We start from the raw sequence: 115,343 nt of genomic DNA, 5'->3' as shown, positions 1-115,343 counted from the left end.
CGACCACTGAGGGCAAGGCCAAGCGCATGATCGTCCGCTGGACATCCGGACCGGCGAGATCAAGCGGTGCGACGAATCCGCGCCTGGGCGTATCCGTTTCCGTAGAGACTGCGGTCGTCATGCCCTGCCGGACCCCTCGGACGGCGAAGCAGCCTCCGGAGCCCACAACCGATCCGCAAAGAATCGCTCGCGCAACAGCATGACGAGCAATGCCCGCTTGTGCGGAAAGTCGATGTGTTTGATCTTGGCAAATCCGGCGCGATCGAGATTACGGATCTGCTGGGCATGGCTTGCCTTCGGTTCACCGACGATCCGTTGCGTGCGGATGTCGTCGAGAAAGATGAAGTGCATGAGCGATGGCAGCCAGGCGGTTATCCAGGCTTTGCCACGAAACGCCTCCTCGCCAATCGCAACATGCCATCCACGGTCGAAGTCAGCGGCGGCATAGTGGGGCCCAAGTCGATTTTCCTTCGCCCAATAGACCTCGAAATAGCCGAAGGGCACGTCGTCGGCATACCCGATCAACGGCAGGACATGCGGATCCGCGGTCCGCTCTTCGAGATCGCGGCGATGGCGTTCGAGGTCGCCGCCGTCGCCCCAGATCGCCTCGACGCGCGGATCATTCATCCAGCGGTGATAGAGCGGAAGATCGCGCTCCACGTCCACCGCGACAAAGGAAAGAACCTGGCCAAGCCAGGGAATAAACCTGGCATAGCAGGTGCCGGTCGGTTTCGGTGGGCGAAGCGGATGCCTGCGATCGCCGGACATCACGTGCAGCTGGGGATGACCGCCAAAGGACGTCGCCTGCGGCAGCCAGAGTCGCGGCTGCTGCCAGACGAGCGCGGGTTCGACGATCAAGCTCCCGCCTTGATGAATCGCTATTCCCTCCCGAACCAGCACACCGGCGAGATCGCCATCGCCGCAGTCGAGAGCCAGCTGGACGTTCCGGTCGCCCGCCGTCAGCGATTCGATTGCGCCACAAAGTGCAGGAAGAACATGCTCCCGCAAACCGGACGGCACGCGTAGACGCAGGCTTTCGGCCTCTGCTTCCAACCCCAACGAGATTCGGCGGCCGGCATCATCGCGAACCTCGATGGCGTCCCCTCTCGGGACGACCGACAGTCGACCGCCAAGACCTGCCCGCAGACCGCCTGCCGGTAGCGCGGCCCCCCGCAAGGGCATCAGTTGCGTCACATTCATATCGCTGGCCCTGGTTGATGGACGCGGAGCTCCGCAATCCAGCATTCACATCAAAGACGACTGACCCGCTCGCCGATTTAGTCGATCCAGAAAAAAGCGGTCCTGAACTAAATCGAGGCCATCCGCCTTCGTCTTGCAAAGGTCAACGGTGAGAGACACTCCATGGACATCGACGACGTTTGGCAGGTGGTGAGAGATCGTGAAGGTCGGTATTCCGTCTGGCGGCAGGGCCGTCCGGTGCCGATCACGTGGTTTGCCACCCCGTTCACCGGTTCGCGAGACGAGTGCCTCGCACACATCGAGACTGTTTGGCGCGATCCGCGGCCGTCCGGCTGGGCTCGTGTGATGGACAACCGGGATCAGACACCGGGACCCCGGTAACGGAAGCGCCAATCAGGCGCGACAGCTTCATCAATAGAAGAGCCCCCATGCCCACCAATGTTGTTGTGCGGCTCCCTGACGCGACCAGCGCCGGAGCAGGCAGCTTTCCCTTGACACTGGCCCAGAAGCGCATCTGGGCACTCGGCCAGATCGGCAATCACAGCGTATTCCCAACTCAGGTGCTTGCCCTGCGATTGCGGGGCAATCTCGGGCTCGAGACGCTCTTCTCGGCCCTGCGTCGGCTGGCTCATCGTCACCCGGCATTGCGGACCCGCTTCCTGCGATCTGCTGGCGGACGTGTCGAATGCACGATCGACGCGACTGACGCATTTCGAATTTCGACGAATGACCTCTCCAAAATCGTCACCGATGCGCGGGATGCTGCACTTTCGGGGGCACTTTCCGCCTTTCTTGCGTCGCCAATTGATCTGGACAACGACGTGTCCGCGCGTGCGCTCGTGGTGCGGCTCGGCGCGGCCGACCACGCTGTCGCCATCTCTCTGCATCCGATCGTCTGCGATCCTGCATCGCTGAGAACCCTGGCGCGAGATCTGTCAACGGCTCTGGCCGGACCGTGGAGCGATGCTCCGCTCGAGTCCGGCCTGGGACGTGCGATCGTCGAACAGCGGTGGGTGCGCTCGCCAGCTCATGATGACGCTCTGTCCTACTGGCAGGCCACGTTCACCGAGGAGCGTAGCTGTGCCTCTCTTCCAATCCGGGGGACACTCGGCGGCAACGCTACGGGGCTACGACAGCAATATCGCTTTGCCATCGGTTCCGATCTGCGGCAGAGACTGGCGAAATTGGCCAAGGCGTCCGGCCTTTCGGAGTCGTTGATCCTGCTGACGGCTTTCAACGTCCTTCTGGCTCGCTATGGCGGCCAGTTCACGTTGCGATCGGGCGTTGTTTGCGACGGACGAACGGGCCCGCACGATATGAACGTGATCGGCAGGTTCGAAGATGTCGTCCCGCTTCGGCTCGACCTTTCACCAGCCATGACATTTGTTGCGGCTGCGCAGCATGTCCGCGACCGCTTCGGCGAAGGCCTCAGCCACCACCTGCCGTTGGAGCTCCTCACGCAGGAGCTGTGGCGCGACGATCGCGACATGCGCGACACCTACATCGCGTCCCTGTTCGAGCATCGCGACGTTCTCATCGATACCCGTTCGGCGACGCCGGGATTCACGATCACGCCGGCTCTTCCTCTCGCTGCGCGCGGCGACGCCGATCTGGCTTTCATCACCGAGATAAGTGCCGCTGGTCATGTCGATGCAACGATCGATGCATCCGACGCACTGTTTGATGGCGCACTCCTGGCGCAAGCTGGGAAGCATTTTGTACGCATTCTGGAGTCTGTGGCGGCCGACGGCGACATCCGCCTGCGCGACATCGCGTTACTCTCCGCAGAAGAGCTCGACCGCCTCTCCGCTCCCTATGAAGACGATGGCGCCGACGACGATCGTCCGGTCCATGAATGGATCGCGGAGCACGCCGTCCTTACGCCGAACAAGACGGCGATCATTTATGCAAACGAACGTTGGACGCACGCCGAGCTCGACCAGCGCGCCAACCAGCTCGCGCATCGCCTGATAGGCGTGGGAACCGGCCCGGAGGTTTGCGTTGCGGTGCTGGTGAAGCGCTCACCTGAGGCCATTGCCGCCATCCTCGCCGTCCTCAAGGCAGGCGGCGCCTACATCCCCGTTGAGCCGGATCAGCCGCCGGCCCGCAACCATCACATCTTCCGTGATGCCGGCGTGAAAGTCATCGTCACCCATAGCTGGCTGCGCGAACGTATCCCGGCCGATATCGATGCGACGATCCTGGAGCTCGACCAACTCGACCTCTCCAGCGAACCCGTTACGCCTCCAACTGTGCCCACTCATCACAATCAGCTCGCTTACGTGATGTACACCTCGGGCTCGACCGGACTGCCGAAGGGGGTCGCGGTCGAGCATGGGCCCCTCACCCACCATTGCCAGAGCACGGCGAGGATCTACGAGATGTCGGAGGCCTCGCGGGAACTTCCGTTCCTGCCATTCAGCTCCGACGGTGGACATGAGCGTTGGATGGTGCCCCTCATGGTCGGGGGAAGCATTGTCCTGCCCGACCAGGCGCTCTGGACACCGGCAGAGACGCTGGCGGCGATGCGGACGCATGGTGCCAACAATGCCAGCATTCCGACCACCTACATGCAGCAGCTCGCAGAATGGGCCGACATCACCGGCGAAGCGCCACCGCTGAGACTCTACTCGTTCGGCGGCGAAGGGCTGGCGCAGACGACATTCGATCTCTTGACGCGCGCGTTGCCGGCTGAACGGCTCATCAATGGCTACGGTCCGACGGAAACGATCATGACGCCGATGGTCTGGAAAGTCCGGCCCGGCACGCGCTTCCAGGGGACCTACGCGCCGATCGGCCGCGCTGTCGGACGGCGCCGCGTCTACGTCCTCGATCCAGACCTGAATCCCTGTCCGATTGGCGTCACCGGCGAACTCTATTTGGGCGGAGAGGGAGTCGCACGCGGCTATGTCGGTCGCCCCGGCATCACCGCAGACCGCTTCGTCCCGGATCCCTTCTCTGCCGAAGGCGGGCTCCTCTATCGCTCCGGCGATCTCACGCGCTGGCGCGACGACGGCACGGTTGAATTCGTCGGTCGTGTCGATCATCAAGTCAAGCTTCGCGGCTACCGTATCGAACTCGGCGAAATCGAGGCCGCCCTTGTCGAACAGCCCGGCGTCGGCGAGTGCGTCGCCCTGTTGCGCAACGATGATGGACAACCAAGCCTCGTCGCCTATGTCGTTCCGGAGGTCGGTTCAACGATTGATCCGGACGAACTTCGCCGCGCCGTCGGCAGCAAATTGCCGGACTATATGGTTCCAAGCGCGATCGTTCCGCTCGAGCGGCTGCCGATCAATCCCAACAGCAAGCTTGATCGCGCGGCATTGCCGGCCCCAGTCAAGCGGATGACCAGCGCCCTCGCCCCGGCGACGTCGCTGGAAACCGAGATCCTCGCGATCTGGCGCGACGTGCTGGGCCTCACCACGATCGGAGTGACCCACGACTTTTTCGACATCGGCGGACATTCGCTCGCCGCCATCAAGATCCTGACGAAGCTGAGGCGACAGAGGCCGGATTTGTCCGCCACCATTGCCGACCTCTTCAACAATCCAACGGTCCGTTCCCTGGCTGCCTGCATTGAAAAGGGGAACGAAGCGATCGGCAGTCAGGTGATCACGCTGCGCGCATCCGGCAACAAGCCGATGCTGTACTGCTTTCCCGGACTGCTCGTCAGCACACGCGAATATGTCAAGCTCGTCGATTCTCTCGGGCCTGAGCAGCCCGCAACCGGCTTCATCTGCTACTCCCTGTCCGAAGAGCTGAAGCTGAACGCCACGGTCGAGGAAATCACCGGCCGCTATGTCGAGTACATCCGGAAGCAGAGCCGCGACCGACCGTGCTTCTTCCTCGGCTGGTCGTGGGGCGGCCTCCTCGCCTATGAAGCCGCACGAATGCTGGGCAGCGACGTCGACTTGCGTTTCATCGGAATGATTGACGTGTGCGAGATTGGCAGCGAATTCGCTCTCGGCGCCGTGCCGCAATTCGCACCGGGCGAACGCAATCTCTTGCAGTCCCAGGTGACGGACTGGCTGGCACGGACGCAGATGCGAAGCGACTGGGATCGCCTGCTCCAATCGATGGATGCTCTCACCTACGAACAGTTCCTTCGTTTTATCGGCAACGAGAAGGAGGCGCTTCCGACCGATGGGCCGGATGTCTCCAGCCGCGAACACACCTTCTGGATCCTGATCGACAACGCCCTCATTTTCCGACGCTATCGGATGCAACCACATGACTGCCCGATCCATTCGTGGACGGCGGAAGACAGCCTTCACCGGGGCCTCAACCTCATCGATTGGCGACAGTACTCGCGCCGCGCCAATCCGGCCGAGATCATTGCGGGAACGACCCACCTGCACGTGATCGGCTCCAGCGCCTTTCACGGCCGCTTTGCGCGCCGCATCGAGGATTCGATTTCCGGCCTCAAGCACAACTGAGCGGCTTTCAACGACACGCGCAGACAGAGCGCGACCATCGACTTGCCAAAGGACCCCCGACGATGAACCTCAGGAATCATGCGCCTGCGTCAGGCACGACCGGATCACTCGACCTCGCCGGGATCGGCATCGGCCCGTTCAATCTCAGCCTGGCGGCACAACTCGACAGCGTGCCCACACTCCAGGCGAAGTTTTTCGAACGGCGCCCCCGCTTCGATTGGCACCCCGGGATGATGCTGCCGGATGTCGAGCTGCAATCCTCCTTCCTGAAAGATCTCGTGACCTCGACCAATCCGACGAGCCCATGGTCTTTTGTCGCATATCTTGTTGCGCACAAGCGTCTCTTTACGTTCCTCAACGCTCAATATGATGCTGTCCCACGCCGAGAATTCGCCCGCTATTTCGAATGGGTCGCGGAAAATCTCGACAATCTCCACTTCGGGGCTGATGTCCGGGAGATCTCGCACGATGGGCATGAATTCGTGGTATCGACGACCGGAGGCCGCTATCGCACGGGCAATATCGCTCTCGGCGTCGGAACAAGCCCCTCTCTACCTGCTTGGGCCGCAACCCTGCCGAACGATGTCTGTTTTCACTGCTCCGACGCCATGGAACGGTTGTCAGACGTCTCCACCAGCCGGATCGCCGTCATTGGGGGAGGCCAAAGCGGCGGCGAGATCGTTCAATATCTGCTGTCGCGCGAGCGGCTACCAAGCAGCCTGAGATGGATCAGCCGCCGGCACAATTTCGAGCCTATCAACGATACGCCGTTTTCCAACCAGGTCTTCTCGCCGGAATACGTCGATGCATTCCGCCGGCTGAGCGACGAGCGCAAGCTCGCAGCTTTTGGTAGCCACATTCTGACCAGCGACGGCCTGTCGCTTTCGACCATCAATGCGATCTATCGCCGTCTCTATGCTCTACGTCATCTCGAGGCTCGCAGTCCGGATATCGAGCTGCTGCCGAACCGTGACGTCATCCAGGTTGAACGGCAGCACGACCGCTTCCGCTTGATCATCCGCAACGGCTTCGACGGCGGCATCGAAATTGTTCCCGCCGACATTCTCGTTCTGGCCACGGGCTACAAGTTCAAGCTGCCGGATGCCATTGCGCCGCTGCAGGATCGCATTGTTGTCGATCGAAACGAACGTTTGGTTCTTGCCGACGATTATTCGGCGGCTTGGGACGGCCCGCGCCAGAATCGGATATTCGCGCTCAATGCGGGTCGGTACAGCCATGGCATTGCCGACTCGCAGCTCAGTCTGATGGCATGGCGCAGCGCGACCATCATCAACGCCCTGCTCGGCAGGGATCACTTCGACCTGGAGTTGCCGCAGCCCGTCGTGCGCTGGAGCTCCGAGCTGCAGCACTCGAATCAAGCCGTGTCTCTGTGAGACCGCGTGCGCACGGCGCCACCCATGTTCATCGCTCACTCTCTGATGTTGGGCCGTGGTATTGACGGTTGGCGATTGAGCACCGGGGCGGAGCTCGACCTGCTTTTGAGCTGGCGCGTTCCGCGCATCGGAGCAGCAACCACGGCCGGCTTGATACCGCAGTCGCAGCAACAACCGTAGGAACGTAGTCCAACCCTTTCAAATCAGCCGTAGGTACAATTCTTGGCGGCAAGCACTTTGTCCATTCCCGACAGTTCGAGGATATTCCCCTTCGCTTCCAGCGCCGCCATCATCCGCGCCTCCTTGGCCTCGCGCTCCGCAGAGGCCTTCGAGACCGCCGCAATGTTGTTCCTGGGCACGACGACCACGCCATCGTCGTCTGCGCTGACGAGGTCGCCCGGATTGACGGCAATGCCGCCGATCACGATCGGCTGGTTGATCGTACCGAGCGTCTCCTTCACTGTGCCCTTCATGGACAAGCCATAGCAGAAGACGTTGAAGCCACGCTTGCGGATCGCCAGGCCGTCGCGCACACCGGCATCGGTTACGAGACCCACGATGCCTTTCGCCATGCAGGCCGTCGTCAACACCTCGCCGAATCCTCCCTGCTCCGGATGATCTCCTGCACTGACCACCAGCACATCACCGGGTTGGGCAAGGCTGATCGCCGTAATGAGCATGAGATTGTCGCTCGGATGGCAGCTGACGGTCAGTGCCGGCCCGCAGGCGCGCATCCCCGAATAGATCGGCTTGATGCGCGAGGTCAGCGCACCCGTACGCCCCTGCGCTTCATGCAGCGTCGACGGCGCATATTGCGAGATGTCCTTGACCGCGGCCGGATCGGGCCGTTCGAACGAGCGAATGACGTGAACCATTGTGTCGTTTCCGTTGTTTCGTTGTTGGATATTGGTTCAGCCCGGATAGCGGGGACCGCCATCCGGACCGTACAGCTTGGCTTCGCAGCGCATTCGGCGCATCACGGTATCGGCGTGAACTTCAACTGGCTGAGCGGAGCGACCTTATCCGTCCGGGTCTGGCGATATTCGGTGTCCGGACCTAGCCACTTGTTCCAGAGCTGATTGATCTCGCCGGCGCCGTCCATCGCGACGAGCGTCTCATTGATCTTGGCAAGCAGCGCCGGCTCGTCTTTCTTCATCCCGACACCTATCGGTTGGAGCAGCATCGGGTCATCGATCATCTTCAGCTCGACGCCGCCCTTCTTCGATTCCGCGACCAGCTTCACGATGGTCATGGTGTTGGCGACCATTCCCGCCGCCTTGTTCTGCTGGACCGACATGAAGACGGACCCGGTGTCCTGGAACACGAGCGGCTCGGAGCCATTCAGCTTGATCGACAGCTCCGAGGTAGACCCCTTGGTCGCCGCGATCCGCTTGCCCTTGAAGTCGTCCTTGGTCTTGCCGGGATCGCTTGCCCGCACCGCCAGCATTTCCTTGGCCACGTAATAGGGATCGCTGAACTGGATCTGCTCGGCGCGGCTTAACGTGTAGGCCAGGTTAGCGACCGCAATGTCGACGTGTCCGAGCTTGACCTCGGGAACCCGCGCCTCGACTGACAGCGGCGTGATCTTGGCGGTCACGCCGAGCCGCTTGGCAATGGCACCACACATATCCACGTCAAACCCGACCATCTCACGCGTCTTGGGATCCGGTGCCGCAAACGGCGGCACGTCGGCGAACGTCCCGCAGCGCAGCTCCTTGCGCTGCATGATGTCCTGAAGCTGATCGGCTCGCGCCGCAACGCTGGCTCCTGCAAAGCTCGCGACGATGAGAGCGGCTTTCAGTAACGCAGTAGTCGAATGCATGTGGTCCTCCTCCAACAAATCGACGAACGAAACTAGTGGCGCGTGCGCAGATCCGACAGGAAGCGCTTGGCGCGGGGATGCTCCGGATTGCCGAAGAACTTGTCCGGCGTCGCTATCTCGACGATGCGCCCGGCGTCCATGAACCAAACGCGGTCGGCCACCTCGCGCGCGAAACCCATCTCGTGGGTCACGCACATCATGGTCATTCCTTCGTTGGCGAGGCTGCGCATGACCGCGAGAACCTCGCCGACCATTTCCGGATCGAGCGCGCTGGTCGGCTCGTCAAAGAGCATCGCCGGGGGCTCCATCGCAAGCGCCCGCGCGATCGCGACGCGCTGCTGCTGACCGCCGGACAGTTGCGCCGGATGCGCTGACGCCTTCGACGCCAGACCGACGCGATCCAGGAGCTGCATCGCCTTGTCATGGGCCTTGGCGCGATCGACACCTTTGATCTTCATCGGCGACAGCATGATATTGTCGAGCGCGGACAGATGCGGAAACAGGTTGAAGCTCTGGAACACGAAGCCGATGTGGCTGCGCAGGCGATTGAGCTGCGTTCCGCTCATCCTGGCGTGGACATTCTGGCCGTCGAACATGAGCTCGCCGGACTGGATTTCCTCCAGCCGATTGACGGTCCGGATCAAGGTCGACTTGCCCGAGCCCGACGGGCCGCACACGACCACGACTTCGCCGCGCTTTACCTCGGCGTTGATATCGGCAAGCGCCTGATAGCCGCCATACCATTTGTTGACGTCGCAGAACTTGATCATTGACGGACCTCCTGAACGGTCTCGGGCTTGATCACTGCGACGCCATCAACCACTAGCAGTTCGGAGGCGCCACGCCCCGCGCGCTTCGCCGCGATGCGGCGCTCCAGCCAGTTGGTGAGCTGTGTCAGCGTCCAGCAGACGGCGAAATAGATGGAGGCGAGTACGAAGAAGACCTCGAACGGCTGGGTCAGAAGCTGGTTGTTGATCTGACTGGCCGCGAAGGTCAGCTCGGGAACATTGATGACGTAACCGAGCGTCGTTTCCTTGATCGTGGACACGAACTGGCTGAGAATGCTCGGGATCATGTTGTAGAGCGCTTGCGGCAAGATGATATAGCGCATGGCGGAGAGGTGGCTGTGGCCGAGCGCGCGCGCCGCGTCCATCTGGCCCTTCGGCAGGGCTTGAATGCCGGCCCGTACGATCTCGCTCAGGAACGCCGCCTCGTACACGACCAGCGTGCAGACCATCGCCAGGAAGCCGGGCACGATCCGCCCGATCAGCAGCGGCAGCAGAAAATAGACCCAGAAGATGATCATCAGGAGCGGCACGCCGCGCATGACATAGACGAGCGCGGTGGCGGGCCAGCTCAACACCGGCCAGGGAGAGAGGCGTGCCAGCGCGACGAGAATGCTGAGCGGGAACGCGAGGCCGATACCGAGGATCGACAGCAGCAGCGTCGCGGCGATGCCGCCGAGCGGACCGTTCGGAAACTGGCCGATCAGCAGGAGCAGCCAGTTGTCCGCGATGATATGGTAGATATTGATCAGCATGGGTCAGGTGGCTCCCACCGGACTCGACCGACGGCTCAGCCAGGCACCAACCGCCATCAGCAGCAGTGAACAGACGAGATAGACGAGCGTTGCGATCAGATAGGTTTCAAAGGTGCGGAAGCTCTGATTTTCGACTTCCTTCACGGCATGCATCAGTTCGGTGACACCGATCGCGACTGCAAGGCTGCTGTTCTTGAACAGGGAAACCGTATGGTTGATGAGCGGCGGCAACGCGTTGCGAACCGCCTGCGGCATCATCACGTAGCGCATCGCGCTGACGTAGCTATGCCCGAGCGCCTTGGCCGCCTCCATTTGTCCGGCTGCAACCGACCGCAGGCCGGAGCGCAAATCCTCGCTGAAATAGGCTGCCTGACACAGGCCGAGCCCGATCACGGCGAAGATCGCTTCACCGTTGTGCACGCTGATCCAGTCCTGCAGCCCGAGTGGAAGCAGGCTCGAGATGCCGAAGTACCACAGTATCAGCTGCACGAGGGTCGGCACGTTCTGATGATAGGAGATGTAGGCAGCCACCGCGCGGTCCGCGATCCGGCTCGGCGCCAGCCGGATGACGAGCAGCAGGATGCCGAGACTCATCGCGAGCAGCCAGGAGCCGATCGCCACCACCAGCGTCATCTCGAAGCCGTCGAGCAGCATCCGGCTGTATTCGGGCTTGAGCAGGATCGCTGAGAGGTCGAGGCTGCTCATGGCGAGAACTCAGCGGCTCGGCTCGGCGGAGGGCGCGGCACCCTTCGCGGTCGACAGTCCGCCGGGCACCTGGAGCGTCGGGGTAATCTCCATGTATCCGACATTGACCGCAATGGGCGCTGCAATCGCAAACGCGATGGCGTCCGCGATGTCCTTCGCTTCGGGCAGCTCGTAACCTTCAATGAAGCGCTCGTAGGTTTCCTTCGAGGCGCCGTGGACATGGGCAAAGATGTCGGTGGCGACGCGGCCGGGACAGATCTCGGTGACGCGAACCCGGCGGCCGAACACGTCGATGCGGAGCTGGCTCGACAGCATGCTGATGCCGGCCTTGGTCGCGTGGTAGGAGGAATTGCCGCCAAAATTGTAGGCGCCGGCAATCGAGCTGATGTTGATGACGTGGCCACGGTCCCGCGCAGCCATGCCAGGCACTATCAGGCGGCAGAGATGCAAGGCCGCGCGCAGGTTCACGTCGATGATGAGGTCGATGTCCTCAGCCTCGGCCTTCAGAAACGACCTCGGCCGGTCGACGCCGGCATTGTTGACGAGAATGTCGAACTCGACCTCTTTGGCAAGCTTCGTTACGCCAGCAAGATCCGTCACATCGAGCGCGTGCGCGATGCAGCCGGTCCGTCGCGCCAGCTCTTCGAGCGCGTTCGCGCTGCGCGCCAGCGCATGTACTTCCAAGCCCTCGCGGCGCAATCGTTCGACGACAGCGGCGCCGATACCGGAAGAGGCGCCGGTGACGAGTGCCTTTCGATAGTCGGAAAACGGCATGGGCTGTCCTCGATCTCGATGAACTACGTTATCCCCTCGCCGCCACCCCGGCTAAGACGGATTATCTGTGGCGCGATAAGGCTGCCTTATGTCCGGGCACGCCCATTTCAACGGCATCCTTGTCGCGAAATGGGCACGATGCTGGCGCCGCTGGCCACGACTTCCTCGCGGATGGCTCTCGCCAGGTCGACGGCACCGTCGGTATCGCCGTGCAACAGGATGCTCGAAGGTCGCATCGCCAGCGTGTTGCCGCTATGGGTCACAACTTCGCCCTGGCGGAGGATGCGCTTGACCCGCTCAAGCACGCGGGCACGATCGTGGATCACCGCTCCAGCAAGCTTGCGCGAGACCAGCAGGCCGTCGTCGTCATAGGCGCGATCCGCCAGGAAGGTTATTGCAGCGCGCAAGCCGCAATCGCTGGCGGCTGCTTCCATCGCGCGGCTTGCGGAGGTGAGCAGGATCAGTTTCGGATCGAAGGTCGCAACTGCGCGCACCAGGGCGGCCGCCAGAGCATGATCAGCCGCAACCATGTTGCCGAGCGCGCCGTGGAAGCTCATATGCGTCATGCGCGCGCCGCGCGCGCGGCAGATGCCGTCGAGCGCTCCAAGCTGGTAGGTCACGATCGCGGCGAGCTCGGTGATATCGATCTGCATGACGCGGCGGCCAAAGCCCTGGCGATCGGGGAAGCCGACATGGGCGCCGATGTCGACGCCACGCGCCATGGCGAGATCGACCGTGCGCTGCATGATCAGCGGATCGCCCGCGTGAAATCCGCAAGCCAGGTTGGCCGACGACAGGACGTCCAGGAGCGCCGTGTCATCGCCCATCTGCCAGGGTCCATAACCCTCGGCAAGATCGGCATTGAGGTCGATATCCATGGTCAGGCCTCAGTTGCTATGTCGGAAAGTCGGGTGATCGCAGCGCCAAACCCGACCAGTACACCCTCTTCTGCCAACAGCTCGACGACAATCCCGTCACAGGGGGCGTCGATCGGAACCAGCATCGCGCCAACTTGCAGCAGTGCAACCGTCTGGCCGGCGCGAACCAGGCTTCCGCACGCCGCGAGCGGGACCCGCCGCATCGGATGGCTGTGCAGCAGGGTCCCCACCATCGGCGCCTTCACGGTGACGGCGTTCGCGCCGTCTGTCGTCTTCACCAGAAGCTCTGGCTCGACGGCGCGCCCGAGCCGTAGCTGGCGGTCCGGCCCGCTCAGTTCGAGGTAGTCAATGCCCGCTTCGGCAAGCCACGACGAGAGCTCGTCAACATGCTGGAACGGCATCACTGCCCTCCCCGTCGTGCACGGAAAAGACCGACGAGGCGCCGCGCTTCGGCAAGCCAGCGGTCGTTCGCATCCTGGGCCGCGACAGCCTCATCCCAGGTCACCTCGACAAAGCGGATGCGGCTGCCAATCGGCGTCTGCCCGAGGCGCCACAAGTCGGCCTCGATAACGGTTCCGATCTTGGGATAGCCGCCGGACGGTTGGGCATCGCGCATCTGCACGATCGGCTGACCGCCATGCGGCACCTGGATTACCCCCGGCACGATCCCGTGCGAGCGCAATTCGAGCGGCACCTTCGGCATCAATGGGGTGCCCTCGAGCCGAAACCCGTAGCGATCGCTTTGGGGGGAAATCCGCCATGGCTCGTTCCACAGACTTGCCTGAGCCTGCGGCGTATAGGCCTCGTATTCGGCGGCGCGAAGCACCCGTACGGCCGGCAGGCCATCTACCATCAGCGGCATCGCGAGCGCGGGCGGATTGAAGCCCACGCGTGCACCCGCCTCGTGAAATGGTCCGGTCGCAACCTTGTCGCCTGCGCGGAGGGCTCGTCCCTCGAGACCACCAAATTCGCCACGCAACTGCGTGCTGCGCGACCCCAGCACCGATGGCACATCGACGCCGCCGGCAACGCAAAGATAGGCGCGGCCCGCAGCCCAGCCGTCGCGCCGGGGAAGTCCGAGATGAAGCACCTGTCCGGCGCTGGCACGATGCACGCACCATGGCAGGACTGGCAGATCATCAAGCATCCCGTCGCAATCAGCTCCTGTGACGGCGAACGTGGTGTCGTCCTGGAAGCGGATCCGAAACGGAAAAATCTGGACCTCGATCGCCGCTGCATCGTCGGGATTGCCGAGCAGGATGTTGCCGGCCGCGACTGCAAGGTCGTCCATGGCGCCCGAGGTACCGACGCCCCATTTGAGCGCGCCCCTGCGGCCAAGATCCTGAATCGTCGCAAGTCCGCCGGTGGAGATGACCTCGATCATCGGATCACCGCCGCGATGCGAAAGCGGATGCTGTCACCGGGACGCAACAGCGCCGGCGGGTCGCTGGCCGGGTCAAAGAAACGCATCTCGGTGCTGCCGATCGTATTCCAGCCGCTCGGCCCGGGCGATGCGGACACGCCGGTCTGACCGCCACCGATCGAGACGGCGCCTCCCGGAATCCTCAGCGTGGGGGTCTTGCGGCGCGGCGTAGCGATCCGCTGGTCCATGCCGCCGAGATAGCAATAGCCGGGATGACTTCCGAGCGCGTAGACTTGATAGATCGGCGCGCTATGGATTTCGGCGATGTCGTCGAGGCTCAATCCCGTATGTGCGACAACGTCAGCGACATGCGGCCCGCCCTCGCCGCCATAGATTACCGGTAACTCGATCAGCCGGCCTTCCAGCTTGAGCGTAGATGCGCTGGCCCAGGCCGATAATAGCCTCGCTTCGATCGACCCAAGCGAGCTGGGCGGCCGCTTGAAGCTGAGCATGACGTTGTTCATGCCCGGCACGGCCTCGCGAATTTCAGGCCATTGCCCGACCTCCTCGGCCAGCGCCCAGATCCGTCGCTGCGTGTCGAGCTCCGTCGGACCGGGTGTGTCGAACAGCAAGGCGCTCGTTCCAAGCAGACTGATCCGGGGCTCATCGGTGCTCATGCGCGAGGTGCTCCCTCGCGCAGGCGCCGTTCGAGATAGTGAATGTCGAGCGCCCCGGAGCTGAATGCCGGGTCCGAGGCGATGCGGCGATGGAGCGGCAAATTGGTGGAGATCCCCGACACGCTTATTTCATCGAGCGCGAGCCGCAGGCGCGCCAGCGCATCGGCACGATCATCGCCATGGACGATCAGCTTTGCGATCATGGAATCGTAGTGCGGTGAGACCGTGTAGCCGGCACCGGCGTGGCTGTCGACGCGCACGCCGTAGCCGCCCGGCAGCTCCCAGCCGGTGATGCGGCCCGGTGACGGCGCGAAGTTATCCGGGTTCTCGGCATTGATCCGGCACTCGAATGCATGTCCGCGGCACCGAATATCCGCTTGCGTCAACGCCAGTCGTTCTCCACGCGCGACGCGGAGCTGCTGCTGGACGATGTCGATCCCGGCCGTCATCTCGGTGACGGGATGCTCGACCTGCAGCCGCGTGTTCATTTCGATGAAGTAGAAGGCGCCGTCCTCGAACAGGAATTCGAAGGTACCGAGCCCCTGGTACTCGATCTGCTGGCAGGCCCGCGCGCAGCGTTCGCCGATCTCGGCAATGAGCTCATCTGCAATTCCCAGCGCGGGCGCCTCTTCGATGACCTTCTGGTGGCGGCGCTGGAGCGAGCAGTCACGGCTGCCGAGCCAAAGCGCCTGACCGTGCCCATCGGCGAGCACCTGGATTTCGACATGCCGGGGATGGGTCAGGAATTTTTCAATGTAGACTTCGCCGTTGTCGAACGCGCGTTTCGCTTCCTCGCGGGTGACGGCGAGCGCATCGAGCAGCGCGGCTTCCTCTGTAACGATCCGCATCCCGCGCCCGCCACCTCCGCCAGCGGCCTTGACGATGACGGGATAGCCGATCTCCCGAGCCAGGCGGCGAACGGCCTCTGGATCATCCGGCAAGGCCGCGTCGGGGCCGGGAACGCAGGGTACGCCCGCCGCGCGCATCGCCTTCTTGGCGGCGACCTTGTCGCCCATGGTCCGAATGCAGGCGGCGGAAGGACCGATGAAGGTCAGGCCGGCCTCGCTGACGCGCTCGGCAAACAAGGCGTTCTCGGACAGAAATCCATACCCGGGGTGAATGGCTTCAGCACCCGTCGCCTTGGCCGCAAGCAAGATGGCGGCCTGATCAAGATAGCTATGTGTCGCGGCGGCCGGACCGATGCAGACTGCGACATCTGCGCGTCCGACATAGGGCGCATCGCGATCGGCCTCGGAATAGACGACGATGGTGCGCAGGCCGAGGCTCCGACAGGCCCGCTGGATGCGAAGCGCAATCTCACCGCGGTTTGCAATCAGAACGGACTCGAACATGGGTGCCTTCAGACGGTGCGCATCAGCGGCTGACCTGCCTCGACGAGGGTTCCAGGACTGACGAGGATCGCTTCGACGACCCCGTCCCGTTCGGCGCGGACCTCGATGAACGTTTTCATCGCTTCAATGACGCAGACCGCCATGCCGGCCGTGATCGCCTGACCGACCTCGACATAGGGTGGTAGATCCGGTCCGGCGCGCAGATAGACGATGCCGGAAAGCGGCGCGCATATTTCGGGCGCCGCCGGGAGCGTTTCAGTCGGCGTGTTCGGACGAGACGGCGATCGGTCCGCAACCCGGGACGCGGGTTGGCTTCGCCCCTCATGACGTACCAATCGAAGCGTCCAACCGTCCTTGCTCGCCTCGAGTTCGGCAAGATCGGACGACGCCATCGCGTCAATGAACGCCTTGATCTGCGCCAGGTCCATCAGCGCCCACCGATCGAGAAACGAGCATCAAACATGAGCAAAGGTTAGCGTGGGATGCCGACGCACACCAAGACGGAATATATTTGACCCGATAAGGGGTGCTTATGTCCCGGCGCTTCGCATCCGTGCCACGCGAGCGGTTTGCATCACGACAGACTCGCGACGAGCTCCAGCAAGATTTCCTTGATTGCCGATGCGGGCTCCGACAGCGGCAAATGATCCGACTGGCAGAGCGCCAAAGGCGCCTCGATGGTTGGCTCGATGATGCGAGACAGCCAGGCGTTGGAGGAACGGGCGACCTCACGCGCCATGGATTCCGGCAGGATCGTCGCGCCGAGACCACTGGCGATCACGTCCGACAACGTTCCGGCCGACTCGATTTCCGCCGCCACGCGAGGCGTCATCCCGAGTCCGGAGAATGCCTCGTTCACCATTCTTCGCACGACGTTGTAGGGCCGCGGGAGGTAGAGATCCAGATCGGCGATGGTGTGTAACGGCACCTCGCTGGGAGAGGCGACCATGCTGTCCGGGCCCACCAAATACAGTTGCTCCTTGAACAGGGGAAGGAACGTCAATCCGTGCACGGTGGTCTGGCCGCCATAGAGCACTGCAATATCCATCCGCCCATTCATCACGAGCTCTGACAGGGTGCTGCCATAAGTCTCGTTGAGATAGAGCAGGATGCCGGGGTGACGCGCCCGCGCAGTGCGTAGAAGCGGCAGCGACAGACGCGCCGCAGCCGTTCCCGGCGCGAGCCCGACTGACACAGCGCCGGATAGGCCCTGCCCCGCCGCCTTCATATCGGCGTTAGCCTGGTCCCATTGTCGCAAGATGAGCTGCGCATGCCGGTAGAGAATCTTTCCGGCTTCGGTTGGCACCACACCACGTTTGGTACGCAACAACAGCTGCTGGCGTACCTCGCCTTCCAACGTCGCCAGTTGCTGGCTGAGCGCGGGCTGCGCCACGTGAAGGATGTCCGCGGCCTGCGTCAGACTGCCGATATCGACAATCTTCACGAAATATTGCAGGCGCCTCAAGTTCACGTCGTCCCTCCTGTCCCGTCGACCATCGCACACCGGAGTCTAGTCGATTTCTGCGCCGGCTATAAGAGGTTCTTATCGTGGGAGATCGAAGTTATCTTGGCCATGGCGTCCGCAGAGGACTAGACCTTTCGACTTCAGCCTCGACATCAAGGGATGCCTGCCGTGAACTCCTACAACCTCGCAGGGCGCATCAGGCGCATCAAGCCGTCACCCAGCACGGTCGCTGCCGATCGGGCCAATGAGCTGCGGCGACAGGGCAAGCAGATCGTGAGCCTGGTGGTCGGCGAGCCAGATTTCGACACGCCGGCCCATATCCGCAAGGCGGCCGCACACGCGATGGACCATGGGGCAACCCGCTACACCTCGATGCGGGGAACGCAGGAATTGCGGGAGGCGATCGCAGCCAAGCTCAAGCGCGAAAACGGGCTGAGCTACGGCGTCGACGAGATCATCGTGACCAATGGCGCCAAGAGCGCGATCTACAGCGCGCTCGCAGCGACCGTCGATGACGGTGACGAGGTCATCATTCCGGCGCCTTACTGGGTGTCCTACCCGGATATGGTGTTGGCTTGTGACGGCACGCCGGTAACGGTCCCTTGCGGCGAGAATCATGGTTTCAAGCTGTCGCCTGAACAGCTGGAAGCTGCCATCACGCCAAAAACGCGCTGGCTGCTGGTCAACTCGCCGAGCAATCCGACCGGCGCCAGCTATACCGCCGCCGAATACCGAGCGCTCGCGGACGTGCTCGTCAAGCATCCGCATGTGATGGTCATGACTGATGACATCTATGAGCACATTCGTTTCGACAACAAGCTCACTCCACATCTCCTTAATGCCGCCCCGGAGCTGCGCGATCGTACCCTCGCCATCAATGGCGTCTCCAAGACCTATGCCATGACCGGCTGGCGCATCGGCTGGGTTGCCGGCCCGCGGGCCCTGATCGGCGCGCTTGATACCTTGCTGTCGCAATCCGCAGGAACCTGCTGCGCGGTAAGTCAGGCGGCGGCAACCGCTGCGCTCAACGGCGATCAGTCCTTCATCGCTGAAAGCGTCGCCATCTACAAGCAACGGCGCGACGCTATCGTGCCACTCCTGAACGCAATCCCCGGTCTGAGCTGCCAGGCACCCGATGGCGCTTTCTACCTGTTCGTGAATTGCGCCGGCCTGATCGGCAGGACCACGGAGGACGGCAAGCGGCTCGAGAACGACAACGACGTAGTCCTCTACTTTCTCGAAACCGCCGGTGTTGCCATGGTGGCTGGCGCGGCTTACGGCCTCTCCCCTTACTTCAGGCTGTCAATCGCAACCTCTCTGGAAACCCTGAGAGAGGGGCTTGAACGCATGGCACGCGCCACCGCGAAACTCAAAGGCGGCTTAGCGAAATTGATCTGACAGGCGGCAGCGCGTCTCATGCGAGACGCAGGGCCAAGTGGGTCGCTAATCGAATTGGACTGGCTCAGATCCGGGATAGGAATGAGCGACGAACTCGCAGAACGCGCGAGCCGCCTCAGAAAGCTTTGCCTTGCTCTTCCAGGCAAGTCCGACATCCATGGTGTGGACATCGTCATCGAGCGTCTTGAGATCGATACGATGTCCCTCGAGCGACCACGGACGATAGACCATGTCCGAAAGGATGGTGATTCCCATGCCGGTCGCGACCATGCTGCGAACGGCTTCGACTGACAGGGTACGGAAGATAACGTTCGGAACGTGCGTCGTATGCTGCCAGTAGCGCATTGCCGAACGTTCGGCTTCGTCGACGGTCAACATCAGATAGGGTTCGCTCGCCAGATCTGCCAGCTTGATGCTATCTTTCCGAAGGAGCGGGTGATTGGCACAAGTCCACAAGCGACGCGGCGAACGCAGCAACAGCCGCGAACGAATGGAGTGCCGGTCATGCAGATTCGAGACGAGCATGACCGCCGCATCGACGCTGCCGCTGATCAGACTTTGCTCGATCGCATCGCGCTGAAATTCGTGCAGGCGTACCGTTATACCTGGAAAGGAACGCCAGAAGCGGGACAACAGCGGCGGCAAGAAATATCCGGCGACAGTATAGCTGACGGCCACGTCGACTGTGCCGTCGACCTGCGTTCCCCAGCGATGGGGGCCGCGCATCGCATCTGACACGCTCGCCTCGATCGCGCGGGCGCGTTGCAAAAACTCCTGTCCGTCGAAGGTCAGCGTCACGCCGTTCGAGTGGCGGTCGAACAGCTTCCGGCCCAGCTCGGCTTCCAGCGCCTTGATCGAGGCCGTAACCGCCGACTGCGTCACGTTGAGAGCGGCTGCGGCCGCCGAAACGCGTCCGGTTTCGGCCGTGGCGATGAAATGCCGAACCTGACGGAACGTCAGAGACATCAAAATTTCCGATATCAGCGAACGATATTTCGAATTTTACAATCACCCGGTGGGACGGAAAAATCAATCCATTGGTTCCCGGGTAAGAAGGCGCTGAGATGATGTCCGGTGGCTTGGAGTTGGTCGCTCGCGATATCAGCGTCCAATTCGAAGGCTTGAAAGCGTTGTCCGGCGTCACGCTGGCCGTACCGCGGGGACGCATCACCGGACTGATTGGCCCCAATGGCGCCGGCAAGACCACCCTAATTAATGTGCTGACAGGCTTCCAGCCGGTCGGCACCGGTGCCGTCGAGCTGGAAGGCGAGCCGCTCAGCGGCATTGCGGCGCACAAGCTGCGACGCAAAGGTTTGGCGCGGACCTTCCAGTCGGGCCGACTTTTCCGCGACCTCCCGGTGATGGACAACCTGGAGGTGACCGGCGTCGGTCTCGGCCAGACCCGACGTGACGCGATCACGGAGGCCGAGCGCGTGATGGCCTGGCTCGGCATTTCACACCTGGCCAACACCATCGCGGGTGCCCTGCCCTATACCGACGAGCGTCGTGTCGCGATCGGCCGCGCCATCATGTGCACGCCGCGCTATCTGCTGCTCGACGAGCCGGCGGCGGGCATGTCCGAACATGAAAGCCACGATCTCGCCGCGATCATCCGGCGCATCGCGGGTGAGCTCAATGTCGGCGTGCTTCTCATCGAGCACAATATCGGCCTCGTTCTCAGGCTCTGCGAGCGCATCTTCGTCCTCGACTCCGGCGAGATCATCGAAGTCGGCACACCCGCAGAGATCCGCGACAGCGACGCGGTGAGGCACGCCTATATGGGCACGCAACGCGACGAGTTGATCCCGCCGATTGCGGTCGAAGAGGCGGTCGCATCATGACACTGCTCTCCGTCGACGATATCACGGTCAGCTATGGACGCTTGACGGCCCTTCGCGGCGTCACACTGACGATCGACGAGGGCGAGGTTTTGTTTGTCACCGGCCCAAACGGTGCCGGCAAGTCAACCCTGCTCAATGCCATTGCGGGCGTCGTGCTGGTGGGCTCGGGCTCCATCATGATCGACGGCGCCAAGGTTACGGGCAACTCGCCCGAAGACATCGCGCGGCGCGGATTTTCGTTGGTGCCCGAGGGACGCAACGTCTTCGGCGGGCTGACGATCGAGGAGAATCTGAAGGTCGGTACCGGCATGCGGATCGACCGCAAGAAGATCGCGGATGATCTCGAGTCCATCTACGAGGAATTTCCGATGCTGGCCGAGCGCCGCCACACTCCGGCTGGCATGCTCTCCGGCGGCCAGCAGCAGATGCTGGTGATCGGCCGCGCCCTGATGGCCGCGCCGCGCATCATGGCGATCGACGAGCCGTCGCTCGGCCTCGCGCCCAAGATCATCGACCAGGTTTACGAGATCCTGGTGCGACTGCGGACACAGCGCAAGCTCACGCTCCTGATCGTCGAGCAAAGCTCGACGCGCGCCATGATGACCGGTGGACGGATGGTCCTGATCCGCGGCGGTCGCATCGTTCTGGAAGGGGCAGCCACTGAGATGGTCAAAGACGATCGCCTGAAGCACGCCTATTTCGGCTTCGGAGATCACTGAGATGAGGGAGATCCTGCAAATCGTCTTCGACGCGCTGAGTCTCGGCAGCCTTTATGCCCTCGGCGCGCTCGGCATCGCCCTGATCTTCGGCGTCATGCGGCTCGTCAATTTCGCCCACGGCGATTTCATCGCCTTTTGCGTGTTCGCGATGCTGTGGCCCTCGGTCGACGCGGCGGCGATCGTGTTTGCCGGCCAACTGCCGTTCTATCTACTGATCCCGCTCCTGCTCCTGATCGGCGCAGTGCTCTCGATCCTGTCCGAGATCGTGGTCTTCCGCCGCTTCCGCAACACCAATCCGGCGACGATGATGATCGCGTCCTTCGCGCTCGGCTTCGTCATCCGGCATCTCCTCTTGATGCTGTATTCGAGCCGACCGAAATCGATCACGCTGTGGCCGAGCCTCGGCCTGCCGGTCGAACTCCTCGGCGCCCACATCCCGATGCTCCAAGTCGTGACCATCATCATCACGCTGGTCGTGCTGACCGTGCTGGTGCTGTTCCTCAAGCGCACGCGCTATGGCCTCGAAATGCGCGCGGCGGCTGAGAATTTCACTATGGCCCGCATGCTCGGGGTCCGCGCCAATGGCGTGATTCTGCTCGCCTTCGCGATCAGCGGCATGCTGGCCGCGTCGATCGGCCTGATCCTGGCGACCAACTCCGGCACCGCCGACATCAGCATGGGCGCCAACGTGATGCTGATCGCCTTCATCGCAACCGTGATCGGCGGCCTCGGCAGCATCCCCGGCGCCGTTGCGGCCGGATTCCTGATCGGCGCTGCGAGTGTCGTGTTCCAGGCGACGTTGCCGCACGACGCCCGCGTGTTCCGCGACGCCTTCGTCTACGGCGCCGTCATCGTCGTGCTCCTGGTGCGGCCGCAGGGTCTGTTCGCACCGAAATCCGCCAAGCAGAGAGTCTGATCGAATGTCGACGCGGCCATCCGTCATCCGGCAGACGATCGTGACCCCGATCATCCTGATCGTGGCGTTGCTGATCATGGCCGCCCTCGCCTATCAATTCGGCAGCCGGGCCTTCAATCGCACCGCGGTCGAGATGTTCATCAACATCATGGTCGTGGTCGGCCTCTATGTCTTCGTCGGCAATTCCGGCCTGCTGTCGTTCGGCCATATCAGCTTCATGTGCCTTGGCGCCTACATGACCGCCTGGCTTGCCATCCCGCCGGTGATGAAGTCGATCACGCTCAAGGGACTGCCGGCTTGGCTGCTGCATACCCAACTGCCCATGTGGGTGGCGACCCCGATCTCGGGCGTGTTCGCGGCGCTGTTCGCGCTGATCATCGGACGCGTCATCATGCGCCTGTCGGGCATAGCCGCCTCGATCGCGACTTTCGGCCTGCTCGGCGTCGTCAACAACGTCTATTCGAACTGGGACTCCGTGACGGGTGGACAAGGTTCGATCGTCGGCATTCCGCCGACCATGAATGTCTGGATCGGGTGGCTGGGCGCGGCGATCTCTATCGCGATCGCCTATCTCTATTCGATCTCGCGCTCAGGGCTTGCACTTCGCGCCACGCGCGACGAGGCGGTCGCGGCGAGCGCGTCCGGCATCGACATCGTCCGCGAGCGGCTGATCGCCTTCGTCGTCAGCGCCTTCATCATCGGGCTCGCCGGCGCGCTTTACGCCCACTTCCTGAGCATCGTCAATCCCGGCGCGTTCTATCTGCGGACGACCTTCGTCACGCTGTCGATGCTGGTGGTCGGCGGCATGTCCAGTCTCAGCGGAGCTGTCTCGGGCGTGGTCGTGATGTCGCTGCTGATCGAGCTGTTCCGCAATCTCGAGAAGGGCGTCAGCCTCGGCGGCCACACCGTCGCATTGCCGAACGGCGTCCAGGAGATCGCGATCGGCATCATCACCATCATCATCCTGATGTACTTGCCCACGGGACTGACCCGCAACCAGGAATTCTCCTGGCGCGGATGGCCGTTGCAGCGACGTCTGGCGCGAACCGTCCAGACGGCGCTGAAGGAACTGAACTGACGTCGTTTGCTCAATTGGAGGAGTGGCTCATGCGTTTGAAGACAGTACTTGGCATTCTGGCCGGAGCGTCCGCGCTCTGGTTCACGCCCGCCCAGGCGGCCGACGAGATCGTCGTCGGCTTCGCGACCGCGGCATCCGGATTCATGCAGGCCTATGACAAGCCGGCGCAGGATGCGGCCCTGATCCGGATCGACGAGATCAACAAGGCCGGCGGCCTGCTCGGCAAGAAGATCAAGCCCGTCTTCGCCGACACCAAGACCGACCAGGCCGAAGGCGCCAAAGCCGGTCTTGCGGTGCTCGACCAGGGCGCCGACCTCGTCATCGTCTCCTGCGACTACGACTTCGGCGCACCCGCGGCGCTCCAGGCGCAAGCGGCCGGCAAAGTCTCCTTCTTCCTGTGCGCGGAGTCGATCAAGGCCGGCATTCCCGGCGTCGGCCCCTTCTCGTTCTCGGCCTCGGTGCTGGCGGCCGTGCAAGGCGCGACCATGGCGGAATGGGCCTACAACAAGAAGAATGCGCGCAACTTCTACCGGCTGCTCGATAGCTGGACCGTCTACAACAAGGGCATCTGCGACGGCTTCGACTGGCAGATGCCGCACCTGAAGGAGGCCAAGCTCGTCGGCAGCGACACTTTCAAGAACGATGACGCCTCGATCGCCTCGCAGATCACGCGCATCAAGAGCCTGCCGAAGGAACCCGACGCCATCATGCTCTGCACGATGATGCCGGGCGCCGTTTCCGCCATCAAGCAGATCCGCGCCGCCGGCATCAAGTCGATGATCCTGAACGGCTCGGGCGTCGACGGCAGCTACTGGCTGAACGCCGTGCCCGACCTCTCGAACTTCTACGTCCCCGTGCAGGGCTCGGTCTATGGCGACGATCCCAATCCGAAGGTCAATGAGTTCAACAAGAAGTACAAGGACGTCACCGGCGGCGATCCGTCGAGCCAGTATGTTTATCCGGGCTACGTCCTGATCGACGTCTGGGCCAAGGCGGTCGAACGCGCCAAGTCGACCGATGCGGCGGCGGTCGTAGCCGAGCTCGAGAAGATGAACAACGAATCCACGCTGTTCGGGCCGCGCACCTTCACCAAGGACATCCACCACCAGAACCAGGGCCGCTACCTGATCGTCGACACCGAGGCCGGCAAGCCGAAGGTGGTCGATCAGTGGACGATCTCGGAGAAGATTCCGGTCGACTATCTGGTGTCCAAGTAAGCCGGTAATGCACCGTCCGGGGTACGCCAGGAGCACCCCGGGCGGCCTTGCTTCTTCGTCTGCAAAGTCGTTGGGAGGAAATGGAGAGATGGTCGTGATCAACTGCGACATGGGCGAGGCGTACGGCCTCTACAAGATGGGCGACGACAAGGCACTGATGCCCCATATCGACGTCGCCAACGTCGCTTGCGGCTTTCATGCCTCCGACTTCAATCACATGCGCAAGACGGTGCAGCTCGCCAAGGAGTTCGGCGTCAAGGTCGGCGCGCACCCCTCGCTCCCCGACTTGCAGGGTTTCGGGCGCAGGGAGATGAAGATCAGCCGCGAGGAGCTGGCCAACTGCCTCCTCTACCAGATCGGCGCGCTCAAGGCGTTCCTCGACGCCGAGGGCATGGTGCTCAACCACATCAAGCCGCACGGCGCGCTCTATGGCATGGCCTCGCGCAACGAAGACATCGCCGAAGCGGTGGCCGATGCGGCCGACGTCTACAAGGTGCCCCTGCTCGGCATGAAGGGAACGCTGCATCAAGAGGTCTATGAGCGGCGCGGCCACACCTTCGTCGCCGAATATTATGCCGACCTCGATTACAACGCGGACGGCAGCCTCATCATCACCCGCGAGCACGAAGCCAAGGACCCCGTCGATGCCGCCTCACGGTGCACGCGCGCCGTGAGCGAAGGCAAGACGCGGACGGTAGCCGGAAACGACATCACCGTCGGCGCCGATTCGATCTGCATCCATTCGGACACGCCCAACGCCGTCGCGATCGCAGAGGCCGTTCGCGAGGCAGTCCGCCCCTATCTCACCGCGCGCTGAATGGGCGCGCCAGCAATCAAAGCAGTCACGTCACGAGGAACCCATGGCAACCCAGCAGATCTTCTCGCCGCTCCCGGGCATCTTCTATCGCAAGCCGGCGCCCGACAAGCCCGTCTACAAGAACGACGGTGACGTGGTCGCCGACAGCGACACGATCGGGCTGATCGAGGTGATGAAGTCGTTCAACGAGGTGAAGGCCGGCGCCGCGGGCAAGATCCTGCGTTTCCTCGCCGAGAACGAGGAGCCCGTGATGGCCGGCCAACCGATCGCCGAAATCGACATTTGAGGCTGACCGCATCTCCATGGCGATCAAGAAGCTCCTCATAGCCAATCGCGGCGAGATCGCGGTGCGCATCATCCGCGCAGCGCGCGAACTCGGCATTGCGACCGTCCAGGTCTACAGCAAGGCCGACAAGGACTCGCTCGCCGTCAGGCTCGCCGACGAGTCGATCGAGATCGGACCGCCCCAGGCGTCCAAATCCTATCTCAACCAGGCCGTCATCCTCGATGCAGCCAGGAGCACCGGCGCGGACGCCATTCATCCCGGCTACGGCTTCCTGGCCGAGAATGCCGAGTTCGCGGCGGCCGTCGAGGCGGCGGGGTTGATCTTCGTCGGCCCGACCGCGCAATCGATCCGGCTGATGGGCGACAAGGTCGCCGCGCGCGGGGCAGCTGCTTCCGCTGGCGTTCCGACCGTCCCCGGCAGTCAAGGTCGCCTGGAGTCGGCAGAGGCCGCCTTCGCGCTGGTCGACAAGACCGGCTTCCCCGTGATGATCAAGGCGGCGGCCGGCGGAGGCGGACGCGGCATCCGGATCGCGCATTCGGCGGACGAGTTTCATCATTTGATGCCGCAGGCACAGGCTGAGGCGCTCGCCGCCTTCGGGGATGGCGGGCTCTATGTCGAGAAGCTGATCGAAGGCGCAAGGCACATCGAGGTACAGGTGCTCGGCGACGGACACGACGTCATCCATTGCTTCGAGCGCGAATGCTCGTTGCAGCGTCGCCGCCAGAAGGTCTGGGAAGAAGCCCCCTCGCCTTCGCTGGCTCCAGCCATCCGCGAAAAACTTTGTGTCTCTGCTGTCGCGCTGGCCAAGGCGGTCAACTATCGCGGCGCCGGAACGCTCGAATATCTCTACGACGACAAGACGCACGAATTCTATTTCCTTGAGATGAATACCCGCATCCAGGTCGAGCATCCCGTAACCGAGATGATTACCGGCATCGACCTCGTGCGCGAGATGATCCGGATCGCCGGTGGCGAGCGCCTGCGCGTTCGCCAGGACGAGGTGCGCGTGAGCGGCCATTCGATCGAAGTGCGCATCAATGCCGAGGATCCAGCCAGGAATTTCCAGCCGAATCCGGGGATCGTCAGCGCGCTCAGCGTGCCCGGCGGCGACGGCGTGCGCTTCGACAGCATGCTCTATCAAGGCTACGCGGTGCCGCCCTTCTACGACAGTCTGCTCGGCAAGCTGATCGTGCACGACAAGGACCGGCCGGGCGCGATCCGAAAGCTCGACCGCGCGCTTGCCGACCTCAACGTCGAGGGCCTCGCGACGACGAAGCCGCTGCATCAGGCACTCGTGCGCGACGCCGACGTGCAGGCCGGACGCTTTCATACCGCCTGGCTCGAGCCATGGCTGGAATCCCACGCCGCGACGCTTGCGGCGCCGTTACCTACCGCAAAGGTTGCTCCATGATCGCGAGAGAACCCGCCCCGTCAACAACAGGAGGCCGCTAGTCATGCAAACCCGATTTTCCTTCGGCGGCGATGAGCACATCTTCGCCGAAGTCGGCGAAGCGATGTCGCTGGAGGCATTCTTCAAAAGCCTCTTCGTCACCAACGCAGTGCGCGACGCCAAGATCAAGGGCGTGACCGAGATCTGCCCGGCGAATGCGTCCTACCAGATCAAGTTCGATCCTGATCAGATCAAGCCCGACGATCTCCTCACCGAGCTCAAGCGGCTGGATACGGGGTCCGAGAAGTCCGAGCCGGTGATCAAGACGCGGATCATCGAAATCCCCGTGCTTTACAACGATCCCTGGACGCACGAGACCCTGATGCGCTTCCGCGAGCGCCATCAGGATCCGAACGGGACCGATCTCGAATACGCTGCGCGCATCAACGGACTCGAGAGCGTCGATGCCTTCATCAAGGCGCATTCGAGCGCCCCATGGTTCGTCTCGATGGTCGGCTTCGTCGCAGGCCTGCCCTTCCTCTACCAGATGGTGGAGCGCAAGCGGCAGCTTCAGGCGCCGAAATATCTGCGGCCGCGCACGGACACGCCAAAGCTCACCGTCGGGCACGGTGGATGCTTCAGTTGCATCTATTCGGTGCGCGGTGCCGGCGGCTACCAGATGTTCGGCATCACGCCGATGCCTATCTACGATCCCAATCAGAAGATCAGCTACCTGCGCGACTTCATGTGCCTGTTCAGACCGGGCGACATCGTGAAGTGGAAGCCCATCGACCGGGCAGCCTATGACGCGGCGGTCGCCGACGTCGATGCCGGTCGTTTTGCTCCTGTCATTCGCGATGTCTCGTTCTCGCTGACCGATTTCAACCGCGACATTGACGCCTATAACCGCAAGCTCGATGGAGTCCTCCATGGCCATTAAGGTTTTGAAGCCGGGTCTTGCGACCACCGTCCAGGACCTCGGGCGTCCCGGCTACTATCACATCGGTATCCCGCTTTCCGGCGGCATGGACCGTCACGCGCTCGCGGCCGCCAATCTGCTGGTCGGTAACCCGGAAGGTGCGGCCGTGCTCGAAGCCGTGTTCATGGGGCCAGAACTCGAATTCACCGAGGACGCCACGGTCGCGATCACCGGCGCCGAGTTACCACCGAAGCTCGATGGCGAACCGCGCGAGACCTGGACCAGCTTCAAGGTGAGGCGTGGCCAGATCCTCTCGTTCGATTTCCTCAAGCAGGGCGCGCGCGGCTACATCGCGGTCGCCGGCGGCATCGACGTTCCCGTCGTTCTCGGCTCGCGCTCGACCTATGCGCTCGGCGCGCTCGGCGGCTTCAAGGGCCGAAAGCTCGAAGCCGGCGACGAGTTGCCGGTCGGCAAGGCCGCAGCGGCCGTGAAAGATGGCCGCACGGCCGCGAAGGACCTGCGCGGCCAGCCGGCCGGCATGCCGACAGAGCTGCGTGCCATGCCGGGGCTTTACTGGCACCGCATCACCGAGGCTGCCGGCAACGCCTTCTTCTCCGACACCTGGAAGGTTGCCCCTGAAGCGGATCGCATCGGCTACCGTTTCAAGGGCGGCAAATCGCTCGAATTCGTTCCACGCGAGCCGCCGTTCGGCGCCGGCTCCGATCCGTCCAACATCACCGATGCCTGCTATCCCTACGGCTCGATCCAGGTGCCCGGCGGCACCGAGCCGATCGTGCTGCATCGCGATGCAGTCTCGGGCGGTGGATATTTCATGGTCGGCACCGTCATCGCCGCGGACATGGATTTGATCGGCCAGCTTCAGCCCAACACGCCGGTGAAGTTCGTCAAGGTCGGCATGGATCAGGCGCTTGCAGCCCGCAAGAACCGGGCGGAGTTGCTGGGCAAACTCCGGACAGCCCTGGCGTAATCGCCGGAGGTCCGCATGATCTGTCAGCGCCCGACCGGTACCGGTCGGGGCGAACAGGTGTGTTTGTGCCCCACATTTGCCCTGACGGCCGTCCTGCCAGGCCTCCTCGTTCGGCACGAGAGTTGCACAGGACACGCTGGGGCTGAGAAACACCAGACATGAGCTATGCAAACATCGGAACAACCGCGATGTCCGTTTCTCTGAAACAGATCCGCTATTTCGTCGCCGCTGCCGAGACCGGACGCATCAGCCAGGCAGCCATGGACCTCAACGTCTCGCAATCGGCCGTGACTGCGGCGATCCAGCAGCTCGAAGCGACCGTTTGCGCGCGCCTCCTGGAGCGCACGCCGAACGGCGTGATCGTGACCATGGAAGGCAGTCGCTTCCTGTCCCAGGGCCGCCAGATTCTTGCTGCGGTCGCCGAAGCGGTGCGGAGCACGCATATGTCCGCGGGGCCGCTGTTCGGGACGGTGCGCATCGGCGTGACCTACACGGTGTCCGGCTATTTCCTGCCGCGTCACCAGATGCGTTTCCAGGCGAGCTTTCCCGGCATCACCATCGAGCTGTTCGAGGCCCCGCGCGACGTGCTCGAGCGTGCGCTCGTCGACGGCGCGCTCGATCTCGCGGTGATGCTGGTCTCCAACCTGCGCGACAATGCCATGCTCGTCAGCGAGACCTTGCTGCGCTCGCCGCGCCGTCTGTGGCTTGCACCTGAGCACCCACTGACCCGCGCGGAGCGGGTCCACCTGGCGGAGATCGCGACCTATCCTTACGTCATGCTCACCGTCGACGAGGCCAAGCACACCTCGATGCGCTATTGGACCCATGCGGCGCTCGAACCGAAAACCGTCTTCCGCACCTCCTCGGTCGAAGCGGTGCGCTCCATGGTTGCAGGCGGCATGGGCATCGCCATTCTGTCCGATCTGGTCTACCGGCCCTGGTCGCTGGAAGGGCAGCGGATCGAGACCCGCGTCATCGAGGATGAGGTTCCCAGCATGGACGTAGGCCTCGCCTGGCGGCGCGACACCAAACTGTCGGAAGCCGCCAGGGCATTCCTCGATTTCATGCGCTTTGCGGTTGCCGGCGTCGGTCCGGCCAGGCCCCCGGTCAGCCTCGACCATCGGCATCGGGCCGAGGAGGCGATCGAAATCTAAGATATCTGTTTCCGTTTTATTCGGCTTGACGCCGTCCGGCTGCCCTCGCCACACTTGCGCGGGGACACGACGACCGGAGACACAGCCGGCGGCGGGGAGTGAGACATGCAAGTCACCTACGCGACCACCGACATCCCATTGCAAGCCCGCCGTCAGTACTGGCAGGACGTCGTCTCCAGGACTTATTTCTCGCTGGACCTGCGTTTTCCGAGCCGTAGCGACTTCAACGCCAGCCTCGGGGCCTGGTCCATGGGGCCCGTCTCCGTATCCCGAAACATTGCGAACGGCCTGCTTTACAAGCGTCATGAGCGGCATCTCCAGAATGAGCGGGAAGAATCCTTCCTGATCACCGTGCCCGAGCTCGCCGAGATCCGCTTCGAGCAGGACGGCAAGGATGTGCGCTGCCGGCCTGGCGCCTTCGTGATCGAGCGTAGCCATCTGCCTTACGAATTCAGCCACCATGATCCGGCGGCGCTATGGGTGCTGAAAATCCCGAGCGGCGTTCTGCGCGCCCGCATCACGCGCCCCGAACGTCTCGCCACGCTGCAATTCGATGCCAGCCGCAGCGTCGGCGCGCTATTCGTCGACACGCTACGGCTGGCCGGCGAACGCATCGGCGAGATGGACGAGACGGCACGCGCGATGATGGGCAAGCATCTCATCGAGCTCCTGGCGATGGCCATCGAGTCCGACGACCGCGTGCTGACCGGACACTCCTCGTCCGTGCGCAACGGCCATTTGCATCGCTGCGAACATTTCATCCGCAGTCGCCTCGAGGACATGCGGCTCACGCCCCAGATGATCGCCGACGGCTGCGGCATCTCGCTTCGATATCTGCACCAGATTTTCGAGGGAGAGGGCATGACCGTCTGCGCCTATATCCGCAACCAGCGCCTTTCGATGTGCGATGCCCTGCTGCGCGATCCCAATTGCCGCAAGAGCATTTCGGAGATTGCCTATCAATGGGGCTTTGCCGACCAGGCACAGTTCAGCCGCAACTATCGCGGCCGGTTCGGTCGTACACCGAGCGAGGCGCGAGCGACATCGCGCGCCTCCACCTCCTGAAATAACGTCAACTGAGGTCCGAATGACCGTTTCTTAGGCAATCCGCCGGCGGTCCGGGCACGCACGCCCATCGCTCTCTCGCACAAATCTTCCTGCGCTCAGCGTCAAGAAGGCAAGCCGCCGATCTGCCTATGATCGGCGAAACGCTTGTTCGAAAGGAAGACGCATGGTGCAGAACCTTCGTGTGGCCGTCGATGTCGGCGGCACCTTTACCGACATCTGCATCATGGATGAGACGACCGGCCTCATCCGGATCGAGAAGACATCATCCACGCGCGATCCCATCGAAGGCATCATGGGCGGCGTGTCCAAGGCGGGAATCGATCTGTCCAAGGTCGCCTTGTTCTCGCACGGCACCACGGTCGCCACCAACGCGCTGATCACGCGCCGCCTGCCCCGCACCGCCGTGGTGACGACCAAAGGCTTTCGCGACGTCATCGAGATCCGTCGCGCCAACAAGGAAGATCTCTGGGACACCTACAAGGACGTCGTCAAGCCGTATGTTCCGCGACGCGACCGCCTGACCGTGCCCGAACGGGTCGATGCCGGTGGCAAGGTGATCGAACCGCTCGACGTCGAGGCCGCGCGCAACGTCGCGCGCATCCTCAAGCGCCGGGGTGTGGCCGCGGTCGCGGTGTGCTTCATGAACGCCTATCTCAATGGCGCCAACGAGCGCGCGATGCGCGACATCCTGCTCGCGGAGATGCCCGACATCCCGGTCTCGATCTCCTCACAGGTGCTTCCTGAAATATTCGAGCACGAGCGGTTTTCGACGACGGTTGCCAATGCCGTCGTGAGTCCGGTCGTCGTGAACTATACGAGCCGGCTCGGCGATCGCCTCGCTCACGAAGGCTACTCCCGCGATCTCCTTCTGCTTCACACCGGCGGCGGCGTGATGACGCCGGCCAGCGTGAAGGATTTTGCCGCGCGCCTCGCCGGCTCCGGCATTGCTGCCGGTGCCATCGCCAGCCGCTACGTCGCCGGCCTCTGCGGCTTTCCCAATTCGATCGGCCTCGACATGGGCGGCACCTCGACCGACGTGTCGCTGGCCTATGAGGGGCAGTCGCGCATCACCAAGGACTGGCATATCGAGTTCGGCTATCCGATCCGCTTTGCCTCGATCGAGGTGCTCACCATCGGCGCCGGCGGCGGGTCGCTGGCCTGGACCGATCCGGCGGGCTCCTTGCGCAACGGTCCGCAATCGGCGGGCGCCTATCCCGGACCGGCCTGCTACGGCAACGGCAACACCCAGCCGACCAACACGGATGCCAACGTCACGCTGGGCCGGCTCGGCACCAACCTCGCCGGCGGCAAGGTAAAGCTCGACCCCGCGCTGGCCGAACGGGCCGTCGAGGACGGCGTTGCAAAGCCGTTCGGCCTCGGCCTGCACGAGGCCGCGGACGCGATCGTCAAGGTGGCCAATGCCAACATGTCGGATGCGGTGCGGTTGATCTCGATCAGCCGCGGCTACGACCCACGCGACTTCGCGCTGGTGGCCTTTGGCGGCGCGGGTGCCCTGCATGGGGTCGACGTCGCGCGCGAGCTCGCGATCCCCGTCGTGATCGTGCCGCCCAACCCCGGCGTGACCTCGGCGCTCGGCTGCCTGCTGGTCGACATGCAGCACGATTTCTCGCAGAGCTGCATGGTTGACGCGGCCGACGCCAACGCCGCCGACATCGAGGCGCAGTTCGCGGCGTTGGAGAAGGACGCTCTCGCGCGACTGACCCATGAGGGCGTCGCCCAGAAGGACATCGTGCTCCAGCGCTCGATTGACATGATGTACCGCGGCCAGTGGCGCTCGCTCGCCGTCAACGCACCGCGCCCGATCGGTGCGATCGCCGAACTCGTGCAGAGCTTCCACGCCGAGCATCAGCGCGAGTACAATTTCCGTCGCGATAGCGCGCCGGTCAGCTTCTTCCGCCTCAATCTGAAGGCGGTCGGCATCGTCCCCAAGGCCGAATTTGCCGTTCACCAACCGACCGGCGTGATCCCTGAGCCGGTCGGCCGCCGCAGGGTCTGGTTCGACGGCAACGGGCTCGACACACCCGTCTACGAGCGCGACGACCTCCCCTGCGGCTTCTCCTTCCAGGGCCCCGCGATCATCGAGCAGGTCGATGCGACCACCGTCGTGCCGCCCGGCGCCAGCGCCGAGGTCGACAAATATCTCAACATCATCATCCGCGTGAAGGAGTGAACCATGGCCGGAGATCTCCCGCTCGACCCCGTGACCTTCGAGGTTCTCAAGAACTCCTTCATCACCAGCGTCGACCAGATGGGCGAGCAGGTGCTGCGGACGTGCTACTCCTTCGTCATCTACAACCGTGACTTCTCGAGCGCGCTGCACGATGCCAAGGGCGAATGTGCGGCCCAAGGCAATCAGGACATCGCGGTCCACGTCGGCACGCTGCACTTTACCTGCCAGGACGTGATGCGCCATTTCGATGGCGACATGCATGAGGGCGACGTCTTCGCCATCAACGATCCCTATGCCGGTGGCACGCACTTTTCCGACGTCCGCTTGATCCGCCCGATCTTCGCGGACGGCAAGATCATCGCCTTCAGCCAGTCCAATGGTCACTGGTCGGATGTCGGCGGCAGCGTGCCCGGCTCGTTCGACGTCGCCGCACGCGAAATGTTCCGCGAGGGACTGCGCATCACGCCGATCCGCCTGTTCGACAAGAAAGGCCTCAAGAAGGATGTCGCACATCTCATCGCCTCCAACACGCGCGACCCGGCCTCGATCATCGGCGACATCCAGGCCCAGGCGGAGGCAACAGCGGTCTGCGGGCGCGAGATCCTGCGCCTCGTCAACAAATACGGCCGCGACACTGTCGAGACCGGGCTTGCCGCCGTGCAGGATTATGTCGAGCGCTCGGCGCGCCAGCGTATCGCGGCGCTGCCCGACGGTGAATGGGAGACGGTCGACTTCATCGACCGCGATCCGGCCGGCGGCGAAGGAATGATCCCGATCCGCATCAAGATGACAATCAAGGGCGACCGGGCCATCTACGATTTCACCGGCAGCCATCCGACCATCGGCTCGATCTACAACTCGGCGTTCGGCTCGACATTCTCGGCCGTTGCGGCCGGCATGAAGACGTTCTTCCCCGACCTGCCGCTGAACTCCGGCTTCTATCGCTGCTTCGAGATCATCGCGCCCGAGGGCTCGATCGTCGATGCCAAATGGCCGATCGCGGTCACCGGCTTCCTGATGCCGTTCGAGAAGGTCATGAACTCGATCTACGAGATGTGGTCGAAGCTGATGCCGGAACGGGCCCTCGCCTGCGCCTTCAATCTCGAATATCTGCTCACCGGCGGACTCGATGCACGCAGCTCGGACAAGCCGATCTTCATGTTCTACGACTGGCTCCCGGGCGGCTGGGGCGGCCGCAACGGCAAGGACGGCAGCAATGTCACCACGGCCTGCTTCGGCACCGGGCTGATGTCGCAACCGGTCGAAGGCCAGGAGCGCGCCAATCCGATCCTGACCACCGAATGCGAGATCCTGAAGGACTCCCCCGGTCCCGGCAAATGGCGCGGTGGCGCCGGCGTGGTGAAGACGTCGCGCATGCTCCAGGCCGAGAAGACCGTCATCTCCTACATCTGCGACCGCGAGCGCGCCGTGGTGTGGGGCATCGAGGGCGGCCTGCCCTCCATGCCGCACGGCCTGACTTTGAAGCGCGCGGGCAGCAAGGCCGAGGAGCGGCTCGGCTCGATCTTCTCGGACGTCCCGATCGGCGAAGGCGATGTCTTCTCACGCCCGACCGCCGGCGGCGGCGGGTTCGGCGATCCGCTCGAACGCGACCCGAACCTCGTGATCGAGGATATCAAGGACGACTACGTCTCGGTCGAACGCGCGGCCAAAGATTATGGCGTCGTCGTCCACACGATCGACGCGGAGCTTTGCAGCTACGAGGTCGACAAGGTCGCGACCGACGCCCTGCGCGCCAAGATCCGGGCCGAGCGCGTCGCCAACGTCCGGCTGGACCCGGAAGTCGTGGCGGAGCGCTATCGCAGCGGCGCGATCAACGCATTCGACGTGATCCGCAAGCACGCCGTGATCCTCGACTGGGGCACCGGAGCGTTGCTTCCCGAATCCACACGCCAGTTCCGCGACGTATTCGAGCGACGCTCGGTCGCGATGTGGACCTGATCTCCATCGGCAACCGCGCCGCCCACGGGCGACGTGGCGCGTGCACAAAAGAGGATCCGAAGCCGTCGGTCCTTATCTTTCATTCGAACCCTGAGGATTGCGCTATGACGAGCACGACACGTCTTTCTCCCAACCGGTTTCGGCCGATCCGCTCCGCTCTCGGCCTGGCTGCTCTCGCACTTGCCACCACGGCGATGACACCGGCCGCGGCCGACACGTCCTGGTTCCCGATGAAGGTTTACGACGCGTCATCGGGTACGCCCAAGCCTGCCGAGTACACGCCGCTGCCGAAGGCCGAGAAGCCCTACAAACTCTGCGTCCTCTTTCCCCATATGAAGGACAGTTTTTGGGTCGCCGTCGCCTACGGCATCGTGAAGCAAGCGGAGGCGATGAACGTCAACATGAACCTTTACGAAGCCGGCGGTTACGAGAACCTGCCCAAGCAGCTCTCGCAATTCGATGACTGCATGGCGAGCGGTCCCGATGCCATCATCGTCGGAGCCATCTCGGGCGCCGGACTGAGCAAGAAGTTCGAAGAGGCCAAGGTCAAGGGCGTTCCGGTCGTCGGCGTCACCAATCCGCTGCCACCCAACGCCCTGCCCGCTGCCAACTATGTCGACTTCGTCGCCATGGGTGAGGTCACCGGCGAAGGCCTGCTGGCTCAGACCAAGCCCGGCGACAAGCTCAACATCGTGACGTTCCCCGGACCGGCCGGCTCGGGCTGGGCGGAGTCGTTCAACGAAGGCTTCAAGAAAGCCGTCGCCAAGAACGCAAACGCCAAGATACTGGCCGAGAAATTCGGCGACTCCGGTGTCGCGGTGCAGCTCCAGCTCATCCAGGACGCGTTGCAGGCCAATCCCAGCATGAACGTGATCTGGGGCACCGCGCCAACGGCTGAGGCCGCGATCGGCGCCGTCGCCGAGGCCGGCCGAAGCGACCTGAAGATCGTGTCGTCCTACGAAAACCAGGCCATGCTCGACGCGCTGAACCGGGGCGACATTCTCGCTTTCGCAACCCAATATCCGGTCGGCGAAGGTGCGATCGCAATCGACCAGGCGGTGCGTCTCATCGAGAAGAAGCCGGTGATGAGCCTAGTCCAACCGGTGGCCGCGGTGATCGACAAGACCACAGTGCCGAAACTGCAGATGGACCTCGTGCTGGCGCCGGCAAGCTGGACCCCGGTCTACTCGGTCAAGGCCAAGTAAACCTAGCGGATAACTCTTGAGGCAGGAGATACATCTCCTGCCTCTCGTCCCAACGGCCTGCGGAGCAGCAGATGGATGTCGACGTCGACCCGAGGCCGGACAAGCCTCTGCTTCAATTGCGAGGTATCTCGAAGCATTTCACGGGCGTCCGCGCGCTTAACCGGGTCGATCTCGATGTCCGTGCCGGCGAGTTGCACGTCCTGTTCGGCGAGAACGGCGCCGGCAAATCGACCCTGATCAACGTGGTCTCGGGGACGTTTCCGCCCGACGAAGGCACGTTCCATTTCGACGGTGAGGAGATCAGTCATCTCACGCCGCAACGGGCGCGCGCGATCGGCATCAGCCCGGTTTTTCAGGAATTTTCGCTCGTTCCAAGCCTCACCGTGGAAGAGAACCTGTTTCTCGGCCGGGAGATCACGAGCAGCGGCGTCCTGCGTGCCCGCCAGATGCGCAAGCGCGCGCAGGCGCTCATCGACGAGCTCGGCTTCGACCTCGATCCCTCACGGCGGGTCGATGACCTCTCCCGCGCGCATCAACAGATGGCCGAGATCGCCAAGGCGCTGCTCGGCAAGGTGCGCCTGCTGATCCTCGACGAGCCGACCGCTTCGCTCACCGAGCGCGAGACCGGACGGCTATTCGAGCTGATCGCCCGGCTCAAGAGCCAGAATGTCGGGCTGATCTACGTGTCGCACCGCATGCGCGAGATCCGCGCGCTGGCCGACCGCGTGACCGTGCTCCGCGACGGCCGCCACATCCGCACGCTCGATGCTGCGACATCGACCGACGGCGAGCTGGTGGAGTTGATGACCGGCCGCAAGATCGATCTGCTGTTTCCGACCATCGCGCACAAGCCGGACAAGGTGATGGTCGACGTCGAAAACCTGACGCTTGCCGACGGCAGCGTTCGCGATGTGAACCTCTATGCCCGGACCGGCGAGATCACCGGCATCGCCGGCCTCGTCGGCTGCGGCAAGTCGGAGCTGATCCGCGCCATCTATGGCATCGAGCCGGCGACGTCTGGCGTGATCCGGATCGACGGCGCGCCTTATGAGTTTCCGGCCCCGCGACGCAGCCTAAAGCGCGGCATTGCCTATTTCCCCGCCAACCGGATCGCCGAAGGGCTCGCGCTGTCCCGGCCGATCCGCGAGAACGCCTCGATGACGGTGCTCGACCTGCCTGCCTTCGCCCGCTTCGGCGTGCTGCGGCAGGCCGCGGAGCGCGCAAGGATTGCCGACATCATGGCGCAGTTGCAGCTCAGGCCGCCGAATATCGAACGCGCCGCCGGCGCCCTGTCCGGTGGTAACCGCCAGAAAGTGATGCTGGGGCGCGCGCTGACGCGTGAGTTGACCGTGTTCCTGTTCGACGAGCCCAGCGTCGGCATCGACGTCGGCGCCAAGCTCGAAGTCTACGAGTTCATGAAACGGCTGGTCGAGGCTGGCGCCGCCGTCATCGTGGTGTCGTCGGAATTGCCGGAGGTGCTGGCGCTGTCGAACCGGCTCTATGTCATGCATCACGGCCGTATCGCCGCCGAACTGACAGGCGCCGAGAAAACAGAGCAGAACGTGCTTTCGAGCTTCTTCCGCGACCATCTCACGGCGGAGGTTGCATGAGCACGGCGCTGATCACCGCGGGGCCGCAGAACTCGATCGGTCTCCGATCGATCGCCGGCCGCATCGGCCTTCTGCCGGCTCTTTTGGTGCTGCTCGTGGCCGGCATGTCAGCGGTCGATCCCCAGTTCTACGGCATCATCAACATCCTCAATATCCTGCGTAACGCCTCCCTGCTGGCCATCGTCGCCAGCGGCCAGGCGCTCGTGATCGTCGCAGGCGGTTTCGATCTGTCGGTCGGTGCCGTCGTCGCCCTCGCGAGTGTCGTGACCGCCAAGACAATGGCGACCACCGCTGCCGCGTTTCCCGGGAACACCGCCCTCATCATTGCAAGCGGCGTCGCAGCCGGTCTCGGCTGCGGGATCGTGGTCGGGCTCGTCAACGGATTTTGCGTGGCAAAACTCAAGGTCTCCGGCTTCGTGGTGACCCTGGGCACGATGTCGGCGACCGCAGGCGTCGGCCTCATGATCACGAACGGAATCCCCGTTTACGGCATGCCCGACATCTTCGTGAAGGGCTTTGGGCGCGCGCAGGCGTTCGGCCTGCCGACCGCCGTCCATGTCGCGCTGATCGTGATCCTCGTGATGGTGTTCGCACAGCGACGCACGCTGTTCGGCCGCTACGTCTACGCGATCGGCGGAAATGTCGACGCGGCGGTGGTGTCGGGCGTGTCGATCCAGCGCCACATCGTGGGTACTTACGTCGTCTCGAGCGTGCTAGCGGCGCTGGTCGGTATTCTGCTCACCGCGCAGGTCGGCTCCGGCCAGGCAAGCTTTGGCGGCGATCGAATGATGCTGCAATCGATTGCGGCGGCCGTCATCGGCGGGGTGAGCTTGCGTGGTGGCGTCGGCCGGGTCGAGATCGTCGCCATCAGCGCGTTGTTCCTGACCATCCTTGGCAATGCACTCAACCTTCTGCACGTCGACTCGCGGCTACAGCCGGTCTTCCTCGGCGTGATCATGGTGGCGGCCGTGGCGCTGGACGAACTCAGCCGACGGAGGAACGCCCGTGTCTGACCTCGAATTGTCCGTCATGGCCGGGGACACGGATCGCGCCAAACCGCTGTTAGGCCGCTGGCTTTGGAATGCGGTACTGCCGGCTGCGCTGGTGGCGTTGTTGCTCGGCTTCGCCGCGTTCGACCATGGCGTGCTCTCGCCAGCCAACCTGCTCAATATTGCCCAGCAGACCAGTTACCTCGCTCTGTTCGCGATGGCCCAGACCGTGGTCATCCTGACGCGCGGCTTCGACCTCGCGCTGGGGCCAACGGTATCGATGGTGAGCGTCGGCACCGCGCTCGCCATGGCCGGTGCCACGGCGACGGGTCACGACACCAGCTTGGTGCTGTTCGCCGGGCTCGGCGCCGGCTTCGGCCTCGGCATCGCCTGCGGTCTCTTCAACGGCGTGGTCATTGCGCTGCTCGGCGTCAATCCCTTCGTCGCGACCCTCGGCAGCTACAACATCGCGATCGGGATTGCGACCACGCTCTCCTCCGGCCGGCCCGTGCAAGGCGTGCCGAAGCTCTTCTCGCAAATATTCTATGGCGGCAGCATCTTCGGCGTGCCAGCGGCCATCGCAATCACCGTCGCCATCGGCATCGCGCTCCACCTGGTCCTCTCGCGCACCGTGTTCGGGCGATCGCTCTATATCATCGGCACCAATCCACGCGCGGCCGCGGTCGCCGGCCTGCCGGTGAAACGCATCCTGGTCGCGACCTATGTGCTGTGCTCGGCCCTTGCCGCGCTCGGCGCGATCATGATGACGGCCCGCACCGGATCGGGCGAGCCGAACCTTGGCGGTGCGTTATCGCTGCAAGCGATCGCCGGCGCCGTGGTCGGCGGAACGAGCCTGGCAGGCGGGCGTGGCGGTGTCGGCACCGCCGTGCTTGGTGCGTTGTTCATCACGATCCTGTCCAACGGCATGAACCTCACCCGCATCGACGGATACGTCCAGATGGTCGTGCTGGGCGCGATCGTCATCGTCGGCGTGCTGCTCGATCGCCTGCGAATGGAGCGTAGCCAATGATCCCCGGCTCTCCCATGCAACGCGTCCCGGCCGCGGCGCACAATGCGGCGTCATCGATCCATGTCGCGCATTCGCTTGCAAATGCGCTCGATGCACTCAGCGAATGGGGTTCGGCTGGCGCCGTCTTTGCTGGCGGCACCTGGATCATGAGATCACCGATCCGGCACGAACCGTTGAGAGAACACTATGTTGCGATAGGCCGGATCGCCGAACTCGGAGCGGTCCGGATCGGGACCGACGTGGTCGAGATCGGACCCGTGGTGACGCACGCGGCACTCGCGGCTGCATTGGCCGATCTGCCCGAATTCAATGTCCTTGCCGCGGCCGCCGGTCGTTCCGCGAACCCGGCGATCCGCGCGATGGCGACAATCGGCGGCAATCTTGCAACGCCAGGCTTCGCCGCAGCCGATTGCGTACCGGCGTTGCTCTGCCTCGATGCCGAGATCGAGGTCGCAGGCCGGGAGGGCCGCGAACGGATGAAGCTCGAGCACTTTCTCCAGATTCGGTCGACCTTGGCGCCCGGCCGACTTGTCACGCAAATCGTCGTGCCCCGCAGCGAACGCAAGACTGCTCATGCCCGCCTTCCCTTGCGCAAAGCCGGCGATTATCCGGTTGCCATCGTCAGCTTCTCGGTCAGCGTCGATGCGGCGGGTCGGGTGCAGGCTGCACGGATTGCGGTCGGTTCTGTCGAGCCGGTTGCGCGGCGATGGGAGCGGCTCGAGGCCGCCCTGATCGGACGTCAGCTCGACGCCGAGGGAGCGGCGCGGACCGCAACTGAACTGGCGGAAGAATTCGTCGGCCGCGACGGCGTTGACGCGCCAGCCTGGTATCGCGTCAGCGTGTTGCCGAGCCTCGTTCGCCGCGCGGCCGCTGCCGCGCTTGGCGCCTAGACCATCGGGGATGCACATGGCTCTCAGCCTGACCGTCAACGGCGATCGCGTCGCCTCCACCGCCGATCCTGCCGCCCCGCTCGTCGATATCCTCCGTGAGGAACTTCATCTGACCGGCGCAAAGCCAGTCTGTCGCGAGGGCTTTTGCGGCGCCTGCATGGTGCTCATCGACGGCAAGCCCACGCCCTCCTGCCTGACGCCGGCCGCGCTCGCCGATGGTTGCGAGATCCAGACGGTCGAGGGCCTCGCGACACCCGGCCAGTTGAACCGCATCCAGGCAGCACTCGACGCCAGCGATGCCGTTCAGTGCGGCATGTGCTTTCCCGGCATGGTGGTCAGCCTGACGCATCTCCTGACGGCCAGCCCCGACGCCACGCGCGAGGACATTCGTGCGGCGCTGACCGGTAACATCTGTCGCTGTACCGGCTACGAACGCATCATCGATGCGACGCTGCTCGCATTGGCCACGAAATAATCGGGAGACGCTGACATGTCCGACGTTTCCGCGACTATGGATCTCCGCCGGCGCGACGCTGCTGACAAGCTGCGCGGCCGCACCCGCTATACCGTCGATCGCTATCTGCCGGGCATGCTGCACGCCGCGGTGCTGCGCGCCAGCGTGCCATCGGGACGGATCGTCCGTCTCGATACCTCCAGAGCCGCCCGCATGCCCGGCGTGCGTGCAATCGTGACGGCCGCGGACGCACCCGGCATGATGGGGATCGGCATCGCCGACCATCCGCTCTTCGCTCGTGATGTCATCCGCTATGACGGCGAACCGCTCGCCGCGATCGCGGCCGGTACATTGGCGCAAGCACAGGCGGCGCTCGCGGCGATCGACGTGGAGATCGAGTCCCTGCCGGCCGTACTGACCATGGCGGACGCGCTCGTACCCGATGCCCCCCTGGTTCACCCCAACTGGCGCGACTACGAAGTCTTGTTTGAAGGCGGCGCACGCGAAGGCAACATCGCCTGGGAGGCGACCGTCGTCCGCGGCGATGTCGATGCCGCCTTTGCCCGGCCGGACGTCGAGATCGTGGAAAGCTCCTTCCGCGTCGGTCGGCAGAACCACGTCGCGTTCGAACCGCGCGCGGTGGTCGCGAGTTACGAGGACGGGAGGTTCCACATCGAAACATCGACACAGGTCCCTTGGGGAATCCGCAACGCCACCGCGCGCGTTCTGGGTGTACCGGCATCGCAGGTCCGCGTCACGGTGCCGCCGGTTGGCGGTGGCTTCGGCCTCAAGTTCGATCTCGCGATCGAACCCTTCGCCGCCCTCCTCGCCCGCGCCAGCGGCCGGCCGGTCCGGCTCGTCAATTCGCGCGAGGAGGAGATGCTCACATGCCTGTTTCGTGAAAATGCCGAGATCCGGATTCGTTCGGCGGTAACGCGCGAGGGCGAGATCGTCGGCCGCGAGGCGGTCGTGCTGATGGACTGCGGCGCCTATGGCGGCGAGCAGATTTTCCTGACCACCATGACTGCGCACACGCTCGGCGGCAATTACAAACTCGGCAGCGTGCGCCTGGTCTCGCGCGCGGTCTACACGAACACCGCGCCAAACGGTGCCTTCCGTTGCTGCAACGGAGTCTACAATACCTTCGCGCTGGAACGGCATACCGACGAGATCGCCGCCAGGATCGGCATGGATCCGCTACTTTTCCGCCGCCGCAACGTGCTCGGCGACAAGGATCTTGGCGCCACGGGCCAGGTGTTCGAAGCGGACGTGCTCCGAGCGATGCTCGACCGGATGGACACGCTGCGTGATGCCGTTGTTCCGCCACCCGCGCGCACCGACGGCCGGCTCTATGGACGCGCGACAACCGTCGGCACTTGGTTCGTCTTCGTCGGACCGTCCGCGGCGACCGTAAACATGAATGCCGATGGCACGGCCACGCTCGTAACCTCGGGCGTCGAGATCGGATCCGGCTCGATGGTGCAAAGCCTGCCGCAGATCGTCGCGAGCACGCTCGGCATTGCGCCCGAGAGCGTTACCGTGCGCGCCGCCGATACGGATGCCGCCGGTTACGATGTCGGCGTCGGCGGCGGTCGCACCACCGTCTCGCTTGGTGCGGCGAGCCTCTCGGCGGCACAGGACGTGCGCACGAAACTACTGAAAGTTGCTTCAGAAATGATCGAGGCGGCGCCCGAGGATCTCGTCATGCGCCATGGGCGGATCGAGATCGCCGGCGCGCCGGGCTCGGGCCGCACCATCGCGGAGGTCGCGACCTGTGCCCAGGCAAAGAGTGGCCCAGTGTCCGGGACCGGCGCTTTCACGGGCACAGGCGTGCCGGCGATGCCCGGATGCGTCGCCGGCCATTTCATCGATGCGATCGACATCCCCGTCTTCGCCGTCCACGACTGCGAGGTCGCCGTCGATCCGGAGACCGGGCATGTCGAGGTACTGAACTATCGTGTGGTTCAGGACGTCGGCCGCGCACTGAACCCGCGCGCGATCCACGGCCAGATCCAGGGCGGTGTCGTGCAAGGGCTGGGCTATGCCTTGCACGAAGAAGTAACCATCGGCAGCAACGGTCGAGTCTGCCAAAGCGGCTTCGAAACTTATCGCGTGCCGCTGGCGCTCGATGTCGTGCCGGTCGAGATCAGTCTTTACGAGGGCGCGCCTTCGATGGGACCGCTCGGCACCAAGGGGGCCGGCGAGGTGCCAATTCTGAATGTCGGAGCGGCCGTCGCATGCGCGGTTGCAAATGCCACGGGAAAGCGCATCCAAGAGCTGCCACTGACGCCGCCGCGCGTCCTCGAACTTCTGCTCGATCGGAAGCGCGATCTGACTCTTCCTCACATTGCCGAAACATGGTCGGACAATCTCGTGCGCCCTCACAAAACTCCGCGGGGCAACGCATAGGAATCGATGGCAAGAGGATCGTTTCCCGTACGCGCGTCTCAGTTGCCCCGGCTCCGGCAGTGGCGCGTCAGCGCATCGGAGGGGCGTATTGAAGGCCAGTGTCGTTCCATAGCCGATTCAGCCCGCGCGGGATCGCGAGCTTGGAGCCGGTGCCCAAGTTGCGTTCATAGACTTCACCATAATTGCCGACATGGTGAATGATGCGCACGACCCAATCATTGGAAAGGCCGAGCGCTTCGCCAAGCGCCGCATAGCTTCCAAGCAGGCGTTTGGTCTTGGCCCCTTCCGAATTCATCTCGTCAGACAGCGTCTTTTGGCTCACGCCCAGTTCTTCGGCATCGACCATGGCGAAATGTGCCCATTTGACCACGGTAAGCCATTGGTCGTCGCCATTGCGCACCGCAGGACCGAGCGGCTCCTTCGCGATGACATCAGGCAGAATGACGTGATCATCAGACGCCTTCAACTCCAGCCGTTCGGAATGAAGCCGCGATATGTCGCTAGTGATGGCATCGCAGCGGCCTTCATCATACGCCGCGACAACCTCTTGCTGGTTCGCCAGCGCGACCTCTTCATAATTGAGCTTGTTGGCACGGAAGTAGTCGGCGAGGTTGAGTTCGCTTGTGCTTTCGCGCTGGACACAGACCTTGGTGCCGTTCAGATCGCGTCCTGAAACTGCCCCGCGGTTCTTACGCACCATGAAGCCTTGACCATCAAAATAGTTCACGTAGGCAAACTGGATTCCAAGCCCCGCCTCACGGGCAAGCGTCCAGGAGTTGGCCCGCGCCAGCACATCGATTTCGCCGGAGATGAGCGGCCCGAAGCCGGTCTCCACGGTGAGAGGCGTGAACACGACCTTCGAGGGATCATCGAAAATCGCCGCCGCGAGGGCGCGGCAGACGTCGACGCTGAACCCCCTCCACCCACCATTGGCATCCTTCGCAGAAAAGCCCGGCAAATGACCGCTGACGCCACAGCGGACCTCGCCGCGCTCCTTGATGGCCTTGAGGGTTTTTTGAGCCGCGGACGGCGATGGCGCCGCGAGCAATGCACAGATGGCCATTGCCAAAGGTAAAAAACCCGCGCGGCGCGCGACGGCGATGACAGATACTTTCAGCGCTGCGACGGGCATGACGATCCTCCGTTGCGAGGAACTACGTTTGAGGCGCCTGCCCCCATCAATACGCCCGGCGACAGTCTGCGCGATGATCAAATTTGCGCGACGCCGGTTCGACCGTTGCGGTTGAGTGCTATGGTGTTTGCACCCTGGCTGTCGGCGCATCGGACGCTCGCACGCGACGTGTGCAATTTGTGCCAGCGGAGCTTCATTCTCTTTCCCCATTTTAGAGGAACAGCGGTTGGGAACCGCACCGATGCGTGCCGCCTTTCCGCTGAAGAGACTTTTCGTTCAAGTGTATTTGAAATACTTTACTCGCAGAGATATAGGCCTTGGGACGGTGGTTCTCTCAGGGCCACGACGTTGATGCAGCCTCGTTCGTGATGTTCGAGGAGGCTCAGGAAATGCTTAGCCAGGTGGCGGAAACCAGGCCGATGAGCGTGACCGTGCTAAGCACGGCCGCCTCAATTTGTGCCCATCTTCTGGCCCTGGCCGTCCCGCTCGCGCTGTTGCAGACATACGACCGCATTCTTCCGAACGAGGCCTATTCAACGACGTTCGTTCTGGCGCTCGGCGTGTCCGTTGCGATCGTGCTGGAGGCGCTGCTGCGCTACGGGCGATCCGTTCTCTTTGCTTATGTCGGCGAGGCCTTTGAAAGCCGCGTTACCCTGCTCGAGCTCGATCACCTTATGCGCGCCAACGGCAAGGCCGTTCAGGCCTACGGCGTGCCGGCTTTGTCGGACGCCGTGCGCGCGGTGGGCCAGGTCCGTGACTTCTGGTCCGGCAATGCCGCCGCGGCGCTGCACGAGCTGCCCTTCCTCGCAATCTATATCGGGTTGATCGCCTATATCGCGTCATGGCTTGCCCTGGTTCCGATCGTGCTCACGATCGTCGCCCTGATTGCGGCGCTGCTCGTCACGCGGGCCACCAGAAAGACGATGCATGACCTCGAAGCCGCGGAAGCCGAGCGGCGAAACCTCGCCTGGGGCATCTTTGGAGGTCTCGTCGAAGTGAAGGCGATGGCGGCCGAGCCGATGCTCACCCGCCGCTATCGCGACGTGGTTGCCCGCGTCATGGCCGCAGAAGCCCGCATCGAAGACCAGCTCGCCCTGATCCGGGAGAACGGCGCATTGCTGTCGCAAATCGCGACCGTCGCCGTTGTTACGATCGGCGCATTCATGGTTGTTGGGGGCCATCTGACGACCGGCGGATTGGCGGCGTGTACGCTCCTGGCCGGGCGCTCGATAGGCCCAGCGATGGGTGCCTTCGTGTATCTCAGCCGGCTGAGCTACCGGCGGGAAGCCGAGCGCAAGATCGAAAGCGTGCTGCGGCTTCCGCAGGCGCGGCTCTGGAGGGACAGCGGGCGGCAAATCTTCCGCGGCGGTCAAATCGAACTCTCGGGAAGCGCCCTAAGAGACGGCTCCGTCGCAATTCCCCGAGGAAACGCCGTTCATGTCGATGCCGTCGATCCTCTCGCAGCCACGGCGCTGCTCGAAGCCGTGGCGCGGCTGGACGACTCGCTCGACGTCCACGTCACCTATGACGGGATGCCGGGGAGTAGCTTCGAGAACCGGAGCTTCCGGGACGGCATCGCGATGGTGAGCTGCCACACGAACCTGATCGGCGGCACCCTGCTCGACAACATGACGCTGTTCAGCCCGCAATATAACGCCGATGCGATCGAGCTCATGCAGCGCCTGGGCCTCAACGCGTTCGTCGACGGTCTCAAGCAGGGCCTCATGACGATGGTCGGCCCCGCCGGCGCGGAAATCGTGAGCCCCGGCATCGCCGTGCGCATCGGCCTGATCCGCGCCCTGGTGCGACGGCCCGCCGTTCTTTGCCTCGACGAGGTCGGTGTAGCGCTCGATCTCGGCGGCATGCGCAGGCTCGTCGAGACCCTCAAGGAGATCAAGGGGCGGACCACGATCTTCCTGGTGTCGCAGGATCCCTCGCTTCTGGAGATCGCCGACCAGACGATCCGTCTGCGCGGCGAAGAGACGCAGACATGAACGAGATGTTGCCGCCGATCGCACGTCCCGCGCCGCCCCAGGCAAGCTGGAGCGAGGCTGCGTGGCTCGAGCGCCTCGAGGCCATCGTCGGCCCGCAGCGCCGCGCCAATTCGCCGCTCGCTGCCGCCCTGCCCTCGCTGCTGGTCGTACTGGGATGGCCGGGAGCCGTGCGAAGCCTGGCAGCGCTGTTACCCTCGCCGGACGTGCCGTTGTCGATGGAGGAGCTCGAGCAGCTCCTGTCCGATCTCGGATTCCGCGTTCGGCAGATCACAGCGCGCGGGACCGCGTCCGATACGATCCACCTGCGCACCGGCAGCATCGTTCGACGCTCCGGCACGGTCGCGATCTATCTTGGGCAGCCAAACGGAAAGGACAGCTGGCTGGTCGGCGGCCGCGTAGAGGACAACTTCGCGCCCGTGACCGGCGATAGGATCACCGCGATCGAGCCGGACCTCGACTTTCATCCAGTCGACGAGCCGCGTCCGAGGTGGTTCCGCAACCTGTTCGAGCGGGTTCGCGACGAGCTCTTCGCGCTCGGCGCCATGAGCACCTTCATCAACCTCGCGGCCCTGGCCGTGTCGCTTTACACGATGGTGGTCTACAGTGTCGTGATCCCTTCGGGCGCCGCCGGGTCGGTGTGGTGGATCGCCCTGTTCGCCGTCGTCGTCATTCTCGGCGGCTGGGCGCTGAGGATCGGACGTCAGGTGGTGACGTCGCGCATGAGCAGCTGGGTCGGAACCCGCATCGGGGAAGCGGCCATGCGCAAGATGCTCAGCCTTCCGCTCGACATGTCCGCGAAATTCGGGGTCCAGAACAATGTCATCCGCATGCGCAGCTTCGAGAGCGCGCGGCAGTTCCTGAGCGGCATGGGCGGCGCCAACCTGATCGACTATCCGTTCGTGGCGATCTTCGTGCTGACGATCGCGCTGATGGGAGGATGGCTGGTCTTCGTGCCGCTTGTCGCATTGTCGATCTACGCGCTGCTCGCGCTGCCGACCGCCGACTACGTCTCCAGCAAATCCACCGCAGCGGGCGTGGCAGCGGCGCGGCTCGACGAGATGGCCGGCGCGGCATTCATGGGCATCAGCGCCTTTCATCATGCCGGCGGCGGCAGCCAATGGCTCAACCGGTTCGCCGACGCGTCACGGGAAGCTGCCGCGCGCAACCGCGACTATGCGATCGCCGTGGCGCGTGCCCAGGTCATGGGACAGGCGCTCACCGAATTCACCGTGCTCGCGACCTTGTGCGTCGGCATCGTGCTGGTGCTCGAGGGGCTCATGCACGCGGGCGGGCTCGTGGCGGCGATGATGCTGATCTGGCGCATTACGACACCGGCGCAGCAGGCGTTCGGATCGCTGGTGCGATTGCGCCAGGTCCGCAATTCGGTCGCGCAGCTCGATCAATTGATGATGGCCCCGGCCGAGCACCCGGGTGTCGACATCGCCAGCCCCTGCGGCATCGCCAGCGCGATGCTGACGGTCGAGCGTCTCTACTACAGGCTGGATGCCGATCAGGAAGCAGCCCTCAATGGCGTCTCCTTCACCGTGCCGGCGGGCGCGCGCGCCGCCGTGGTCGGCCCGAACGCCGGCGGCAAGACTGCGCTGCTCGAATGCCTGGCCGGTTTGCGCCGGCCGCAATCCGGCCGCGTCCTCGTCAATGGGCGGGACATCCGTCAATTCGACGCAACCGAGTATCGGGCCTGGATCGGCTACGTGCCGCAGGTGGTCCCGGCATTGCCGATGTCGGTGCGTGACTATCTGCGCCTGCGCCTGCCGACACTGACGGATCAGGAAGCCATGGATGCCTTCGGACGGGTTCTCGGCCGCGACTGGGAAAACATTCCGGCCTTTGCGTGCCGCGCAGCCAGCGTGCTCGATCGCCAGCTCAATCCCTTCAATGAGGATCATTCCGAGCTGAGACTTCGCTACGTCGTCGCCTTCGTCGCGGCGACGCTCGGCGATCCTGCGGTCCTGCTGCTGGACGGCACGGGCGTGAGTGGCGACGTGCTCTGGGACAAGCGGATCGAAAACTATCTCGATTCCATCCGCGGGCGCACCACAGTGATCTGGTCGCCCTACTCCACCGCACACATTCAGAGCAGCGACCAGATCGTCATCATGGAGCGCGGCAGCGTGCTGCACGCGGGCCCGGCGGCGCAACCCGCGGCCAAGCGACCGCTGGCCAGGATTGGATAGCAAGAATCGGACGGGAGGATTGTTTGGACGCGCAAACCGGCAAGGACATCGTCCAGTCGATCGCCAAGGAGCAGCGCTCCGCGGATCAGATCGGCGGCGATGTCGAGTATTCCCGGGTCACCCGCGGCGTTCGCATGCTGCTGATCGGCGTTGTCGCCCTGGTGGCGTTTCTCATCGTGCTGTCCCTGATCATTCCCGTTCAGGAGGTCGCGCGCGCCCGCGGCGAATTCGTGCCGCTGGGGCGTGTGCAGGTGATCCAGGCGCCCGAGGGTGGCGCGCTTGCTGCCGTGTTGGTTCACAATGATGAGCAGGTGACGAAGGGGCAGCTGATCGCCAAGTTCCGAGCCGAGGACCTGCTGCGCGACCTGGCGCGCTCCGAAGTGCGCATGGCCTATCTGGCCGTCCAGATCGAACGGCTGGACGCATTCGCCCTCAACCGCCCTCCTGTCTTCGACCCGTATCGATCCAAATATCCGGGAATGGTGAAGGAAGCCGAGTCCCTCAGTGACCAGCAGCAACGCGAGCTCACGCGGAACCTCGAAGAGAAGGACAAGCAGATCGAGGCGGAGAAATCGGCCCTTGATGCTGCCAAGCGCGAGATACCCGCGGCCAAGACCAGTCTCGATGCAACGCAGGAATTACTGGATCGCATGCGTCATGGCGTCGACATCGGCGTCATTCCGGCCAACCGGCTTGCTCAGGCGCAGGAAGAGGCGGCGCAGTCCGAGCGGGTGCATACCCAGCTCGTGGCCTCGCTCGATCAGCACGACGCGCGCATCAAGGGTCTTGAAGCCCAGCGTGAGGCGGTTCTCGCAAAGTCCGCCGCTGACGCCCGCAACCAGAGATCCGAGCTCATGGTCCAACTCGACGAGTTGAAGGCGACCCAGGCTGCTTACCAGAGCCGATCCGCGGATATCGAGGTCGAAGCCCCGGTCGACGGCGTCGTGCAGAAGATCTCGGAAACGCCGATCGGCACGGTGATCCCGCCCGGCGGCACGGTGTGCGAGATCGTGCCGGCCGGGCGGGTGCTGATACAGGCCCGCGTGTCGCCGCGCGACATCGGCTTCGTGCGGCTCGATCAGACGGCAATCGTGAAATCGGATGCGTTCGACTACAGCCGTTACGGATCGATCCCCGGGAAGGTCGTTCGCATAGCGCCGTCCAGCACGGTCGGCGGACCGGGCCAGGCGCCTTATTTCCAGGTCGAGATCGAGCTGGACCGGCCACACGTTGGCGCCGATGCGGCGCACGTGGTGACGCCCGGCATGACCGGTGAGGCCACGATCCTGACCGGGCAGAAAACCATCTTTCAGTATCTGCTGAAGCCGATCTACACCACCGTGGATACGGCGATGCGCGAACGCTGAGGAGGTCTGTGATGACCAAGTCCGCGAAGGATTCAAAAACGAACACGAAGACGTCATCGGCGCAGAACGAGCTCAAGAAAGCGATCGACAGGCCGATTGATCAGCCCGACCTGGCGCACGAGGAGATGCCGATCGGCTGGCTCTATGGCCCCGACGGCGATCTGGCCCGCCCGGATGGCGGTGCCGGCCACGGCAGTGCATCTGCCGACATCGATGCGTTGAGACAACTCTCCGAAGAACCGCTGCACACGGGTCACGAGACGAGCGGCGCGACATCGGGCGCAGACGACACGAATCTTCCTGTTGGCGGCAGCGGCGGCTTCAACGCCGGTGCCGGTGCCGATCAACCATCGCACCCGCAAACGGCAGCGCCGGTTCACGTGGGCTCGGGTGGCCTGGTGACGCCGCTCACAACAGCGCCCCAATCCGCATTGGCCCACGAGTCAGCACCCGTTCCGGCTGGTCCGCACGCCGGTGGCGGTGGTGGCGGGAGCAGCAGTGATGAAGCAAGCAAGGGCGAATACCTCGCTGATGCTCGCGGAGTAGCACAAGGCTCCACTGTGACCACCACACCCATTGTGGATCAGCCGGGCACCGGCAATCACGGCACAGGGCACGGCGGGACTTCCGGCGGCGATCAGACCAACCAGCACACTGCCGGCAGCGGCGACGGCACGGAAAGCCAGAGCAACCAAGGCAACGACGGACTGACTGCTGTCGGGGGTGGTGATGGTACGGGCGATCAGACCAATCATGGTGGCGGCACCACCGGCTCGGGTGATGGCACTGGCTCCGGTGGTGACGGACAGACTGGCCAGCAGGCGGGCGGCGGTGGTGGCGATGGCTCGGGCGACCAAGGCAGTCAGGGCAATCAAGGTGGCGACACCGGCACGACCGGTACAAGCCCAGGCACCGGCGCGGGTGGCGACGGTCAGACCGGCCAGCAGGCAGGCGGCAGCGGCAGCGATGGCTCGGGCGACCAAGGCAGTGACGGCAATCAAGGTGGCGACACCGGCACGACCGGCACAAGCCCAGGCAACGGCTCGGGAGGTGACAGCCAGACAGGCCAGCAAGCCGGCACTGGAACGGACAACGGCCAAGGCAACCAAGGCGTCAACCAGGGCAATCACACCGGCCAAGGCAACGGCTCTGGAAGCGACAACCAGACCGGCCAGCAAGCCGGTACTGGAACGGACAACGGCCAGGGCAACCAAGGTGTCAACCAGGGCAATCACACCGGCCAAGGCAACGGCTCTGGAAGCGACAACCAGACCGGCCAGCAAGCCGGCACTGGAACGGACAACGGCCAAGGCAACCAAGGCGTCAATCAGGGCAATCACACCGGCCAAGGCAACGGCTCTGGAGCTGACAGCCAGACAGGCCAGCAGGCCGGCACCGACAACGGCCAAGGCAATCAGGGAGTCAGCCAGGGCAATCAGGTCGGCCATGGCAACGCCTCGGGAGCTGACAACCAGACAGGCCAGCAAGCCGGCACTGGAACGGACAACGGCCAAGGCAATCAAGGCGTCAACCAGGGCAATCACACCGGCCAAGGCAACGGCTCTGGAGCTGACAGCCAGACCGGTCAGCAGGCCGGCACCGGCACCGACAACGGCCAAGGCAATCAGGGAGTCAACCAGGGCAATCAGGTTGGCCATAGCACCCACGCCTCTGGCGACAGCCTGACAACCGGCACCACGAGCGATGCGAGTGCGCACGCAGCCGCGGATGCAGCGACGGCCACGACAACGCAAGTCGGCGCGTCAGCTGCGAGCGTTGCCGATGCCGCGACCACATCGGCGGATGCGACCACCCACGACGCAGCGCAATCCGCCAGCACGACGTCGGCGGATACAGCAGGCACCGACCAACATCCGTCAGACTCCGTGGCCGCTTCGGACACGGCACATAACGCAGATGCACCTGCTACGGGCACGAGCGGCGGCGATCACATGGCCGCGGCACTTTCAGCCGATCACCACGCCGGGCACCCATCCGGCGCACATGATGCCGATCGCGGTGATACCGGACTGCATCATGGACAGGACCACGGCGATCACGACGGCCATGACCACATGTGGCTGCACACAGGTCAGGACCATGGCGACCACGCTCACCACGGCGACATGGGTCTGCACATCGGCCAGGACCAGGGCGATCATGACCATCGCGGCGACACCGGACTGCACACTGGTCAAAACCACGGCGACCATGATCACCATGGTGACGTGGGATTGCACGTCGGCCAGGACCATGGCGATCACGATCACCACGACGACATGGGACTGCACATCGGCCAGGACCATGGTGGACATGAGACCCACGAGGATGCGGGTCTGCATGCGGGCCAGGGGCATGCAGACATGTCCGATCCCGCGCAGCCCTATCACGACCTGGTCGCGCAATCGCAGACCGACCACGACGGCTCTCACTTCGACGCCGTCGGCGGCGCGACCGCGTTCGAGCACGCGCACGACATCACCAACGTTGCCGGTGAACATCACGGCGACCTCGCCGCGCCGTCGCCGGCGAGCGAATATCTCGCGCTGGCTCAGGCCCATGAGGGCGATGCCGGACAATCGCTCCATGGCAGCGGTCATGATCAAAGTGCGCCGGAGTACACTCATCTGGCGGGCGAGATCACGCCTCAGATGGATCATCAGCAGCCCATTGCGCCTGACCAGCTTTTCGCGGAAGCCGGCGGTGCCCACGGAACGCCGGACGCCGACCACAGCCTGCAACCGATGCAACACGACGATGCCGCCGCGACCCACGTTCCAGCCATGGATACGCCGGTCGAGACGGACCACGGCCACCATGGCTAGCACTCGACCGCGCGCGTCGGCCGAACTAAGCATTTGGAGATGACGCGACCGCCACGCGGTCGTGCTCGTCTCCGATCTTCCATCCTGGCCCCCCGGAAACCGTTGCGCGTTGTCGCCGCTCGGGTTCATCTCCCTATTATCGCGATCGCATCCACGCGCGGAGAAGGTGGATGCCACCGCGTAGCGCGCTTGCCGCGACGTCGGAAACGTTGGCCGGGCGCAGTTGGTCAACGCGGGCCATCGATTTATTTTAAATATAAAATAATGAGGCCCGCTGAGGGGATTGCCCAGGCGCATGTCGGCAAGCCGCAGAGATTGCCTTTCGGTGCTCGGTCACTTCCGCCTGCGGCAAAGTCTGCACACGGGAGAGCCGACTCCGTGCGTCCTGGACGAGCCTTGAATTTACTTTTGGCACAAACTATCTTGCAACGACGTCAAAGCCGTCGCCTTCCAGCCTAGATGCCCAGGAGATTTGATTTGGCACTCGCAAAGGAGTCCCCGCCTGTTTCGAAGAACGGGAGTGATCAGGAGGCCGAGTACAGGGCTCAGACACGGCTTTGGCTCCGGCTGCTCGCCTGCACGACCTTGATCGAGGGCGAGCTGCGGCGGCGGTTTCGCGAGGAGTTCGATTTCACCATGCCCCGCTTCGACGTTCTGGCCCAGCTCGACCGCGAGCCGAGTGGATTGGTGCTGGGAGAGCTGCCCAAGCGCCTGATGGTCTCCGCCGGAAACCTCACCCCCATTGTCGACCGACTGGTCGCGGACGGTTACATCACCCGCACGCCGTCGAACCTCGATCGGCGCGTGCAGATCGTTTGCATGACCGTCGAAGGTCAGAAAGCATTCAGGCGCATGGCCAAGAGCCATGGCTCGTGGCTGGCCGAGCTGCTCGCGGGCTTCCCGGCTGATCGGCTCGATGGGTTGACCAGCGAGCTCGACGAGCTCAAGGGCGCCGTCAGGGACACGATGCAGAAGCCGTGAGCCGAGACTCGGAAAACCCCTGCATGGTTTTCCGAAAAGATCATGCTCAAACAACAACCTGAAGCGCGATGACGATTCATCCTAATCTCATCGCGCTTTAGCGCCGCACCCGAATGCCGGCCGCCTCGCGGTCCCACGTATCCGCTGTCACGCCCGCATCACGCAGCACACCCTTCTTGATCTTGCCGTTCTCCGTCAGTGGCATCTGGCTTACAATGCGCACATAGCGGGGAATGGCAAAATAGGCGATCTGCCCTTCGCAATGCCTGACGATGTCGACGGGCTCCAAGGATTGTCCGGGCTCGAGCAGGATCGCGGCGGCGACCTCGTCCTCTCCCAGTTCGGACGGCAACGGGTAGATGGCGCAAGCCGCAACAGCGGGATGCGACTGGATGGTCTGCTCGACCTCCCAGGAGGACACGTTCTCGCCACGGCGACGGATCGAGTCCTTCATGCGGTCGATGAAGCGATAGTGCCCATCGCAATCGCGAACGACGCGATCGCCGGAGTGGAACCAGAGGTTTCGCCAGGCATCGACCGTTTTCTCCGGCATGCCGAAATAGCCGGTGGCAAACGCAAAGGGCTGCCCGGCGCGAAGGACAAGCTCGCCCGCCTGCCCATCAGGCAACTCTGAATCGTGTTCATCGACGATGCGGGCTTCAACGCCGTCGGCCAGATAACCCATCGTCCCGGGACGATCGGACGGGATCGATCCCGCGAACACGAAGTTGGTCTCCGTCGATCCATAGCCGTCGACCAGCGGCACGCCGAACCGTTCGAGGAACGGCCGATGGATCTGCGGCGGCACGCCACCACCGAGCGCGACGCGAAGGTGATGGGCTGTGTCGTTCTCCGTCCTGGGTTGCGCCAAAAGCATCGAAGCCATGGCCCCGAGCAGATAGCCGACGGTCGCATTGTGCGCTCGTGCGGCCGCCCAAAAGCCCGACGCCGAGAATTTCGGCTCCAGGACGTAAGTGCATCCATTGAGGACAGCCTGATAGAGCGCGTTCAGAGCGTTGGTATGGAACAGCGGCAGCGTCGTGAACAGTACGTCGCCCTCGCGGATGCCTAGTGCCCGCGCCGAATAGATGCCCCACCAGAACAGTTGCGCCTGCGGACAGCACACGCCTTTGGCAGGCCCCGTAGTGCCTGACGTGTAGAGGATGGCAACGGTATCGCCTGGCCGTACCGCGACTGCGGGAGCGCCTGATCGAAGGGTGGGCAATGGCACCGACGATATCTTCGTCTCGGTGGCAGACCCGATCATCCATGTCTGCGACGGCAGTTCGACATCGGCGTCCACCGTCTCGATGGCAGCAACAAACGGTGCCTCGACGACGAGCAACGCAGGCCGCGAGTTGCGAAAAATATGGGAAAGCTGGAAGCCTCTTAGTGCGGTATTGATCGGCACCACGATTGCGCCGAGCCACGCGCAGCCCAGATAGACCTGAAGGAATTCCGGGCGGTTCGAGCACATCAGTGCGACCCGGTCGCCGGGCTTGATCCCGGCGTCGATGAGGGTCTGGGCGGATGCCGCCGCGATCGCGGCCGTCTGCGCATAAGTCCAGCGCGTCTCTCCGGCGACCAGCAGGACGCGATCGCCGTAGCGCTCGGCCTGCCGCGTCAGGATGGTGGAGAGAACCCTGTCCACGGGTGGAAACAGCTCCACCGCGCGCGCCCAGGCCGGCATCGCACTACGCTGCTCCACCGTCTTGCCGCCGTTTGCCTGCACGTTGCTCTCCGTCACAATCACGCCCGATCAGGGCAGCAGCTTGTATTTTCCGTCCTCGATCTGAACCAGGACACGCGAGCGATCGTCGACTCCGTGCCGATCCGCCGGCGTGTAGGAGTAGACCCCCTGCGTCCCGACCACCTCCTTGGTGCTAAACAGCGCCTGGCGAAGCGCGGTACGGAATTCCGGCGAACCCGGCTTGGCGCCGGTCGCCATCGCGCGTTTGGCCGCATCGGCCAGCACCAGCCAGCCGTCGAACGAATAGGACGAGAACGAGTCGGTCGGTGCTTCGCCATTCGCCTTCTCGAAGGCCGCGCGAAAAGCCAAGGCAACCTTCTGGATTGGATTGCTGGCCGGAAGCTGCTCGGCCGCGGTGACGGGCCCCGTCGGGCAGATGATGCCGTTGGCAGCCTTGCCGGCGAGACGCAGGAAATCGGCGCTGATCAGCCCGTGATTGCCGTAGAGCGGCCCCTTATATCCGCGCTCTGACAGAGCGATCACCGGCAGCGCACCCGGCGTTCCCGTGCCGCCGAGCATGATGGCGTCGGGCCGCGCCGCAATCGCACGCAGCACCTGGGCGGTCACCGACGAATCCGATCTGGCGTAGCGTTCGTTGGCGATGACCTTGATATCGGCCGCCTTGGCGCTTTGCGACAGCGAGTCGTACATGAGGTCGCCAAATGCATCCGAGAAGCCGATGAACGCGACGGTCTTCAATCCTCGCGCCTTCATGTGATCGACGATACCCTGGACGAGAAGCGGCGTCGGTTGCGGCGTCTGCACGACCCAGGGCCCGCCATCGCCGGGCGGCACCGGCGCGATCGGCGACACCGCGATCATCGGAATCTTCATCTCGATCGCGGCCGTCGCCATTGCCAGAGTCTGCGGCGCTCCGGACGTTCCAATCAGAATGTCGACCTTCTCCTGCTCGACCAGCTTGCGCGCGTTGCGCGCCGACGCCGTCGGGTCGGATCCGTCGTCAAGCTGAATGATGCGCAGCTTCTCCTCGCCGATCTCCCCGACATAGGCCTGCCCTGCCGCGATCCCCTTCGCGTTGGGAATCCCGATCGACGACACCGGCCCGCTGAGGCCGGTGACGAATCCGACGAGGATCTCCGCCTGCGCGACTTGCGGAACGGCGACAAGTAATACGGCTGAAGCCAGCAGGGTCTTCATCGAGATCATGGCACCTGTCTCTCTTGGTTTGCGTTTCTTCTGTCTGGCAAGCGCCGTCCGCCCGCTTCAGCTCGCCGAAACCAGGGCGATCACGCGCAGCGGGCTGCCGGAGCCGTTCTGGATCTTCAGGGGCGAAGCCACGATGACGGCGCCGGTGGCGGGAAGCTGATCGAGGTTGCAGAGGCACTGAAGGCCATACCGGCCGGCGCCGTGCAGGAAGTGATGCGCCGGATAAGGTGGCTCGAAATGACCGGCCTGTCCCGCATCGGTGCCGATGGTCTCGGTGCCGAAGCCGATGATGCGGCGCTCCTCCACCAGCCATTTCATGACCGCCGGATTCGGACCCGGCGTGTGCGCGCCGTCATCCCTGAGGTTGGAATAGTCGCGCCAGCCCTTCTTCGACCAATCGGTGCGCAGCAGAACCCAGTGCCGCTCGGGAATCCGTCCGTGCTTCGCCTCCCAGGCTTCAACAAGCGGGACCGTCAACACGAAGTCTGGATCCTTCGCCGCCTCTGCCGAGCAATCGATGACGCAAGCCGGCGCGATCATGTCCTTCGGCGGCATGGTGTCGACAGCATTGTTCGGCAGGTCCTTGCCGGTGAACCAGTGAATCGGCGCGTCGAAATGCGTGCCGGTGTGCTCGCCGAACGTCACGTTGTTCCAGTACCAGGCCGGGCCGCGACCGTCATATCGCGAAATCTCCTGGATGCGGACGGGAGCTGCCTGGCCGAACTCCGGCGGCAGCACGATGACCGGGAAATCAGGACTGAGCGTAAAGGTCAGATCGACGACGCGCACCGCGCCGGAAGAAATCGCACCCGCCAGTTCCAGGAGATTCTTGCTTTGCATTGTCACGTCCTCCGGCTTGGTTGAAATCCTGACTTCACCTGTCGAGCTCACGCTCGAGCGCTTTCGGATTGGCGGCGAGACGCTGCCTGATTTCCTCGGCGACGTCTCCGACATACATCTCTTCGAGTCCGCCTCTGAGACCGGACACGATCGCCTGCGCGACGGCGCGCGGCGCGACCTTGGGCGGCGGCACGGTCTGGAACCACTCGGTGTCGACGGGCCCCGTGAACAGGTTCATCACCTTGACGCCGCCGGGCCGCAGCTCCGCGCGAAGGCACTGCGACAGCGACAGGCAGGCCGCTTGCGACGCCGAGTAGGCTCCGAAGGCGGGCCAGTTCGCCAGCGCATAGACCGACAGGATGTTGATCCAGGCAACGCTGTTGTTGATGCCATCCGCGCCCCGCATCCGCATCGCGGGCCCGAAGGCCTGCGCCAGATTGATGAAGCCGAGATAGGCCTGGTCGATCTCGTCCCGAGCGATGCTCGTGCCCCTGCGGTCAAGGAGGCCGCCGGGCCGCACATGTTCCGTCGTGTTGACGAGGATATCGACCTTGCCACCGATATCGGCTGCGAGGTCAGCCGCAGATTTTTCATCGGCCGCGTCGAGCGTAACGACTTCAATCCCCTCTTGCCCGCGCAACAGCTTCTCGCCGGCAAACGGCCGCCACGGCTCGGCAACGCCGACGAACACCGTCTTCGCACCTGCAGCTTTCAGCGCGGCGGCCGCCTCCTGGCCGATCACGCTGCGGCCGTTGGTCACCAGCACCCGCCGGAATTTCGGATCGGCCGTCATTTCCCGCCACTGCCTGTCGTCTGCCATGTTGGGAGTCTCCCCCTCGGGTCGGGCAAAGGCCACCGCCTGACCGCTCTTGTCGAGCTGAAACGACATGAGGACGGGCGCGCCCTCGGCACAGTCGGCATGCAAATGCGCCACCATCGTCGGACCGCAGTCCATCCTGACGAGGCCGATGCGCCAGGGCGCCCGCTCGCGGAAATAGACGTCGCTCGGCACGCGCGCCGTCGTTTCGGCCAGCAGCGTACCGCGGCGCGGTGCATCGACGAACGCAAGACCAGCCGACAGGCATGCGGGGCACGCCTCACGTGCCGGATAGGCGAACGCGCCGCAGGCCTCGCAGCGCTGGAGCATGAAGCGTCCTTCGGCGGCGGCGCGCGTGAAGCCGTGCGATGTCCTGCTGCGCGGCCGCGGCGGCGAGGTGGGAAGCCGCGTCCGCAGCAGCGGATTCTTGCGCCGGGGCGGCTCAATCGGATCGATCATCGCGAAGGCCCTGCAAAGATCGCGGCACCGGAGGCCAGGCCGCGATCATAATTGATCATACCGAAGCCCGAGGCCAAACCGAGCTTTGCGTTTTTCACCTGCGTGGGACCTGCGGTTCCCAGGACCTGCCGCAGTCCTTCGACGAGACCGAGATAGGCGCCGGCGGCGCCGGCCTGCCCGACCGAGAGTTGTCCGCCCGAGGTATTGTGCGGGAAGTCGCCGTCAATCGTAAGATCATGCTGGCGCACGAATTCTGCGCCCTCGCCCTTGTTGCAGAAGCCGAGGTCCTCGAACTGCATCATCGTGATGACCGGATAGTCGTCATAGGTTTGCACGATATCGAGATCGTCAGGCTTCACGCCGGCCATCGCGTAGAGCTCACCGACGTCCATCGCCCAGCCGCCCCGCACCTGCATCGGGTCGTCGGCGAAGGCGTTGTGCCGCTCGATCGTGGACAGCAATCTTGCCGCTCGCAAACCGAGCGATGCCGCGGTCTCATCCCGCATCACGAGAAACGCCTCGGCGCCGGCGCAGGGCATGACGCAATCGAAGAGATGAATGGGATCAGAAATGGGACGGGCCGCCAGGTATTGCTCGATCGTCAGCGGCGTCTTCATCAGCGCGTGCGGGTTGCGTAGCGCATTGGCGCGCTGGGCGACCGCGATCCTGCCGACATCCTCGCGCGTGACGCCGAACGTCCGCATATAGTTGCGCGCAATCAGCGCGAAGCTGGCATTGGCGCCGCCCGCGCCGTAGGGATAAACCGCATCCTGGTTGAAGCGCGAGAAATTCTCGAGCGTCAGTCGGAAGGAATCGACGTGATTGGTGTCGCCGGCCACGCAGGCCACGATGTCGGCATCGTGCGCCTGCACCGCGCGCGCAGCCTTCCTCAACGCCGCGATGGCGCTGGCGCCGCCGAGCGGAATCGTGTCCAGCCACCTCACGCAGAGCCCGAAATGCTGCGTCAGCCCGATCCCGCTGTCAGTCCCCATGGTGAAGCTGGAGACGCATAGACCGTCGATGTCAGAGGCCTTGATGCCGGCCTGCGCGACAAGCGCGCTCAGCGCGCGGCCGATCCACCACTGCGCGCTCTCGATGGAATAGCGCACATAGGGGATCGTGACGGGGGCCGCGATCACGACGCCGTCATAGGGTGTGCGCTTTGAATTCGTCACCGCTCGCCTACCTTCGGTCAGACCACCGTCAGCTTCACCTCGATGTTGCCGCGCGTCGCGTTCGAATAGGGACAACGCTCATGCGCACCGGCAACGACCTCCTCCGCCACGGCTCGCTCCAGACCCGGAAGAGTGACCATCAGCTCGACAGCGAGTGCGTATCCGACGGGCACCGGCCCCATGGCGACTTTCGCGGTGACGGTCGGCTCCGCGCTTGGCACGATCTTCCTCGTCCGGGCCACAAGCTTGACCGCGCCAAGGAAGCACGCCGCATAGCCGGCGGCAAAGAGCTGCTCCGGATTGGTTCCGCCCACGCCCGGCCCGCCCAGCGACTTCGGCAACACGAGGGACACCGATAGCAGACCATCGGTGCTCGCGGCCTTGCCGTCGCGGCCTCCCGTTGCCGTCACCTCGGTCTCATAAAGGATCTTCTCGGGTCTCATCATGTCTTGCTCTCCAGAGCTGGTTGGTTCTCTTCCGGCACTAACGCTTGTGGCGCGCGAGCAGCGCACGGAAATCGTCCCGGGCAAGTGCGCTGGCACGTTTGAAGCTCGGCCCGCGGCTCGGCTCGGTGCCATTGAGCCGCCTGAGCTGCACCCACATCTCAGCGCTCTTCAACGCCACCGCGGCGCAGTTCACCACGGGCGCGTTCCCGACCTTCAGGCCGTGCTCGCGCCCAATCAGCAGGCCCGGCAGCACACCGGCGGGGATCACCACATCGGCGCCGCGCTCCACCAGTGGAAGGGCGCAGGCGATAAAATCCTCGATCATCCGGGCATGGGCCGCCGGATCGCCTGCGAACGCACTTGCGAAATCCTCGGGCTTGCAGCCGAGGCCGGTCACATGGACGACGCGATCACCGAGGCCGTAACGTTCGGCCTGCTCGTAGTGCCAGACCTCGAAGACGGGATCGAGCGTCACGAGGCCGAGGCGCCGACCGAGTTGCGAGGCGGCAAGCAGCGTCGCCTCGCCGGTTCCGATCACGGGAATGTCGAGCGCCGAGCGGAGTTCATAAAGGCCGGGATCCTGGAAGTGGCCCATCACGAAGGCGTCGAACCCGCCCTCCTCGGCCGCAATGCCGTAGTCGATCGCCTGAACGGCGCAGCGCAATTCGGCGAGCCGGCCGAACTCCCGATCCGGCGGCGAAATGCCCTCGACATGAACCGTCGTGCCGGGTGCGGCGATGTTGTTGAGGTACTCCGACAGCAGCGCCATGTAAGGCGCGTTCACGCTCGCATCGACGAAACTCTGCCAGAAGATGCGCATCGCCCTTGTCCTCGAACGGTGACGGGAGCATCGGCCGCCGGCTGCCGACGGAGATATTTCAACCATAAACTAATTGGCGCGTCAAATGCGCACGGCGAAGCCGGCCAAGGGGGACCCTTTATCGCGACGAGGGCCCGGTTTCGTGGGGTAAAGAGGGGAAGGAAATGGCGCACTCTGGCGGAATTGTATGCAACAACATTTTTTTCTGACAGCCCCATGACACGTGTTGACGGCGCCCCGGAGAATACTTTAGGCTTTAAGTAATCCGCCGGCAGCTGGCTGGTGGCCACGACAATGATGTTGCAGGGCACCGATTTTGAGAGACTCAATCGCGTGGACTATCGTCGGGCCTGAATGGCCGACAGCAGCATCGCCGGTCGCGCAACGCGGCTGCGGCAATCGCTTTCTCTTGCTTCGACAGATGCCCGCCGGATTCCGCCGGCCCGCCCGCGACTTGAGCGGGACGCCTCGCCATGGCCGCTGACGCCCGGCCGAGCGAACTTTCTTCTCGCCGCGCCCGGCGTTTGGCGCTGCAGCAATGCCTTCAATCGGTTCGTTCGCGGCTCGGGCTCCCTGCCCGGCTTCCAGACATTCGTATCCAGCATCAATGGAGGACAACGCAAATGCGGCAGACGACTCTGAGCCTACTCGCACTTGTCGCCGGCGTCTTCGCGGCACCGGCTGCGCAGGCCGACATCACCATCGGCTTTGTCACCTCGCTGAGCGGCAACGGCTCGTCGATCGGCATCCCCTACGGGCGCGGCATCAATGCCGCCTATGAATACAAGAAGACGATCAACGGCGAGACCATCCGCCTGATCCAGCTCGACGACGGATCCGATCCCTCGGCCGCGACGCGCAACGCGCGCAAGCTCGTCGAGGAAGAGAAGGTCGACCTCCTGATCGGCACTGCGACGGCGCCCTCGACCATCGCCATGGCGGCTGTTGCCAGCGAATTGAAGGTGCCGATGATTGCGGTCTCGCCGATCGGCAAGCTTCCGGAATCGCCGGAGCAATGGGTGGTCTCGGTGCCGCAGCCGGCTTCGCTGCTCGTCAAGATCGTCGCCGATCGCATGAAGCGCGATGGGATGAAGAACATCGGCTATATCGGCTTCTCCGATGCGTGGGGCGACCTCGTCTATAACGGGGCCAAGGCCGCCGAGCCCCTCGACGACATCAAGGTCCAGACCAACGAGCGCTATGCCCGCACCGATACCTCGGTGACCGCGCAGATCCTCAAAGTCATGGCTGCGCGTCCCGACGCGGTGCTGATCGGCGGCTCCGGCACGCAAGGCGCGCTGCCCCTCCTCACCCTCTCCGAGCGCGGCTTCAAGGGGAACACCTACGGCACGGTGGCGCTGGTCAATCCGGACTTCGTCAATGTGGGCGGCAAGGCCGCCGAGGGCATTCAGGTCTCCGCCGGCCCCGTGATCGTGGCCGAGCAGCTTCCGGACGAGCACTTTGCCAAGAAAATCGCGCTCGATTTCCGAGCGGTCTACCAGAAGACCCACAACATTCCGACCACCGACGGGTTCTCCGCCTACTCCTTCGACGCCTGGCTGATCTTTGCCAACGCCGCCGAGCGGGCGCTGAAGACCGCGAAGCCCGGCACGGTAGAATTCCGGACCGCGCTCCGGGATGCCATCCTCAGCACCAAGGAGCTGCCAGGCGTGCATGCCGTCTACAACTTCAAGCCCGGTGCGGTGACCGGCGTCGACGAGCGCGCGCTGGTCGTAGTCCGCCTGACCGGCGGCGCCTGGAAGTACGCGCCATAAACGGAAGACGGCAGGCGGTGAGAAACGGGGGAACGGCGTCTCAATGACGAGCGACATCGCAGCCATTCTTGCGATCGACGGGATCGCCACCGGCGCAGTCTACGCGCTGGTGGCAATCGGAACCGTCCTCATCTTCACGGTGACGCGGGTCATCTTCATTCCCTTTGGCGACATTGCCGCGTTCACCGCGCTGACGCTTGCCGCCCTCGATGCCAAGCGCTTTCCGGGAACCGGCGCGCTGGTCGTGGTGCTGGCCTGCCTTGCGAGCCTGATCGAGATCATTTCGCTCCTGCGCGCCGGTGAGCCTCGCCTGCTGCCGCGCGCGCTTCTCTTCTACCTCGTCCTGCCCTTGGCGGTGGTCGGCGCCGCCTGGCTCGTCATGCGCATGGACCCGCCGCTGGCGGTCCGGCTCGTGCTCGCGCTGATGCTGATCACGCCGATCTCCCCTCTCCTTGACCGGATCGTCTTCCGCCCGATCGCCGACGGCACGGTGCTTCTGCTGCTGACGGTCTCCGTGGCGCTGCACTTTGCGCTGGTGGGCCTTGGCCTCTTGTTCTTCGGCCCCGAAGGGGTCCGGACCGAACCGCTGACGTCGTTCTCGACGGAGTTCGCCGGCGTCCTGATTTCGGGCCAGACCATGCTGATCGTGATCGCCGCGCTCGTCTTCAGCGGCCTGCTCTATCTCTTCTTCGACTTCAGCCTGGTCGGCAAATCCCTGCGCGCCACGGCCGTGAACCGCACCGGCTCCCGGCTGATGGGAATACGCCCGGCACGGGCCGGCACCATCGCCTATCTCCTGGGCTCGCTGATGGCCGGCGTATCGGGCATCCTGATCGCGCCGGTGAATACCGTGTTCTACGATTCCGGCTTCCTGATCGGCCTCAAGGCGTTCGTCGGCGCCATCGTCGGCGGCATGACCAGCTATCCCGGTGCCGCGATCGGCGCCGTGGGGGTCGGCATCCTCGAAAGCTTCGCATCCTTCGAGAGCAGCGCGCTGAAGGACGTCATCGTGTTCTCGCTGCTGATCCCGATCCTGATCTGGCGATCCCTCGCCTCGCTGCATTCCGAGGAGGAGATCGAGGAATGACGCGCTTTCATGTTCAGCTCGCAGCAGTGGCCGTGGTGGTGTGCCTTGCGCTCGCGCCCTTCGTCCTCAGCCCGTTCAGCATCACGCTGATGAACTATATCGGCATCTATTCGCTGGTCGCCATTGGCCTTGCGCTCCTGACCGGCGTTGGCGGCATCGTGTCGTTCGGACAGGCGGCCTTCGTCGGCATCGCGGCCTATGCGACCGCCTGGGTCTCCGCGCTGAACGGGCAATCGCCCTGGCTCGGCCTCCTGCTCGGCGTGGTGCTGACCTGCAGCGTCGCGGCCGTCCTCGGCGTCGTCACCTTGCGGCTCCAGGGCCATTTCCTCTCGCTCTCGACCGTCGCATGGGGCCTCGCGATCGGCTTCCTGTTCGGCAACGTCGAAGGACTCGGCCGCTTCAACGGCATCTCGTCGATCCCGCCGATCAGTCTCGGCTCGTTCGCGCTGGTCTCCAGCGCACAGATCTATTTCCTGATCTGGGGCATCGTCGCCGTGGTGCTCTTCCTTGGCTACAATTTGCTGGACTCCCGCCTCGGCCGCGCCATGCGGGCGCTGCGCGGCGGCAACACGCTGGTCGAGAGTCTCGGCATCAACGCCTTCCAGATCAAGCTCGTGACCTTCGTGATCGCGGCTTTCCTGGCCTCGCTGTCCGGATGGCTCTACGCGCATATGAGCCGCTTCATCAGCCCGGGTCCGTTCGATGCCGGCATGGGCATCGAATATCTGATGATGACGATGGTCGGCGGCGCCGGCAGCCTGCTCGGCGGCGTCGTCGGCGCCGCCATCGTCACCCTGCTCAAGAACAGCGTGCAGGATTATCTGCCGCTGATCGCCAAGGGCGCATCCGGCCAGCTCGAGATCGTCGCCTTCTCCGCGCTGTTCATCCTGTTCCTGCAATGGGCGCGGCAGGGCATCGTACCCTTCGTTGCGCGCTATCTGCCGAAGACCAAACGCGAGCGGCCGCAGCCGGCCCCGCCCCTGCCCCGCCGTCCCCAGCCGACGCCGGGCGAGCTTCTTCTGAAGGTTGACGGCGCCGAGCGCCGGTTCGGCGGCCTCGTCGCGGTCAACAATGTCAGCTTCGAGGTTCGATCCGGCGAAATTCTCGCCGTCATCGGTCCGAACGGCGCCGGCAAGAGCACGATGTTCAACTGCCTGACCGGCGCGCTCCGGGTCAACAAGGGCGAGATCGTCTTTGCGGGACGCCCCATCACGCGTGATCCGCAATCCCGCATCGCGAGGGCCGGCGTCGCCAGGACCTTCCAGCATGTGAAGCTGCGGCCGCGCATGAACCTGCTCGAAAACGTCATGCTCGGCACCTACGGCCGCACCAGCACGGGTCTGTTCGCCGGCGCCTTTCGCCTCAATCTGCGTGAGGAAGCCAGCGCCCGGCATGAGGCGCTGATGCAGCTCGAGCGTGTCGGACTGGGCGACAAGCCGTTCGAGCTCGCCGGCAACCTTCCCCTCGGCAATCAGCGCATCCTGGAGATCGCGCGCGCGCTCGCCGCAGACCCCGCGCTATTGGTGCTGGACGAGCCGGCGGCGGGCCTGCGCCGCCAGGAAAAGCTGAGGCTAGCAGAACTCCTGCGCTCGTTGCGGGCGGATCACCTCACCATCCTCATCGTCGAGCACGACATGGAATTCGTGATGTCGCTGGTCGACCGCATCGTGGTGCTCGATTTCGGCTCCAAGCTTTGTGAGGGCGTACCGAGTGCGATCCGCAACGACGAGCGGGTTCAAGAGGCCTATCTCGGAGGCGTCGCGTGAGCGAAATGTTTTCCATGACCGACGTGACCGTCTGCTACGACAACGTCGAAGCCGTCCGCAACGTCTCGCTGTCGGTCGAGGAAGGACAGATCGTCACCGTCATCGGCCCGAACGGCGCCGGCAAGACCACGCTGCTGATGGCCGCCATCGGGCTGCTCGCATCGCGCGGCCGCATGGTATTTGGGGGCAGCGACATCGGCAGGATGTCCGTCGAAGATCGCGTCGAGCGCAGGCTCTGCCTCGTTCCGGAGAAGCGCGAGCTGTTCTCCGACATGTCGGTCGCCGACAACCTTCTGCTCGGCTCCTACAGCCTGCGCGACCGCTCTGGTGTCCAGAAGACCCTCGACGAGGTCTATGATCGTTTCCCCCGCCTGAAGGAGCGGCAGCGCCAGGCCGCCGGCACGCTCTCCGGCGGCGAACGCCAGATGCTCGCGCTCGGCCGCGCACTGATGGCCAAGCCAAAACTCTTGATGCTGGACGAGCCCAGCCTTGGTCTCGCACCGCTGATCGTGCGCGAAATCTTCCGCACCATCGCCTCGCTGCGCGACCTCGGCGTGTCGATCCTGCTGGTCGAGCAGAACGCCCGCGCTGCGCTCGAGACGGCCGACTACGGCTACGTGCTCGAAACCGGCGAGATCGTGCAGTCCGGTCCGGCCAAGGACCTCATCCACGATCCCAGGCTGATCACGGCCTATCTCGGCGGACACTGAAGCGGGATCAGACCGCGTTCGGCGCGCCGCCTTCGTGACCCGACAACCAAAATCTCGAAAACAACCCCATGCAAAGGAGTCGACGCTGCCGGCGCGGCGCCCTTCGTATTTTTCGAAATCATTTGACGCGTCGGGCAAATCAGGGGCATTATGCCATCATCGCCAGCCGAACCTAATCCTGTCGGCTCTGTATCCATAAATTGGAGTGCTAGGGTAAGGGCGCGCCTGATGTTCGGTTGTCCGCCCATCGCGGCGGAATAATCGACGTGCCGGAGGTCGTAGAAGGGCCATCAGCTGACATTGACCCGCCACTTTGGCTTGACGAAGTTAACTCCGAGCTTGCAAATCGACCTTGCTAGATTCATTGCGTGCATTTGCGCTGTTCCATTCTGGCTCGTCATCAGATCGCTGCCGAACCCGCGTGCCGCTTTTTGTAGTCTAGGCGAAGATTAGCACGAGACGGCTCGTTATTCGTCGCTCCAGTCTTGCGGAGGCGGAATCAACCGCCGCCACCGTCAATGCCGTGCACCAGCAACAGAAGGGTATCCGCTCCCGCCTTTCGGTCCTTTGCAATCTCCCGATATTGGGCTGACTCGAAGAACCCGCGGAAAGCCGCCGCATTTGAGAAAGACAGAAGCACGATTTTGTCTCTATCCCAACGCCCCTCGATGATTTCGGGCTGCTCATCGGCTGCCAACAGCCTTCCTCCGAATTGCTTGAGTACGCCCCTGAAACGCGCAGCGTAGCGTTCGTATGCCGCACGATCGGTGAATTTGAGCTGTCCAACGACGTAGACGGTCATGAAGGATTCTCCCCTTTAAGACTTTGGATGTCATCCGGGTGTTGCCGTTGGGCTCTCATCTACCTCACGCCTTCGGCACGCTCACGTCGATCAACAACTTCGCCGCCGTGACCGCCAGTAAGGCCGGCAAAGATCGAATCGCTCGACGAAGAATGGCATGACGGACACAAGCGCCAGATCGAGATCTATCAGTGGTTGTTGCGTCAGAACGGCTTCACGGTCTCCGACACCGGGTATTGGGTGTATGCGAACGCTAGCAAGGATAAGGCCGCTTTTGACTGGAAATTAGAATTCGACCTTACCCTTGTTCCGTACACCGGTGACGATTCATGGGTGAAAGGAACGCTCAAGAAAATAAAAGAGTGCCTCGACAGTGACGCGTTACCAGACGCCGCCGGCGATTGTAACTATTGTCGGCACCGGGAACGGTTGGCAAGGAATTACGTTCCATACAAGCACAAAGAACACTCCTAGCGGTCAACCGGAAGAAGGCTACACTTGGCATATGAAAAAGACGTTCTCCGACAAAGTGCGCGATATCGTCCGGAAAATACCGAAAAGCAAGACGATGACGTACAAAGAGGTCGCTTCAAAAGCTGGAAATCCGAAGGCCGCACGGGCTGTCGGAGCCGTTATGCGATCAAATTACGATCCATCGATACCGTGCCATCGCGTCGTTGCGAGCGACGGGACGATACGCGGGTACAACCGCGGTGCGCGCATCCGCTGATCGCTCTGCGGATGAACGCGCGTGTGTTCTCTTTGGGTCCGAGGATAAGGTCCGCTTTGGCCCAAAGAGGCGACGTCGTTTAGATCAGCTTCAGTTCTTTCAGACTGGCGTGACCTTGCTTGCCGACGATGATGTGGTCCTGGATCGCAATACCGAACTGCTTCGCGATCTCAACAATCACTCGCGTCATCTCGATGTCAGCACGCGATGGTGTTGGGTCTCCTCCCAGATGATTGTGCATCAGCACGACCGGACGGCATGATGTCCGCTTGGGGTCAATCTCGACATTCTTGCAACTGGCCAGCAACGTCCGATCCACCCCCAACCTCAGACATGCCACTACACTGCGCCAACTGAAGCGAAGGGCCACTTCCGGACTCATGCACCGCACCAGGAAACTTCTACTGGATCACCGCGTCGGCGCGGGCGAGCAGCACAGGAGTTGGTGCAATGCCAAGCGCTTTCGCAGTTTTCAGATTGATGACCAACTCGTATTTCGTCGGCGCCTGCACCGGAAGGTCGGCCGGTCTTTCACCTTTGAGGACGCGATCGACGTACCCAGCCGAGCGTCGGACTATGTCGGCAGTATTCGGTCCATAGGAGATCAGTGCCCCTTCCGCAGCGAATTGCCGGAAGCCGTATATCGCAGGAAGTCGATGTCGCTCCGTCAATGCAATGACCGCCCGGCGGTGATTGTTGATGAATGCGTCCGGTGCGGCGATCAGACCGCCGCCAGGCTCGCGTGCGAGCGCCGTGATGGCTGCCTCGACCTCCGCCTCGTCGTGCACAGGAGTTGCGGAGAGCTCGAGGGCGAGCGATGTGCGGGCCGCTTCGAGTTCGCGCAGGAATGCCGGATAAAAAGGCGTCGTGTCGGGATTGAAGATGAGCGCCACACGTCTGACCCCCGGAGCAATCTCCTTGATCATCTCCATCCATTTCCCGATCATTAGGAAGTCGATGAAGGTGAAGCCGGTGATGTTGCCGCCCGGCCGCGACAGGCTAGCCACGAAGCCCTGTCCGACCGGATCGTTGACGAGGTTGAATACGATCGGAATGGTGCTGGTCGCCTCTTTCAGTGCTGCGGCGATTGGCGTCCCGCTTCCGACGATGAGGTCCGGCGCCGAATGCACCAGCTCCGTCGCGTAGGCTCGGATTCGGCCCAGATCTCCGCCGGAATATCGATGCTCAACTCGAATATTGCGGTTCTCGATCCACCCGCGCGCCTCGAGCCCCTCCCGAAACGCAATGACGCGGGTCAGCACTTCGTTATCGTTCTCGAGGTATGGATGGAGGAAAGCAACACGACGCATGCCCGTCGCCTGCTGCGCGCACGACGCCAACGACCAGGCCGCGGCCACTGAAAGTGCAATGAATTTGCGTCGTCGCATTCGTCGCCCTTCAGGCCGAGCGATATGGCCTAGCATATGCTTCAAGTTCCAAGTGTAATGTGCATCACAGCAAAAATTCGCGCTGATGTCGCAGATGGGTCAATCGCGTCGGTTGGGTTAGCCCCCCGAGACGGCCGGTCTACTTCCAGCAGCAGGCGCCAAATCAACCATCGCGGTTCGACGCGAAGGGCCAGGTCTGAAGAGCGCGTACCGAGCATGCGTGGTCAGCTTGATCAGATCGCGCGCATCGTCGATTTGAGAGTCCAGCGTCGGCTTCGGCATACAATTATACCTGACCGAAACCTGAACTTTTTTCCATCGCATAAGACTTATGTTTGCGTCCCAGCCTGCACGTCTGGGGTACAGAGAACTTCAGCCGCAACCGGGGCGTCGCCGAGGGCTCTCTTTCGTGCCGCCGCGAGAGCCGGGGCACGATGTATGGCCCGCCGCGCACTTCTTGACTTGATTTCACCAAGCACAGGAGGAGCCTATGCGGAAGTCTCTCGCCTTATTCCTTTCTGGTGTGGCATTGGCGGTGGCGGCGTCAACCGCGGTTGCCGGTGAGAAGGTACTTGAGTTCAAGCTCGTGACAAAGCCGATCGACGTCAAGGTAATTGAGGCCGCAAACATCGAAGGACAGACGATCGCGTCCGGCAAACTTTTTGGCGTCGCCGTGTTCAACGATGGCCGTATCGGGGTGAAAGAGTTCGTCAATACGTCGGACTTGCTCAAAGGCTCAGGCACCTTCTTCGGTTATAGCACTTACACGTTCGAGGAGGGCTCGATCACGGCGCGTTACACCGGCTCGGCCAAAGACGGCAAGTCAAATGGCGAATACACGATCCTTTCGGGCACAGGTGCCTATGCAAACGCCACTGGCACGGGAACTATCGAAAGCGCGCCGAACCCGTTCAAGGGCGTAAGCCTGTTAAACATAAAGCTCGTCATTAAAACTCCTGGCTCATGACAGCGTAGCTCCACAGGTCCCGCACGAGGGAGGTTGATGCCTAGTCTGGGCGTTGGCCCGGCCGGCGGCGGATTGTCGGCCGGCCAACCTCCTGAAGAACTGTGAGGCTGATCATGCCTGTCGGCCAGCGGACTGGATCGCGTTAGAGGTCTGCTCAGGGTCATTCGCGTCGATTGAGGATACACGCGACCACGTCCGATCTAGCCGTAACAGCGGACGCCAAGGTGAGGGTCGAGGTTCGACGCTAAGGGCCAATTGCAGACCGATCTGCACCCGGCCTCTCATAGCTATCAAGTTAACGATGCCTTACTAGTAGAAGGGCCTTTTCGCATGAGGACGCTGTCGTTACTCTACCCCTCACTGCGGCCAATCCTTGTAGAGCGTCATGCCGATCATGATCAGCGAGCCGATTGCGACCGCCGCCGGGCAGATAAACGGCAACTCTTCCAGCACGCCGATAAGAACTGCCCGGGCGCGGAGAGTTCTCTTCATATGCGCAAAGCGCCAGCCTGGCGCACCCATCGGACATCTCCGTTTGGCCCCCAGCAGCAGCGGTCTCACTCTTCAGCGCGAAGGGATCTTCGGCTATTGCCCATTCGGATGTATCTCTAGATCAAGGTGAAGGAACCCTTGCATGTGGAACTGGATGATGCTGGCGATAGAAAGTAATCGCGTGATTGGACTGCGGATCGCAAGGTTGATGCGCGGCGGCAAAGCAGCCCAACGTGAGGCCCAGCGCATGATCAGTGAAAAGATATTTGCGGCGGGGAAGGCCGGTACAAGCCTGATGGCTGGGGCCTCCGGAGACAAGATTGTTGAGCAATATCGACGAAAGGTGGCGGCAAACGCCAAACGGCTCAGCCGGAAACCAACTCGGCGGAAACGAAAATCTCGCTCCTGAGGCTCAAACGGCCCATGCTGGATATCGCGCAATAATATTTCTGCAACTCGGCGTCCTCCCTACTGATTGATCGTGAAATTGTTGACCCATCTCTTTTGATCAGCGCGTGACGCAAATTTCCGCGATCTTTCGATCTTCACACCATAGCTCTACGTCGTAGCCGTCGGCCAAGCGTCTGGCGTGCTTCTTGGCTTCGATTTAATCCACGCACATTAAAACGATGCGAAGCTCGATATATCCGTCGAGGCCCTCTTGCATCTGCTCCCTACGCGACTCGGTCGGCCTGAGGCGGCCTTATTCCTCGGGGGGTTGCAGACCCGACGACGTCAGCCATTCGTCTATATTAGAAGCGGTTTCGAGCTGACGCAGTCTGCGTTCTAGAAGATCATGCTGCGGTCCTGGCTGCGTATTTTCCAGCTCCGCTATGATGCGTGCTCGTTCCGCATTCAGGTTGTCGTTAATGTGGGATTGTGGGTGTCGTCCCATGGCACTCTCCTTTCCCTGCGTGAATTGGGAGGGAGCGCAACCGGCGTTCTCGTCACTGATCAAATCACGGTGCCGTGCGGAGATAGACCCAGTGTGCACCCGGAACCGGAGCGACGCCAGAACAAAAGTCAACCCAGCGACGTCAGCTAGGGGTCAAAAGCGCCAGTCTAGGATAGTGGCGAATGTGTCCGTTTCACCCCTGACAACGGACTTCACCAAACCACCGATCAACTTCGCATTAGGGCCACAAGCCGACATATGACCGGTTCTGGTGCGAGACGCACGTTGGCGACAGAAATTCGCTAAGGTGCAAACTCGACGTTGCCACAGCCGAGTCAACATTAACCATATGGGGGATCGCGCACTAAGGACCCCTGACGGTTAGTGCCCCCTTAACATTTTTGCGCGAGAGATAGACCCTTAGCGCGGAGATCAATACGCAAAGCGAATGACGGCGGACATTCATCCCCTGAGGTGAATTGTTTGAGAACGCTTCTCATGATCGCGCTGGCGGCGACCTTGGTCGGCTGCAGCCGTCAACCATCATACCAAGCGGCTACCAGAACGGCGGCTCATCAGCCGATCGAATTCGCGTCATTGAAGAGCGATCCGCCGACAGAAACCAAGCTCAAGAACGGAAGGCCGCCCCCTCTTCGGGTCCGTGACAGGGTTGCCCGTTTCATCGCCAAGAAAACAAAACCTGCAAGCATCAGAGCAAAAACTGAGCCTACGGCAACTCGCGTCCCGCTCCCACCTCCCTCGTTGAGGACACAACTCGAGCCGAAAAGCAAAGCCGATGCGGACTTGGGTACGATAGGGCAGCCCACTGTGGGTCTCTCTCAGAATTCTAAAAGCAGAACCATGCAAGAGCAGGTGGCGGCTGCGACCGAGGTCGCGGAGCGAATAACGGACAATGGCGAACCCACGGACCTCCTGGTTACCGTTGTAATGGCTCGTCCGGAGATCAAGTCGGTAGCCGATCTTGCGGGTAAAAGTGTTGCGATAGATGAAAGGTATTCTGCATCCAGCGTTGATGTCTGGGTCGGGTTTGTGGTGGCAGGGGCCTCCGTCAAAGTGAGTGCAGGACACAGCGCGGCGATCGATCGGCTCGGCAATGGCGAGGTGACGGCGGCTGTGCTGGCCCTCGTGTCTCCTGACGCAGCGGACGGGTTTCCTGAAATCGCTGGCTTCAAGATTTTTCGCGTCCCGCTTTGGCCATATGCTTCGAAGGCTCGACCTTAACCGATGAGCAAGACGATCTTCAAACTCTAAGCCTTTGTTGCGATGAGCCCCAAATCCCGAAATCCAAGCTAAGGGTTTGTGACAGTCGCACGAGCTGGCGGCTCGCCATGAGGCATCAGGTGGTAATCGTGGATGCTGTTCTGGTGGAACGCCGATTGGGCAAGCGACCGCGCCAACCGTCGCGTTGCTCGCCGTGCCGAACTTCCGCTGTGGGTCATTCGCTTCGTTATGGTAGTGGGTCAGCCGCGTCCGGTCTACCGCGATGACCAGACAATTTCAGAGACCGCCTGGACTTCGCATTTGGGCCAACAGGTGACATTCAAAATGAAAGAGACGACCGCCAGCTGAAGCGACCTTATTTTTCGGTCCGCCAACCGCCTAACAGAAACACCCTCCGTGCTTTGCGGTTTTGTCCAGCCTGCGATTGGACGTCGGTTAGATCGGTGGCGTACCGCTTCATCATGAGCTTGGCGAGTGCCCCTAAGATCAAGAACGGCGTCACATAGATCGCGAACGTCTCAAGCGCCTTCATGGCAACTTCCTCCGCGATTAGAAGCAAGGACATTACCACCGCTAAACTAGGATACTAGGGCAAATAGGGGCAAAACCGGGCTGCGCTTGAGAGCAGATCGGCCATGATCAGAGCCTTTCCTAACGTAAGCAGTCGCCGACCGAATGTCTGTTGAGGTCATTCGCGTCGGTTTGACTTTGTGCCCGGCACTTCCGGTCTCCCCCGACAAGCGGGCGAAACGCTGCGCAGGTCTCAGACGGGCCAATCTCGGGTCACGCCGCAGCAGACAAACCATCATTCGATAACTTGGTCGGCGCGACGAAGAAAAGAGTCCGGAATCGTCAGCCCGAGAGCCTTGGCGGTCTTGAGATTGATCACCAGCGCGAATTTGGTCGGTTGCTGGACGGGAAGATCGGAAGGCTTGGCACCTTTCAAGATCTTGTCGACGTATGTGGCAGCACGCCTCTCGAGATCCGCATAGTCGATGTCATAGGCCATTAGACCACCGGCGTCAGCGACTTGGATCGTATAAGGGTACATCGCTGGCAATCGGTAGCGAGCCGCGAGTTCGCTCACTCGTGCACGTTGAGCAACGAATATGCTCTCCGCCGTTGTGAGAAGCCCTTCGGCGCGCTCTCTGGCCCCGGCATCGAACGCGGCCGTCAGGTCATCGGCGGTGCGAACATCCTGGATTTGCAGGGTGACGCCTAGCGAGTGGGCCGCTTTCTCCAATGCCTTCACCTGCAGCGGTGCAATTGGATCAGCGAGATACGAGAGCACAAGCATCCTCGAGATTTCTGGTACAGCTTCCTTGAGCAATTCAAGGCGCTTGGCCGCGACTTCGGAAGCCATCATCGACATCCCGGTCACGTTTCCCCCGGGCTGGGCGAGGCTATCGACGAGGCCGGTTTCCACGGGGTCGCCGAGTGCGATCATGACGATTGGGATCGTGCGAGTTATCTTCTTCGCCGCCTGAGTCGCCGGCGTCGTGCTTGCGGCGATGATGTCCGCCCTGAGGCGCAGACATTCGGCGGCGAGGCTGGGAAACCGCTCGCCTTTTCCGTCCGCGGAAAGGTAGTCGACGCTGATGGTTTGCCCGTCCACATATCCCAAGTCGCGCAGGCCCTCGAAGAAAGGACCAAATCGGGTCGACCGCGACGCGTCTGGATCGAATGTAAGGAAGCAGAGCCGCGGGATATGCCTGGCCAGCTGGGCGTGCGCGGCGCGCGGCCATGCAACCGCACCGCCCAGGAGCGCGATGAATTCACGCCGTCTCATGCGCTTACGACCTTGATCCCGTCCAGTCGCAAGAGACTACACCAGCGCATCCCGCCTGTCCGTGGTTGAACTATGTCAAGAGCATTGCCAATCGCCCATCATAGATCGGGGTGCTGGGGTCACGCACCGGCCATGAGTTCGATGCGGCAACTACTCGGGATAGACCTGAACGTCCTCTGGCCTCGGCTTGTTGAAGAGGATGAAAACCAAGGGGTTGCCGGGCTCGGACATTGCGTCGCTGCGCTGGCCCGTTATCTCTCCGGCCACGCCGCTTGCATATTCCGCAACCACCTCGCCGAAGCTATTGCGCTGGACGGCAACCTTCTGTCCGACTTCGACCTTGTCGTTGAGTTTGACCAGATGCTCAACGAGACCGCCCGCGGTGGCCAGGATCGGGAAGGCGCTGTTACCGACAAAAACAGTCACGTCCTTGCCTGTACGCCCCATTGGGCCGGCAACGATGCCGTGATGCTTGAGCACGTTCATTGTGCCTTCCACGAAGAGCGAGATCATCTCGGGGTCGAGGACACGCGCGGCGCCGATCTCCGGCGTGAAGGACGGGATGCCCACGTCCATAAACGCGTTGTGCAGGACACCGGGATACACGTGATTGTCGAAGATTTGGCCGACGGGATAGAGCTCCACCATCGCCTTGACGCCGGGCACGTCCATACCGCCAATATTGAATGCGGTGACTTCGAATCCCGTTGTCCCCGTGTGGAAGTCGATCGCGAAGTCGGCGTTCGGCCGCAGCAGCCGGTTGAAGAGCAGCCCGGCGTGTCGGCTAGGCGCGGTGGCGCCGTTCTCGTTTCCGGGCCACTCCCGATTCATATCGATGAGATCGATGCCCCTGCCCTGGTTGGGCCATCTGCGCTGCATGCTTTCCAGGGCCGGGCGGGACACGTCCGTGACCGCCATCACCGTGCCCGACATCTGCGCCGGGTCGAGTTGGTTCATCACGGTCTGGACCGTATGTACAGAACTCATCTCGTCGCCATGCACGCCACTTGTCAGGATGCCGCGCTTGCCCGGATTTGCTCCCCGGGCGACCGTCACAGACACGTACCAGTGCTGTCCGGTTGGCATCTGAACGCCCTGAAAATACAAAAGGTGCTTCTTGCCGGGCTCCAGCTCGTTGACGTCGAGCGCGCTGACGACCTTTTTGCCTTCGATAACATCACCGGTATAGACCGTTCTGGATGCTGGACTGGCAGGGGATGTCGCCGCGCCCTGCGCATGCGCAGCACCAGCGTTGACGGCGACAGCGGCCGCGCCGCCGACCGTGGCAATGGATGCCATTATAAGATCGCGTCGATCGATGCCTTTTGCAGATTTGTCCGGCATGATGGGGCCCTTGGTGATTGTGAAAGGTAGCGTTCGTGCGACGACACGGCATGCGCGGTCCCGAGGCAATGCCCGCTAACGGTCAAACACGTCGTTTTGATATTTCCGAGCCTCTTCCTGCGTTCACCGACACAGCAGACCCGTCTTGAGGGCCAGACCGGGCTTCGCAAGGGCGGACTCGTGCACCGCAGCAAATCGACGGTGACTTATTCTATCGCTTCATCGGCGAGGGAAAGCAGCGTCGGCGGTTGGCCAGGCCGTGTCCCAACGAAAGCTTTGCAACCCCGGCAGCAGCCCCAGCCCGCGCCTTTCAAGCAGAGCGGGATCTGCGGAACTCGTCGCCGCGACCGACGTTTGATTTGCGAATGAGCAGCGCCGTCGCCCCGGCGCAAGCCAAGCGCCGAGGCGAGGCGCTGAGCTTGTGCCGGGGAGAATGCTCATGAGACTCACTCTTTCGGTCATCAAGGCTGACATTGGCTCCATCGGCGGGCACACGAAGCCGTCTACCCGCATGATAGCCACTGTCGAGGGCGCGGTTGCCAAGGCGATCTGCAACGGCCTCCTGATCGACGGTTTCGTCTGCCACACCGGCGACGACATTGCGATCATCATGACGCACACGCGGGGCGAAGGAAGCACCGAGGTCCATCAACTCGCCTGGAATGCGTTCCTCGCGGCCACCTCGGTCGCAAAACTCTCCGGGCTCTATGGCGCCGGCCAGGATCTTCTCGCCGACGCGCCTTCCGGAAACATTCGCGGCGCCGGCCCGGGCGTCGCCGAGCTCAGCTTCGACCACAGCCTCTCCGGCGCGCGCCCTGCGGAGTCCTTCATGGTGTTCGCGGCCGACAAATGCGGCCCGGGCGCCTACAACCTGCCGCTCTATCTCGCCTTTGCCGATCCCATGTACTGCGCTGGGCTGATGTTGCCTCCGATGATCAAGGGATTCCGTTTCCATGTCATCGACATGGACAACACGGCTGGCGACAGCCTGATCGAGCTCGACGCACCCGCCGACAGCTACCACATTGCCGCTCTGCTTCGCGACAATGAGCGCTTCGGCATCGATCGCATCGTCTCTCGAACCCATGGAGAGGTCGTCGTCGCCGTTTCGGCACAGCGCCTCCACGCGATCGCCGGCAAGTACACCGGCAAGGATGATCCAGTCGCGATCGTCAGAAACCAGGGGATTTTTCCCGCTCCGGAGGAAATAATCTCACCGTTCGCCAAGGCGCATTTCGTGGGCGGCGATGCGCGCGGCTCGCATGTGATGCCGCTCATGCCGGTGCCGCTCAATACGCCCGTTACCGGCATCTATTGCCTGCCGATCGTTTCCTGCGTCGGCTTCTCGATCGACCGGGAGGGCCGCTTTGCCGAGTCCTACACCGATTTCTTCGACAACCCGGCGTGGGATGAGGTCCGCCGGCGCGCCCAGCGCAAAGCCATCGAGATGCGCAGCCAGGGCTGGTCGGGCGCCGCCATGCTACCCTACTCCGAACTGGAATATGGCGGCTTCCGCGACACCGTATCCGGACTGCTGAAGCGTTTTCGACTGCGCGACGACCGCAAGCCGGAAGCGGCCGAGTAGCGAGCGCCAGAAGCTGGAGCGACATTCAGCGTTCAATCCACAGATGCAGGCACTATTGCGACATGCCGATCCGGGAGGTGGGTATGACAAAAAAACGCATCGGCATTCTCACGGGCGGCGGCGACGTCGCCGGCCTCAATGCAGTCATCAAGAGCGTGACTTATCGCGGCAGTGAGGACGACATCGAGGTCGTCGGTCTGCGCCGTGGTTGGGAGGCCCTCACCCACCTGAACCTCGACGACCCCAACAGCAGGTCTCACTACGTCATCCCGCTGAACCGTGAAAACACTCGCACCATCGACCGGCGCGGCGGCACCGTGCTGCACTCGAGCCGCGTCAATCCCTCCAAAACAAAAAAGCTGCCCGATCATCTTGTCGGCGATGATGTTCCGGTCTCGCCGAGCACCAAGGACGGCGCCACGACCAAGACGTGGGACCTCACCGGCCAGGTGCTGGCGAACCTTTCGGGACTGGGCATCGAACACCTGATCGCCATCGGCGGCGACGACACGCTCAGTTATGCGGCCAAGCTCAACGAACTCGGCGTCAAGATCATCGCCATCCCGAAGACGATGGACAACGACGTCCGCAACACCGAGTACTGCATCGGCTTCTCGACCGCGATCACCCGCGCCAGCGATGCCATCCAGCGGCAGCGCACCACCGTCGGCTCGCATGAGCGAATTGGCATTTTCCGCGTCTTTGGCCGCGATGCCGGATTTACGGCACTCTACACCGCGTATGCCACCTCGATACGATGCCTCATACCGGAGTATAAGGTCGACCTCGACAAGCTGATCCGGTTGCTCATCGAGGACAAGCGCGCCAATCCAAGCAACTACGCGCTGATCGTGCTCAGCGAGGGAGCTCAGTGGGACGGCTACAAGCTGCAGGAATACGGCGAGCCCGACCCCTACGGTCACCGCAAGAAGGCCAACGTGGCGGAATCGCTCGCCGACGAGATCAAGCGGCGCGCCGGCGAGGAGACCATCACCTCCGATCTCACCTACGACCTGCGATCGGGCGATCCCGACTTCATCGACAAGCTTGTAGCCCTCACCTTCGGTAACATGGCCTACGATGCCATGCTGGAAGGCAAGACCGGCCTCATGTCGGCGCTGGTCGAGGGCCGGTACGACCTGGTGCCCATCCCTGACGCCAAGCTCGGCCCGCGCAAACTGGACGTCGCAAGCACCTACAACACGGAGCGCTACCGGCCCATTTACGCCAACAAGCGGGGTCTGCCGATCTTCCTCAACCGCTCGTCATAGTGCGCCAACCAGACGCCGATCTCGGAGGCGCAATATCCTGGATAAAATCTCGTAGTGCCTCGGTATCGAATGGCTTGCGTAAAATTCTCAGGTTTGGAGGCGCTGCATTTGCGGCATCGCTGTAGCCGGTCGTAAGGGCGACGGGCAAATTGGGATAGCGCGAGCGAATTTCTCTCGCAAGCCCGACGCCGTCGATGGTCCCGGGCATGACGATATCGCTGAAGACGAGATCGATCTTTGTACCGGCTTCGAGCAGTGTCAGTGCCGCCTCGGCCGAATCTCGATAAATGGTCTCATAGCCCAGATGCTCGAACAGCGAGGATGTCACATCCGCCACATCAGCGCTGTCGTCGACGACGAGAACCGTCTTGCGCTGCGAGTGCTGTGCTTTGGTTCTGGCAGCGGCGAGCTCTTTGCTGGCGATTTGCTCGTCTTCGCAAGATGGCAAATAGATTGTAATCGTTGTTCCCTGTCCCACCTTGCTGTCTGCCGTTACCGTTCCGCCGGCCTGGTGCGCAAAACCATAAACCTGGGACAAACCGAGCCCGGTCCCTTTGCCGACCTCTTTGGTCGTGAAGAAAGGATCGAACATCTTGGACAGAAGATTTGGCGGAATACCGGTGCCCGTATCGCCAAACGCTATCGCAAAGAAGGCTTTCCCAAGACGCTCGCCACCGGCTTCCTGATTTGCGGTCACCGCGTGGACGGACAACGTGAAGGTGCCGCCGTTTGGCATCGCATCGCGCGCATTAACGGCGATATTGACGATCGCAAGTTCCAGTTCGGCAAGGTCCACCTTGACCGACGAGACACCGTCGCCGATGTTCTCTTCGTACACGATGTTGCCGCGCAGCGAGCTCTCTATCATGGTCCGCATGTTTTTTATGGACGCATTCAGATCCACCACCGTCGGGCTGAGATGCTGATGACGAGAGAATGTCAACAATTGGCGCGTCAGACTTTCTCCGCGTTTGGCCGCGGTCTGTATGGCTTCGATTGCTCTCGGCAGTTTTGGATCAAGCAGGCGCGCGAAGATCTGGGCGCTGCCTCCAATGATCATCAACAGATTGTTGAAGTCGTGCGCAATCCCTCCGGTCAGTTTACCGATTGCCTCCATTTTCTGTGACATCGCGAGTTGCTCGCGTGCCTGGACCAGTTTTTCCTCCGCGTCGCGTCGCTCGGTTGCGTCCCGGATTACGCTGATGAACCCAATTAGATTTCCTGCGTCATCACGGCTCGAAGAGACCGAGCCGGTGATGAAGAACGGCGTACCATTCTTTCTGATGCGCCAACCCTCTACTTCGTGCCTGCCCCTTTGGACTGCCGACTCCAGTGCCTGGGTTGGCGAGCCCGCGCGGCGCTCATCCGGCCGATAAAATATCCCAAAATGCTTGCCTATGATTTCTTCCGGGGCGTAGCCGATGATCTTTTGAGCGGTGCTGTTCCAACTCGTAACGTGTCCTTCCTTATCAAGGGCAAAAATCGCGTAGTCGACAACACCTTCGATAAGAGTGTGGAAGTGGCGCCTCACGCTGTCGAGCGCCAAGTTGTTGCGTTCAAGCTGACGGTTCAGTTGGTCCTGAACGGAAGCCAAATGGGCTTCGGTGGCCTGGTGCGTCGCAATTGCCGCAGCCAAAGCAAGAGGTGGTGCCGATACGCTGACCGAAAGCACGAACAACGATAATAGCGCTCCATTCAAATCTGCTTTCGGAAATGGATCGTTGCCTATCGAGAAGCCCCACACGGCCATTCCGATGAAAATAAGCGCGGCCGTAGCCACGTTGCATCGATGGCCGCGCAGGCCGGCCCACATCAAGGGCAGCAAAACCAGAAAGCCCAGAAGGCTCCGATATGGCAGCACCACGTTGAGGTCGCTGAAGAGGTCACTATCGATAAGCGGGCTGTAAGCAACGATCCCAATGATGACCGCGAGAGCAGAGACTGCGATCGATTCCAATACATCCCGTTTGGAAGACGTGCGTAAGAGCATCGTCGCCCATAGCACGACGACCGGCGTGATCACCAAGGCCCCCGCAGCGTCTGCAAGCCACCAGGTTAGCCAGGTGACGACGGAATTGGAAAAGCCTGGCTCGTTGGCGAGACTGAATCCGACCATGACGATGGTTGAACTAATCATGGCAGTCGGCGCAAAGGAAATGATTGCAAACTTCACGATGCCGGATGGGGTGGCAAACGTCTTGCGACCGTTCGACCAGCGACTGATCAGCCACGCCCCGGCAAATGCGGCAAGGAGAGTGCCGATCCCGACGAAGCCCAACTCCAAGAGCGATCGGTCGGCCATGAGGTAAGGAGAAACGGCCCCCACCAGGATCGCGGGCCAGATCCGGTAGCCGCGTAGCAGGACGAGCGCGAATGCCAGCCCGGTTGGTGGCCACAATGGTGTCGCTGTCGGATTTATTGCCGGTAAGAGACGCGCTGCCTCGGCAAGGCCGCCATAAATCACGGCAAGTATTAGGATCTCGGCCAAATGGGTAGCAGCGCTCCGAGCGCTGCCAGAAGCAAAAATCTTGGCCTTACCAATCCCTGCCCCTTCCATCACAAGCCTTTGCGGTGGGCATCTCGAGAAAAGCGGTGGAGCGACGACCTGGCCCGCCGTCCAAAGTCACCAGGAATTGGCGGTCGCAATTCCACTACGTCGACGACCCTGTCAAACCTCAACGCAGTTTTGACCAAAACATGGCCACACGATGGTGAGTAAAGGTTGCTTGCCGACTTCTGCCTCGGGCCACTCACCTAACGACTGAGGTATACCAAGAAACGAAAGGGCTCGCTGCGACGTCCGGAACACAGACAGGACCGGCCGCCCTGTGTGTCGGCGAGATCATCAGCGATCAACTTCTCTGTCGATGCCTAGCCGCCGTTGGGCCGAACTGTCCTCGTCAGCATCGGAAAATGCTTATTGCCGCCTGAAAACGGCGGGAACTGGACGAAATCTGCACGCATGCGCTTGATCACGTCGGAACCGAGCGCGCGCGAGAGGGCTTCCGGGCTGTCGAACACCAGCTTGTTACGCTGCATGTGCTCGACCCGTCGCGACGGCAGCCGGTCGACCCAATCGATGCGCGTATAGATCTCGATCTGCCGGACATTCGGAAAGGTCCGCATGATCGTTGGATGGTGCTCCAGATAGTGCAGGTTCCAGGCGTTCATGTCCTCGGCCGGGCCGGGATAGTGGACGAGGTAGCTGCACGGGGTTGCCGTATCCTTGGGGTCTTTGCCTTCGGGGTGTTCGGCGACGTCAACGGGAAAGGAACGCGTCAGCATCACCTGATGCGTGACGTCCAATCCGGTGAGGCGCCCCTCGCCCGCAGCGAGGCCGGCAAGAACTCCGCCCCGACCCAGTACGGCCTCGCACGCGAACAGATCCGGAAACCGCAATTGAAGCGCAAACACGGGGCCGGAGCCATCGGCCTTGTGGGGATGGTCGACCGATTGTTCGAGCGGCGTGAACAGCAAGCCCTCGGTCATCTCCGGAATCGATCCGACCAGTGCTGCGGCGGCCGCGAGATCATCGGACTCGATCCGCCGCTCGCCTACGGGGTCGGAGAATGTCATGAAGAGCGAGATCGTCACAGCGTCGCCTCGGCCTCCTCGTCGACACGCAAATGCGCCAGGAGGGCAGCGCGAACATCATCGGGCCATGGGATAGCATGGTGATCCACGAGCGAGGTTGCGGCAAGGATCTGCCGGGCGCGCCAGCGCACGCCATCCGCGCCAGAAACGACATGGGCCAAATGCAGCGATGCCCTGCCGACCTTGCCAATGCGCGGGGCGAATGTCAGGTGGTCGCCAAACCTCGACGGTCGGGAAAAGTCGCAGGTCAAATGCACCGTGGGCGTCCCGATCTTCCGGACCGCGATCAATTCCGACCATGGAAAACCGATCGCCGCCCAGAATTCCTCGACGACCCCGTTGAGAATATTCAGGTAGGACGGGAAGTAGGCGATCCCTGAGGGATCGCAGTCGCCGAACCTCAGCTGACGATCGAAGGAAAACAACGTCATCAGATCGCAACAACGGGGTGTCTGATCACACCGACACCATCGACGCCTGCTTCCACCACGTCGCCCGGCCATAGCCATTCCTGGGGGCTCATGCCGGCGCCGACGCCTTCAGGCGTGCCGGTCGCGATGATGTCGCCGGGCTCGAGCGTCATGCCCGACGATATGTCTGATATCAGCACCGGGATGTCGAAGATCATGTATTTGGTGTTGGACTCCTGCTTCATGACGCCATTCTTGGTCAGCCAGAGCCGCAGATCATGCGGATTGGGAATCTCGTCCGCGGTGACGATGCAGGGGCCGAACGGCGCGTAGGTGTCCATGCCCTTGGAGAAGATCCATTGCCCGGCGCGGCGGTTATCGCGCGCAGAGATGTCGATCATCACGGAATAGCCGAAGACATGATCCATCGCCTTCTCGACCGCGATGCGGCTTGCGGTCTTGCCGATGATGACGGCGAGCTCGACCTCCCAGTCGAGCTGCTGCGTCATCTTGGCATTGTGCTGGATCGCGGCCCCCGGACCGATCACAGAGGTCGGCGGCTTGGAGAAGACGACCGGCTGCTTCGGCAGGTCCTTGTCGGTATCCAGGCTCTTGGCGGACTCCGCGACATGCGCGCGGTAGTTCAGCCCGATGCCAAAGATGTTTTTTCGCGGTCGCGGGATCGGGGCCTGCAGCTTCACGTCCTCGACGGCAACCGCGGAGCCGCCCGGAAAGCGGCCATTGGCGTTCTCCAGAGCGTCCCTCAGCGCCGGCAACAAGGTCACGCTGTTGTCGATGAACGACAGCATGTCGCTTGGCCAGGCCAGATCGCGCGATGCGCCGAGGCGCTCGACATCGACCACCAATCCGTTGACGAGGACGCCGAGACGGGCACCGCTGGAGCCCAAGGTGTAGGTGACGAGGCGCATGTAGATCCGACTCTTTGGTTGAACTCTGAAAGCGAGCGATGACGCGTCAGGCGGCGACCGGCTGGTGCCCGGCGTTGTCGCCATAGGCCTCTTCCCGGTAGAGACCGAGGCCCTCGATGACGGGAAGATCGTTGAAGCAGAACAGGCAGGCGTCCTCGCTCTCCGAGAGGTTGCCGTGCTCGTGCCAGGCCCAAGACGGGACGCAGAAGATGTCGCGCTCCTCCCACTCGAAACGCTTGCCGCCGATCACCGAGAAACCGCGGCCCTTGGCAACCTGGTAGAGGAAGCTGCCGGTATGCCGGTGCGATTTCGTCTTCTCGCCCGGCCGCAGCAACTGCATGCTCGCGCCGATCGTCTGCATCACGTGGCCACCGGTGACGGGGTTGACGTAGTTCATGAGGATGCCGTCGTAGGGCGAGCCGTCGGTCGCCGCGCCATATTTGCGCAAGGAGTCATAGGTCGGCTCCCACTCATATTTGAACATGGGGGAATAGCCCTTCGACCAGCGCGAGTCGGCCGGCCGCAGACCGGGATTGCCCCAGGTCTTGGTCATGTCGTCCACGGGATAACCAGACTCCTCCTGCTGGATCTTCGGATGCACCACGAAGAAATTGGCTTCCAGCGCATTGACGAGCGGGATGTCCAGGCCATCCTGCCAGATACAGACCGAGCCATTTCCTTCAACGCCATGCTCGTGCCAGGTGCCGTTCGGCGTCAGCACGAAGTCCCGTGCGCCGAGCGTCATCTTGTGGCCGTCGACGATGGTGTAGGCGCCAGCCCCTTCCATGATAAAGCGGAGGGCCGACGCCGAATGCGCGTGTGCGGTGGCGACCTCACCGGGGTGCATCACCTGCAATCCCGAATAGAGCCAGCCGACCGCGGCCGACACATCGCGGCGGCCGGGATTGTTGAGGTAGATCACCCGCCGCCCCGCCTTCTCCGGCGAGACCAGTTCCACCGAGCGCAGCACGTGCTCGCGCAAATCGTTGTAGCGCCAAAGAACGGGAACGGAGGCGGATTGCGGCTGCCATGGCTCGATCTTGTTGGCGACTGTCCAGAGCGCGCCGGCTTCATACTTTTCGAGGTCCTTGTAGTAGGCCTTGAGCTCCGGGGTGTCTTCGACGTTGGCCCGGCCGATCACGTTCTCGCGCATCCTATCCTCCAAGTCTCATCCTGAAGTCCTGTCTCGTGGCTTCGCCTAGAGCATAATGAATTTGGGTTGAGGTGATTGGGCCGCGGGCTCGCTCCGCCTCTCCCGCTTGCGGGAGCGACCGACGCGCTCGCAGAGCGCGGCGGGTGAAGGCTCTCGCCTCTTGGGGGTTCTCGATTGCGGACACACCCTCTCCCCAACCCTCCCCCGCAAGCGGGGGAGGGAGCGCACCTTCTTTGCGGTCTGCATCCCAAACCATTATTCCGATCTCATGGGTATCGGCGTGAAGCCCTGTTCCGCGGCATCGCCCTCACCGTCTGCGAGGCCCAGCGGCGCCAAAGGACGCCTGTTAACCCTCAGGTCGAAAATGTCGAACCGGTTATAGTGCCCGACGATATCGTGCATCTGCTTCGGCTGGATGCAGCGGCCGAGATCGATCTCGGCATAGACGATGCCTTCATCGTCGATCAGGGGCTCGCCGACCACGCGGCCATCCGGGCCGATGATGCCGGAGAATGCGCTGGACTTGCGCTGCAATCGTGCCCGCGCATCGGGAACGACCTTCTCCATGGCCGAGATGATCTCCTCCGAGACGGTCGAGCAGGAGACGATCGTGAAGATCTTGCCTTCGAAGGAATGGGCAATCGCGCGCAACTTGATCGCCTCCGCCATGTCGTAGTCGGGTGGCGCAACGGGCAGCGAGATGTAGCTTGCGACGTGCACGAGTTCGCCCTGCCCGAGCAGCGCGAAGCGCGCGAGCGTGTTGGTGTTCTCGCCGCACGCAAGCGCTCCGAGCGGCCCGATCCCGGTATCATAGACCTTGAGGCTCGACCCGTCACCGCCGGTCCAGGTCAGCTTTTCCGCCCAGGTCGGCACCAGCTTGCGGTGCTTGCCGAGCAGCGCGCCGTCCGGACCGATGAAGACCAGCGTGTTGTAGATGGCACCGAGCGACACCGGGCTGCGCTCGTTCACCCCGAGCACGACGTAGCATTCGGCATCGCGCGCGGCCTTCCGGACGATGTCGATCTCCGGGCCCGGCACGAGCACAGATTCCCTGGCGAGCTTCTCGAACCAGGCGCTGCCGGTGACAGGATCGGTGATCCAGTTCCAATAGGGATAGCCGGGAACGAACACTTCGGGGAACGCGACGAGCCTGGCGCCGTTGCTTGCGGCTTCACGGACCAGTGAAGCGGCCTTCTCAGCCGTCGCGGTCGCATTCAAATATTCCGGTGAGGCCTGGACGGCGGCAGCTTTAAAGCGAGGCAGCTTCAGCATCGGCCCACCTTTCGGCCGGCCTCGTGATCGCCCGTCCCGCAAGGAGATGGGCTAGAGTGCCAGCGCTCGGCGTTGACTTACTTTACATGTAAACGTATGCTAACGCATATTTCTGGAGGGTGCAATGGCTGAACGGTCTTTTGCTCGCGAAGTCGAGGATCTCCGGCTGGGAGATGGCGACACGTTCCGCGGCGAAGGCATCCTCGCCATCACCAAAGCCCTGCTGCAATCGGGCGTCGCCTATGTCGGCGGCTATCAGGGCTCGCCGATCTCGCATCTGATGGACGTACTCGCCGACGCCAAGGACGTGCTCGACGATCTCGGCGTCGTGTTCCAGAGCTCCGCCAATGAAGCCGCCGCCGCGGCCATGCTGTCAGCCTCGGTCATGTACCCGCTTCGTGGCGCGGTGGCGTGGAAGTCGACCGTCGGCACCAATGTGGCCTCCGATGCGCTCGCCAACCTGGCCTCGGGCGGCGTCACCGGCGGCACGATGATCATCGTCGGCGAGGACTATGGCGAGGGCTCCTCCATCATGCAGGAGCGGACCCACGCCTTCGCAATGAAGTCGCAGATGTGGCTGCTGGATCCACGTCCTGATCACGAATGCATCGTGAAGCTGATCGAGAAAGGCTTTGAGCTGTCCGAGGTCTCGAACACGCCCGTCATGCTCGAGGTTCGCGTTCGCGCCTGCCACATGCATGGAAGCTTCGCCTGCAAGGACAATGTCAAGCCGGCCCACACCATCAAGGACGCGCTGAACAATCCCAGGCGCGACGTCGGCCGCATCGTGCTGCCGCCGGCAGCCTATGAGCATGAGCAGGAGAAGATCAGGACGCGGATGCCCGCGGCCATCAGCTTCATCCGGGACAACAAGCTGAACGAATGGATGGGGCCGAAGCAGGCCAAGGTCGGCATCATCATGCAGGGCGGGATGTACAACAATGTCATCCGCGCGCTGCAATATCTCGGCCTGTCGGACGCCTACGGCAACACCCAGGTTCCGCTCTACGTCATGAACGTCACCTACCCCGTCATCGATACGGAGGTCGCGGAGTTTTGCGTCGGCAAGGACGCCATTCTCATGGTCGAGGAAGGCCAGCCCGAATATCTGGAGCAGGCGATCAACACCGTGCTGCGCCGCAAGGACATCAACGCGCGCGTCCACGGCAAGGACGTGCTGCCGATGGGCGGCGACTATACCGCGCAGGTCCTGCTCGACGGCGTCCGCGAATTCCTGGAGAAGACCGATCCGAGACTGCTCGGCAACCGGCCGCCGGCGCCGGACGCAAGACCTTTGCTTGGTCACCCCGCCATCGAGAAGCTGAAGCAGGTGGTGCCGGCGCGTCCACCCGGTCTTTGCACCGGCTGTCCGGAACGTCCGATCTTTGCGGCCATGAAGCTCGTCGAGGAGGAGCTCGGCCAGCACCACGTCTCCGCCGACATCGGCTGCCATCTGTTCTCGATCCTCCCGCCTTTCAATATCGGCGCGACGACCATGGGCTTTGGCCTCGGGCCGGCCTCGACCTCGGCCTTCAACGTCAAGGCGGACAAGCGCTCGATCGCCGTCATGGGCGACGGCGGCTTCTGGCACAACGGATTGACCAGCGGCATCGGCAATGCGGTCTTCAACAAGCACGACGGCGTGTTCGTCATCGTCGACAACTACTACACCTCGGCGACCGGCGGTCAGGACATCCTGTCGTCGCGCGCGATCAACAAGCGGCGTAATACCAATAATTCGATCGTTCAGGCCGTGAAAGGCATCGGCGGTCAATGGGTCCGGCAGATCGACCGCACCTACGATGTCGGCAAGATGCGCGACACACTGAAGGAAGCGCTGACGACGAAAGAGGAAGGCCCCAAGGTCATCGTCGCCTCCTCCGAGTGCATGCTGAACAAGCAGCGCCGCGTGAAGCCGCAGATGAACAAGGCGATCAAGGACGGCGTGCGTATCGTCAAGGAACGTTTCGGCGTCGATGAGGACGTCTGCACCGGGGACCATGCCTGCATCCGCCTCTCGGGCTGCCCGTCGCTCTCGGTGAAGCAACTGGACGATCCCTTGCGCGACGATCCCGTTGCGGCGATCGACAATTCCTGCGTCGGCTGCGGCAATTGCGGCGAGGTCGCCGAAGCGGCGGTGCTGTGCCCCTCCTTCTATCGCGCGGACGTGATTCACAATCCGACCGGCTGGGACAAATTCAAATCGAAGGTCGCCATGGCCGTGATCGGCTGGCTGCAGCGACGGCGCGATCGCCGCCGTCCCGCGCTTGAGGCGTTGGCATGAGAGACGAAACGGTCCGACTGGCACTGCCCGCCGCAGGTGATGCAACCGAGCGGCCGGTCTCCATCGCCATCGTTGCGATGGGCGGCCAGGGCGGCGGCGTCCTGACCGACTGGATCGTCCAGCTTGCCGAGAACCATGGCTGGGTCGCGCAGTCGACGTCGGTGCCCGGTGTCGCCCAGCGCACCGGCGCCACGATCTACTACATCGAGGCGATGCCGCCACTCGACGGCCGCAAGCCGATCCTGTCGCTGATGCCGACGCCCGGCGACGTCGACGTGGTGATGGCGGCCGAATTCATGGAAGCCGGACGCTCGATCCTGCGTGGCCTCGTGACGCCGGATCGCACCACGCTGATCGCGTCCAATCACCGCTCGTTTGCGATCGGCGAGAAGATCGCGCCGGGCAACGGCATCGCCGACAAGGGCGCGGTGACCGGCGCGATCGGGGTCGCCGCCAAGACCGAGATCATCTTCGACATGAACGCGCTGGCGATCGCGAACGGCAGCGTCATCTCGGCCGCGATGTTCGGCGCGCTTGCAGGCGCCGGCGTGCTGCCCTTCAGCCGCGAGAGCTATCTCGACGTGGTCCGCGCCGGCGAGAAAGGCGCCAAGGCCAGCCTGCGCACGTTCGAAGCCGCCCTTGACCGGGTGCAGTCGAAATCCCCGGAGCCGGCGACGCCGCCGCCACCCAAGGCGACCGACAAGGCAGCCGACAACGCGCCCGCTCCCGCTGCCGTGGATCCACGTCTTGCCGGCCTCGTCGCCCGGCTGACGCGGGAGTTGCCCGAGTCCGCGCTCGCCATGGCCCGCGCCGGGCTGAAGAAAGTCGTCGATTTCCAGGACATCGCCTATGGTGCCGAATATCTCGACATCCTCGGCAAGCTCCACGCTGCCGATCGGAGTTCTAGCGGCGCCGCCGGAAACTTTGCCTTCACGCAGGCCGCGGCAAAATATCTCGCCAACGCCATGACCTATGATGACGTCATCCGCGTGGCCGACCTCAAGACCAGATCCGCCCGCCGCACGCGGATCGAGGGCGAGCTCGAGCTGTCGCAGGACCAGGTGCTCCAGACCACCGAATTCATGCATCCGCGCATGGAGGAGGTCATGGGCATGCTGCCGGCGGGCCTCGGCCGCTGGCTCGGCGGGAAGCCGCGCCTCCTCGGTTGGCTCGACCGTCGTGTCAACAAGGGACGCCGGGTGCGGACCTACTCGCTGCCCTGGTTTCTCGCGCTCTATGTCGTCGGCGGACTTCGCGGCATGCGCCGCCGCTCTCTGCGTCACGCCATCGAGACGGCGCATCGGGACGAATGGCTCAGGGCCGCAACGCAGGCTGTCGGGACCAACTACCAGTTGGGCATCGAGATCCTGCAATGCCATCGGCTGATCAAAGGATATTCCGATACCCACAGCCGCGGCCTGTCGAAGTTCGACAGGACGCTGGCCGCGATCAAGCTAATCGAGCGGCGCGAGGACGCCGCCGACTGGGCACGGCGGTTGCGGGAAGCCGCACTGAAGGACAGTGCGGGCAAGGAGCTCGATGGCGTGATCCAGACCATCAAGACCTTCGCGTGACGTCGTCAGGGACAGAACAGGATTGGATTGCCGTTCACCCCGAGGGGCGCCAAGATCGGACATCTTGACTGCGATTCTCAGGTTGTTAATCGGAGCAAAAGACCCGCGGTAGTTTTCCCCTCAACGACACACCTTGTACTCGATGGTCATGCGATGCCGGCAGCACTCAAAGAGAGCATTGGTCCCGTGTTCGGGCAGATTGAGACCCGGCTGTGGCTGCAACTGCTGTCGCTGCAAGGCGAGCTCTTTGCGTCCCTGAACTCCATGCTGAACTCGGAGTTCGGCCTGTCGCTGGCAAAGTTCGACGTGCTGGCCCAGCTCGATCGCTACCGCGACGGAATGGCGCTCGGACAGTTGTCGCAGAACTTGAAGGTGTCCGGTGGGAACGTCTCGGGCCTCGTGCAGCGCCTGCTGGCTGACGATCTCATCAGCAAGGAAATGTCGAGCGAGGACCGCCGGTCGTTCATCGTGCGCCTGACGCCGAAGGGCGAAGCGCTGTTCAGGAAGGCGGCCGACGTGCACAAGAAGCACCTCAGCAAACGGCTCGAGAGTATCCCCGCCCACGAGCTGGAGACTGCGCTTTCGGTGTTGCGGTCCCTCTCCTCAAAACTTCGCACCGAGAGCAAGAAGCAGAGTCGCAGGAAATAATGGCCAAAGAATCCAGGAGCAGATGGAAATCCGGTCCACCGCGGACACGGGACCAGCTACAGACCTACATTCCCTATCTATTCAACCGCCTCGCCAATCGCTGGAACCTCGATCAGAACCGCGATCTCGCCGAGCACAACATCAACAACGTCGTCTTCCGGACGCTATCGGTCCTGTTCATCTACAAGACCCTGACAGTGAATGAGGTTGCCGTTCTCGCGGTCACCGAGCAGTCGACAGCGAGCCGCATGGTCGAGTCGATGGTGTCATCGGGGCTCGTCAAGCGCGAGATCGCCGAGGAGGACCAGCGCCGCCGCGTCGTCGGATTGACACCGGATGGCGAAGCTCTGCTGCGAAAGATCTGGCCGATCATGGAGAAGAACTACGACCGGCTGACCGCGGGCATCGACCCCGACGAGATCGAGGTGTGCGCGCGCGTGCTGGCGAAAATGGTCGAGAACATCCGCCAGAACCAGATCTGACCCGCACGTATCAAGGACCGAGGCCGACGAGGCTGGTGCCGCCACAGACGTAGAGCACCTGTCCCGTCACGAAGTCCGAGCGCTCGTCGAGGAAGAAACTAATGGCGTGCGCGACGTCCTCGCGGGAGCCGAGCCGCCCGACCGGAACGTTGCGCGCCATCCTCTGCTGCTGCTCCGAGCCCTTCGGGATGATGCCCCAGAAATTGTCGGTCAGGATCGGGCCTGGTGCGACGACGTTCACCGTGATCCCGCTCGATGCCAGCTCCAGCGCCCACGTTCGCGCCATGCCATGCACGCCTGCCTTGGTCGCGGAATAGGCCGAGCGCGTGGCCGCGCCCATGGCGGCGCGCGAGCTGACGAAGACGATACGGCCGAAGCGTCGCGAACGCATCCCCTCCAGCGCGGCCTGGGTGAGCAGCATCGGCGCGCCCAGGTGCAGTTGCGCCAGCGTCAAGATGTCTTCCGGTTTCGCATCGGGCAGCAGGTTCGGCAGGATCAGGCCGGCATTGTGGACGAGGCAATCGATGGCGTGATCGCGGCAGATCTCCCGCGCAATGGCGCGTGTATCCTCGATGCTGGTCAGGTCGGCGCGGTAGGCCGCGAGCAGATCATGCGTCCAGTCCGGCTTCTCCAGCCCGACCGAGACGACACGCTGGCCCTTCTCGACGAGCTTCTTCGCCAGCGCTTCGCCGATCCCGGAATTACCACCGGTGATGAGTGTGGTGCGGATCTCGCTCATGGTCAGACCTGCCGCCTCTTGAGGTCACGGAGATCGTGGAACGCGCCATCGCGCATCAGCTTTGCGATGAAGTCCTTCAGCCCGCCGCGCTGGATCTTCTCCGTTGCGGTCAGCGGGAGCTGATCGACGAAGCAGATCCAGCCCGGCGCCTTGTAGTAGGCCATCTGCTCCAGGCTCCAGCGCACGATCTCTTCGGCGAGCGCGCGGTCCGCGCCCTGCTGTTCGGCGATGATGACGGCGGCAACCTCGTCGCCGCGCACCTGATCGGGGGTAGCTGCGACCGCGGCCTGCCGGATCGCGGGATGGCGGTTGAGAACGGATTCGACCTCGACCGCGGCGATGTTCTCGCCGGAACGACGGATCACGTTCTTCTTGCGATCGACGAAATGCAGGTCTCCATCGGCATCGCGCGACACGATATCACCGGTATGGAGCCATCCGTCCTTCCAGGCCTCGGCGGTGGCTTCCGGATTCTTCAGATACTCCCTGAAGAAGCCGTAGCGGGGGTCGGCACCCGCCCGCCGCACCAACAGCTCACCCGGCGTTCCCACGGACGCATCATTGCCGCCATCGTCGACGATCCGAACGTCGACTTCGGGCGCCGGACGGCCGAAACAACTTGTGCCGACCTTGCGCGGCTCGACATTGGCGGCGATCACGCCGCCGCTTCCGGTCTCCGTCATCGCCCAGGCCTCGAGCAGCGGAAAGCCGAAGCGCTCCTCGAATGGCGCGTGCAGGAGCTTGTCGACGCCGGCGCCGAATCCGAACCGCACGGTATGCGCGCGATCCTGTGCGGACGGCGGCGCGCTCATCAGCATCGAGGGCATGACGCCGAGATAATGCAGGCAGGTCGCGCGGCTGTCCCGCACCGAGTTCCACCAGCTGCGCGGATGGAAGCGATCGAGCATGGTCAAGCAGCCGCCGACCGACAGCATCGCCATCAGCGACACCGCCATCGCGTTCATGTGAAACAGCGGCAGCGGCGTGATCATCCGCTCGCCATCGCCTTTGAGATCGATCAGCCCACCGACATCGCGATACCAGTTGCCGGAGTGCAGGAAATAGGTGTTGGTAAGCACGCAGCCTTTGGGCTGGCCGGTCGTCCCCGACGTATAGAGCAGCGCGCATTCGGTCGCGCCGTCGCCTGCACGCGCCGGCCGCGCGCCGTCGAATGGAGCTGGAATGTCGCCGCTGTCGGTCACCACCGGGATCGGCCGGCCAGCCTGTTTCGCCGCCGTATCGACCTCGTCGCGCCGTTCAGCGAGGACGAACGCCGCATTCATCTCGGAATGCGCGATGATGTATTCGAGCTCGCTGAGCCGCAAATCCGGGTTGATCGGCACCACGGAAACACCCAGCGCATTCAGCGCGAACCATAGCTCGACGAAGACCGGCCTGTTCTGGAGCAGCAGCCCGACCCGATGGCCTTCCCCATAGCCACGGCCGGCAAACGCCGTTCGCCAGCGCTCCACCCGTTCGAGCATGGCCCGATACGAGATCTCGCCGGCCGCGATGCCGTAGATGTCGGCTGTCTCAGGCAACATGTTGAGAAAGCCGGCTTCACCCCGGCGGAGGGCGATCTCGCCGAAGCGGGCATAGACTGTGGTCGCAGCGGTCAAGGCATACTCACATGAAGAGCTGGATGTTGCCGAACGGCGCGTCGAAATTGACGAGATCGACGCGCTTGAGCTTGATCTTAAGGTCGTCGCCGGACCGCACAAGCTCATGCGAGGCCCACCCCGAATAACGCTCCAGCATATCGCCGCGCGTCTCGGTATAGATGTAGGAGGTCCGCGTCTTGAACATTCCGGCCGCCTCGTCGCATGCGACGATCCGCGGCGCTTGGAGCAAATGATGGCAGCGGCTCTTCGGCTTCTGGCTGAAGGTGCGTTCGCCGGCCAGCCGCTCCACGCGCACTTTCAACAGCAACAGGTCTTCGTACATCAGTGACGGCTGTAGCACCGGATCCTGCTGCTGCCATTCCAGCGGCATCCAGTAGCGCCCCTCCTGGTGAAACAGGTCGAGCCAGGCCTGCCACTGCATCGTGTCGAGCAGCTCGGCCTCCCGATAGATGAAGTCCGCGATGGTTTTCTCGTCGATCATTCCGCGGCCTCGACGTGCTGATCCATGTCCATGGTCATGAATTTTGCCCAGGCATGAAACTGGTTCCGCATCTGGCGCTCCGATGTGCCATTGATGACCGCGGTGACATCCTGCTCTTCATTGCTCTCGTAGAGCCGGCGCAGATTGACCCATTGATTGCCGTTGGACTTCAGCCCCTCCTGGGCCCGCTCATACATTTCGAGATCGTCGTGCCCGACGATCGAGGTCGGCGCGTTGATGAAGCGGTTGTACATGAGCGCACGCTCATAGAGCTTGTCGGGCGCGCCGACCAGGCGATAGACCCAGCTCTCGACCAGCGTCTTGTCCACCGCGATCGGGATGAAATTGCGCAGGATCTGCACCGCGCCCTTGACCATGATGTTTGGGAAATAGACGGTGTTGTGCCGGACCTCTCCCAGGATCTCGTGGGCGCGCTTCTCGCCATAGGCCGCAACCATCTGACCGAGATAGCCTTGGATGTCCGAGTAGTTCGAGTGGATCGAATTGGCCACGCCGGTGTGGCCATGGCCGTTGGGCCAGATCCTGATGCCGCTTTGCTCGTAGAACTCGTACGGGCTCATGAAGGGCCCGTAGAGCTGCACAGCCATCGGCGTCTCCGTCGAGTCGCCCTGCTCGCGCTTCCAGACCTTGACGGCGGTACCGGCCGAGCTCTCATGCGCCACCATGGGATGGCAGGTGTCGGTCTGGTTCTCGACCAGCATCTTCCAATTGCAGGTGTGCATGTAACGGATCGGCGCGGCCTCGATGGCCAGCTTCCCCTCCGGCGAGCGGTCGACCATGTTGTCGATGGTCGAGAGGCTTTCGCCAAAATAGTCCTCGAAGGAGACACCGTTGTCGCTCAGGCGCGCGAAGATGAAATCGCGATAGATGACGACGTTCTTGATCTTCGACAGCCCCTCGTTCGCCTGGGTGTCACCGAAGCCGGTGTTCTCATAGCCCTTCTTCAGGGGGATCGCGAGCAGCGAGCCGTCGGTCTTGAACGACCAGGCATGATAGGGGCAGCGAAAGAATTTGCCGGTATTGCCGCAGGGCTCGGAGGCGATCTTCACGCCCTTGTGCGGACAACGATTGTAGAAAACGTGGATGGAGCCGTCGCTATGGCGGCTCGCCATGACCGGCTGCCGGCCGATATTGGCGGTGACGAAATCACCGGGCTTGGCGAGCTGACTGGCGTGCCCGACATAGATCCAGCTATTCGGGAACAGATGCTCCATCTCGAGCTCGAAGATTTCAGGATCGACATAGACGTCGCGATGCACCTCGGCTTCACGCACCAGGCCCTCGATCGCACGGGCGTTGTTTCCGTATTTCGCCATGGCGCCCCTTGCCTCCCTGTTAGAGATCCAACACCAGCCGTTCCGATTTCGCACGCGACACGCAGATCTGCATGACCTTGTTGGACGCCTTCTCATCGTCGCTGAGAATGACGTCACGATGATCGGGCACGCCTGCAATCACGCTGCACTGGCAGATGCCGCAATCGCCCCGCTGGCAGTCGTAGAGAACATCGATCCCCGCCGCTTCCAGCGCCTGGATGATGCTCTGATCTGCCGCGACCGCAATGACCTGCCCTGTCGACTTGAGCTCGACCTCGAACGGCTTGTTGGGCGAGCCGGGCTGCTCCGCCTTGAACAGTTCGAAATGGATGCGATCTGCAGGGATGCCCCTGGCGCGTGCGCCCGCCTTCACCGCATCGATCATCCCGGCAGGGCCGCAGACATAGACGCGGGCACCTGCGGGCGCATCGCCAAGCGCAGCCGCGATGTCGAGGCGAGACTCGTCGCTGTCGTAGTGAACGGACAAGTCCTTTGAACAGATCGCCTGCAACTGCGGCAAGAAGGCCAACCCTCCCGGCGCTCGTCCGGCGTAATGCAGGCGGTATGGAATGTCCCGCGCGCTCAGCTCCGCGGCCATGGACAGAATCGGCGTGACGCCGATGCCGCCGGCCAGCAGCAGCGCCGGCGAGGCTCCCTCTTGCAAACGAAAATTGTTGGCCGGCGCGGTCGCCCTCACAATATCGCCGGTCTTCAGCGCATGCATGAACTGCGAGCCGCCGGTCGACATCTCCTCGCGCAACACCCCCAGCGCAACGGTATCTCCAGGCAGGCCCGGCAATGCCATCAGAGAATACGGCCGATCTTCCCCGTTCGGCAGCAACACGCGGATGTGCGCACCTGCCTGCCATTGTGGGACAGCGCCGCCCTCCACGCCGAACACGAGGCTGCGGATGAACGACGTCTCCGCAACGACCGACTTCACCTTGAGCTTGAGCGGATGCGCGTCCATTCAGGCATCTCAAATTATATGAATTTGCATATTTTTAGACATGTAATAATTGATTGTCAATCGTCGTTGCGGCAGGGTTGGAATAGGAGGCCCGGGGCGACGGCAAGCAATTCGCGGCGATACGCGCGCATTTCATTCAGCCGGCAACACGCCCGGTCACTGCCCTGCGAAACCGCAAGACGCGCGCGACGCCTCTTCTAATTCATTGAAAAACTTGAACTCTGAGCAAGCTGCGGACAAAGAGATTTGGCGAAATCACACTTGGTGCGCTGCGCCGAAGGCCGCATTCGGCGCAGTGCATTGCTGGCTGGCCCACCTCAACCGATCTATTCGACCGATATCCTGATTTCACCGAGCCCTTCGATCCCGCCGGTCATGACTTCTCCGCGCTGCACCGGCCCGACGCCCTCCGGTGTACCCGTCATGATGATGTCGCCGGATTTGAGCGCCATCGACTGCGAACAGATCGAGATGATGTCCGGCACGGGCCAGATCAGCTTTGAGATGTCGGAATCCTGCTTGATGACATCGTCGACGGCAAGCCAGATGCGCCCGGCTTTCGGATGGCCGACTTCCGAGACCGGTCGCAGCGGGGCGATCGGCGCCGAGAGGTCAAAACCCTTGCCCCAATCCCAGGGACGGCCCTGCTCACGGGCCTGAAGCTGAAGATCGCGACGGGTCAGATCGATGCCGACGCCGTAGCCCCAGACGTGATCGAGCGCACGTTCGGGCGGGATATCGGTTCCGCCCTGCCCGATCGCGACGATCAACTCGATCTCATAGTGAAAGTTCTTTGTCTGCGGTGGATAGGGAACGGTCGCGCCGTCGTCCACGACCGTATCCGCAGGCTTCATGAAGAAGAACGGCGGCTCGCGATCGGGATCGCGCCCCATCTCGCGCGCGTGCGCCGCATAGTTGCGGCCAACACAGATGATGCGACGTACCGGAAAGCGCGCCGTCGAACCGAGGACCGCGACCGAAGCGTACGGCGGCGGTGGCAGAACAAAATCAGGGTTGGTCATGTCGTCACGCATTGCCGCGGTCCTCCCGGAACAAATGGAGCGCTTCCTGAATGGGGCGATCCGAATAAGAGAAAATCACCGCATCGCCGTCGAGCGCTTCATGACGCACGCGATGCCAGGAGGGGACCACGAAGATATCCCGCTTGCCCCACTCGATCACGACATCCTCGCCGGATCGAGGCGAGATGATGCTGCGGCCCCTGCCCTCGATCGGCACGAAAACCGTCGCGTCGGTCGAACGGTAAGTCGCGGTTGCGAAATTCTTCGGCAGGAGCTGGATGAAGGTCGCCATGGTGGCCATGGCGTGATTGCCCGTGATCGGGTTGGTGTAGCGCATCTTGAGGCCGTGGCACGGATCCCAGGCAGCAGTGCGTCGCAACCGTTCGAGCGCCTCGCGCGTTCGCGCATAGGGATAGTTGAATACCGGCGAGGTGCCACCGCCTCCTCTGTGATCGACGGGAAGGAGATTCTGGCCATAGCGGGCGTCGCTGTCGCCAACCGGCCGGATGATCGGCTGTTCGTCGACATCGAGATGTTCGGCAAACGAAGCATCCAGCATCTGAATGACGGGGATGTCGAGACCGTCCAGCCAGAACACCGGATCGGGACTGGGATTGCCGTGATCGTGCCAGGCCCATGGCGGCGTGATGATGAAATCCCCCTCGTGCATCATGGTACGCTCGCCGTTCACCGCCGTGTAGGCGCCTTCGCCTTCCAGGATGAAGCGCAGCGCCGATTGGGTATGGCGGTGGGCCGGCGCGACCTCGCCCGGCATGACCAGCTGCACACCGGCATAGAGGTCCGTCGTGATTTTGGATTGTCCACGCAAGCCCGGATTTTCCAGCACGAGAACTCTCCGTTCGGCCTCCTTCGCGGTGATGAGGCCACCGGCCTCGAGCATGTACGCGCGGATGTCCTGGAAGCGCCACGAGGCGGCTCGACAAGCGCTCCTCGGCTCGGGGGTCACGAGATCGGCCAGCGACAGCCATAGGGCCGTCAGGTTCTTCTTGTCGATCTTGTCGTAAAAGGCTCGCCGCTCCGGCGTGTCGGCGGTTGGCGCCATGATTGCTTGTTGGGACATCGTCGGTCTCGCTGTTAATGATGAAGCGTCGCAGTTGACGGCACGAGCTTGAGCGACGGCTCTCGTCTGCGCAGCGCGATCACGGCCAGTCCCGCCAGCAGTGCCGGGACCGCCGCCGTCAGCACGACGGACTGCGCAGTCCACCCGAAGCCGAGCAGAACGCCGCCCGCGACCGGGCCGATGATCGACCCGATGCGGCCCACGCCCAGCGCCCAGCCCACGCCGGTGGATCGGATCTCAGTGGGATAGAGGCCGGCCGCAAGCGCGTTCATGCCGATCTGCGCGCCCACCACGCCAAATCCGGCGAGGAAGGTGGAGGTCATCAAGGTCCAGACATTGGCCGATCCGAACGCGATCCCGGCGATGAAGAGCGCAGAGGCGGAATAGGCGCCGCCGAGCACCAGATACGGGTCGAGCCGATCGACGAAGCGGCCGAGAACGATCGCTCCGACGATGCCTCCGGCGTTCAACACCGCCGTCGAGAGGATCGCGATGTTGAGCGGCAGGCCGCTCGCCCTGAGCAGCGAGGGCATCCAGTTCACGAGGAAGTACATGACGAGCAGGTTCATGAAGAATGCGACCCACAGGAGCAGCGTCATGGATGCGCGGCCTTCGGCAACAAGCTTCGCCACCGGAAAGCCGGACGCCTGCACGGAAGGCATGACATAGCGGCTTGCCGTCGCCTGGGAGGCGGCCGGGTCGAGCCTTGCGAGCAGGTTTGCGATCCGTTCGTCGGCGACGCCGCGCGTCACGAGAAAGCGGATCGATTCCGGGAGCCAGATGAACAGAGCGATCAAGGTCACGAGGGGAAGCACGCCTCCCACGACGAATACCGAGTGCCAACCAAAGGCGCCGATGAGAGGCGCGCTGATCACGCCGCCGATCGTCGAGCCCAGCGGAAAGCCGCAGAACATGATGGCAATGAGCAGCGCACGCATCCGCTTCGGCGCATATTCGCTGGTCAGCGCGATGATATTGGGCATGGCGCCGCCGAGGCCGAGGCCCGTCAGGAAGCGATAGACCATGAGTTCGCTCAGCGTGGTGGCGCGCGCAGTGACGAGCGCGAAAATGCCGAACAGCAGCACGGAGAGCAGAATGACGTTCTTTCGGCCGAACCGGTCGGCCGCAGGGCTCAGGACGAAGGCACCGACCGTGAGACCGGCAAGGCCCGCACCGAAGATCGGACCGAAGCCGGCCATCGCGATCCCCCATTGCTCGGCGATGACGGGCGCGACATAGGCGATCGCCTGGGTGTCGAAGCCATCGAGCATGGCAATCCACCCGCAGAGAACGAGAATCAGGAATTGGAGGCGTCCGAACCGCGCCTGCTCGATGACTTCGGTCACGTCGATGGTCTTCGCAGTGGACATCACGAACTCCAGTGTGAGCTTGGATTTCTAAGGCGGTGACAATGCGGCTCGAGAGCGGGCCGCGTTCATGCGTCCAACGGGGCGCTGCGCAGTTGCTGACGATCGATCTTGCCCGTTCCGGTCTTCGGCAATTCGGACCGGTATTCAATCAGGCGCGGATATTTGTAGGGGAGCAGTTTCGACTTGACGTAATCCTGCAGCTCACGCGTGAGCGTTTCGCTGGCCACATGCCCCTCCCCAAGGATGACGAACGCCTTCGTCGTCATGCGACGGTCGGGCAACTCCAGTCCGAGAACCGCGCATTCCCTGACAGCCGAATGCTCCGACAGGCAGAGTTCGATCTCGAGCGGGTAGATCCATTGGCCGCTCACCTTGATGAGATCGTCGACGCGACCGACGAACGTGAAAAATCCGTCGGCGTCCTCGAGGAGCCTGTCGCCGGTCCAGATCCAGCCGCCGTCGCGCATGGTCTGCGCGGTCTTGTCCGGCCTGTTCCAGTAGCAAGGCGCGTTGGAGTGACCACGTATCCACATGACGCCTTCCTGGCCTTGGGCGACGGGCTCGCCTTCGGGCGTGGTTAGCCGGATCTCATATCCGGGAACGCGCTTGCCTGCGGTTCCGGTCCTCTTCTGTTTGTGCGTATTCGAAAGATAGATGTGCAGGACCTCGGTCGATCCGAGCCCTTCGACGATCTCGAGTCCGAAGCGTCGTTTCCAGTCGCTGAAAATGTCCTGCGACAACACCTCTGCCGCTGACAGGCATAGGCGCACGCTCGACAGGTCGGCAGATTCGATACGTGGGTGATGGAGCAGCGCGTTGTAGAGCGTCGGCAGGCCGAAAAAGAGCGTCGGCTTGAACCGCTCGACCGCGTCGAGAACGGCACCCGGCTCGGGCCGACCGGCGAGAAGGACCGTGCTCGCACCGACCGAGAACGGGAACGTGATGGAATTCCCGAAGCCATAGGCGAAGAAGATCTTGGGCACGGAGAAGCAGATGTCGTTCTCGTCGATCCCCAGGATGTGACGGCCGAAGCTCTTCGCCGTATAGGCCATGTCGTGCTGGAGGTGCACGATGCCCTTCGGTCGGCCGGTGCTCCCCGAACTGTACATCCAGAACGCCATGTCGTCACGGCGCGTGGGCGCAGCTTCGAGCCTGGACGGAAATTGCGCAAACCAGTGGTCGCCATCGAGAACCTTGATCGACGGCGACTCACTTGTGGCCTCACCGTCGAGCACGATCAGGGTGCGCAGCGACGTTCCCGCGATCGTCTCCTGGTCGAACAGGGGCGCATACTCGGCCTCGACGACCGCGACCGGCGCACCCGAATCCTGCAGATAGAAGCCGATCAAGTCCTTCGGCGATAGCGTGTTGATCAGCATGGGAACAAAGCCGGCGCGAATGGCTCCAAAGAAGACCGCGGGATAGGCCGCCGTGTCGTTCAGCAGGAGCAGCACGCGATCGCCTGCAGCAAGTCCGAGCGATTTGAGCGCGTTTCCGGCTTTGGTGGCCTTGACGCACAACTCGCCATAGCTGGTGTTACCGGCCGCAGCGTAGATTGCGACCTTGTCGGCACGGCCCGCCCTGAGATTGTCGAAGAGGATTTCGCTGGCGTTGTAACGCTCAGGAATTTCGAAGCCGATCTCCAGCGCGCCGGGCGCATCGTCAGGCACATGATCCACGATCGCGTGGCGGATTCCGTTCGTCATGGGAGCGCTCCTCATCATCGCGACGTACTGGAGACCAATGAATTGGCGTCGTAACGCGCCATGAAACGCGGCGACATTGCACGGAGCTGATCGTCGTCGATCCGGCCGGAGCGGGTGATGTAGCTATGGCCGAAATCCAGCGGCGCCAGCTTCATGTGCGCTGCAAAGCGCTCGTACCAGGCCGCGCTCGTTCTTGCGGCCTTGACCAGCTTCTCCACCACGGGGCGGCGCGCGGTCTCGTAAGCCTCCAGCGCACGGCGAAGATCACGCGGTTCACCGTCCAGGGCATTGACGAGGGCGATGACGTCCTCGAGCGCGAGGCGTGTACCCGATCCGATCGAAAAGTGCGCGGTGTGGAGCGCGTCGCCGACGAGCACCATGTTGCGGTGGGACCAGCGATCGTTCCACAGCCACGGGAAATTCCGCCAGATCGACTTATTGTTGACGAGTGGATGCCCCTCGAGCGTGTCGGCGAACACCTTCTCGCAAATCGCCCTGCCCTCTTCCTCCGTCTTCTCCGCAAAGCCGGCGCGCAGCCAGGTCGCGCGATCGCACTCGACGATGAATGTGCTCATCGTCGGAGAGTACCGGTAGTGATGGGCGTTGAAGCTGCCGAACTCGCTTTCGACGAAGGTCTGAGTCAGCGTCTCGAAGCGTTTCGTGGTGCCGTACCAGGCGAACTTGTTGTCGTCGTAGGAAAGCGAAGTCTTGAAGTCGCCCTCGTAGGTCCTTCGGACCAGCGAGTTCACACCATCCGCAGCCACGATCAGATCGTACCCTGCCAGCTCATCGACGGAGCGCACGACCGAGCCGAACCGGAGATTGGCGCCGGCGGATCGCGCGCGCTCGGTCAATTGCGTGATGAAGTCGAGTCGCCCGACCGCGGAGAAGCCGACCCCGTCGAGCACGACGCGCTCGCCGCGATGAACGAGCGTGATATCACGCCAAGTCTCCATGCGGGCCGAGACGGCATCCGCCGTTTCCGGATCGTCGGCGCGCAGGAAGTCGAGCGCCTTGTCGGAGAAGACGACTCCGAATCCCCAGGTGGCACCCTCGGGATTCTGCTCGAAGACGTCGACATGATCCTCGGGATGCCGGCGCTTCCATAGGTAGCCGAAGTAGAGCCCCGCAGGACCTCCCCCCAGCACAGCGATGCGACTGAGCCGCATGACCTTCCTTCCCTGTTGCTTTTGCTTACCGCTCCTATTTGCGTATTATGCAATGCATTTCCGTTTGTGCAATATATTTTTACGCATGGAGGAATTATTTCTTTTATATGCAATCAGATTGGCGTGTCTAAGCTGCAGGCCAGGCGCCGCACGACAGGAGGATTTCGGATGTTCGAAACAGCTTTTACGATCGAGTGGGGCGATTGCGACGAGGCCGGAATCGTCTTTTATCCCAACTACTTCTATTGGCTTGACTGCACCTATCAGCGCTGGCTGCGCAAGCATGGATTGAGCCAGCGCGAGCTGCGGCGGCGCTTCAACAGCGTGACGCCGCTCGTCAACGTCGCCGCCCAGTTTGTCGGGCCTGCCCGCTACGACGATGAACTGGTGGTGCGAGCAGAAGTGGCCGAGTGGCGAGAGCGGCGGTTTCGAATCGACTACAAGCTGTCGGTGGCAAACGTGCAGGTTGCCAGCGGCTTCGAAGAGCGCGCCTGGGCCTCTCTCTCAGACACGGGCGAACTTCGCGGCGCGAACGTCCCGCCCGAGTTCAGGGAACTGATGACATGAAGCGGAAGCCTGCGAAAGACACTGGCGAAGAGAGCGGCGGAACGGCTCCCGGTGGCATCCAGGCTCTCGACGCCGCGCTTTCGGTCCTCCGGGTCCTGCGCTCCTTCGATGGGCCGGCGGCGCTATCGGATATCGCGCGCGAAGCGGGGATGCCTCCAAGCAAAGTCCACCGCTATCTCGCGAGCTTCATTCATGCGGGCCTTGCCGTGCAGAAGGAGCGTTCCGGCCGGTATGACCTGGGGCGTGAAGCGGCAGAGCTGGGCGTTGCGGCGATCAGCCGGAACAACTTCGTCGTCCGAGCGTCCGACGAACTCGAGGAATTGGCCGCCGCGACCGGCCAGGCCGCGTTGCTTGCGGTCTGGAGCCACCATGGCCCGACGGTCGTCAGGCTGGAGAGAGGCCCCAATCTGACGACGACGTCGATCGGTCTTGGCAGCACGTTTCCGTTGCTGGACTCAGCGACCGGACGCATCTTCCTCTCGTACCTGGCCCAGCAGCAACTGGCGGGGCGGCTGCACCACGAACTCGAACGAGCGGCTACCGCGGGCGTGAGCTGGCCGGATCTCAATCCCGACGTGGCAAGTGTCGAAGCATTGACGGCGAAAGTCCGCCGCGAGCGCGTCGCCTACGTTGACGGACGTTTCATCCCGGGCTTGAGCGCGATTTCGTCGGCCATCACGAACTGGCAGGGAGAGATCGAGGTCGCGGTGACCCTCTTCGGCACGCACAAGGAATTGCTGGAGCCGGGCAGCGCCACGCGAACCGCTTTGGTCGATTTTGCCTCGCGTCACTCGATCGTCCCGCCGGCCCAACTCGGCAATGCGAGTGATCGAGCGCGATAGACGGCTCGCGGCCACATCGTTGTGGAAGGTCAGCGGGCTAGGCTCTCTAAAGCGCGATGAGAGTCATCGCGCTTTAGGTTGTTGTTTGAGCATGATCTTTTCGGAAAACCGCTTAACACTTTTCCGGATCATGCTCTAGCCCGCTGCCGTTCACTCACAAACTACTTGGCGATGCAGGTATCGACGGTCTTGGCCGTGCAGACGTCGAGGCCGGTATAAGTCGGATCTTTAGGCGCAGCCTTGCCTTCCTTGACGTCCTTCAGCGCGAACATGGTCTTGTAGCCCATCTCGAACGGACGCTGTCCGACCTGACCGAGCGACAGCCCCTCCTTCATCTGATCGATCTGAACCGGCAGCGTGTCGGCCACCACCAACGCCAAGTCCTTCTTGGCGATCTTGTCCTTGAAGGGCGCGACCGCAGCGCGGTTGGCGTCCGGCACGAATTGCGGGAAGCCGCCCGTCGGCGTGAACGCGTCGAGGTTGGGATTCTTCGCCATGATGTCCTGGAACTGCTGCACCGCCACCGGGAAATCGTCGTTGGTGTAGAGCGGACAGCCGTCGATCTCCTTCCAGCCATTCTGTCCGGTCAGCCGCTCACCGGGCGATTGGGCAGCCTCCTTGCCGGCCAGCGTGTCACGGATACCCTTCATGCGCTCGTTGTGGTTGGCTGCCGCCGCACCGCCGGACTGGATACAAATCGTGCCGCCTTTCGGCTTGATCGTCTGCACGATCTTGGCAATGTTGACGCCGATCTCGTAGTTGTGCGTGCCGATATAGGCAAGGCGCAGATCCTTGTTCTCCGGCAGCAGATCCGAGTCCCAGGTCAGCACAGGAATGCCGGCACTCTTGGCGGCTTGCAGTGCAACCGCCATGGCAGCCGCATTCGACGGTGATACGGCGATGCCGTCCACCTTCTTGGCGACGAGGTCTTGCACGATCTGAACCTGCTCCTCGCCGCCGCCATGCTCGCCGGGTCCGATGTACATGCATTGGAAGGCGCCCTTGGATTCCGCTTCCGCCTTCTTGCAGCCATCCCGCGCCTGATCGAAGAACGGATTGTTCATGTTCTTGGGAACGAGCGCGAAGGTAAACTTCTGCTGCGCGTAGGCCTGTCCTCCCATCAACGCTGAGAACGCCACGGCGGCCATCAATAGATGTTTATGCACGTTTCTCCTCCCTTTTTGTTGACTCCAAGTCTCCGACCTTACTGCCGTCGGATTCCTAACTACGCTTCCAGACAACCCACTCGCGGATCGTAGCAAGAAGCGACGTCCCGCTCGTCTGCATGCCGACAAGCACGGCAATGACGATGAACATGCCCACGAAGGCGCCCTGCCAATTCGAATCGATGCCAGCCATCAGAAGGGCATTACGGATCACCTCGAGGAACGCCGAGCCGATCACGGCGCCGAAGGCCGTTCCATAGCCGCCCATCAGGTTGGCACCGCCGATGACGGTGCCGGCGATCACACGGAGCTCGTAGCCGGTCCCCATCGCATTGATGGCCGAGCCGCTGTAGCCGAGGAGCAGCAGCGAAGCGATCGAGGCCGTGAAAGACGAAAACACGTAGGCCTGAAACTTGATCCAGTCGACCGGCACACCGGTCAGGCGCGCAGCGCTTTCGTTGGAGCCGATCGCATAGAGGTGGCGCGCCCAGGCCGTGAACATGAAGACGGCGCCGAGAATGAGCGCAAGGATCACCATCACCCAAAAATGCGAGGAGAGCTCCGGCATCCAGCGCGGCGCCCAGCCGACTGGCGCATGGAGCGGCCATTTCGCCTGACCGATCGCCCTGACGATCGGCGCGTCCGGACCAAACTGGTACAGCATCTGGTTGCCGGACACCACGACGGCCAGCGAGCGCGCGATCGACAGCATCCCGAGGGTGACGACGAAGGACGGCATGCCGATATAGGCGACGAAGAAGCCGTTGAACGCTCCGCACGCCAGTCCCGCCAGCAGTCCGGCTGCGAAGGCGACGTACCAGGAATAATGCCAGGTCAGCAGCAATCCGGTGACGATGGCAACGAGCCCCATCACCGAGCCGACGGACAGATCGATGCCCCCGGTGATGATGACCACGGTCATGCCAAGACTCATGATCGCCAACGGAGCGAAGTTGCGCGTGACGTTTGTTACGTTGTCAGCTGTGCCGAAGGTCGGCTCCGACCAGGTCATGAACATCACCAGAGCCAGGAGTGCGACGGCCACCCAGAATGCTTGACTGGCTATCAGGCGCTGGAAGGTGGTCTGCTCGCGAATGCTGACGACGTCACTGATTGCGGCGTGTGTTTCTTCTATCGCTTTGGCGGAACTAGGCTTCACGGATCGCCCCCGTAATCAGGCCGGTGATCTGCTCCGGCGAGGTCATCGCGGTTTCCTTGTCGGCCACTTTCGAGCCGCGCCGGAGCACGATGATACGATCGCAGACGGAGAACACGTCAGGCATGCGGTGGCTGATCAGCATCACCGATACTCCGCGAGACTTCAGCCTGCGGATGAGCTCGAGCACCTCGGCGACCTGTCGCACGGAAATGGCCGCGGTCGGCTCGTCCATCAGGACCAGCTTGGCATTAGACAGCCGGGCCCGGGCAATCGCAACAGCCTGGCGCTGCCCCCCCGACATCTTCTTCACGAGGTCCCGGGGACGGGTTTCCGATTTGAGCTCGGCAAAGAGCTCGCCGGCGCGCCCGATCATCGACTGCTTGTCGAGGATGCGGAACGGCCAGAAACCCATCTTGATTTCGCGTCCGAGGAAAACGTTCTCCGCGGCGGTGAGGTTGTCGGCGAGCGCGAGCTCCTGATAGACGACTTCGATGCCCTCGGCCCGCGCCTCGATCGGCCTGTGGAAATGGCATGCCTTGCCATCGACGACGATGGCGCCCTCGGTCGGCGGGAAGTTTCCGGCAATCAGCTTCACCATGGTCGACTTGCCGGCGCCGTTGTCGCCCATCAGCCCGACCACCTCCCCCGCACCGACCGAAAAGCTGACGTCGTGCAGTGCACGAATGGCACCAAAGCTCTTCGAGATGCTTCTCACATCAAGCAAAGCCACGCGTTCCCTCCATCGTGCGGTGGCAGCTCTATCCGGCCGCTTCAACCCCTCGATCTGCGCAATTAATATTGCACAGATAGCAATCTCGCAACATCTATTTCAAGCGGCGGACAGAGCTCTTGCTTGGGCATTCATTGCAAAGCGTGGAAATCGGGAATGTGGGAGACGACGCTTGGTGCGATGCCATGCCCACGCCCGCAACCGATAGAGAAAGCCCTTGCTTAGAGCGGTGCTTCCGGGTGCGGTGAGGCATCGTAGGCGCCCCAGATGCTTTGATCGAAGTTGATCGTGGCTCCCGTCATCATGCCGGACTCATCGCAGGACAGGAACGCAACGGCACGCGCGACCTCGATGGGATCGAGCAATCGGCCGAAAGGCTGCCGCGCAGCGGCTTCTTCGAGCCAGTTCGCAGGCCGGCCGTGGTAGCCCTGCTGTATGTTGTTCTCGCCTTCCGAGGCCATCCAGCCAATGTTGAGACCGTTCACACGGATGCGGTTGCGCAGCAGCGCATGGGCGGTATTTCGCGTCAAGGTATCGAGCGCCCCTTTCGATGCGCAATAGGCCGCAATGAAGGACTGGCCACCCATCGCCGACATCGAAGAGACGTTGACGATCGTACCCTGCACTCCGTCGCGGCGCATGAGCTTGATCGCGTCCTGCATCAGAAAGAAGGGGGCACGCGTGTTGACGGCGAAGATCCTGTCGAAGAGTTCGGGGCTCGTATCGATGATGGTGCCGCGACTGGTGTCGCCCGCGGCGTTCACCAGGGCGTCGACGCGCCCGAAGGCCCTGTCCGCCTCAGCCACGACCCTGGCGCAATCCTCGGTCTTTGTCAGGTCAGCGCGCACGAATACCACAGTTGCACCCGTGGCTGTGGCGATGGCATCGGCCTTTGCCCGTCCCTTCGACTCGTCACGACCGCACGTGACGATGCCCTTCGCACCGCGCTCGGCAAAGAGCTTGGCGATGGCGGCACCTAACCCCTGGGTACCGCCCGTGACAATCGCGATCTTTCCACGCATTGAAGTCATTTGGGTTCTCCAAGGGTCGGTCGGAGCGCTGCTTGGCTTGCCGCTACTGCTGCTCGACGGCTGTAAGCGCGTTCAACGTCACGCGATATTGCGGACCTCGACCTTCTTACCGGTCCTGGCGGACTCGACCGCCGCCTCCGCGAGCATCAGCGCGCGGTAACCGTCGTCGAAAGTCGCTTGCGTCGGCGTAGCGTCGCGAACGGCCGCAATGAACGCGGCGATCTCGGCTTCGTAGGCCTCCGCATAGCGCTCGATGAAGAAGTTGAGGTAAGGCTCGGCCGCTTCAGTGGTGGTCGAGCCGTAATGCTTCAGCTCGTACGCCTTCTTGTTGTCGGAGATCACCATCCCCTCGCTGCCAAACAGCTCGATCCGCTGGTCGTAGCCAAAGGCAGCTCGTCGAGAGTTGTTGATGTGGCACAGCTTTCCGTCAGCAGTGCGCATAACGATCATGACAGAGTCGAAGTCGCCGAACTCCGATCCAATGGTGGGATCGACCAGCGCGCTGCCGGTCGCGAAGACCTCGGTCGGCTCGTCGTTCAACATGAAACGCGCCACGTCAAAATCGTGGATCGTCATGTCACGGAAGATGCCGCCCGAGACTGCAGTGTAACCTCGCGGCGGCAGCCCCGGATCGCGCGACGTGATGATCACCTGCTCGAGTTTCCCGATCTTGCCCGCCGCACAGGCGTCACGCGCGGCGCGGTGCCCGGGGTCGAAGCGGCGATTGAAACCAATCTGGATGGGTACGTTGCAGCCTTCAATCGCCTTGCGGCATGCTCGTACCCGTTCGACACCGAGATCGATCGGCTTCTCACACAAGATCGCCTTGCCGGCCTTTGCCGCGAGCTCGATCAGATCGGCATGCGTGGCGGTCGATGTCGCAATCAGAACTGCGTCGGCCCTACCGATCGCATCTTCCGCGCTTGCGGACACCCCGCAACCATGCGCTCTGGCGACCGCTTCAGCGGCAGTTGTGTTCAGATCGAATACCGTCTCCAGGCGCGCCCCGTCCGTCTTGGCAAGATTCCGCGCGTGCAAGACGCCGATGCGCCCGCACCCGAGCAATGCGAATTTGATCGCCACCATTTCCTCCCGCCGACGGATGTTCGATTTGCTTGCAAGAGTTATTGCGAATATGCAAAAGTGTCAATAATCGTTCGCTTGCACTATCGATGTTTCTGCTCCGCCGCCAAGGATGGTGATACGAGGGCGCGTGAGAGTCCTTGGGACTTAAGCCCGATACAGATGCCTTGTACAGAAGCCTTGGCACTGCTGACTTTCAGGGAGGACAGCCTTCCGAACGGGAGTGAAGTTGTCGGCATCTGCACACGATGACACCAATGATGAGAGCACCTTAAATGCAGGACGTGACGACACCGGAAGACTATGAGGAGTTGATCCGTGTCATCCACGATCGCTACGATGACATGAGCAAGTCCTATCAGAAGATAGCCGTTTATCTGACCCAGAACCCGAATGATGTCGCGGTCCTGTCGGTAAACGCCATCGCCGATCGCTGCGGCATCCATGCTTCGAGCTTCGTGCGCTTCGCCCAGTCACTTGGCTATGAAGGCTTCAAGGAGCTCCAAGCGCTGTTTCAACGGCGCTTGTCGACTGCGGCCCCGGGCTTCGAGGCGCGCATCAAGGCCCTGGAAATCGAGTTGGGCGCCCGCGCGGATCGCAGTGAAGTCGGTTTTCTGCGCGACCTGGTCGTCCGTGACATTGCTTCGCTTCAGGACATGCTCGCGGAAATTCCGCCGAAATCCCTCTCCGAAGCGGTGAGCCTCCTTGAGAGGGCCGACTCGGTTTTTCTGATCGGACAACTGCGTTCGGCGCCCGTCGTTGAATTCCTTCGCTACATATTGACCATGCTGGGCAAACGTTGCGTGTTGCTCGACGCAGGCGGCGGACTTGCCACGCACATCGCGCGTACGATCCGCAAGAAGGACGTACTCGTTGCGGTGTCGTTCCGATTCTACGCAAACGAGGTCGTCAACGTCGTGGAGGAAGCCGGGCGCAATGGCGTTCCCATCATCGCGATGTCGGATAGCACGCTGTCGCCGCTGGCCAAGAGCGCCCGCGTTCTGTTCGCCGTTCCAGAGCATGAATACACGTTCTCGCGTTCACTCGCCGCTCCGATGTGCCTTGCACAGGCCTTGACGGTCGCGCTGGCAGCGAGACTACAGAAAAACGACGTCAATCCGCGGATCCCGACGGTTACCGGCAAGTAGCGCTTCAGAAAACCAGTCGCCGATCGGTTACGGGCACCGATCGCACCATGTCGGGCGTTGGATGGCGCGCACGTGGGTGGGATGTGATGGCCTGCGGTTGTCCCGTCAGGGCTGCCGTTTCAATTGCGATCAGTGCGCGCATGTCGGCCAATCCCTCCTCGCCATCAGCCTCGGGCGGCGTTCCGGTCTTGATGCAATCCGAAAAATATTCCACCTGCGCGCCAAAATGGTCGATTTGCGGAAACTGAGTTTCGCGGACCTCGCCGTCGCGGCGCAGACGTAGTTTCGTTGCAGTCTCGAACCTGAAACCGGGATCGAGCTCGAGATCGCCAGCCGTTCCGACCACCCGATAATAATCGGCTGCCGCCGCCCCGAAGCTGGCGACGAATTGTGCCAAGCCGCCCGAGGGGAAACGCAGCAAAGCTGCGACGGACGCTTCGACCTCGCGAAAGCGCGGGTCATCGCTCGGTCGGTGCACCATCGCCATGGCCTCGACAGGCTCCTCTGCAAAGACGTGACGAGCCGCGTTGACGCAATAGACCCCGACATCCTGGAGCGGCCCGCCCCAACTCACAGCCTTCAGCCTGTGGTTCCCCAGCGGCGCCTGAAAACTGAACACCGATTGAAAGAAGAGCGGCCGGCCGATCGCGTCGTTGCGGATATGTTCGAGCACCGCGACGGTTCCGGGTTCGTTGTGGAGCCTATACGCCGTCATCAGAAACACGCCGGCTTCGCGCGCAGCGGCGATCATGGCGAGCGCATCTTGTTCATTTGTAGCCAGCGGCTTCTCGACCAAAATGTGCTTGCCGGCGCGAGCCGCGCGAACGGCGAAGTCGGCATGCAGATGGTTGGGAAGAGCAATGTACACCGCGTCGACATCAGGGCCCCTCAAAAGGGCATCGTATCCGTCATAGCCGACGATCCGGCCAACGCCATGAAACTCCGCCAGCTGCCCGGCCTTGTCACGATCACCGGTCACGATCGCGGTAACTTTCGAGTTTGTGGACTGTCCGACTCCCGGCAGGAAGGCTTGTTGCGAAATCCAGCCTGCGCCGACGACTGCATAGTTGATCATGATTTCATCTCCAGGATTCGCTTTGGATCGCGTGAGACGCCGTCGATTTCCATCCAGCCTCGTTCGCTCCGTCAGTCATACAGCGAGGGACGTGGCCCATATCTCAGGGGGGTCTCACCATTTCCGGCGAGAGCCTCCGAGATTTGCTCTGCGATGGCCGAGGCGACATAGCCGTCCCACGCACTCGCTCCGACCGGCGCTCCGCTCTTCACAGCGCCGACCCACTCAGCCATCTGCCTGCGATACGCCTCTTCGAACCTCGGCACCCAATTGTCCGGATACGAATGACCACCGGCTCGGTCTCTGTTCACCAGCGTCAGCGATGCTGGAGCCAGCGATACCGTGCCCTGCCGGCCGACCAGTTCGACGTGGACGTGATAGCCGTAGCTCGCATTCACGAAGACCTCGGTCGAAACAATCTCGTTCTTGTCGGTCTTCATCGTGATCATCAGGGGTTCGCCGCCGGGACCCGCCTCCACGTGCGCAGAAACCATCTCCGTCCCCAGAAGCCAACGGCTGATGTCGATCTCGTGGACGAATGAATTCGTGATGGCCATCGAACCGTTGAACCACTCCGGCGCACGCACGTTTCGGTGCACGTTGTGCAGCAATACGGGGCCGCCCAATTCACCGGCGTCCTTGACGCGCTTGATCTGCTGATAGCCGGGGTCAAACCGGCGCATGTATCCGACCTGGATGAGCCTGCGACCCAACACGACTTCCGCCTGCACCACGTCCAGGGCATCCGCCGCCGAGGACGCCAAGGGCTTTTCGCAGAGAACGGGCTTGCCCGCCTCGATGCAGGCGCGTGTCAGCGCCGCATGTGTGGCATCGGGAGACGCGATCACGATCGCGTCGATCCGATCCGACGCGATCAACGATTGAGGATCCGAAAAGACGGCCGCGCCAGAGGCAACCGCCTGCGCCCGAGCCGCGTCGGCATCACAAACCCCGACAAGATGAGCGCCGGGTGTCTCGTGTCGGAGTATCCGAGCATGCTCGGCGCCCATGACACCCGTCCCGATGACTCCGATCCCGATGCTCATTTCACCTCCCCTTCCGATCCGTACGGCTCATTGCACGACTTCGTATCCGGCAGACGCCATCAAGCGCATCAGTTCCGCGTGGCCTTTCTTGGCCATTTCGAGCGGGGGACTGACCCGCGGATCCTGCTCCGCCTCGACGACGAACCACCCCTCGTAGCCGTAGGACGCGAGGCGCGCGATGATCGCGGCGAAGTCGAGCGAGCCGTCGCCCGGCACGGTGAAGGCCCCCTTCACCACCGCGTCGAGGAAGCTCTCCCGTTTCCGGTCGAGCTTGTCGATGACGCTGCCGCGGACGTCCTTGGTATGCACATGGCTGATACGGGAATGATGTTTGTCGATGACACGCAAAACGTCGCCGCCGGCAAAGGCCATGTGGCCCGCATCGAACAACAGCGGTAACGCCTCACCCGAATTCGCCATGAACAGGTCGAGCTCAGCTTCGGTCTCGATCGCCGCAGCCATGTGGTGGTGGTATGAGAGCGGCATCCCCTGCCCGGCACACCATTCGGCGAAGTCAGTCATCTTGCGCCCGTAGGCCTTCATCTCCTCATCCGAGAGCGTCGGCTTGGTAGCGAGCGGCGCGGAGCGATTGCCCTGGATCGAACGCGCAGTTTCGCCATAGACGATGCAGGGCGCCTTCGCCGCGATGAAGAAGTCCATCTGGGCGCGAATGCGATCCTTTTCCCGTTCGATGTCACCGTCGAGCAGAAGGCCGGAGAACCAGCCGCCGCACACGGAGATACCGAACCGGTCGAGTATCGGCCCGAGCTCCTTCATGTTCATGGGGAAACGCCGGCCGGTCTCCATTCCGGTAAAACCGGCGACACTCGCCTGTCGCAGGCACTCCTCCAGGCTCACGTCGTCAGACAGCTCGGCAAGATCGTCGTTCCACCAGGCAATGGGGGCAATTCCAAGTTTCGCTTTCATGACTTCTCACACTCCGATGCGCTGCTTCGCGCGGATCTCGTCTTGCTGCTTGCGCGCGCTTCGAACCGTCTCGCGCGAAGATACTTCGGGCACGCCGACGTCCCAGTCGGCATCGCCAGGAACCCACGAATACGCGTCCGAGGCGATCGACAGCACGGTGGTGCGGTCGTTGCCTTTGGCCCATTCGAGCGCAGCAACGAGGTCCGCAAGGCTCTCGCAACGTCGTGCAGCCGCCCCCATGGATTCGGCGTGCTTGGCAAAATCGACGTGAAGCGGATTGTCGCGATTCTGAACGCGACAATCGGTCAACAGATTGTTGAAGCCAGGCACGCCTTTGAACTGCTGCAACCGGTTGATGACCGCGAACCCGCCATTGTCACAGACCACGACGATCATCTTGTGGCCGCTCAGGACCGTCGAGTAGATGTCCGAGTTCATCATCAGATAGGTGCCGTCGCCGACCATCACGATCGGCGTGCCGCCGAGCCCGCCGGGCCCGGAATTGGCCATCGCGTGGCCCCAACCGGCCGCGACCTCGTAGCCCATGCAAGAGAAGCCGAACTCGAGGTCAAAGGTGTTCGGCGCCTTAACGCGCCAGCCCTTTGCCACTTCGCCAGGAAGCCCGCCGGCGGCTGAAATCAGGGTATCTCTCTCGCCGGCGGATGCATTTACCGCCTGGACGATCTGCGCGTAGGTCGGCACCGGAGCGTTGCTGGGAGCCTGCAATGACTCGAGCAGCGCGTCCCATTCCCTGAAGAGCATCTGGGCACGCGCCATGTGA

The 115,343-nt window shown here is 62.8% G+C and carries 105 protein-coding genes and 1 pseudogene (2 of these 106 only partly in view); 47 read left to right on the top strand and 59 right to left on the bottom strand.

What is annotated here, in order from left to right:
- Together QQL28_RS01270 and QQL28_RS01265 are read right to left on the bottom strand one after the other, a co-directional pair.
- A protein-coding gene (locus tag QQL28_RS01270; RefSeq protein ID WP_284260262.1) for an MATE family efflux transporter crosses the window boundary here: on the bottom strand, positions 1-121 show its 5' end (the start). 1,301 nt of this gene lie to the left of the window's left edge; 121 of the gene's 1,422 nt are visible here — the first part of the coding sequence; the start codon lies at positions 119-121; its stop codon lies beyond the left edge, outside the window.
- Positions 118-1,200, bottom strand: coding sequence for a GNAT family N-acetyltransferase (locus QQL28_RS01265; protein ID WP_431309561.1), 1,083 nt, complete (start codon positions 1,198-1,200; stop codon positions 118-120). Before QQL28_RS01265 ends, QQL28_RS01270 begins: the two co-directional genes overlap by 4 nt.
- A gap of 162 nt (positions 1,201-1,362) precedes the next feature.
- Between QQL28_RS01265 and QQL28_RS01260 the strand changes: the two genes are divergently transcribed.
- The 3 genes from QQL28_RS01260 (at position 1,363) to QQL28_RS01250 (ending at position 7,030) form a co-directional block, all read left to right on the top strand.
- On the top strand, positions 1,363-1,581 hold the full coding sequence (locus QQL28_RS01260) for an MbtH family NRPS accessory protein (protein ID WP_284260260.1): 219 nt from the start codon (positions 1,363-1,365) through the stop codon (positions 1,579-1,581).
- Between the two features lie 47 nt (positions 1,582-1,628).
- A complete protein-coding gene (locus QQL28_RS01255; protein ID WP_284260259.1) occupies positions 1,629-5,636 on the top strand; it encodes a non-ribosomal peptide synthetase in 4,008 nt (1,335 codons plus the stop codon).
- A 62-nt stretch (positions 5,637-5,698) separates the two neighbouring features.
- Complete coding sequence (locus QQL28_RS01250) at positions 5,699-7,030, top strand: lysine N(6)-hydroxylase/L-ornithine N(5)-oxygenase family protein (RefSeq protein WP_284260546.1); 1,332 nt, start codon at positions 5,699-5,701, stop codon at positions 7,028-7,030.
- A gap of 203 nt (positions 7,031-7,233) precedes the next feature.
- Here QQL28_RS01250 and QQL28_RS01245 read toward each other — a convergent pair whose 3' ends face one another.
- The 13 genes from QQL28_RS01245 to nac form a co-directional block, all read right to left on the bottom strand.
- Positions 7,234-7,905, bottom strand: a complete 672-nt coding sequence (locus QQL28_RS01245; protein ID WP_284260257.1) for a 4-carboxy-4-hydroxy-2-oxoadipate aldolase/oxaloacetate decarboxylase — start codon at positions 7,903-7,905, stop codon at positions 7,234-7,236.
- A 101-nt stretch (positions 7,906-8,006) separates the two neighbouring features.
- Positions 8,007-8,852: an ABC transporter substrate-binding protein gene (locus QQL28_RS01240; RefSeq protein WP_284260256.1), complete on the bottom strand. Its 846-nt coding sequence runs from the start codon at positions 8,850-8,852 to the stop codon at positions 8,007-8,009.
- A gap of 32 nt (positions 8,853-8,884) precedes the next feature.
- Positions 8,885-9,622 (bottom strand): amino acid ABC transporter ATP-binding protein, encoded by a 738-nt coding sequence (locus QQL28_RS01235; RefSeq protein WP_284260255.1) that lies wholly within the window; start codon positions 9,620-9,622, stop codon positions 8,885-8,887.
- Complete coding sequence (locus QQL28_RS01230; RefSeq protein WP_284260254.1) at positions 9,619-10,392, bottom strand: amino acid ABC transporter permease; 774 nt, start codon at positions 10,390-10,392, stop codon at positions 9,619-9,621. The genes QQL28_RS01235 and QQL28_RS01230 overlap by 4 nt, the downstream gene beginning before the upstream one ends.
- A gap of 3 nt (positions 10,393-10,395) precedes the next feature.
- Positions 10,396-11,097: an amino acid ABC transporter permease gene (locus QQL28_RS01225; RefSeq protein ID WP_284260253.1), complete on the bottom strand. Its 702-nt coding sequence runs from the start codon at positions 11,095-11,097 to the stop codon at positions 10,396-10,398.
- A gap of 9 nt (positions 11,098-11,106) precedes the next feature.
- Positions 11,107-11,871, bottom strand: a complete 765-nt coding sequence (locus tag QQL28_RS01220) for an SDR family oxidoreductase (RefSeq protein ID WP_284260252.1) — start codon at positions 11,869-11,871, stop codon at positions 11,107-11,109.
- 107 nt (positions 11,872-11,978) lie between these two features.
- Entirely contained in the window at positions 11,979-12,749 is a 771-nt protein-coding gene (locus QQL28_RS01215) for a LamB/YcsF family protein (protein WP_284260251.1), read from the bottom strand.
- A gap of 2 nt (positions 12,750-12,751) precedes the next feature.
- Positions 12,752-13,150, bottom strand: coding sequence for an acetyl-CoA carboxylase biotin carboxyl carrier protein (locus QQL28_RS01210; protein WP_284260250.1), 399 nt, complete (start codon positions 13,148-13,150; stop codon positions 12,752-12,754).
- Positions 13,150-14,133 (bottom strand): 5-oxoprolinase subunit C family protein, encoded by a 984-nt coding sequence (locus QQL28_RS01205; protein ID WP_284260249.1) that lies wholly within the window; start codon positions 14,131-14,133, stop codon positions 13,150-13,152. The genes QQL28_RS01210 and QQL28_RS01205 overlap by 1 nt, the downstream gene beginning before the upstream one ends.
- Positions 14,130-14,789: a 5-oxoprolinase subunit PxpB gene (pxpB, locus tag QQL28_RS01200; RefSeq protein WP_284260248.1), complete on the bottom strand. Its 660-nt coding sequence runs from the start codon at positions 14,787-14,789 to the stop codon at positions 14,130-14,132. The genes QQL28_RS01205 and pxpB overlap by 4 nt, the downstream gene beginning before the upstream one ends.
- Complete coding sequence (gene accC / locus QQL28_RS01195; protein ID WP_284260247.1) at positions 14,786-16,141, bottom strand: acetyl-CoA carboxylase biotin carboxylase subunit; 1,356 nt, start codon at positions 16,139-16,141, stop codon at positions 14,786-14,788. Before accC ends, pxpB begins: the two co-directional genes overlap by 4 nt.
- An 8-nt stretch (positions 16,142-16,149) precedes the next feature.
- Complete coding sequence (locus tag QQL28_RS01190; RefSeq protein ID WP_284260246.1) at positions 16,150-16,569, bottom strand: acetyl-CoA carboxylase biotin carboxyl carrier protein; 420 nt, start codon at positions 16,567-16,569, stop codon at positions 16,150-16,152.
- Positions 16,570-16,715: 146 nt separating this feature from the next.
- On the bottom strand, positions 16,716-17,612 hold the full coding sequence (gene nac, locus QQL28_RS01185; RefSeq protein WP_284260245.1) for a nitrogen assimilation transcriptional regulator NAC: 897 nt from the start codon (positions 17,610-17,612) through the stop codon (positions 16,716-16,718).
- Positions 17,613-17,774: 162 nt separating this feature from the next.
- On the opposite strand from nac, the gene QQL28_RS01180 reads away from it, so the two are divergent.
- Complete coding sequence (locus QQL28_RS01180; RefSeq protein ID WP_284260244.1) at positions 17,775-19,004, top strand: aspartate transaminase; 1,230 nt, start codon at positions 17,775-17,777, stop codon at positions 19,002-19,004.
- A gap of 45 nt (positions 19,005-19,049) precedes the next feature.
- Here the strand turns inward: QQL28_RS01180 and QQL28_RS01175 are convergent, their stop codons facing one another.
- Positions 19,050-19,970: a LysR substrate-binding domain-containing protein gene (locus QQL28_RS01175; protein WP_284260243.1), complete on the bottom strand. Its 921-nt coding sequence runs from the start codon at positions 19,968-19,970 to the stop codon at positions 19,050-19,052.
- 101 nt (positions 19,971-20,071) lie between these two features.
- Here QQL28_RS01175 and QQL28_RS01170 point away from each other — a divergent pair, with 101 nt between their 5' ends.
- From QQL28_RS01170 to QQL28_RS01070, 21 genes are all read left to right on the top strand, one after another.
- Entirely contained in the window at positions 20,072-20,845 is a 774-nt protein-coding gene (locus tag QQL28_RS01170) for an ABC transporter ATP-binding protein (RefSeq protein WP_284260242.1), read from the top strand.
- Positions 20,842-21,564: an ABC transporter ATP-binding protein gene (locus QQL28_RS01165; RefSeq protein ID WP_284260241.1), complete on the top strand. Its 723-nt coding sequence runs from the start codon at positions 20,842-20,844 to the stop codon at positions 21,562-21,564. The genes QQL28_RS01170 and QQL28_RS01165 overlap by 4 nt, the downstream gene beginning before the upstream one ends.
- 1 nt (position 21,565) lies before the next feature.
- On the top strand, positions 21,566-22,480 hold the full coding sequence (locus QQL28_RS01160; protein WP_284260240.1) for a branched-chain amino acid ABC transporter permease: 915 nt from the start codon (positions 21,566-21,568) through the stop codon (positions 22,478-22,480).
- Between the two features lie 4 nt (positions 22,481-22,484).
- Complete coding sequence (locus QQL28_RS01155; protein WP_284260239.1) at positions 22,485-23,558, top strand: branched-chain amino acid ABC transporter permease; 1,074 nt, start codon at positions 22,485-22,487, stop codon at positions 23,556-23,558.
- A 29-nt stretch (positions 23,559-23,587) separates the two neighbouring features.
- Entirely contained in the window at positions 23,588-24,775 is a 1,188-nt protein-coding gene (locus QQL28_RS01150; RefSeq protein ID WP_284260238.1) for an ABC transporter substrate-binding protein, read from the top strand.
- A gap of 88 nt (positions 24,776-24,863) precedes the next feature.
- The gene (locus QQL28_RS01145) at positions 24,864-25,592 is read left to right on the top strand and encodes a LamB/YcsF family protein (protein ID WP_284260237.1); all 729 of its coding nucleotides are present in this window, start codon (positions 24,864-24,866) and stop codon (positions 25,590-25,592) included.
- A gap of 43 nt (positions 25,593-25,635) precedes the next feature.
- Positions 25,636-25,878 (top strand): acetyl-CoA carboxylase, encoded by a 243-nt coding sequence (locus tag QQL28_RS01140; RefSeq protein WP_284260236.1) that lies wholly within the window; start codon positions 25,636-25,638, stop codon positions 25,876-25,878.
- A gap of 16 nt (positions 25,879-25,894) precedes the next feature.
- The gene (locus QQL28_RS01135) at positions 25,895-27,289 is read left to right on the top strand and encodes an acetyl-CoA carboxylase biotin carboxylase subunit (protein ID WP_284260235.1); all 1,395 of its coding nucleotides are present in this window, start codon (positions 25,895-25,897) and stop codon (positions 27,287-27,289) included.
- Positions 27,290-27,332: 43 nt separating this feature from the next.
- Positions 27,333-28,208, top strand: a complete 876-nt coding sequence (locus QQL28_RS01130; protein ID WP_284260234.1) for a 5-oxoprolinase subunit B family protein — start codon at positions 27,333-27,335, stop codon at positions 28,206-28,208.
- Positions 28,198-29,175 carry a 5-oxoprolinase subunit C family protein gene (locus QQL28_RS01125; RefSeq protein ID WP_284260233.1) on the top strand — a complete coding sequence of 326 codons (978 nt, stop codon included), beginning with the start codon at positions 28,198-28,200 and terminating at the stop codon, positions 29,173-29,175. The genes QQL28_RS01130 and QQL28_RS01125 overlap by 11 nt, the downstream gene beginning before the upstream one ends.
- Positions 29,176-29,363: 188 nt before the next feature.
- Positions 29,364-30,329 carry a LysR family transcriptional regulator gene (locus tag QQL28_RS01120; protein ID WP_284260232.1) on the top strand — a complete coding sequence of 322 codons (966 nt, stop codon included), beginning with the start codon at positions 29,364-29,366 and terminating at the stop codon, positions 30,327-30,329.
- 105 nt (positions 30,330-30,434) lie between these two features.
- On the top strand, positions 30,435-31,394 hold the full coding sequence (locus QQL28_RS01115) for an AraC-like ligand-binding domain-containing protein (RefSeq protein WP_284260231.1): 960 nt from the start codon (positions 30,435-30,437) through the stop codon (positions 31,392-31,394).
- A gap of 169 nt (positions 31,395-31,563) precedes the next feature.
- Complete coding sequence (locus tag QQL28_RS01110; protein ID WP_348522473.1) at positions 31,564-33,588, top strand: hydantoinase/oxoprolinase family protein; 2,025 nt, start codon at positions 31,564-31,566, stop codon at positions 33,586-33,588.
- A gap of 3 nt (positions 33,589-33,591) precedes the next feature.
- The gene (locus tag QQL28_RS01105; RefSeq protein WP_284260229.1) at positions 33,592-35,547 is read left to right on the top strand and encodes a hydantoinase B/oxoprolinase family protein; all 1,956 of its coding nucleotides are present in this window, start codon (positions 33,592-33,594) and stop codon (positions 35,545-35,547) included.
- A gap of 104 nt (positions 35,548-35,651) precedes the next feature.
- The gene (gene torT / locus QQL28_RS01100; protein WP_284260228.1) at positions 35,652-36,752 is read left to right on the top strand and encodes a TMAO reductase system periplasmic protein TorT; all 1,101 of its coding nucleotides are present in this window, start codon (positions 35,652-35,654) and stop codon (positions 36,750-36,752) included.
- A 71-nt stretch (positions 36,753-36,823) separates the two neighbouring features.
- Positions 36,824-38,362, top strand: coding sequence for a sugar ABC transporter ATP-binding protein (locus tag QQL28_RS01095; RefSeq protein WP_284260227.1), 1,539 nt, complete (start codon positions 36,824-36,826; stop codon positions 38,360-38,362).
- A complete protein-coding gene (locus tag QQL28_RS01090; protein ID WP_284260226.1) occupies positions 38,359-39,375 on the top strand; it encodes an ABC transporter permease in 1,017 nt (338 codons plus the stop codon). The genes QQL28_RS01095 and QQL28_RS01090 overlap by 4 nt, the downstream gene beginning before the upstream one ends.
- Entirely contained in the window at positions 39,368-40,381 is a 1,014-nt protein-coding gene (locus QQL28_RS01085) for an ABC transporter permease (RefSeq protein ID WP_284260225.1), read from the top strand. The genes QQL28_RS01090 and QQL28_RS01085 overlap by 8 nt, the downstream gene beginning before the upstream one ends.
- On the top strand, positions 40,378-41,271 hold the full coding sequence (locus tag QQL28_RS01080) for an FAD binding domain-containing protein (protein ID WP_284260224.1): 894 nt from the start codon (positions 40,378-40,380) through the stop codon (positions 41,269-41,271). Before QQL28_RS01085 ends, QQL28_RS01080 begins: the two co-directional genes overlap by 4 nt.
- A gap of 16 nt (positions 41,272-41,287) precedes the next feature.
- Entirely contained in the window at positions 41,288-41,746 is a 459-nt protein-coding gene (locus QQL28_RS01075; protein ID WP_284260223.1) for a (2Fe-2S)-binding protein, read from the top strand.
- A gap of 15 nt (positions 41,747-41,761) precedes the next feature.
- A complete protein-coding gene (locus tag QQL28_RS01070) occupies positions 41,762-44,134 on the top strand; it encodes a xanthine dehydrogenase family protein molybdopterin-binding subunit (protein WP_284260222.1) in 2,373 nt (790 codons plus the stop codon).
- 67 nt (positions 44,135-44,201) lie between these two features.
- Here the strand turns inward: QQL28_RS01070 and QQL28_RS01065 are convergent, their stop codons facing one another.
- Positions 44,202-45,266 (bottom strand): amino acid ABC transporter substrate-binding protein, encoded by a 1,065-nt coding sequence (locus QQL28_RS01065; RefSeq protein ID WP_431309556.1) that lies wholly within the window; start codon positions 45,264-45,266, stop codon positions 44,202-44,204.
- Positions 45,267-45,655: 389 nt separating this feature from the next.
- On the opposite strand from QQL28_RS01065, the gene QQL28_RS01060 reads away from it, so the two are divergent.
- The 3 genes from QQL28_RS01060 to QQL28_RS01050 all read left to right on the top strand — a co-directional run bounded on the left by QQL28_RS01060 (position 45,656) and on the right by QQL28_RS01050 (position 50,822).
- A complete protein-coding gene (locus QQL28_RS01060) occupies positions 45,656-47,260 on the top strand; it encodes an ABC transporter transmembrane domain-containing protein (RefSeq protein WP_284260221.1) in 1,605 nt (534 codons plus the stop codon).
- On the top strand, positions 47,257-49,455 hold the full coding sequence (locus tag QQL28_RS01055) for an ATP-binding cassette domain-containing protein (RefSeq protein WP_284260220.1): 2,199 nt from the start codon (positions 47,257-47,259) through the stop codon (positions 49,453-49,455). The genes QQL28_RS01060 and QQL28_RS01055 overlap by 4 nt, the downstream gene beginning before the upstream one ends.
- A 134-nt stretch (positions 49,456-49,589) precedes the next feature.
- On the top strand, positions 49,590-50,822 hold the full coding sequence (locus QQL28_RS01050) for an HlyD family type I secretion periplasmic adaptor subunit (protein ID WP_284260219.1): 1,233 nt from the start codon (positions 49,590-49,592) through the stop codon (positions 50,820-50,822).
- A gap of 53 nt (positions 50,823-50,875) precedes the next feature.
- Here QQL28_RS01050 and QQL28_RS01045 read toward each other — a convergent pair whose 3' ends face one another.
- The 3 genes from QQL28_RS01045 to QQL28_RS01035 form a co-directional block, all read right to left on the bottom strand.
- Entirely contained in the window at positions 50,876-51,169 is a 294-nt protein-coding gene (locus QQL28_RS01045) for a hypothetical protein (RefSeq protein WP_284260218.1), read from the bottom strand.
- Positions 51,170-51,265: 96 nt separating this feature from the next.
- On the bottom strand, positions 51,266-52,480 hold the full coding sequence (locus QQL28_RS01040) for a hypothetical protein (RefSeq protein ID WP_284260217.1): 1,215 nt from the start codon (positions 52,478-52,480) through the stop codon (positions 51,266-51,268).
- Between the two features lie 309 nt (positions 52,481-52,789).
- A complete protein-coding gene (locus QQL28_RS01035) occupies positions 52,790-53,641 on the bottom strand; it encodes a hypothetical protein (RefSeq protein WP_284260216.1) in 852 nt (283 codons plus the stop codon).
- Positions 53,642-54,124: 483 nt separating this feature from the next.
- Here QQL28_RS01035 and QQL28_RS01030 point away from each other — a divergent pair, with 483 nt between their 5' ends.
- Positions 54,125-54,628, top strand: coding sequence for a MarR family winged helix-turn-helix transcriptional regulator (locus QQL28_RS01030; protein WP_284260215.1), 504 nt, complete (start codon positions 54,125-54,127; stop codon positions 54,626-54,628).
- A gap of 97 nt (positions 54,629-54,725) precedes the next feature.
- Here the strand turns inward: QQL28_RS01030 and QQL28_RS01025 are convergent, their stop codons facing one another.
- Genes QQL28_RS01025 through QQL28_RS00995 form a run of 7 tightly spaced genes read right to left on the bottom strand, consistent with a single transcriptional unit; the run spans position 54,726 to position 62,102 of the window.
- Entirely contained in the window at positions 54,726-56,360 is a 1,635-nt protein-coding gene (locus QQL28_RS01025; RefSeq protein WP_284260214.1) for an ATP-dependent acyl-CoA ligase, read from the bottom strand.
- Positions 56,361-56,387: 27 nt separating this feature from the next.
- The gene (locus QQL28_RS01020; RefSeq protein WP_284260213.1) at positions 56,388-57,545 is read right to left on the bottom strand and encodes an ABC transporter substrate-binding protein; all 1,158 of its coding nucleotides are present in this window, start codon (positions 57,543-57,545) and stop codon (positions 56,388-56,390) included.
- A gap of 57 nt (positions 57,546-57,602) precedes the next feature.
- Positions 57,603-58,385, bottom strand: a complete 783-nt coding sequence (locus QQL28_RS01015) for a cyclase family protein (protein ID WP_284260212.1) — start codon at positions 58,383-58,385, stop codon at positions 57,603-57,605.
- 34 nt (positions 58,386-58,419) lie between these two features.
- Positions 58,420-59,661, bottom strand: a complete 1,242-nt coding sequence (locus QQL28_RS01010) for an SDR family NAD(P)-dependent oxidoreductase (RefSeq protein WP_284260210.1) — start codon at positions 59,659-59,661, stop codon at positions 58,420-58,422.
- Positions 59,658-60,836, bottom strand: coding sequence for a thiolase family protein (locus tag QQL28_RS01005; protein WP_284260209.1), 1,179 nt, complete (start codon positions 60,834-60,836; stop codon positions 59,658-59,660). Before QQL28_RS01005 ends, QQL28_RS01010 begins: the two co-directional genes overlap by 4 nt.
- 17 nt (positions 60,837-60,853) lie before the next feature.
- Positions 60,854-61,282: an organic hydroperoxide resistance protein gene (locus QQL28_RS01000; protein WP_348522472.1), complete on the bottom strand. Its 429-nt coding sequence runs from the start codon at positions 61,280-61,282 to the stop codon at positions 60,854-60,856.
- A 37-nt stretch (positions 61,283-61,319) separates the two neighbouring features.
- Entirely contained in the window at positions 61,320-62,102 is a 783-nt protein-coding gene (locus QQL28_RS00995) for an aspartate/glutamate racemase family protein (protein ID WP_284260208.1), read from the bottom strand.
- Between the two features lie 623 nt (positions 62,103-62,725).
- On the opposite strand from QQL28_RS00995, the gene QQL28_RS00990 reads away from it, so the two are divergent.
- From QQL28_RS00990 to QQL28_RS00975, 4 genes are read left to right on the top strand one after another with little or no spacing between them, the layout of a single operon-like run.
- Positions 62,726-63,877: an ABC transporter substrate-binding protein gene (locus QQL28_RS00990; protein ID WP_284260207.1), complete on the top strand. Its 1,152-nt coding sequence runs from the start codon at positions 62,726-62,728 to the stop codon at positions 63,875-63,877.
- A gap of 43 nt (positions 63,878-63,920) precedes the next feature.
- The gene (locus tag QQL28_RS00985; protein WP_284260206.1) at positions 63,921-64,964 is read left to right on the top strand and encodes a branched-chain amino acid ABC transporter permease; all 1,044 of its coding nucleotides are present in this window, start codon (positions 63,921-63,923) and stop codon (positions 64,962-64,964) included.
- Positions 64,961-66,730: a branched-chain amino acid ABC transporter ATP-binding protein/permease gene (locus QQL28_RS00980; RefSeq protein ID WP_284260205.1), complete on the top strand. Its 1,770-nt coding sequence runs from the start codon at positions 64,961-64,963 to the stop codon at positions 66,728-66,730. The genes QQL28_RS00985 and QQL28_RS00980 overlap by 4 nt, the downstream gene beginning before the upstream one ends.
- The gene (locus QQL28_RS00975) at positions 66,727-67,440 is read left to right on the top strand and encodes an ABC transporter ATP-binding protein (RefSeq protein ID WP_284260204.1); all 714 of its coding nucleotides are present in this window, start codon (positions 66,727-66,729) and stop codon (positions 67,438-67,440) included. Before QQL28_RS00980 ends, QQL28_RS00975 begins: the two co-directional genes overlap by 4 nt.
- 499 nt (positions 67,441-67,939) lie before the next feature.
- On the opposite strand, the gene QQL28_RS00970 is transcribed toward QQL28_RS00975, so the two are convergent.
- Positions 67,940-68,242 (bottom strand): DUF1330 domain-containing protein, encoded by a 303-nt coding sequence (locus QQL28_RS00970; RefSeq protein ID WP_284260203.1) that lies wholly within the window; start codon positions 68,240-68,242, stop codon positions 67,940-67,942.
- A gap of 373 nt (positions 68,243-68,615) precedes the next feature.
- On the opposite strand from QQL28_RS00970, the gene QQL28_RS00965 reads away from it, so the two are divergent.
- Positions 68,616-68,972, top strand: a complete 357-nt coding sequence (locus QQL28_RS00965; protein ID WP_284260202.1) for an MGMT family protein — start codon at positions 68,616-68,618, stop codon at positions 68,970-68,972.
- A 79-nt stretch (positions 68,973-69,051) separates the two neighbouring features.
- Here QQL28_RS00965 and QQL28_RS46060 read toward each other — a convergent pair.
- Together QQL28_RS46060 and QQL28_RS00955 are read right to left on the bottom strand one after the other, a co-directional pair.
- Positions 69,052-69,234 (bottom strand): annotated as a pseudogene (locus QQL28_RS46060) (JAB domain-containing protein); the annotation flags it as partial.
- A gap of 139 nt (positions 69,235-69,373) precedes the next feature.
- Positions 69,374-70,330 carry an ABC transporter substrate-binding protein gene (locus QQL28_RS00955; protein ID WP_284260200.1) on the bottom strand — a complete coding sequence of 319 codons (957 nt, stop codon included), beginning with the start codon at positions 70,328-70,330 and terminating at the stop codon, positions 69,374-69,376.
- A gap of 520 nt (positions 70,331-70,850) precedes the next feature.
- Between QQL28_RS00955 and QQL28_RS00950 the strand changes: the two genes are divergently transcribed.
- Positions 70,851-71,327: a hypothetical protein gene (locus QQL28_RS00950; RefSeq protein WP_284260199.1), complete on the top strand. Its 477-nt coding sequence runs from the start codon at positions 70,851-70,853 to the stop codon at positions 71,325-71,327.
- Between the two features lie 357 nt (positions 71,328-71,684).
- On the opposite strand, the gene QQL28_RS00945 is transcribed toward QQL28_RS00950, so the two are convergent.
- Positions 71,685-71,849, bottom strand: a complete 165-nt coding sequence (locus QQL28_RS00945; protein WP_284260198.1) for a hypothetical protein — start codon at positions 71,847-71,849, stop codon at positions 71,685-71,687.
- A gap of 112 nt (positions 71,850-71,961) precedes the next feature.
- On the opposite strand from QQL28_RS00945, the gene QQL28_RS00940 reads away from it, so the two are divergent.
- The 3 genes from QQL28_RS00940 to QQL28_RS00930 all read left to right on the top strand — a co-directional run bounded on the left by QQL28_RS00940 (position 71,962) and on the right by QQL28_RS00930 (position 74,304).
- Positions 71,962-72,228, top strand: coding sequence for a hypothetical protein (locus QQL28_RS00940; RefSeq protein WP_284260197.1), 267 nt, complete (start codon positions 71,962-71,964; stop codon positions 72,226-72,228).
- Between the two features lie 984 nt (positions 72,229-73,212).
- Positions 73,213-73,956 (top strand): type 2 periplasmic-binding domain-containing protein, encoded by a 744-nt coding sequence (locus tag QQL28_RS00935; RefSeq protein ID WP_284260196.1) that lies wholly within the window; start codon positions 73,213-73,215, stop codon positions 73,954-73,956.
- A gap of 132 nt (positions 73,957-74,088) precedes the next feature.
- Positions 74,089-74,304 carry a hypothetical protein gene (locus QQL28_RS00930; protein ID WP_284260195.1) on the top strand — a complete coding sequence of 72 codons (216 nt, stop codon included), beginning with the start codon at positions 74,089-74,091 and terminating at the stop codon, positions 74,302-74,304.
- A gap of 7 nt (positions 74,305-74,311) precedes the next feature.
- On the opposite strand, the gene QQL28_RS00925 is transcribed toward QQL28_RS00930, so the two are convergent.
- The 3 genes from QQL28_RS00925 to QQL28_RS00915 all read right to left on the bottom strand — a co-directional run bounded on the left by QQL28_RS00925 (position 74,312) and on the right by QQL28_RS00915 (position 77,089).
- On the bottom strand, positions 74,312-74,488 hold the full coding sequence (locus QQL28_RS00925; protein ID WP_284260194.1) for a hypothetical protein: 177 nt from the start codon (positions 74,486-74,488) through the stop codon (positions 74,312-74,314).
- Between the two features lie 273 nt (positions 74,489-74,761).
- Positions 74,762-75,745 carry an ABC transporter substrate-binding protein gene (locus QQL28_RS00920; RefSeq protein WP_284260193.1) on the bottom strand — a complete coding sequence of 328 codons (984 nt, stop codon included), beginning with the start codon at positions 75,743-75,745 and terminating at the stop codon, positions 74,762-74,764.
- 150 nt (positions 75,746-75,895) lie between these two features.
- Positions 75,896-77,089, bottom strand: coding sequence for a M14 family metallopeptidase (locus QQL28_RS00915; protein WP_284260192.1), 1,194 nt, complete (start codon positions 77,087-77,089; stop codon positions 75,896-75,898).
- Positions 77,090-77,528: 439 nt separating this feature from the next.
- On the opposite strand from QQL28_RS00915, the gene QQL28_RS00910 reads away from it, so the two are divergent.
- Positions 77,529-78,674 (top strand): fructose-1,6-bisphosphatase, encoded by a 1,146-nt coding sequence (locus QQL28_RS00910; RefSeq protein ID WP_284260191.1) that lies wholly within the window; start codon positions 77,529-77,531, stop codon positions 78,672-78,674.
- 83 nt (positions 78,675-78,757) lie between these two features.
- On the top strand, positions 78,758-79,945 hold the full coding sequence (locus tag QQL28_RS00905; RefSeq protein ID WP_284260189.1) for a 6-phosphofructokinase: 1,188 nt from the start codon (positions 78,758-78,760) through the stop codon (positions 79,943-79,945).
- On the opposite strand, the gene QQL28_RS00900 is transcribed toward QQL28_RS00905, so the two are convergent.
- The 6 genes from QQL28_RS00900 to QQL28_RS00875 form a co-directional block, all read right to left on the bottom strand.
- A complete protein-coding gene (locus tag QQL28_RS00900; protein WP_284260188.1) occupies positions 79,929-82,433 on the bottom strand; it encodes an MASE1 domain-containing protein in 2,505 nt (834 codons plus the stop codon). The genes QQL28_RS00905 and QQL28_RS00900 overlap by 17 nt on opposite strands.
- A 383-nt stretch (positions 82,434-82,816) precedes the next feature.
- Positions 82,817-83,539 (bottom strand): hypothetical protein, encoded by a 723-nt coding sequence (locus QQL28_RS00895; protein WP_284260186.1) that lies wholly within the window; start codon positions 83,537-83,539, stop codon positions 82,817-82,819.
- Positions 83,536-83,970, bottom strand: coding sequence for an acyl-CoA thioesterase (locus QQL28_RS00890; RefSeq protein ID WP_284260185.1), 435 nt, complete (start codon positions 83,968-83,970; stop codon positions 83,536-83,538). Before QQL28_RS00890 ends, QQL28_RS00895 begins: the two co-directional genes overlap by 4 nt.
- On the bottom strand, positions 83,970-84,878 hold the full coding sequence (locus QQL28_RS00885) for a fumarylacetoacetate hydrolase family protein (RefSeq protein WP_284260183.1): 909 nt from the start codon (positions 84,876-84,878) through the stop codon (positions 83,970-83,972). Before QQL28_RS00885 ends, QQL28_RS00890 begins: the two co-directional genes overlap by 1 nt.
- Positions 84,879-84,924: 46 nt before the next feature.
- The gene (locus QQL28_RS00880) at positions 84,925-86,031 is read right to left on the bottom strand and encodes a cupin domain-containing protein (RefSeq protein ID WP_284260182.1); all 1,107 of its coding nucleotides are present in this window, start codon (positions 86,029-86,031) and stop codon (positions 84,925-84,927) included.
- A 255-nt stretch (positions 86,032-86,286) separates the two neighbouring features.
- Positions 86,287-87,303: a carbon-nitrogen hydrolase family protein gene (locus QQL28_RS00875; RefSeq protein ID WP_284260181.1), complete on the bottom strand. Its 1,017-nt coding sequence runs from the start codon at positions 87,301-87,303 to the stop codon at positions 86,287-86,289.
- Between the two features lie 124 nt (positions 87,304-87,427).
- Here QQL28_RS00875 and QQL28_RS00870 point away from each other — a divergent pair, with 124 nt between their 5' ends.
- The 4 genes from QQL28_RS00870 (at position 87,428) to QQL28_RS00855 (ending at position 92,291) form a co-directional block, all read left to right on the top strand.
- Positions 87,428-89,587 (top strand): indolepyruvate ferredoxin oxidoreductase subunit alpha, encoded by a 2,160-nt coding sequence (locus QQL28_RS00870; RefSeq protein ID WP_284260180.1) that lies wholly within the window; start codon positions 87,428-87,430, stop codon positions 89,585-89,587.
- Complete coding sequence (locus tag QQL28_RS00865) at positions 89,584-91,161, top strand: indolepyruvate oxidoreductase subunit beta family protein (protein ID WP_284260178.1); 1,578 nt, start codon at positions 89,584-89,586, stop codon at positions 91,159-91,161. Before QQL28_RS00870 ends, QQL28_RS00865 begins: the two co-directional genes overlap by 4 nt.
- 153 nt (positions 91,162-91,314) lie before the next feature.
- A complete protein-coding gene (locus QQL28_RS00860) occupies positions 91,315-91,809 on the top strand; it encodes a MarR family winged helix-turn-helix transcriptional regulator (RefSeq protein WP_284260177.1) in 495 nt (164 codons plus the stop codon).
- Positions 91,809-92,291 carry a MarR family winged helix-turn-helix transcriptional regulator gene (locus QQL28_RS00855; RefSeq protein ID WP_284260175.1) on the top strand — a complete coding sequence of 161 codons (483 nt, stop codon included), beginning with the start codon at positions 91,809-91,811 and terminating at the stop codon, positions 92,289-92,291. The genes QQL28_RS00860 and QQL28_RS00855 overlap by 1 nt, the downstream gene beginning before the upstream one ends.
- Before the next feature lie 10 nt (positions 92,292-92,301).
- Here the strand turns inward: QQL28_RS00855 and QQL28_RS00850 are convergent, their stop codons facing one another.
- The 10 genes from QQL28_RS00850 to QQL28_RS00805 all read right to left on the bottom strand — a co-directional run bounded on the left by QQL28_RS00850 (position 92,302) and on the right by QQL28_RS00805 (position 103,788).
- On the bottom strand, positions 92,302-93,030 hold the full coding sequence (locus QQL28_RS00850; protein WP_284260174.1) for an SDR family NAD(P)-dependent oxidoreductase: 729 nt from the start codon (positions 93,028-93,030) through the stop codon (positions 92,302-92,304).
- A gap of 2 nt (positions 93,031-93,032) precedes the next feature.
- Positions 93,033-94,649, bottom strand: a complete 1,617-nt coding sequence (locus QQL28_RS00845) for an ATP-dependent acyl-CoA ligase (RefSeq protein ID WP_284260173.1) — start codon at positions 94,647-94,649, stop codon at positions 93,033-93,035.
- A 7-nt stretch (positions 94,650-94,656) separates the two neighbouring features.
- Positions 94,657-95,133: an aromatic-ring-hydroxylating dioxygenase subunit beta gene (locus tag QQL28_RS00840; RefSeq protein ID WP_284260172.1), complete on the bottom strand. Its 477-nt coding sequence runs from the start codon at positions 95,131-95,133 to the stop codon at positions 94,657-94,659.
- On the bottom strand, positions 95,130-96,470 hold the full coding sequence (locus tag QQL28_RS00835) for an aromatic ring-hydroxylating dioxygenase subunit alpha (RefSeq protein WP_284260171.1): 1,341 nt from the start codon (positions 96,468-96,470) through the stop codon (positions 95,130-95,132). Before QQL28_RS00835 ends, QQL28_RS00840 begins: the two co-directional genes overlap by 4 nt.
- A 19-nt stretch (positions 96,471-96,489) precedes the next feature.
- Entirely contained in the window at positions 96,490-97,440 is a 951-nt protein-coding gene (locus QQL28_RS00830) for a PDR/VanB family oxidoreductase (protein WP_284260170.1), read from the bottom strand.
- 326 nt (positions 97,441-97,766) lie between these two features.
- A complete protein-coding gene (locus QQL28_RS00825; RefSeq protein ID WP_284260169.1) occupies positions 97,767-98,474 on the bottom strand; it encodes a fumarylacetoacetate hydrolase family protein in 708 nt (235 codons plus the stop codon).
- On the bottom strand, positions 98,467-99,525 hold the full coding sequence (gtdA, locus tag QQL28_RS00820) for a gentisate 1,2-dioxygenase (RefSeq protein ID WP_431309560.1): 1,059 nt from the start codon (positions 99,523-99,525) through the stop codon (positions 98,467-98,469). Before gtdA ends, QQL28_RS00825 begins: the two co-directional genes overlap by 8 nt.
- A gap of 32 nt (positions 99,526-99,557) precedes the next feature.
- On the bottom strand, positions 99,558-100,913 hold the full coding sequence (locus QQL28_RS00815) for an MFS transporter (protein WP_284260167.1): 1,356 nt from the start codon (positions 100,911-100,913) through the stop codon (positions 99,558-99,560).
- Positions 100,914-100,978: 65 nt separating this feature from the next.
- The gene (locus QQL28_RS00810; protein ID WP_431309555.1) at positions 100,979-102,619 is read right to left on the bottom strand and encodes a benzoate-CoA ligase family protein; all 1,641 of its coding nucleotides are present in this window, start codon (positions 102,617-102,619) and stop codon (positions 100,979-100,981) included.
- 14 nt (positions 102,620-102,633) lie between these two features.
- Positions 102,634-103,788 carry an FAD-dependent monooxygenase gene (locus QQL28_RS00805; protein ID WP_284260166.1) on the bottom strand — a complete coding sequence of 385 codons (1,155 nt, stop codon included), beginning with the start codon at positions 103,786-103,788 and terminating at the stop codon, positions 102,634-102,636.
- A gap of 168 nt (positions 103,789-103,956) precedes the next feature.
- Between QQL28_RS00805 and QQL28_RS00800 the strand changes: the two genes are divergently transcribed.
- Both QQL28_RS00800 and QQL28_RS00795 read left to right on the top strand, forming a co-directional pair.
- Entirely contained in the window at positions 103,957-104,355 is a 399-nt protein-coding gene (locus QQL28_RS00800) for an acyl-CoA thioesterase (protein ID WP_284260165.1), read from the top strand.
- Positions 104,352-105,197 carry an IclR family transcriptional regulator gene (locus QQL28_RS00795; RefSeq protein WP_284260164.1) on the top strand — a complete coding sequence of 282 codons (846 nt, stop codon included), beginning with the start codon at positions 104,352-104,354 and terminating at the stop codon, positions 105,195-105,197. Before QQL28_RS00800 ends, QQL28_RS00795 begins: the two co-directional genes overlap by 4 nt.
- 161 nt (positions 105,198-105,358) lie before the next feature.
- Here QQL28_RS00795 and QQL28_RS00790 read toward each other — a convergent pair whose 3' ends face one another.
- The 5 genes from QQL28_RS00790 to iolG all read right to left on the bottom strand — a co-directional run bounded on the left by QQL28_RS00790 (position 105,359) and on the right by iolG (position 110,366).
- The gene (locus QQL28_RS00790; protein WP_284260163.1) at positions 105,359-106,363 is read right to left on the bottom strand and encodes a substrate-binding domain-containing protein; all 1,005 of its coding nucleotides are present in this window, start codon (positions 106,361-106,363) and stop codon (positions 105,359-105,361) included.
- A gap of 55 nt (positions 106,364-106,418) precedes the next feature.
- Complete coding sequence (locus QQL28_RS00785; RefSeq protein ID WP_431309554.1) at positions 106,419-107,522, bottom strand: ABC transporter permease; 1,104 nt, start codon at positions 107,520-107,522, stop codon at positions 106,419-106,421.
- On the bottom strand, positions 107,512-108,252 hold the full coding sequence (locus QQL28_RS00780) for an ATP-binding cassette domain-containing protein (RefSeq protein WP_284260162.1): 741 nt from the start codon (positions 108,250-108,252) through the stop codon (positions 107,512-107,514). Before QQL28_RS00780 ends, QQL28_RS00785 begins: the two co-directional genes overlap by 11 nt.
- Before the next feature lie 221 nt (positions 108,253-108,473).
- Positions 108,474-109,283, bottom strand: a complete 810-nt coding sequence (locus QQL28_RS00775; protein ID WP_284260161.1) for an SDR family oxidoreductase — start codon at positions 109,281-109,283, stop codon at positions 108,474-108,476.
- A 78-nt stretch (positions 109,284-109,361) separates the two neighbouring features.
- Positions 109,362-110,366, bottom strand: a complete 1,005-nt coding sequence (gene iolG, locus QQL28_RS00770) for an inositol 2-dehydrogenase (RefSeq protein WP_284260160.1) — start codon at positions 110,364-110,366, stop codon at positions 109,362-109,364.
- A gap of 275 nt (positions 110,367-110,641) precedes the next feature.
- Between iolG and QQL28_RS00765 the strand changes: the two genes are divergently transcribed.
- Positions 110,642-111,514, top strand: a complete 873-nt coding sequence (locus QQL28_RS00765; RefSeq protein WP_284260159.1) for a MurR/RpiR family transcriptional regulator — start codon at positions 110,642-110,644, stop codon at positions 111,512-111,514.
- A gap of 4 nt (positions 111,515-111,518) precedes the next feature.
- Here the strand turns inward: QQL28_RS00765 and QQL28_RS00760 are convergent, their stop codons facing one another.
- From QQL28_RS00760 to iolD, 4 genes are all read right to left on the bottom strand, one after another.
- Positions 111,519-112,589 carry a Gfo/Idh/MocA family protein gene (locus QQL28_RS00760; protein WP_284260158.1) on the bottom strand — a complete coding sequence of 357 codons (1,071 nt, stop codon included), beginning with the start codon at positions 112,587-112,589 and terminating at the stop codon, positions 111,519-111,521.
- A gap of 71 nt (positions 112,590-112,660) precedes the next feature.
- Positions 112,661-113,635, bottom strand: a complete 975-nt coding sequence (locus tag QQL28_RS00755) for a Gfo/Idh/MocA family protein (protein ID WP_284260157.1) — start codon at positions 113,633-113,635, stop codon at positions 112,661-112,663.
- A gap of 27 nt (positions 113,636-113,662) precedes the next feature.
- Positions 113,663-114,562 carry a myo-inosose-2 dehydratase gene (gene iolE / locus QQL28_RS00750; protein ID WP_284260156.1) on the bottom strand — a complete coding sequence of 300 codons (900 nt, stop codon included), beginning with the start codon at positions 114,560-114,562 and terminating at the stop codon, positions 113,663-113,665.
- 6 nt (positions 114,563-114,568) lie between these two features.
- Positions 114,569-115,343, bottom strand: the final stretch of a protein-coding gene (gene iolD, locus QQL28_RS00745) for a 3D-(3,5/4)-trihydroxycyclohexane-1,2-dione acylhydrolase (decyclizing) (RefSeq protein WP_284260155.1). The gene runs 1,097 nt beyond the window's last position; only the last 775 of its 1,872 coding nucleotides appear in the window; the start codon falls outside the window, past its right edge; it ends in the stop codon at positions 114,569-114,571.

Origin of the sequence: Bradyrhizobium iriomotense (genome assembly GCF_030160715.1) — a bacterium.
GTDB lineage: Bacteria > Pseudomonadota > Alphaproteobacteria > Rhizobiales > Xanthobacteraceae > Bradyrhizobium > Bradyrhizobium iriomotense.
Note: the sequence above shows the minus strand (reverse complement) of the source record. Positions and strands in the feature narration are given on the sequence as shown.

Coding starts and splice junctions, on each gene's coding strand:
- QQL28_RS01265 (WP_431309561.1), bottom strand. CDS start 1,200: ATGAATGTGACGCAACTGATGCCCTTGCGGGGGGCCGCGCTACCGGCA.
- QQL28_RS01260 (WP_284260260.1), top strand. CDS start 1,363: ATGGACATCGACGACGTTTGGCAGGTGGTGAGAGATCGTGAAGGTCGG.
- QQL28_RS01255 (WP_284260259.1), top strand. CDS start 1,629: ATGCCCACCAATGTTGTTGTGCGGCTCCCTGACGCGACCAGCGCCGGA.
- QQL28_RS01250 (WP_284260546.1), top strand. CDS start 5,699: ATGAACCTCAGGAATCATGCGCCTGCGTCAGGCACGACCGGATCACTC.
- QQL28_RS01245 (WP_284260257.1), bottom strand. CDS start 7,905: ATGGTTCACGTCATTCGCTCGTTCGAACGGCCCGATCCGGCCGCGGTC.
- QQL28_RS01240 (WP_284260256.1), bottom strand. CDS start 8,852: ATGCATTCGACTACTGCGTTACTGAAAGCCGCTCTCATCGTCGCGAGC.
- QQL28_RS01235 (WP_284260255.1), bottom strand. CDS start 9,622: ATGATCAAGTTCTGCGACGTCAACAAATGGTATGGCGGCTATCAGGCG.
- QQL28_RS01230 (WP_284260254.1), bottom strand. CDS start 10,392: ATGCTGATCAATATCTACCATATCATCGCGGACAACTGGCTGCTCCTG.
- QQL28_RS01225 (WP_284260253.1), bottom strand. CDS start 11,097: ATGAGCAGCCTCGACCTCTCAGCGATCCTGCTCAAGCCCGAATACAGC.
- QQL28_RS01220 (WP_284260252.1), bottom strand. CDS start 11,871: ATGCCGTTTTCCGACTATCGAAAGGCACTCGTCACCGGCGCCTCTTCC.
- QQL28_RS01215 (WP_284260251.1), bottom strand. CDS start 12,749: ATGGATATCGACCTCAATGCCGATCTTGCCGAGGGTTATGGACCCTGG.
- QQL28_RS01210 (WP_284260250.1), bottom strand. CDS start 13,150: ATGCCGTTCCAGCATGTTGACGAGCTCTCGTCGTGGCTTGCCGAAGCG.
- QQL28_RS01205 (WP_284260249.1), bottom strand. CDS start 14,133: ATGATCGAGGTCATCTCCACCGGCGGACTTGCGACGATTCAGGATCTT.
- pxpB (WP_284260248.1), bottom strand. CDS start 14,789: ATGAGCACCGATGAGCCCCGGATCAGTCTGCTTGGAACGAGCGCCTTG.
- accC (WP_284260247.1), bottom strand. CDS start 16,141: ATGTTCGAGTCCGTTCTGATTGCAAACCGCGGTGAGATTGCGCTTCGC.
- QQL28_RS01190 (WP_284260246.1), bottom strand. CDS start 16,569: ATGGACCTGGCGCAGATCAAGGCGTTCATTGACGCGATGGCGTCGTCC.
- QQL28_RS01175 (WP_284260243.1), bottom strand. CDS start 19,970: ATGTCTCTGACGTTCCGTCAGGTTCGGCATTTCATCGCCACGGCCGAA.
- QQL28_RS01170 (WP_284260242.1), top strand. CDS start 20,072: ATGTCCGGTGGCTTGGAGTTGGTCGCTCGCGATATCAGCGTCCAATTC.
- QQL28_RS01165 (WP_284260241.1), top strand. CDS start 20,842: ATGACACTGCTCTCCGTCGACGATATCACGGTCAGCTATGGACGCTTG.
- QQL28_RS01160 (WP_284260240.1), top strand. CDS start 21,566: ATGAGGGAGATCCTGCAAATCGTCTTCGACGCGCTGAGTCTCGGCAGC.
- QQL28_RS01155 (WP_284260239.1), top strand. CDS start 22,485: ATGTCGACGCGGCCATCCGTCATCCGGCAGACGATCGTGACCCCGATC.
- QQL28_RS01150 (WP_284260238.1), top strand. CDS start 23,588: ATGCGTTTGAAGACAGTACTTGGCATTCTGGCCGGAGCGTCCGCGCTC.
- QQL28_RS01145 (WP_284260237.1), top strand. CDS start 24,864: ATGGTCGTGATCAACTGCGACATGGGCGAGGCGTACGGCCTCTACAAG.
- QQL28_RS01140 (WP_284260236.1), top strand. CDS start 25,636: ATGGCAACCCAGCAGATCTTCTCGCCGCTCCCGGGCATCTTCTATCGC.
- QQL28_RS01135 (WP_284260235.1), top strand. CDS start 25,895: ATGGCGATCAAGAAGCTCCTCATAGCCAATCGCGGCGAGATCGCGGTG.
- QQL28_RS01130 (WP_284260234.1), top strand. CDS start 27,333: ATGCAAACCCGATTTTCCTTCGGCGGCGATGAGCACATCTTCGCCGAA.
- QQL28_RS01125 (WP_284260233.1), top strand. CDS start 28,198: ATGGCCATTAAGGTTTTGAAGCCGGGTCTTGCGACCACCGTCCAGGAC.
- QQL28_RS01120 (WP_284260232.1), top strand. CDS start 29,364: ATGTCCGTTTCTCTGAAACAGATCCGCTATTTCGTCGCCGCTGCCGAG.
- QQL28_RS01115 (WP_284260231.1), top strand. CDS start 30,435: ATGCAAGTCACCTACGCGACCACCGACATCCCATTGCAAGCCCGCCGT.
- QQL28_RS01105 (WP_284260229.1), top strand. CDS start 33,592: ATGGCCGGAGATCTCCCGCTCGACCCCGTGACCTTCGAGGTTCTCAAG.
- torT (WP_284260228.1), top strand. CDS start 35,652: ATGACGAGCACGACACGTCTTTCTCCCAACCGGTTTCGGCCGATCCGC.
- QQL28_RS01095 (WP_284260227.1), top strand. CDS start 36,824: ATGGATGTCGACGTCGACCCGAGGCCGGACAAGCCTCTGCTTCAATTG.
- QQL28_RS01090 (WP_284260226.1), top strand. CDS start 38,359: ATGAGCACGGCGCTGATCACCGCGGGGCCGCAGAACTCGATCGGTCTC.
- QQL28_RS01080 (WP_284260224.1), top strand. CDS start 40,378: ATGATCCCCGGCTCTCCCATGCAACGCGTCCCGGCCGCGGCGCACAAT.
- QQL28_RS01075 (WP_284260223.1), top strand. CDS start 41,288: ATGGCTCTCAGCCTGACCGTCAACGGCGATCGCGTCGCCTCCACCGCC.
- QQL28_RS01070 (WP_284260222.1), top strand. CDS start 41,762: ATGTCCGACGTTTCCGCGACTATGGATCTCCGCCGGCGCGACGCTGCT.
- QQL28_RS01065 (WP_431309556.1), bottom strand. CDS start 45,266: ATGCCCGTCGCAGCGCTGAAAGTATCTGTCATCGCCGTCGCGCGCCGC.
- QQL28_RS01060 (WP_284260221.1), top strand. CDS start 45,656: ATGCTTAGCCAGGTGGCGGAAACCAGGCCGATGAGCGTGACCGTGCTA.
- QQL28_RS01055 (WP_284260220.1), top strand. CDS start 47,257: ATGAACGAGATGTTGCCGCCGATCGCACGTCCCGCGCCGCCCCAGGCA.
- QQL28_RS01050 (WP_284260219.1), top strand. CDS start 49,590: ATGCTGCTGATCGGCGTTGTCGCCCTGGTGGCGTTTCTCATCGTGCTG.
- QQL28_RS01040 (WP_284260217.1), bottom strand. CDS start 52,480: ATGGCCAACCTGATTGCCCTGGTTGACTCCCTGATTGCCTTGGCCGTT.
- QQL28_RS01035 (WP_284260216.1), bottom strand. CDS start 53,641: ATGGTGGCCGTGGTCCGTCTCGACCGGCGTATCCATGGCTGGAACGTG.
- QQL28_RS01020 (WP_284260213.1), bottom strand. CDS start 57,545: ATGATCTCGATGAAGACCCTGCTGGCTTCAGCCGTATTACTTGTCGCC.
- QQL28_RS01015 (WP_284260212.1), bottom strand. CDS start 58,385: ATGCAAAGCAAGAATCTCCTGGAACTGGCGGGTGCGATTTCTTCCGGC.
- QQL28_RS01010 (WP_284260210.1), bottom strand. CDS start 59,661: ATGATCGATCCGATTGAGCCGCCCCGGCGCAAGAATCCGCTGCTGCGG.
- QQL28_RS01000 (WP_348522472.1), bottom strand. CDS start 61,282: ATGATGAGACCCGAGAAGATCCTTTATGAGACCGAGGTGACGGCAACG.
- QQL28_RS00995 (WP_284260208.1), bottom strand. CDS start 62,102: ATGCGCATCTTCTGGCAGAGTTTCGTCGATGCGAGCGTGAACGCGCCT.
- QQL28_RS00990 (WP_284260207.1), top strand. CDS start 62,726: ATGCGGCAGACGACTCTGAGCCTACTCGCACTTGTCGCCGGCGTCTTC.
- QQL28_RS00985 (WP_284260206.1), top strand. CDS start 63,921: ATGACGAGCGACATCGCAGCCATTCTTGCGATCGACGGGATCGCCACC.
- QQL28_RS00980 (WP_284260205.1), top strand. CDS start 64,961: ATGACGCGCTTTCATGTTCAGCTCGCAGCAGTGGCCGTGGTGGTGTGC.
- QQL28_RS00970 (WP_284260203.1), bottom strand. CDS start 68,242: ATGACCGTCTACGTCGTTGGACAGCTCAAATTCACCGATCGTGCGGCA.
- QQL28_RS00950 (WP_284260199.1), top strand. CDS start 70,851: ATGCGGAAGTCTCTCGCCTTATTCCTTTCTGGTGTGGCATTGGCGGTG.
- QQL28_RS00945 (WP_284260198.1), bottom strand. CDS start 71,849: ATGGGTGCGCCAGGCTGGCGCTTTGCGCATATGAAGAGAACTCTCCGC.
- QQL28_RS00940 (WP_284260197.1), top strand. CDS start 71,962: ATGTGGAACTGGATGATGCTGGCGATAGAAAGTAATCGCGTGATTGGA.
- QQL28_RS00935 (WP_284260196.1), top strand. CDS start 73,213: ATGATCGCGCTGGCGGCGACCTTGGTCGGCTGCAGCCGTCAACCATCA.
- QQL28_RS00930 (WP_284260195.1), top strand. CDS start 74,089: ATGCTGTTCTGGTGGAACGCCGATTGGGCAAGCGACCGCGCCAACCGT.
- QQL28_RS00925 (WP_284260194.1), bottom strand. CDS start 74,488: ATGAAGGCGCTTGAGACGTTCGCGATCTATGTGACGCCGTTCTTGATC.
- QQL28_RS00920 (WP_284260193.1), bottom strand. CDS start 75,745: ATGAGACGGCGTGAATTCATCGCGCTCCTGGGCGGTGCGGTTGCATGG.
- QQL28_RS00915 (WP_284260192.1), bottom strand. CDS start 77,089: ATGCCGGACAAATCTGCAAAAGGCATCGATCGACGCGATCTTATAATG.
- QQL28_RS00910 (WP_284260191.1), top strand. CDS start 77,529: ATGAGACTCACTCTTTCGGTCATCAAGGCTGACATTGGCTCCATCGGC.
- QQL28_RS00905 (WP_284260189.1), top strand. CDS start 78,758: ATGACAAAAAAACGCATCGGCATTCTCACGGGCGGCGGCGACGTCGCC.
- QQL28_RS00890 (WP_284260185.1), bottom strand. CDS start 83,970: ATGACGTTGTTTTCCTTCGATCGTCAGCTGAGGTTCGGCGACTGCGAT.
- QQL28_RS00885 (WP_284260183.1), bottom strand. CDS start 84,878: ATGCGCCTCGTCACCTACACCTTGGGCTCCAGCGGTGCCCGTCTCGGC.
- QQL28_RS00880 (WP_284260182.1), bottom strand. CDS start 86,031: ATGCGCGAGAACGTGATCGGCCGGGCCAACGTCGAAGACACCCCGGAG.
- QQL28_RS00875 (WP_284260181.1), bottom strand. CDS start 87,303: ATGCTGAAGCTGCCTCGCTTTAAAGCTGCCGCCGTCCAGGCCTCACCG.
- QQL28_RS00870 (WP_284260180.1), top strand. CDS start 87,428: ATGGCTGAACGGTCTTTTGCTCGCGAAGTCGAGGATCTCCGGCTGGGA.
- QQL28_RS00865 (WP_284260178.1), top strand. CDS start 89,584: ATGAGAGACGAAACGGTCCGACTGGCACTGCCCGCCGCAGGTGATGCA.
- QQL28_RS00860 (WP_284260177.1), top strand. CDS start 91,315: ATGCCGGCAGCACTCAAAGAGAGCATTGGTCCCGTGTTCGGGCAGATT.
- QQL28_RS00855 (WP_284260175.1), top strand. CDS start 91,809: ATGGCCAAAGAATCCAGGAGCAGATGGAAATCCGGTCCACCGCGGACA.
- QQL28_RS00850 (WP_284260174.1), bottom strand. CDS start 93,030: ATGAGCGAGATCCGCACCACACTCATCACCGGTGGTAATTCCGGGATC.
- QQL28_RS00840 (WP_284260172.1), bottom strand. CDS start 95,133: ATGATCGACGAGAAAACCATCGCGGACTTCATCTATCGGGAGGCCGAG.
- QQL28_RS00835 (WP_284260171.1), bottom strand. CDS start 96,470: ATGGCGAAATACGGAAACAACGCCCGTGCGATCGAGGGCCTGGTGCGT.
- QQL28_RS00830 (WP_284260170.1), bottom strand. CDS start 97,440: ATGGACGCGCATCCGCTCAAGCTCAAGGTGAAGTCGGTCGTTGCGGAG.
- QQL28_RS00825 (WP_284260169.1), bottom strand. CDS start 98,474: ATGCGTGACGACATGACCAACCCTGATTTTGTTCTGCCACCGCCGCCG.
- gtdA (WP_431309560.1), bottom strand. CDS start 99,525: ATGGCGCCAACCGCCGACACGCCGGAGCGGCGAGCCTTTTACGACAAG.
- QQL28_RS00815 (WP_284260167.1), bottom strand. CDS start 100,913: ATGTCCACTGCGAAGACCATCGACGTGACCGAAGTCATCGAGCAGGCG.
- QQL28_RS00810 (WP_431309555.1), bottom strand. CDS start 102,619: ATGACGAACGGAATCCGCCACGCGATCGTGGATCATGTGCCTGACGAT.
- QQL28_RS00805 (WP_284260166.1), bottom strand. CDS start 103,788: ATGCGGCTCAGTCGCATCGCTGTGCTGGGGGGAGGTCCTGCGGGGCTC.
- QQL28_RS00800 (WP_284260165.1), top strand. CDS start 103,957: ATGTTCGAAACAGCTTTTACGATCGAGTGGGGCGATTGCGACGAGGCC.
- QQL28_RS00795 (WP_284260164.1), top strand. CDS start 104,352: ATGAAGCGGAAGCCTGCGAAAGACACTGGCGAAGAGAGCGGCGGAACG.
- QQL28_RS00775 (WP_284260161.1), bottom strand. CDS start 109,283: ATGACTTCAATGCGTGGAAAGATCGCGATTGTCACGGGCGGTACCCAG.
- QQL28_RS00765 (WP_284260159.1), top strand. CDS start 110,642: ATGCAGGACGTGACGACACCGGAAGACTATGAGGAGTTGATCCGTGTC.
- QQL28_RS00760 (WP_284260158.1), bottom strand. CDS start 112,589: ATGATCAACTATGCAGTCGTCGGCGCAGGCTGGATTTCGCAACAAGCC.
- QQL28_RS00755 (WP_284260157.1), bottom strand. CDS start 113,635: ATGAGCATCGGGATCGGAGTCATCGGGACGGGTGTCATGGGCGCCGAG.
- iolE (WP_284260156.1), bottom strand. CDS start 114,562: ATGAAAGCGAAACTTGGAATTGCCCCCATTGCCTGGTGGAACGACGAT.